Raw genomic sequence first — 88,621 nt, 5'->3', positions numbered from 1 at the left:
CCATGTCCGGTCCCTGGTTGGATTATCCATGGCTGAAAGAGCGTCTGTCCGCCCCCTTTCAACTCCGATTAGTGTGAGACGGCAACCACGGACAGGTAATCGAAACAGTTTCAAGCCTGGAATGGGGGAGAACTATGCCCGGACGGAATGAAAATCTTCGGTACAGGCCATGGTTTGTGTAGGAAGAACTACCTTTCCGATGCCTTCTGAAAGAAGGAAAGGCGGAATTTTCCCAAAAAGGAGTGGGCGGAACAACTTCGGCCGACCTTTTATTATTTATGCGTCAGCACTGATCTTTGCCTTTTTCCCTTGCCTTTTATGATTTGATTGGGATATCTTCGTTAGTTTGAAATGTTAATGTAAAAGGGTAAACAAAGCCCAATGAAACAGGAACCAACAGATGACCCAACCGGTGTTTATTAATGACTTGTCCGTTTTTTTGCCCAATCAACCTGTATTAAACAGTCAAATTGAAGATGTCCTCGGCCGGATCAATGAGATCCCATCCCTGACCAAGCAAACAATGCTGGCCAACAATAAAATTGAAAAACGGTATTATGCCATTGATCCATCAACCGGGAAGTTCACCCACAATAACGCCCAACTCACGGCCCAGGCGGTACAAAAGCTTCGCCCCTACCCCGGGTTCACACCTGACGACATCCAGGTTTTAAGCTGCGGCACCACAAGTCCGGACGTGATTCTTCCCGGGCATGGCATGATGGTGGCTGGAGAACTTGGGGTGCCGCCCTGTGAAATTGTCTCCACATCCGGGATCTGTCTGAGCGGGATGACCGCATTAAAATATGTCCAGATGTCCGTTGCAAGCGGGACCTCAACAAATGGCGTCTGCACAGGTTCTGAATTGTCCTCATCTTTCATGCGGGCCGATTTTTTCAACCTGGGCGTGGACCCCGATGCCGATGTCGCCGATGTCCCTCTCCTTGCATTCAATGCCGACTTTCTTCGCTGGATGCTCTCCGACGGTGCCGGGGCTGCGTTCATTTCCAATAAGCCGAATCCCCAGGGAATTTCATTGAAAATTGAGTGGATTGACATGCTCTCCTATGCCGGAGAACTTGCCACCTGCATGTATGCCGGGGGCAAGCAGAATGAAGACGGCTCCATTTTCGGGTGGCGGGAGGCAACTTCCTGCATGGATGTCTTGAAGGACAACCTGCTTGCGGTCAAACAGAATACCCAGCTTTTGGGCCGCCACATTGTGAAAACCATGGGCCAAGCGTTAGGACGCATTGCCGAAAACCGGCAGTTAACACCTGAAGATGTGGACTGGTACCTGCCCCATTACTCATCACACTATTTCAGGGATAAATTTTATCAGGTCATGAAAAAGACCGGTTTTGAGGTTCCCTATGATAAATGGTTTACCAACCTGCCCTATACCGGAAACGTAGGTTCAGCATCCATTTACATCATCATGGAAGAGCTGTTTAAATCAGGAAAGTTGAAAAAAGGGGAAAAACTGCTCTGCTTTATTCCTGAAAGCGGACGGTTTTCCCATTGCTTCATGCTGCTGACCGTGGTGTAGGATGACGGTAGGGCAACAGTGTCTAAAAGGTGTTCTTCCCAGGCGGCGGAACACCTTCGGACATAAAAAATTATTTGCCCGGCAATTTCTCCGGCAAACCGTCAATAAAGGCTTTTATCTCATCCCTGACCCGTCTATAAACAGCCAGTTTTTCCTCTTCATTTTCTAAATTACGGACTAATTCAGGTGGATTATCGAACGATCGGCAGATAACATTTACCTCTGGCGGAAAACTGGGACACTTCTGAGCGGCTGTGTCGCAAACCGTTACGACCCAGTCAATTATTAGAAACGTATGAGAGGACTCAACATAATTTGGAGCGTATCATGTCCATCAATGAACAGAAGCAGGGAAGGGGAGACAACAAATGTCTACGGAGTTTGACCTGAAATCAGCTGAAAAAATGTATTCCAGCGGCATCACAGACCGTCACGGCTCCTTTTCCACCCGGTCCCTTTTAGACAATATCGTATCAGGATCAATTTCACCTAAATTATTAAAAATATAATCCGGTTGATAAGGAAAACGGTTTATGTTCCTGCGAGTGGTCACGCCGCTCAGAACCAGACAAGCTGTCATTCCCGACTCCAGGCCCCCAATAATATCGGTATCCATTCTGTCACCGATCATAAAGCAATTGGCAGAATGGACACCCATTTTTTTCCGGGCCCAGTACATCATTGTGGGATTGGGTTTCCCAAGGAAATAAGGTGCGATTCCGGTCACTTTCTCGATGGGCGCAACCAAGGCACCGCAGGCAGGCACCGGCCCCCGAAGCGTAGGTCCGGTCAAATCCGAATTTGTTGCAATAAATTTTGCGCCCTCCCGGATCAAATGTGTGGCTTCAATAATTTTTTTATAATCATATTCCTCGGTTTCCGCAAGCACCACATAGTCCGGATTTTCGGAAGTAACCGCTATGTTATGTTTTTCAAATTGTTCAATAATACCCTGTCCGCCGATAACATAAGCGGAACAATCCATTGGCTTCTGGGTTGAGAGAAAACTTGCCGTAGCCATGGCCGACGTATAAAAATAATCTTCTGTTACATGGATTCCCATGTCAGAGAGACGGCCCTTGAGCTGTTTGGGGGTGTGATAAGAATTATTGGTCAAAAATAGGAACTTGAAATTGCTCTGTTTGAGGCGACGCACGAAATCCGCAGCACCAGGAATCAGTTTTGATCCTGTGTAGACGACACCATCCATGTCAAGAATAAACGCTTTTTGATATGTTCGCATCATTAAATGGTATTCTATAGCCCCCAAATTAGCAAATGATTTTATTTCTATTGTTTTAAGATGTCTTAATTTAATTTTTCAAGAATTTCAGGGCCCCAAGCCGGACATGGGACGGCGATGCTATTGGGGCAGATTCAGGACCACCCGGGCAATTCGGGCGGCAGCCTCTTTTGGGCTGCGGCAGGGAAGCATACCCGGAATGTTCGGTGCCCCTGAGAGACCGAACACCTTTTTTTCAAACTGCATACCAAATGCAATTTCTGAAAGGGTGCCGTAGCCCCCGCCTATGGCAACAAGGCAAAGTGCGGCCCGTGTCAGGATTGCGTTTCTGGCCAGTCCGATCCCGGTGGCCAGCGGAATAGTGACATAGGGGTTGGCGGTATCTGAATTTTCATCAGGCAACAGGCCCACACTGATCCCGCCGGCATCTGCCGCCCCCTTGCAGGCGGCTTCCATCACACCCTGGCGGCCGCCGCAGATCAGGGTCAACCCCATTCGGACGATGAGGGTTCCCAATTCCAATGCATCTGCAAGCTGTTCTTCCGACGCTTTCCGGCCGCCCAGAATTCCCACCGGGACCCGGCACCAGCCGCCCTGCTGCTGCAGCCGGGTGACCGCATCCGTTTCCGATACCGGGACAAGTTCATCCGGAATGAAGCCAAGTTCTTCCCAGACCTGGGTCTCCGGAGAAAAAATCCGTGCCGACCGTAAATCAATAAGGTTGTTTTCTGAGTCAAACACCAGTGACATGGAAAGACCTCCTGTAATTGTGCATCTCTCCGGCTGCAAGTACTAAAACGATCAAAGCCCCTCTTTGTCCTGACATCAGTTGGCGCGCAAAAAATCAATTAGCGCGGAATTAAATGCGTCCGGTTGCTCAATGTTTACCATATGACCGGCAACAGGCAACATGCAAAGTTGGGCGCCGGGAATTTGCTCGGCCAGGCCCGTTGATTTTTCCGGCGGAATAGCCTTGTCCTCCTGGGCGCCCAGAATCAATACCGGTATCTTCAACTGAGCTATTAACGCCGATGAATCGCTACGATCCCGAATCGCCTCCAACCCCACAACCAAACCGGAGGGAGAGGCTGCGGCCATCCAGCCACGCACTTCTTCCACCAAATCAGGACGCTCAGCAACAGTATTGTCAGCAAAAAGAAGCGGGGTAAACGCTGTCGGCACCACATCCGGCCGTCCTGCGTTAACCTCGGAGATCAAATGGTTGCGTTTACCCCGGGCGGTCTCATCATCGGCGTCAGCGCGGGTGACGATAAAACAGGCAGCGGAAAACCGTTCCGGATAACGGGCCAACAAGTTGAGCATCACATATCCGCCCATAGACATGCCGCCGACCACGGCTCTCTCAATACCGAGATGATCCAGCAGCGCGATCAGATCGTCGGCCAACAAATCCGTCGAGCCGACCTCAGTGCCCGGTTCACTCTCTCCGAATCCCCTCAGATCGGGTACCACAGCCCGGAAACCGGCAGCAGCCAACGCCTGCACCTGGGGACGCCACATTTGCCGGCAAAGGGGAAATCCGTGAATCAACAATACTGCAGGCCCCTTGCCCGCTTCATCATAAGCCAATTGAATACCATTAAGCTTTGCTTGCATATAACCTCCCGAATGCCAGCTATGGGCTGCCCTATCAACACCCAGACTCAGCCCACAACAAAGATAAAAAGAATCCAGTTAATTGCTGGAGACTTTCATATAACAGCCATGGGCTGACCTGGTCTATCAGCACCCAGGCCCAGCCCACAACAAATGTTGAAAGATCTGCTTGGGTTACACAGACTTTCATATAAAAAAAACCAACCATATTCACTTACCTGAGAGATACTATCAGTTCCCTGTGCGCACAACAAGCTCTTAAAAAAGACCGTTCTCATTGTTATCTGGTGCCATAACCATTGGGTGACAAATTGAAGAAGAAATTTGCAAGCCGGTTCGGAAAAATATAAAAAGTTCGGCTCTACTTGTGAAAATCAAGGTTAATGATATGAAAATTGCAAGTTTCGGGGCAAGCGACCGAAGTCTTCCAGCCGATATGGTTGAAAGATCAATCTATCTCTGTTGGATTTTATACAGATAATCAAAAACAAACAGAATTAAAGGTAGTGACAACAGAGTAAACACCAAGCTGGATACCAAGTATTGATTAACGATCTCCCGGTTCCCCTGGGCTCTTGAGGCAAATATCGGCAAAGCCGTGAGTGGAGGGGCGGCTGCTTGCATTACAATGATAAATGCGATGTTGTATTCAAGTTTAAAAAATAAAATTATTCCTACACCTATGATTGGAAATAGGATATTTTTGACGGCAATGAATTTAATTATTTCACCCCAAACAGCCTTGCCGGTTTTTTGAAGATCTACATAAATATTTCCACCGATAATAAGCATAAGGAGAGGGATCGTCATACCACCGACCATCTTTATGGCAGTTAGAATAAATTCCGGAATCAGCTGGTCACCGGTTGTAAATTTTAAAAGCAGCCCCAAAGACGTTGCGATGAGTACCGGATTTATTGTTTTTCTAAGGTTAAACTGCTGTTTACCTTTTTTAAAAAATAAATGGTAGGTGTTAAAAAAAAACGCCGGATAAAAAATTGTGAATAAGAACAAATCAACTAATAGTGAAGCGTCGGGTCCGAAGGTCTCGGTTATTACGATGATTGGGATGAAAAGTCCGTTTTGAAAAACTAAAGATAGGTTGGTCTCTTCTTGAGATTCTTTTTTGAAAAGACGTTTAAAGATGTTTGCCATGATGATTGCAGCGATGGTAAAAATCACCCAATAGAGGGGATATAGATACCAAAAAGGAAAATCTGTTGGGTTAAACGTCTTGATTATTCGAAAGAAAATTAACGAAGGAAGAGCTATCTCTAAAACCAGAGGGGAAAGAAGATCTAAAACATCTGTAGGGATCAACTTTTTTTTAGCCACAAAAAAACCTAACAGACCAATGAAAAGCATAATCCCAACGGACTGAGACACAACGATAAACATATTCATATAGGCCTTCCTGGTATTATTTTTCTCTGATTATACCTGCAAAATGGCAGGTGATGAGATCTCTCATTCCTTTTGTTTTTTCAGGAAAACTCCGGCTTGTTTCACAAACTCACGCCGGTTGAGTGCTTCCTCCATCTTTAATCTTCTAAAAACCTTTTTATGTGGCCTCTTTGTGGCCGATGTTATGATCAAGCCAAAAATATGGAACTATGTCAAGAAACAACTATTCCCGTTAATGCAAGTACTTTCACTCAAAACAAGTCTTGATGGACTTACACTTTTGCCTGAAATCATTGACGATATTATCGTTGGTCGATTTGGTTTGTTACCTGCGAAACTTTAGTTTATTATTTTGAATAACAGCCATGGGCCGACCTGGTCTATCAACATCCAGACTCAGCCCAGAACGAAAATTGTGAAATCCGTGCAGGTTACACAGACGTTGTTATAAAACATTTAATAGCCTTAATGTTTGGGGAATTTATGGAATACAGATTTGATATTGATAAAGTACACGCCACAATACTGACAATAGATCCTTTTGAATTCCCTGAAAAGTTACCGGAAATTATAGAGCTTATTGATTATTATTCGGTCTTTTTAACCAAGGCTTACAACACTACTTTGGAAATTTCCAGGCAGTTGGGAGCCGAGCAATATTTTAATTATTCTGTCTGGGCTTTTATGGCAGCAGGCCCCGCTTTCATTGCAGCAGAACAACAAGATGCTGATGAAGGAATTGAATGGCAATTGAATTTTTTAAACGCTCTGTCCAGAGTTGTACTTGAAAATATTAATAAAGCCCTGGCGGCACCTTTGGTTCCAGGCAATTTTCCGGAACATTGGATTGTTTCTTTGGATTAAATAGAATATTTTGCCTTCATACCGGATATCCTTGCCCTTTATTTTTCGTTCAATGGAAAGGATTTCACCCTCAAGGTGCTGGATGTAGTTGAACATGTCCTGACCGCTTTCCGTCAAAACATAACCGGACTTAAATCGTTCAAAAAGCCGGGCCTCCAGCTTTTTTCCAAGTGCATTAATTCGGCGCAATACAGTCGAATGATTGACTTTTAAGGACTCTCCGGCCGCTTTCAACGTTCCCAGCCGTGCAACTTTCAAAAAATAACGGTAATCATCCCAACTGACTTTGTTGTGCATTTTTGCAATCCTCATTGGCAACAAACAGGCATTGATATGCAGAATAACAGAGTATATATATGGTACAAGACGAAACAAATTAACAATTAATACATTTCGTCGTAATGATTAGGAGACAAACCATGAAAAAAATGATCACATATACAATCTTAGCTTTTGCAGTATTTACCACCTCAGTCTTTGCCCAGACCTGGACCGTGGACCCGGCCCACACGTCAGCTGATTTTTCAATTCAGCACATGGCCATCAGCCGTGTTACAGGCAGTTTCAACCAGGTGACTGGCCGTCTGGTGTTTGACAAAGAAGGCAAGCATCCCGAATCTGTTGACATCTCCATTGATGTGGCGTCCATTGATACAGGGGTGGACCAACGTGACGAACATTTGAAAAGTCCCGATTTTTTTGATGTAAAAACATATCCTACTATTACCTATACATCTAAAGAGATCATCCCCCAGGGTGAAGGACGCTATAAAGTCATTGGTATCCTGAATATGCATGGTGTAAGCAAAGCGGTCACACTTGCCGTTGAGGGGCTGGTGGGCAATGAAAAAGACCCATGGGGCAATACCCGCAAAGGCGCCCATGTCACGGCCGAACTTAATCGAAAGGATTTCGGCATCGTTTACAATGCGGTTTTGGAAAGCGGTAACGTGATGATTGGCGAAACCGTAGATATTGTGATTAACCTGGAGTTTATTAAACAATAAAGACGGGGGTACTTCGGCGACCGGCTTTTGAAAAGCCGGTCGTGACTAAAAATTGCCCATTTTGCTATATATCTGGAAACGCGGGCATCCCGCCCGCGTTTCCAGGCTAAGTTATTTCGGGTTTATTGCTTAACATAATCGGGATAATGTTCTTTTAAGCATTCAGGGCAGATACCATGGCTTAACGTGATATCGGAATGTTTACTGAGGTATGCCTCCAACTGATTCCAGTACCCCTTGTCATCCCTGATCTTTTTACAATGCGCACAGATGGGGAGAAGTCCGCTCAATGCCTTGACTTCAGCCAGTGCATTTTTCAGCGCCGCATTTTTCTGAATAAGTTCCCGGTTTGTTTCCGTTAATAGCTCCGTGCGCTCGGCAACTGTTTTTTCAAGCCGCTCATGATGGGCATAAAGTTTCATTTCCGCCTTTTTACGACGTTGCCGATGGCGATGGGCGATGGTTAAGGTAAAAGCCGCAATCAAGGTGGTAAAAAAAATGGTGGCCATGTCGCGAACTGCCTCTTTGCGCCATTTTTTTAAAACGTTTTTTTGGCTGTATGACACAGCCACATGAAAGGGAAAACCCTGCAATTGATGTGTTGAAACAATGGTAGTGCCATCTTCATATGTTGCTCTCCCGCCACTGCTTAAAAGCGTTTTGGAAAAGGATGAAAAATACGGAAGATCTCGTATGTTGGCACCTATAAATTTATCTTCCGGATTTGTTTCTCTGAACCAGCCGGTCAAAACCATGCCTTTTATATCAACTAGTGCAATACCTTCCATATCAACATCCAGATAATCGCTAAAACGATCGTAAAAATAATCCGGATCCACCACAGCGCCCAGTACACCCAAAAATTCATTTTTTTGATTTTCAATTCGACGGCTTAACACGATTTTAGCATTGTCTTTTCCGACAATGACCGAATCGATGGAAAATTCCAGCCATGCATCCCGATGGTCGGCAAAAGTAGGGATTTCAAACTCTTTGCTTCTTTGACTGCTGTATATGACGGCAGCTTTTGAATCCAATAAAACGACATCCTTGATTTGCGGCAACAGCCTTAATTCCGGCTCAAAAATTTCAATCGCATCAGCATCAATAGAGGGCAAATGACTGAGGTTGCTTTGATGTTGAATAATTGAACGAAGCGGCAGGAGCATCAGGTCAACCGCATAGAGAACACTTGTGCTGTTTTCCGCAAGAAGCTGCGCCTGGGCTATAGACCTGATACGCGCTTCATTCAAATAGCTTTGCCTGTTTCTGAAAATTGAAAAGATGCTCAAAGTGACAAAAATAATCACAACAAAACAAAACAGCGCCACCACAGTCTCAAACGCTTTCCCCTTAGACGTGTAAAAAACAGTATGCTTAGTCTCTGACATTGGCAAATTCGGCATCATATTTAAAAGTTTTCATAATCTGACTGACCAATTTCGGATCAATTTTCAATATTTTTACAAATTCATTCTGCCTGGTAAGCATCTTTTGACGCCAAACTTCAATTTTCAACGGATTGGGAAGAATGACTTCAACGCCGTTTTTGACAAGAATATTTTTGGCGTTGTGTTGGGATTCGGCCGCTTCCCGGCGGGCGGTATCCACATATTTCTCCCAAGTATCGGCCAGAATGCGCTGGATATCATCAGACAGCTTGTTCCAAAATGACAGCCGTACAAGGGGGATGTATTGCGCAAAATATTCCTGATCTTCAAAGGCATATTTAATACCTATTTTCCACAGGCGGGCACTCTCGACCGTTTCATAACTTGTTAATACGGCATCAATCCGGCCCTGCTGCAGATATTCCGGCAGGTCAGGCCAGGGAATTATCCTGGGAAGTCCTCCCATCGCCTCAATTCTTAATTTATTAGCTTCACCGCCGGCAACTCTGACCCGAAGCCCGGCAATGTTTTCGTGCCGGAGAATCTTTTTATCCACACCAAAGAGATGGGCATGCCCCAAGTCAATCCACTTTCCGATCACCTTTAGTCGCAGATTATTTTTCAAACGGTCGGCAATGGTTTGTCCGACCTCGCCGTCAACCGCCTTATAGTTTGCTTCGGCCGGCTTTCCATAAAAAGCCGGAAGTAGAAATATCTGCACATTCGGTTCGAACCTGGAAACATGCCAGGTCCCCGGAACACCCATTTCAACCCGACCCTGGGCCATCGCCTGAATAATATCCCGGTCCCTGAATAGGCGGGCATTTGAAAAAAACTGAACATTGATCCGGCCCTGGAGGTTTTTCTTGATTTCATCGGCATATCTTTTAACCGCCTGGGTTTGGACATGTCTATCGTTATTTTCCACTGAAATACGCATGAGTGGGAGCGTTTTCGCCGAAGCGCATGCAACCCATGCAAAGACAATTAATGTAATTGCGATTAACACATATCGATTCATGCAAAACTCTCCATATCAACCATTTTTGTTTTGACCGGCTCCATTATTATCCAGCACCTCCCTTACCTTGGACGCCAAACCATTAACGGAAAAAGGTTTCTGCAGCAGTTGGATGCCTTCACTAAGTACGCCGCGATCTGCAATGATATCGTCGGTATAGCCGGACATGAAAAGCACTTTCAGGTCTTGGTATTTTTGAACGGCTTTATCGTAAAGTTCCTTACCATTCATACCCGGCATGACAACATCGGTAAGTAAAAGATGTATCACATCGCCATAAGAGGCCATAATGTCCAAAGCGTCATCACCGTTTTCCGCCTCAAGCACCTTGTACCCCCATCGCTTAAGTATGGCCCGCCCCAGATTTCGGACCTGTTCGTTATCCTCGACAAGCAGTATGGTCTCTTCCCCTTTTAGGCTGTTTTTTGTTTTTTTAACGGATTCTTCTTTGTCCGGTTTGTCAGGCATCTCCATAGCTGGCGGAAGATATATTTTGAAGGTGGTTCCCATCTCCGGTTCACTGTACACCCAGATATTTCCCCTGTGCTGTTTGACGATGCCGTAAACTGTGGCCAGGCCAAGACCGGTCCCCCGCTCTCCCTTGGTTGAAAAAAACGGTTCAAAGATATGCGCAAGCGTGGCATCATCCATACCCGAACCGGTATCGCTGACGGACAGCATAACATAAAGACCGGGGCGGACATCCGGATGCGTCCTGGCATATTCTTCATCCAGATGGGATAATCCGGTTTCGATGATTAAAAGGCCGCCGTCCGGCATGGCGTCGGCAGAATTCACCGTCAAATTTATCAAAATTTGTTCAATCTGGCCGATATCGGCCAACACAGGACGTATTTCCCTGGAAAGATTTTTTTTTAATTTGATATCCTCCGGTATGGTACGCAAAAGAAGTTTTTCAATTCCGCGGACAACCTGGTTTATATCAATTGGTTTGAGTGTGATGACCTGTTTGCGTGAAAATGCCAGCAACTGTCTCACCAAATCCCGGGCCCTGGAACCGGCGTTAGCGATCTCCAAAGCCTGCTCCCGGCGCTCGTCTCCAACGCTTAAATCTTCGGTCAGCATCTCGGCATAATTGAGAATCGGACAGAGCATGTTGTTCAAATCATGGGCAACACCTCCGGCCAACCGCCCGATGGCCTCCACCTTCTGGGCCTGCCTCAACTGGGCTTCAAGATTAATTTTCTCTTTTTCCGTTTTAATACGGTTGACAGCGACAGCTACAAGGTTGGCTACGGATTCCATCATTTCTATTTCTTCCGGCAAAAACGTTGAATCCGACCGTTTCCCAAATGACAACGTGCCGAGCAAACGTTCTTCAAGAATCAAAGGATGGCAACAATACACTTGAATACCCAATGATTTTATCAATGTTGTCAATGGACCAGAACTGTCTGAAATATCCTCACAGATCATGCGTTGACCGGTTTGATCAACCATCGCGCACACGGTAGTACCGTGATCGATCCACTCAATTTGCGAACGCTTTTCGTCAGGAATTCCGGCACATGCATTTAAGTGAAGTTTACCGGTATCGGTATCTTCCAAAAAATTAAAAAAGACCTGACAGTCAAGAAATGCCATCACTGTTTTTCCCAGGTCATTGATCAGGCTTGTCGGATTACCGCTTTGGAGAAGGCGGGCAGCTGTTTCGGACAGGATCTCGTTCCTTCTGACATTCCAAGTTAACTTTTTTTCTGCAGCCTTATGCTCTGTTATATCCCTTGCCGCAGCCACTCTGGCCGGTTTGCCCTTGTACTCTATGTTTCTGGCTATTAATTCAACAGGAAACCGGGTCCCGTCACATTTTATTACAACAATTTCATATGCGCCCTGATAGCCGGAAGCGATATATGTTTGAGCCTTTTTCAAACTCTCGGGAGCAACATGTTTAGTCATTATCTGGGATCCGATGAGTTCATTTGCCGAATCATAACCCAGTTTTTTTGCCAATGACTCGTTGGCGTCAAGTACGACACCGTTATCGTGTATATAAATGCCTTCAACGGTAGCCTCCGATAGAAATTTAAACCGCTCTTCGCTATCTTTTAGCGTCTCATTGGATTTTTTTAAGCTGATTGCCTCCCAGGACAGGTCAGCCACTTCATTTATCATTTCAACATCCTGGCTGGTGTAATCCGTTCTTTTATTTCCCACTCCCAGTATGGCAACTACGGTTTTCCCCCTTATAACCGGAACCGTCAGGAGCCGGAAAACCGGTGCATGCCACTTCGGCAATTCCGCTTTATGTGACAAAGCCTGGTAGTCGTTGTAAACAATTGACGTTTGCTTTTTAAAACTGTCTCCCCACACCCCCGCCTTTTCAATTGGGTAATGTTCCTTCTTCATGTCTTCGGCACGCATATTTTTGAGTGTGTTGGTGGACCATGCCTGTAAGCTTAATGTCTTTTGATCATCATCAATCAAGTGATAAAAACCGATTTCACTTTCTGCCAAGGATTCGGCTTCATCCAAAAATTTTTGAAGCAGTTCCCGTGAATTATGGGAAGATGCATAGTCAACCAAGCGGAGTTTAACCGATTGAATTTTTTCTTTTTGTTTATGTTGTGTAATATCCTGGGTCACGCCGATACCACGGATACATTTCCCCTTAGCGTCAAATTCAAGCATAGCTTTTTCCCGTACCCATTTGATGCTTCCATCGACGTTGATGCGATGTTCAATATCATAAGGCTCCCCGGATAGGGCAGCTTTCCATGCATTTTTCACATATTCCAGATCATCCGGATGGACAAAATCCAAAAACAGTTCATAGGTCAAATCCGTTCCCTTTGGGACACCAAAAATTTTATAGTTTTCATCAGTCCACACAAGAGTATTACGCACCAGATCCAATTGCCAAGTTCCAATTTTTCCAATATCTTGTATCTTTTCTAAAAAATATTTCTGCAGGCGCATCTTTTCTTCGGTCTTAATACGTTCCGTTGCCTTTAATTGCTCTTTTTCAATACGTTTGTATTTGGCTAATAATTTTTCCGAATCTGATTTAGAAGAGTTGTTTGGCATAATTACAAACTCCCATTAAGACGAGATGCTTAAACCTACGCGCAATGACATCATTGAATGGTGGCATTATGAACGCGGTAATTAGGCTGATCATAAATAATCAAATGGAGATTTTTTAATTATAACATCCTAAAAGTAAAATTTGAAAAGAAAAATATCTCCGAATCCAAGATCCCGGCGGCCGGTTGGAATTATTTTTTTCAGAGATTAAGGATATTTACGATGAGACGCTTGCTAATCTTTTTATTCTTTGTTATACCCTGCCTGAAAAAATTGCAGGAGCACGGTTTCATGCAGCAGAAAAAAATTTTTTACGGCTGGACTATTGTTGCCGTGGCTTTTTTGATCGGTCTTACCCAGGCCGGTGTATTCCAGAATGTATTGTCCATCTTCCTCAAACCCATGGCCGAAGAGTTCGGCTGGAATCGTTCCATCATCACCGGTTCCATTGCTGTGGGCTCCCTGTCCGGTGGCATCCTCTCCCCTCTGGTTGGCCCTTACCTGGATCGCAATGGCCCACGAAAAGCGGCGTTCTGGGGAATTACCATTTTAAGTGCTGGCCTGATCGCACTGTCACAGCTCTCTTCGGTCTGGCAACTCTACCTGTTTTTCGGAACCGGCCGGATGATTGCGTCTGGTTTGCTGGCGCTGGTGGTCACGGTGAGCGTCTCCAACTGGTTTATTGAAAAACGGGGACGGGCCATGGGGATTTCCCAGCTTGGCAGCCGCATCGGCATTGCTTTTCTCCCGTTACTGGTACAGCATATCATTCTTTCCTATGGATGGCGCACGGCCTGGGCTGTATTGGGCATAATTGTATTTGCTTTTTCAGCCCTGCCCAGTCTGATTTTTCTGAAACGAAGACCCGAAGACGTTGGATTGCTGCCGGATGGCAGAGACCCTGAAGAAGATTTAGGGACCGACGAAGACAAACCGGGAGGACAACAAAGTCAGGCGTCCCGCTTGAATCTGGAAAATGAACCCGTGTGGACCCGGAAAACGGCTTTTCGCACCATTTCATTCTGGCAACTGGTGTTTGTCATGTGTGTGATTTATCTGGTTGGGGCCGGGTCTAATTTTCATCTGTTTCCATTTATGACGGACCAGGGATTGCCGCCGACCACGGCTGTTTTGGTCATCACCGTTTTATCGGTTTGCGCTGCATTGGGCGGGGTGTTGTTCGGTTTTCTGGCAGAAAAAATCTCCGTTAAGATACTCATGGGCGGGGTGCTGATCACCATCGGCATCCTCTTCTATACGGTTTTCTGGGCGGTCAAGGCACCGGTGTGGATGTTTATCTTTGCCGTTGTGTACGGAATCATCCGAGGCGGGGTTCTGCCGTTAATTTTTCTGTTGTGGACGGAATTCTACGGCAGAAGATCTTCCGGAACCGTTCTGGGGATTGCCGGCCCTTTCCGGATGGCCGCAAACGCTGCCGGGCCGGTCTCGGCAGCCATCTTTTTTGATCTGTTCCATAACTACTGGATTCCTTTTTCGGCCTTCACAATTCTCCTGATCATGGCCGGCCTTTTGTGTCTGGCCGCAAAACCGCCCGTCAGTCCGAAATAGATTTAATGCCCCCCTTTTCCCGTATATAATCGGCAAGGGATTTAACCGTCGATAAAATCTCACGTGCCTGGTCCTGGGTGTCAATCCGGATACCATAGACATCCTGGACCATGACGACAATTTCAACGGCGTCCAGGGAATCCAGCCCAAGCAGGGAGTCCGGTCCCACCAAGGGGGAATCCATTGGAAAGTCATCCGGAACATCCTCCTGCACATTACATAGTTCGACAATGGTTGTTAACAGCTCTTTTTCCAGCATTATATGTTACCTTATTTTTTGTAATTAAATGAGATATGAGAAACCCCTGAAGCCGCAATGCCGAACAACACCAATAAACCTGCTTCGGGCAAAACATCTTTAATCTGTTTTCCCCGCAAAAGGATATCGTAAAATGCGTCCAGGGCCCAGGCCAAGGGGGATAAGTTACTGATTAACTGCATGGGTCCCGGCATCAGATAAACCGGTACGACGATACCCCCAAGCGCTGCGGCAATCACAATGGTTGTGGGACCGATGATAAGGGCCTGTTCATAGGACCCTGCAAGTTGGCCGAGCATGATACCGTAATTTGCAGCGGCCACCGCACATGCGGCAATAATAATCAAAACAGCGATCCATGGGCCGTCTACGACAAAAGCGGGCAGGCACAGCAGGGGAAAAACAAATTTACCGAGCAAAAAAACAAATAAGAATTGAATCAGGCAGACACAGATGTAGGCGGCATTTTTTCCAAAAATGAATAAAAATCTCGGGACGGGCATGGTTCTTAACCGGTCCAGGGTTTTATTCTCACGCTCCTGAAGCATGCTGCCGGCAAGAGGGACACAGATGAAAAAGATGCCGAACAGAGCCCAGGCCGGCACATTCTGCTGCACCGATGTCGGCATTTTAATGAATCCGAATTCTGTTGCCCAGGCCTCTTTAATATCAAACCACGGGGCAGGAGGTGTTGCATCCGGCCGCCTGTCCGTGGGAAAAACGGCTTGCCGAAGTTTAATCTCATACTCCAGACACAAAAGCACCTTTGAGACAGTACTTAACACCGCAGCCCGGAATCCCCCCTGGACCGAAGGATCAAAATATACAGTGATCTGTTTGCCGTTGGTGCCATGGGAATCTGTTTTACCCAGGGTAAAGAGCCGGGCTTGATCAAAGGCAAAGTCGGTGCTGCCTTCGGGGATGATAATGCTGAACTGGTACTGCCCTTTATTCACCAGGGCTTTAGCCCCGGCCTCGGTGTCACAGCCGACATCTTTACCCTTTACGGCGATAATATTGTCCGAGTCCTTTAACCCCTTAAAAATAATTTTTCCGATCTCATTTTTATCATTATCAAGGACCAAAACATGGGTGGTCGGGTTCAGCACCTTTTCCTGCACAAGACAGACAATGGTCACCAGCACGGCAGGCATGACAAACAACAGCACAAGCCCCACCCGGTCCCGGATGAGCAAAAGCAGCTCTTTTTTTAATGTGGCAGCCAAAAATCCCATGAACAATTATTTCCCTGTGGTCTTTAAAAACAGCTCATTGAGATTGCGGTATTTGCCGGTGCCGCTGATCAAATCATCGGTGCGCCCTTGGGCCAGGCAGATACCCTTATCCATGATCAAAACCCGTGAACAGATTTTCTCGGCCTCTTCCATGTAATGGGTCGTATAGATCAGGGTGCTCCCCCCAAGGCTTAATTGCTGAATTCGGTCCAGTAATGCGTTGCGGGAGTGAACATCCATGCCCACGGTGGGTTCATCCAAAAAAATCAATGCCGGTTCATGCAGAATTCCGCAGGCAATATTAAACCTGCGTTGAATGCCGCCGGAACATTTTGTGATCAGCTGATCGGCAAACTCATTCAGGTCAAACAGTGCCAGGGTTTCGGAAATTTTTAAGTCCAGCTCTATTTTTTTTAGCCCAAATAACGTGCCGAAATAAAACATATTTTCCCGTCCGGTGAGTTTTGGAAACAAAGCAATTTCCTGGGGAATCAGACTGATAAGGGGCCTTACTTTAAACGGGTATTTCAAGGCATCCACGCCGCAAATCCGCACGCGGCCCCGGGTGGGTTTTATCAAGGTGGATAAAATTGAGATGGTTGTGGTTTTCCCTGCACCGTTGGGCCCTAATAATCCAAAAATTTCGCCTTGTTCAACCCGTAACGTCAGGTCGGTCAGGACATCTTTTTGGCCGCCCGGATAGCGTTTTCCCAAGCCACGGACCTCAAGAACAGATTGGGAATCATCAGCCGGCAATGGATAAAAGCTCCTTGAAGGTACGGGTTTCAATATCAGCGCAGGTATTGAGTACCTGCCGCATGGCTTGTACCGAGTCGTCCTGGGAAGCCCTGCCTTTACAATGCCTTGCAGCCTTTACGGCAAATCTGCGCCACAGATCTCCGGAAGCCGTCATCTGTTCAGCCATGGTGTTCAGCCGCGGGTCATCCAATATCCCGGCAGCCTGCTGGAGGAATGCCGAATACATAAAACGAAAGCCTCCGCCGCCGGTACCGATCTCTTCCTGCATCCGTATGAGCTGACCTAAAAGGAGCACGGTTTTTTCATTACCGAATTTTTTGGGCCAATTTTCAACACACTTTCCCAGAAAACGAATCCCCCGGGTACCCAGAAAGGGCACAGGCGTTTTCACCATGCTCTTTGCCGCACCCCGTATTCCGGTGCACAAAGCGGGTTTTAAATCAATTTTTCCAGGAACTCCGGTAATCCGGTACATGCTGCCTTTGGGTGCAAGGGCGCCCTTTGCAAATCGGGCAAGGGCCAGGTCCTTTGCCGGACACTCCACAATAGAAGGGAAAACCGGATCACTGATGATATAGTTATCCCCCTCTTTGCCGATTACCACGATATTGTGCATGTTAAAATGAAATCTCAACGATGGGGGAAAGTACGGCAACCAGTACCCGCCGGTCCGGCATCCCACGGGATGCCCCTTGTCAAGTTCCCTGTCCAGGGCATCCATGGCTTTGGGAACACTGGAAAATTTCTGCCATTTGACGTCAATGCCCAAAGTGCGGGTTACACTTTTGAATATTTTGCCCACCGGGCACCGAAAGGTTGTCAACGGCAGTTCATTGACCTTGATAAACGGCAAATATCCAAAAAAGATGCCCTGGCCAATGCCGAATGCCAAGGCTTCTGAAAGCTGTTGTTCACTGTCTTCTACGGCATGGTTGATCAGGTTCGCAGTAACCCCGCATTCACAATGGGCAGACTGGGTATGTTTAAAATCAATTATCATCTTTACGCTTTATTGTTTCGGGAGGCGGGGCAATTCATGGCCGGCTTTTCCGGCAGGGATTTTAGTTCATCCACGGATACATTGAATAATGCGGCGTACTTCTCCAGGACATCTCCTTTTAACTTTTTGAATACAGCTGGTTTAAGATGCCGTTTGACCTGCCAGCGATACAGACCTATATACTGGGCAAGAAGCCTGACATCCATCTGGTGGCACGCCATATAAAATCCAATGGGACTGAGTTTTCCGTCAAGAATATCTTCACGGGCTTTGGCTATTTTCTTTTCAATGACCTGCCATGCCTGCCTGTTGGCGACATTCTTGGGATCCCATCCAATACTTTGGGCCAGGCTGTAATTTCCGTTCTGATCCACGGCATAGCATACCTCACGGCCATAATCGTCTAAAATACCGGGGTCTTGGGGGACGTCTTTAATTTCCATTGCAGATAAAAACTTAAGATTTTAAAAAAGGTATAAAAATAGTCTATTAAAAATTTGTTTACGACTTACACTGAATTAATCGTTAAAAACAAGCCTAATTTTACAATATGCTTCCAATGGTGAGCCTGAAATGATATTTCGAACAGGAATTTTTCGACAGGATCGTATCTGTAGAGTACCATCCTGATCATAGGAGCTAAGTTATGACATCGGGTGCTTACATTGCTGCAATGGGAATCATATCCGCCTTAGGGACAGGGGCGGATAACACTTACCAGGCCCTTAAACGCAGTGAATCAGGTCTGACTTCCGTGGATTTTTTTCAACTCAACCGCCCGGATTTTCCCAAGGTGGGTATGGTCCCGGGGATCATTAAAGACAATGTTCCCAGGACCCACGCCCTTGCCCGGATCGCTGCCGGACAGATTATGGCACAATGCAGCCGGGTCCCGGATGCCGTTGTGTTAGGTGCCACCACCGGGGGGATGCTGACCTGCGAATCCCTGCTCAAAGCCAAAGAGACCGATCCGAAACTGTTCCAATACCACGGTCTGGGCACGGTGGCAGAGGATATTGCCGACCTGATGGGCTGCACTGGCCCGGCCATCACCGTATCCACAGCCTGTTCTTCGGGAAATGCAGCCCTGACCATCGCTTTGGAAATGATCCGTTCGGGCCGGGCCGAAACCGTCCTGGCCGGGGGAGCGGATGCCCTGTGCCGGATGACCTGCTTTGGGTTTCAGTCCCTGCAGGTGGTTGACCCGGCAGGGGCCCGTCCCTTTGATAAAAACCGTGCAGGCATGAGCGTTGCCGAAGGGGCAGGCCTGCTGCTGCTTGTTTCCCAAAAACCTGAAAATCCCATTGCAGTACTGTCCGGCGGCGGACTGTCCTGTGATGCATACCACGCCTCATCCCCGCATCCCGAGGGGAACGGCGCGTTTGATGCTATGGCAAAGGCCATGGAGGACGCCGGCGTCACCCCCGGACAAATCGATTACATCAGCCTGCACGGCACAGGCACCGAGGCCAATGACAGGGCAGAGGCCATGGCCGTGAACCGGCTTTTTACCCCAGCCAAGCCTGCGTCATCATCGGTAAAAGGCGCCACAGGCCATCCCATGGCCGCTGCCGGGGCCATTGAAGCGGTGATTTCCGCCATTGCCGTATCCAGAGGAATTATTCCCGGCAATACCGGATTCAGTACGCCGGACCCTGAACTGAATTTCATTCCGGTTCCCAGCCCCATACAAAGGCCCGTTCACAGGGTATTGTCAAATACATTTGGATTTGGCGGGAATAATGCAGCCATTGTGATATCAGAAACAGAAAACCGGACATCCGGGACCTGCCCCCAGGATACAAAGGAGAACCAAACGCCGAAAATAGGTCCCATGTCGGTTCTGGGTTACGCCTGTGTGACAGGTGCAGGCACCACGGCTGAAAGCCTGGACCTGTTTTACAAGGGACAGTCCCTGGCAGGCATGGTCACGGACAAAACCTTGACAGACCTGCTCACCTTGAAAAAAGTGCGGCGGATGAAACGATTCTCCCGCCTGATGCTGGCCCTGGCGGTCCTGGCCGGAAAAGAGACACCCGCCGACATATCGCCGGCATCCATTATCGGCGGCACGGGCTGGGGATCGTTGTCCGAAACCTGGGACTTTCTTTCACGGCTTTTTGCAGGCAATGAAAAATCCTCCAGCCCCATTGACTTTGTGGGATCGGTCCATAACGCCGCCCTGGGCCATGTGGCCATGGAACTTGGCGCAAAAGGGGCAAACATCACCACCACAGGCGGAGATGTATCTTTTGAGCAAGCCCTGTGGACAGCCGGGATTCTGGGCAAAAAGGACCATGCTCCCATGATGGTCATGGGCGGGGATGAACACCATCCTGACCTGTCTCTCAGATTTGACATGTCCGTAATCCCGGAAGACACAGCGGCGGACGGCGGCGGAGCCCTGGTGCTGGCTCCGAAGGCGATTCCAGGCAACCCCACCCTGACCCCCCGCCTTTTCATGAAAAATGATGACCGCCTTGAACCCAAGGATGCCCTGGCAGGCCTTATCCGGGAACTGCCGGATTTCAATGACAGGTATGGTGCTGTCATGGCCGGTATTCCCCGGGCCTGTGCCCTCCGGGGAACCACCCTGGTTAAGACGTTGTCCAATGCATTTTCATCGTCCATACCCATCCTGGATTACCGCCGGCAAACCGGACAGTTTGCCACGGCCCCGGCGGTTGCAGCCGTGCTTGCTGTGGATGCGGTAAAAAACAACAAACTGCCGGATCCCCAATTCCCAGGACAGTGCATAGATCTCCAGGGCCGGGGGATACTCCTTCTGGGCCTTGGCCGATACCTTACCGCCGTTGAGGTGATGCCCGGATAAAAGGCCTTCAACCCTATTTGGATAACCTTATGAATTTTATTCTTTTTATGTTAATCAGCCTGATTCTGGTGTGGATTTCCCGGCACACGCTGAAAAATTATCGCAGCCACGGCTTTTACCGCTTTTTTGCCTTTGAAGGCATTGCCGCACTGCTCGCCTTAAATCAACCGTATTGGTTTAACGATCCCTTTTCAATGCGGCAGATCATTGCCTGGACACTGCTGATCTGTTCCATCGGTTTTGTCCTGTTCGCGGTGAAACGGCTTCGCGCCTTGGGGGGACACTGCCGCCGTGATGACATGCCTGAAAACTTTAATTTTGAAAATACGACTCATCTGGTTGACTCGGGCTTGTACCGATTTATTCGCCATCCCATGTACACGTCTTTGCTGCTTTTGAACTGGGGCGCGTTTTTAAAGCATATCACCCCCGTCACCCTAGGAATCAGTGTGATCACAACACTGTTCCTTATTGCCACAGCCAAGGTGGAGGAAAAAGAAAACCAAACCGTTTTCGGGGAGGCCTACACCGAGTATTGCAGCAAATCAAAGATGTTTATCCCATTTTTATTTTAGTCTTGTTTACGATGTGTCATTCTATTATATTATTTACCTTTAAAAAACCCAATACAGGCAAGGCAAGGAAGCTGTCTTATGAAAACAGTTAGTTCTCTTCTGGATCAACAGTGGTATGCACGATATAAAGCCATTTCCAAGCTCAACATACGAAGCTCCATCTATGATGTAACCAACCGCTGTAACCTTCGCTGCAAGGGCTGTTTCTTCTTTTCATCCGGCGAACACGAGGCGGCCGAAGAGCAGATGGATATTACAGAATGGGAAGCCTTTATTGACCGGGAAAAGGAACGGGGTGTCAACCTTGCCATTCTCATCGGCGGAGAACCCACCCTATGCCTGGACCGGGTCGAGGCGTTTTATGACCGCATGCCCACATTTATGGCCACAAACGGACTGATCAAAGTACCCAGGGACCGTTTTCCCGATATGATGGTGGGTATTTCGCTGTGGGGCAGCAGTGAAGACGAAAAAACATTAAGGGGAAAAGACACTTTTGCCATATCCAGCCGCCACTATGAAGGCGACCCTCATGTTTACTATCTTTTGACCATCACCCCCAAACTGGTGGGGGATATTGAGCCCATCGTCCAAAAAATCCGCAATGTCGGCGTCAAAGTGCATATGCAACTGCTTTCCAATGACGAAGGTGTGGACGGATTCAGTTGGACAAAGCAAGAGCTGGCAGATGTGCGCCAAGAGATGGACGACTTATTGGACCGTTATCCCGATACGGTGGTCTCCGCAAAATACTACCACAAGATCATCACCACGGGCACCATGTTGGGCAGACCCTTTGGGTGGGCGGAGTGTCCCTCGGTGACCCAGCCCCTGGACGACCGGAAAAACAATCCCAAACGGTTGACCAACTTCATCCGCTGGGCCTCGGACCTTAAAACCATGCACCGCTGCTGCACCTCTGAAACCCGGGACTGTAAAACCTGCAAGGACGGTGCCGCCCATATGAGCTGGGTCATGGTCAATAAGCGGGCCCACATGAACAATACCCAGGATCTGCAGAACTGGATAACGGTGTATGAAATGTTCGCCAAACTATATCAATTTATTCCATGGTAAAAAAAACCGAAAAGAAAAGGGCGGTCTACAAGCACTTTGAAACGGTGCACAAAGTTCCGTTCCATGACATGGACCCCATGCATGTGATGTGGCACGGCAATTATTATAAATACTTTGATGTGACAAGGTTCGATTTATTTAAAGCAGCAGGCATTGACCTGTATGAATACTCCTTTTCAAAACATGTCAGTTTCCCGGTGAGCCGTTCATCCATCAAGCATATTGCACCTTTAAAATTTCATGACCAATTTATCTGCAAAGCCACTGTGACGGAAGCTGAATACAAAATCGGCATGGATTTTGAGATCCGGCTTAAAGAGACAGGCCAAATCTGTGCCCGGGGGAAAAGCGAACAAGTGGCGGTGCGTGTGCCTGAAATGACGCTTTTGTTCAGAATTCCCGAGGATATAACCTCAGCGCTTCTGGTGTGACATCATGCCAAAAGGCCCTTTTGCATGCACGGACACCCAACAAATTACAAACGCCCTTGCCGTTGGCTACGAAAGGATTGTGGCCTGGGCGGATCTGCTGGATCAGGTCAATGTCTTTCCGGTCCATGATTCAGATACCGGCAAAAACCTGAAAATCAGCCTGGCACCCTTTAAGCAGATTGGGCTGGATAACGGCGCAGGCAATGGCCATAGCAAAACATCTTCGGGGCGCTCGTTTGACCGGCTGATTAAAAAGCTGTCAATGTCAGCCATCGGCAATTCCGGTAATATTTCAGCGGCCTTTTTTTCGGGTTTTTTATCCCATCCATTGCCCGCATCTTTGCCCAATGCCGCCAGGCAGGGCTTAAATATGGCCATGAACGCCGTGGCCGACCCAAGGCCCGGTACCATGCTGGACCTGTTTGAAAGCCAGGCCTGTTTTTTTGATGACAGGGCACATGGCGGCCGGCTTCAGGACGCCGCCTTTGACACCGATGAACTGACCGACGTGCTCAGACAAAATGTGGCCCAAAGTATCACCCGGTTGCCCGCACTTCAAAAAGCAGGTGTCGTGGATGCCGGTGCATTGGGCATGTTCCTGTTTCTGGAAGGATTTTTCAAAGCCCTTGAGTACAGACAGGACCAATGTATCCCGGTCATGGAAAGTTTCAAGGACCAGCTCTGTGTGTCGGCCGGATACATAGACCCTTCACCCGCGGCTTTTTGTGTGGATTTACAGGTCCGGGTGGGTCGAGGCACCGGCACCCCGGACGCGTTGATTAAGACCCTTGGCGACAGCATTGTTTCGGCACAAACTGACCAATCCCTGAAAATCCATGTACACACCAGGGACCGGGATGCGCTTAAACAAAAGGTCGCCGAAATAGGGTCTATTACGGCATGGGATGCCGAACCTATCATAACCCGGCCACAAAAGGCAAAGGCCCCAACACCCCCAAACACGGTGGGCATCATCACTGATGCGGCAGGCTCCATCACCCGGGAGCGGGCCGCAGAACTTGGCATCACGCTCATGGACAGTTTCATCGTGACCGATGACGGCACAAGTCCTGAAACCCTGGCAGATCCGGCCAGAATCTATGCAGACATGGCCCGGGGCAAACGGATCATGACGGCCCAGGCCTCGGCATTCCAGCGCCATGAGACCTTCAGGAAGATGTTGGGACAATACGACCGGGTCCTTTACCTGTGTGTGGGATCCGTGTATACAGGCAATTATGACGTTGCCGTCCAGTGGGTTGCGGACAACGGGCTTTCAGAACGGATGCGGGTTGTGGATACCGGTGCGGCATCCGGCAGGCTCGGGCTGATTGCCGAAACCGTTGCCCTGGCGGCCGGAACCTTGAAGGACCTGGCGGAACTGGAAGCCCATGCATTGAAAATTATTGGGGCCTGTGACGAACTGCTTTTCCTTAACCAGCTTAAATACCTGGCCATGGGTGGCAGGATGTCCAAGACCGGCAGTGTAGCGGGAGATCTTCTCAGCATCCGGCCCGTCATCAGCCCGAAAGCAGACGGCGCCCGGAAACTTGCCAATGTCAGAAACAGCGCCGGCCAGATCCGGTATGCCGTCAACCGGCTTGAGCGCGCGTTTGGAAGCCCCGCGTCACCCAGGATACTTCTGGAATATTCCGACAACAAGGCATGGGTGGCGGCCTCGGTCATGCCCCAAATACGTCAGGCCTGTCCCCGGGCACGCGTGTCCCTCGTTCCATTGTCCTTGACCTCAGGGGTTCACATGGGGCCGGGCACCTGGGGAATGGCATTTTTACCCGAAGAACTGACCCCAAGAGACACAGAGAAAGGCGTTTACCATGAAAATGTTTTCAAGCGCCATTATCCCTTTTTCCAAGGAGAGTCTGCCATGAAAGTGCTTCTGATGTCCATGCCCGATGTAGCCCCCCTGGTCATTCACCAAAATGCCGTGCATTTCCCCAACCTTGGCATTGCCAGCATCGGCGGCAATATCCATGAACGGCATGAGGTCAGAATCATTGACCTGATCCGGAAACGCCGGTCCATCCGGGCCTACCTGACAAAACAACTCACAAAGCTTGCGCCGGATATCGTGGGACTTTCGGCCATGTCCTGGCAATGGGACACCTGCTGCCGGATTATCCGGCTGATCAAACGTGTCCGGCCCAGTGCAAAAATCGTGGTCGGGGGATATCATGCCACCCTGATGACCCAGGAGATTACCAAATCCCCGGAAGGCAAACTGATCGATTTCATCGTCCAGGGTGAAGGAGAAACGGCATTTAAACGTTTGGTGGAAGCCCTGGACGGCCGGGACACGTTCCAGGACATCCCCTCCCTGACCTACAGAGACGGAGACGAGTTTATCACCAATCCCATGGGTGAGCTGCAGGATCTGTCCCAATTAAAACCGCCCATCCGGGACAAGCGGCGGCTGACCTGGGGATACCATGTGATGAACATGAAGGCCGAGGTGCTGGAGACCTCAAGGGGATGCACCCGCACCTGCAACTTTTGCAGCATGAAGCACATGTACGGCCGCACATTCAGGACCTATCCCATTGACAGGGTCATTGCCGACCTTGATGACATTTACTATAATAAAAAAACCCGGCTGGCCTTTATTGTGGATGACAACCTGGTTCTGGACACAGACAGAGTCATGCGGCTGTGTGATGCCATCATTCAGCGGGGATACAGACGCCTGAAACTGGTGGTGCAGGCCGACAGCCTGACCATGGCCACCAATGAGGCCATGATTCGAAAAATGGCCCAGGCCGGATTTAAGTCCGTATTTTTAGGCATTGAAAACGTCTCAAAAACAAACCTTGCCGCGGCAGGCAAAGGAAATATTGTGGAATACTCAAGAAAGGCCGTGGCATTGTGCCAGAAACATGGCCTGATGGTCATCGGCGGCCTGATATTCGGATTTCCCAATGATGACGAGACAGCCATTATTGAAAATTACCGTTTTTTAAAAGAGATCAATGCCGATGCCGCCTATTGCCAACTCCTGACCCCCTACCCTAAAACAGGCATGCGGGAGCAGTTGATGAGCCAGGGGCTTATTACCAATGCCTTGGATTTGAAGAAATATAACGGCCTGTGGGCCAATGTCAAAACCCGCCACCTGAGTGCCGAGAGGCTGCAATACCTGTTCTGGTATCACCGCCAGACCGTTCTGGGATGGTGGGACCCGTCGTCCAGGGCCAAAGGGACCGGAAAATTATGGACGGGCATCTGGACATATATGTTCAAACCCATACTGCAACAACAGCATGCCAGGGTCCTCAGGAGAAAGGGGTGGGACGGTATTTATAAAGATGTGTTAAAAGAACAGGAAGACATGAACACCTTTGAAGGCCTTTAAAATAGTGTTTGAACGAAAAGTCACCTATCTGCGGCGTTGCAGAAAAATTTACAATCCTCACAACCATGAGGTTGCTCCGGTTACAAATTTTTCTGCGCCTTGCATATGGGCAACTTTTCGTCCAAACACAGGGCTTCGTTCAAGCACCTAATAGATAATTAAACCCATGAAGCATATTGTATTGGATGATATATGGAAAAGCTGATTTCAGAGCTGAAGCAAAAAATTGTCGACACACTGGGACTGACGGATGTAACACCCGAGGATATCAATGAACAGGACCAACTGATCGGAGGCCCTTTGGGACTTGATTCCATTGATGTCCTGGAGATGGTCATGATGCTGGAAAACGATTACGGGGTTGTCATTGACAATAAAGAGCTGGGAGAAACCGTATTTGCGACCCTTGATACCCTGGCCCGGTATGTTAACGAACACGGAAACTCAGGGTCATGACCCCATCCATGGACATGGCAGGCCTTTGCGGTTCCGGGTATGAGCTCAGCGAAATCAGTATGACCGAAGCATCGGTTATTACAGCCCGGTTCACCGTTAAATCCGGCTCACCCTGGTTTGACGGACACTTCCCGGACAACCCCATTGTTCCGGGCATTGTCCAGATGAGCATGATTTTTGACCTGATGCAGCGCACAATGGGACCAGGTCTGGAGCTTGGGGGATTCAAGCGTGTCAGGTTCAAACAGCTGATCAGACCGGATACCCCTGTTTCCGTTTTGATAAAGCCGGCAAAAAAAATACCGGACCGTTTTGAATATCAGCTTACGATAGATCAAAAGATTATCTGTACAGGATTTATTGATATCCGTATTGACCGGACGGCCAGGCCTCCGGATCAGAGCACTTGCATGTAACTTCCCTACAGCTTAATATCAATTTATACCCATGCATAGTAAATCAAGGATTAAAAATGAAAAAAATTAATTTAACAATCAATGGCTGCGAAAGACAGGTGATTGCCGATAAAAATTTGGTTCTGCTTGATTTGCTCCGGGAGCAGTTAAACCTGACCGGCACCAAACAATCCTGTGATAGAAAAGGACAATGCGGCGCATGCACTGTAATCGTCAATAAAAAAGCGGTATTGTCGTGTCTGACCAGAGTAGACAAACTCGATGGCGCATCAGTGATCTCCATCGAAGGACTGGGCACACCGGACAACCCGCATCTTATCCAGCATGCGTTTGTACTGGCGGGCGCCATCCAGTGCGGTTTTTGTACGCCCGGTATGATTATGGCCGCCAAAGCCCTGCTGGACACCAATCTCAATCCTAGGGTTGAAGAAATCAAACACGCTCTGCGGCGCAATATCTGCCGCTGCACAGGTTATGTAAAAATCATTGAAGCCGTGCAACTGGCCGCCCAATTTCTCAGGGGTGAAAAAAATCCTGAAGAGATCACCCCCTTGCCCACCGACCCCAAAATAGGCGTTTCCCATTCCCGGCCGTCGGCCATGATAAAAGCATGCGGCACAGCCGCCTTTACCTCGGATATTATCATGCCGGACGCTGTGGAAATCGCCGTGGTACGAAGCCCTCACATGCATGCAAAGATTCATAAGATCGATTTTTCCGGGGCTGAAAAAATGCCGGGATTTATCGGCACCCTGACTGCCGCAGATATCAAAGGCGCCAACCGCTTGAAATATGTTGTGGAAGACCGCCCTATCCTGTGTGAAGACCGGGTGCGGACCATGGGTGATGCGGTTGCCGCCGTGGTGGCCCAAACCCGTGAACAGGCATTGGCCGCGGCCCAGGCCGTGGACGTTCAATATTCGCTTTTGCCTGAGGTGACGACTACCAGCCGGGCGATGGAGCCTGACGCGCCCCGGATACATCCCCACAAGCCAAATCTATGTTTTTCCCAGCCGTTGATCAAAGGGGACACAGATGAAGGGTTCAAAAAAGCGGCCGCTGTGATTGAACAAAACTTCACGACCCAGTTAAACCACCAGGCCCCGTTGGAACCTGAAAATAGTGTGGCCTACATGGAAGGAGAGGGCCAGGATGCCGTTCTGGTGGTGTTGGGCCGCAGTATTAACATCCATCTTCACATGGCAACGCTGCAGGCCGCTCTCGGATATGACAACATTCGTTATGAAGAGCCTTTTTCAGGCGGCCAGTTCGGCATGAAGCTGGAAATTTTTACTGAGGGTATTGCGGCTGCGGCCGCATTGAAATTCAAGCGGCCCGTGCGTTATATCCCAAGCCTTGCGGAATCCATGATGATTACATCCAAACGCCACCCCTTTGACATTCAATTGAAAATGGGTGCTGACGAGAATGGCAAACTTACAGCCCTTGAGATGGATATCACTGTGGACAACGGCGCTTACCACTCCATCGGCAACGTCATCATCAACCGGGCCCTTCAAATGTTGACAAGCTCCTATTATGTGCCCAACGTCAAGGTGGCGTCAAAGCTTGTTTATACCAATAATCCATGGGGAAGTGCAGCCCGTGGCGCAGGTCCCCCACAGGCGCATTATGCGCTTGAATGCGGAATGACTATGCTGGCCGGGAAATTAAATATGGACCCGCTGACGTTCAGGAAGCAAAACAGCCTTAAAACCGGGCTGACCAAGGCAACCGGGCATGTCCAGGACGATGTATGGCCGTTCCCAGAGCTTTGTGATGATATTTTACCCCATTATGAAAGAGCCCTGGCCGATGCAAAGGCCCATGATAATACAGGTCCTGTCAAACGCGGGGTGGGTCTGGGTGCTGCGGCCTTCGGCATTGGTTTCCCGGCAGATAAATCCACCTCGACAGTGGCACTGGAACCGGATGATGGTGTAACCGTATACGCTGCGGCAGCAGACCCGGGAGAAGGCAACGATTCCATGCTTACCCAACTGGCGGCACAGGTGCTGGAACTGCCCCTTGACAAGGTTCGTGCCGTTACCCGGACAACGGATAAAACCACTGCAGCAGGCCCTGCATCCGGCAGCAGGGTAACCCTGATGATCGGCGGCGCTACCGTAGACGCTTTAAAACAATTGAAAAAAGCCATGGATGAAGTTGGATCAAAGACGTTCGATGCCTTTAAGTCTGCAGAAAAGCCAACCCGTTACGTGGGCAATAAATCAACTTTTCAAACCGCGCCTATGGATCCTGAAACAGGCCAGGGACCGTCAACGGAATCTGATACGCATGCCATTCAATTGGCTGAAGTGGAAGTCAACACGGAAACAGGAGAAGTCAAGGTTTTAAAGATGACCTCTGTGGTTGACGCAGGGCCGGTAATCAACCCGAATAACCTTACGGGCCAGATGGAAGGCGGCATGGATATGGGTGTGGGATATGCCCTTCGTGAACAGTATATCGCCGGAAAAACAAAAGACTGGCGTACCTTTAAATTCCCTACAATGAAAACCGCCTTTGACATGGAGGTGTTTTTCAGACAAACGCATAGAAAACGGGGGACCCTTGGCTCCACCGGGGTTGGGGAGATGTCCATGGTCTCAACAGCGCCGGCTGTCATCAACGCCATTGAAAATGCCTGCGGCGCTCTGGTTACGAACCTTCCGGCTACAGCGGACAAGGTTCTTGCCGCAATAGCGGCAGCCCATAAAGTTTAACAATTCCGAGCAATTCCGGGGAGCATGCCTATCAAGTTCCCCGAAATTTATAATAATTTTCAAAAAGACGCTTTTTAGCATCTGATGAGGTTGGGATTGGCGAAAAAACAATTGCCTAAACGCAGGTGATCAGATAGAGTATCCGCCGTAAATTACAATATGGCAGAAAAGTATAATAACGGCCATGGGCCGACCTGACATATCAACTGCCAGGTATAGCCCACAACAAAGGTTGAAAGATCTGTGTTAGTTGCACAGACTTTCTTATGAAAAGCGAGGACCATAATGGAACAATCCGACGGCAATTGCCCCCGTTGCGGCAAGGCCATACCTAATAATGTGCTTTATCAATGTGCGCGCTGTTTTTCAAAATACTGTAAGGAGTGCGACGATTCACATCAGGGGAAGAACTGCCCCAAATGTGGCCTGGCCGCGAGAATTGTGCTGGATCAGAGTCCCAAGTGATTTCAGTTACCCTGCTGCACGCAGCTTAATTTTTATCGCTCAACCGGCAGTCGAATAATAAAATTTGTCCCTCTTCCCGGTTCAGAAACGACGTCCATCGTACCCTTATGATTTTCAGTGATGATAAAATAAGAAATGGATAACCCCAACCCTGTACCGATCCCTACCGGTTTTGTCGTAAAGAACGGCTCAAACACCTTTAATCGGGTCTGCTCATCCATCCCCGGGCCATTATCCTCTATTTCTATATGGACCATCTCCGGTTCCCCTTCACTGAAAATTCTAAGGATAAATCGTGGAGATTGAGTTTTTGCCGCTTGCATGGCCTGGGCACCATTCCGGAAAATATTCAGCAGCACTTGCTGAATTTTTGCGCCTTCACAGGCTATCATGGGTAGATTGACGGCATATTCTTTTACAATTTCAATGGATTTAAAATCATACTGTTTTTTGAAGTCATAGCTCGTAGCAGCCAGTTCAAGGATTTCATCCATAAGTTTATCTGGATAAAAGGAAGAGACGGTGGTATCTGATTTTCGTGCAAAACTGAGCATGCTGTTAACTATTTCAGCCGCACGTGCCCCGGATTCATGAATGGCATCAATCATGCGGAAAATATTCCTTTTTTCCATGAAAGCCGTGATATCCTCCATGAAGATGCCAAGTTCTTCTGCCACTCTCAAATTTGCAGGCATATCAATATCTCTCAACCGAGATCTTATGACATTGGCACTTTGCATCATGCCTGCCAGGGGATTATTTATCTCATGGGCCATGCCCGCTGCAAGCCCCCCCACCGAAAGCATTTTTTCGGATTGGATCAGCATTTCATGCGTCTTTTTCTGTTCTGTAATGTCCCGTACAATGCCAACTGCACTCCAGCCATCCTGGGAATCAATTGCTGACAGGGATAGCCCGATGACTATCTTTTCTCCGTCTTTTCTGATCGCTTCCAGCTCTATAGTTTTATTGATTGCGTTGCCTTGGCCTATTTGCTGAAATATCCCGGAGGCATTATTATGAGTTCTACTGTAGTGTTGCAGCATCAACAGTTGATGCAGATTCCGACCAATTGCTTCCTGGTGGGTATAGCCAAAAATTTGTTTGGCCGCCGGGTTCCAAAATAAAATTTTTTCTTGGCTGTCTATTACAATAATAGCATCCCGGGATGAGTCTGTAATACTTTGCAGCCTCTTGGTGGTATTCAACAATGTCTGCTCTGCCTGTTTCCTCAAGGTTATATCAGAAACGCTGAACACGGCACGTTGCATTGGATCGGAAGGATCAATGCTGCTGATTTTTATGTATGCAAAGAATGTTGAGCCGTCTTTGCGCCGAACTGTAGCCTCACCCTCAATCGGCTCGCCGGCTCTCGCCCCATCATATAACATCCTGCCAAAGTAGAGATAGTCTTCTTCATTAACATACAATTGGCGGGTACTCTTGTTCTGATAATCCTTTTTAGATTCGAATCTGAACAACGACTTAAATTCGTCATTCGCCCATTTCAAGATCCTATTTTCAACCAGGATAATACCTATTGGCGAGGCCGCCAAGGTGTGATTTAAGGTGTCGTAGCTTCGTTGTAAAGCATTTTCCGTTTGTCTTCGGATATTAATTTCGGTTTGAAGCTGTCTGTTGGTATTGAGCAATTCCGATGTCCGTTGAGCCACCTTCTGTTCCAATGTTTTTGAATATTCCTCAATTTGTTGTTGGGCTTGTCGAAGCTTCGCGGTTCTATCTTCAACTTTTTTTGCCAATACTTGTTCTCTTTTTGCCATTTGCAGGTACCGAATTTTTTTAATTTCATCTTCGATGGTTTTCTTCGAAGAGAAAATTTTCAATTCTACATATGGGTTATCCTGGTCATAATGGCAAAAGACATCTGCCCAGCATCGGGTGTTAAACGCATGACTAAATATTCCAATAATTTTCCCCTGCAAGAAAGGGCATCCCCAGCGTTCTTCAGCAGGAAGATTCCTTTGCATGCTTATCTCCCATGAATTATGTATTATCACTGTCGCTTTTTGGGCTTCAGCATTAAACTCAGGCATTTCAAAAACACCCCACCCTGCGGTTGAAACTGCCTCTCCCCAAGCCAAAAACCCTGTTTCAAAATTTTCCCCCAGAGTTGAGACCATTGCGTGATAATCTTCATAGGTGCCAAGACTTGATGAATACGCTATAAGTAACTGAAATAAATCGGGTCCAATTTCTTTAGCAAGCGGCAATAACATTCGTACCAGAGAAGGGTCTGTCCAGAAAAGAGCCGAATCTATCCCAAAAAAGGACAAATTACCATTTTCCAAATCCCAAACAATTGAGGCGTTCTTTAACTCGACGTCAATTCTGTCGTCATATTGAGATGGTTCGATTACAAAATTGGATCGTTGTTCTTCTTTGGCCATATTTACATCCTTTTATAAGAAAGTCTCCATAAGATACTGAAATACTTTCTTACTTTGTTGTGGGCTGCACCTCGGTGTTGATATGTCAGGTCAGCCCATGGCTGTTATAAGAAACTCTCTATAAGCCAAAGAGATGTTTCAATATTCGTTGTAGGCCGAACCACGGTCAAAGACCAAGGACGGTCCGTGACCGTTTATATTCAAATATATGGCATCTTAGAGGACAAATATTTTCATCAGAAGAAAATTGCAGGATGCCATCAGAACCATCTGTGCATGTGAATCTTGTCCACGTTACATAAAACAATGTGAAAAATCAATAATCTTGCAGTAAGCATACTTCGGCCAGGTGAATAATCAGGGATAGAAGTGTTGTAATACCATCTGCAATGGGGGAAATTGGTGTATAGTGATAAGATGAGTCATTGCTGAAAGCGTAAGGCCAGGAGGTGAAATATTGCTCATAGAATTTGAAAAATCATTTGAATTTTTTCTTTCCAAGAAAGTAAGCCATGGTCGGGCACGCTGTCCCTTGGACCGGATGGCCAATGTTAAAGATATTGTGGAATCATATGGTGTGCCCCACACAGAAATCGGCAGCCTGGTGTTTGACGGCCGACCCGTTGATTTTTCTTTTGTCTGCCTGACGGACGGCATACTGTCGGTCGGTGCAATTCAGCCGCCCTTTGATGTCTGCTCACCATCTTTTTTAAGGCCGCATCCGGCATGCGCCATTCGGTTTATTGCAGATGTGAATGTCATGCGTCTGGGGCGCCTGATGATTCTGGCCGGTTTTGATGTCTGCTGTTCCTCTTCTTATGAGGATGCACAAATTGCCGACATCGCCGAACAGGAAAGCCGTATTGTGCTGACCCGGGATACCCGGCTGCTCATGAGAAAAAAAATTACATTTGCCCGACGGATACGCGCTGACGACCCTTACGCGCAGCTAATGGAAACCCTGGCTTTTTTCGGCCTTGAAGGTGCGGTCTCTTTTTTTACACGATGCACCCGGTGCAACACCTTGCTGCAGCCTGTGACCAAGACAGCCGTGCTGCCGCTTCTTGAGCCCAAGACCCGGCGGTATTATAATGAATTCTTTCAATGCCCCCGGTGTGGTCAGGTGTACTGGCCGGGTTCCCATCGGGATCATCTTCTGGAAAAAATGAGAGCCGCCGGCCTGGTAACGGATATGATCTGACTGTTCTGCTGGAAACCTGATAGTCTATGCTTTTCACCCAACAGCGATACGGCCTGTCGTGCCCCATCAACGGGATTGATTTACGCCCCAACTACTTGCAATTCTAAGGGAAGTTAGGCTATATGATTTTATTGTCTGTCACAGTCGCCGGTGAAGTGTGAATAACAAATCGTGTTTTTTTACGAGAACAACAATGAAAAAAATTGAAAGTACCCGATGAAAACTGCGCAACGCGTGCAACAAATTCGAAAAATCATTGCTCTTGACCCCTGAATCCTGAAATGGATATCCTGTCAGGAATATGTTAAAAGACATTGAAAATTTATAAGGGAGAAAAATTTAAAATGAACAAAGTAAAAACCATTGACGATGTCATTATCAATGTGGCCCGGATTATCATTGATGAGCTCATGATTGAAGATGTAACGCCGGAAACCTTTGATCCGGAGATGGACCTTGTGGATGAAGTCGGTATTGACAGTATGGACCTTGCCACCGTGGCCCTGGTGATTCAGGATGAGTACGGCATCCGCATTGACGAGGATGACTACCCCAAACTGACAAACGTCCGGCTCATTGCCGAATACATCAACAATAAACGTTAAATCCCTTTATGCAAACACATTGGAAATTCTCAGATATTCTGTCCGACCCGGTGATTCGCAGCCGATGGCAGCGGGTAAAAAAGTATTTTTTCCTCAGGGAATCCACCTATGACATGACCAACCGCTGCAATATCCGGTGTGAAGGCTGTTATTTTTATGAAGGCGACAAACAGTTTGTCACCGAAAATAACGACGCTGAAGCATGGCAGGACCTGATGGTCAAAGAAAAAGAGCGGGGCATCACCTTTGTTGTGCTGGCAGGGGCAGAACCCGCCCTGGTTCCCGAACTTTTGAAGACCTGTTACCGGGAAATTCCTTTAGGCGCCATCGCATCCAATGGGTTAAAATTCATACCCGAAAGTGTAGGCTACCGGATTCACATTTCCGTGTGGGGCAATGACCGGACAAGCCAGGCCGTTCGCAAGGCCGACCACATGCTTGAAAAACAGATCGAAAATTACAAAAACGATCCCAGGGCGGTGTTTGTCTACACGTTTACCAGCAGCAACATTGATGAGATACGGGATGTGGCCCCCATCCTTGCGGAGAACGGTTGCCCGTTCACCTTTAATATGTTTTCCGCGCCGGTGGGATATAATGGAGAGCTGCGCCACACCAAGCAGACACTGGCAAAGACCCGGGATGTGATGCTGGAGATGCTTGAGACCTATCCTGAACACCTGCGTTTCTCCCACTATAACGTCCTTGCCCATACCCATGAACTGGGGCTGCATGATCTGTTTCAATGTTCCTATCCGAGAATGAACCCCCATGAAGATGTGGGGTTAGGCAAAACATTCAGGCAATACAGGGCGGATCTGACCTGGGACAGGAGCGCGGCATGCTGCGTTCCGGATACGGACTGTGCGGACTGCCGCCACTACGCGGCCGGCAGTGCTGTTGTCACGGCAAGACTTTTCAGACACGCCGTTGATCCTGAAACCTTCAAGGCCTGGCTGGATTACGTGGATACATATCTGGCCGTATGGGTGATGGGGTATGAAAAAGGGGAAAATCTAAGCCCAAAATTCGTAGAGCCGCCCAGCAGAACCTGATATGGATAGATCCGTTACCCAGGTTCCGTTGACCATTGGCGTCTATTCCCACTTCATGGACCATTGTTTTGCAGGCAAGGTGGTGTTTCCGGCCGTGGAGGCGTTAAAAGTTTTGGCCGGATCAATTACGGTACACAATCTGCTTACGCCGAACGTTGCCCTAAGGCATATTACCCACGCACGATTCAATAAATTTCTGGTGCTTGAGCCGGATCAAAAAAACATTGAAGTCCTGTGCAATATCCGCTCCATTGACCATACACAGGTTTCGCTTTCCCTGGCCACCCGGTTTTCCACAAAAAACGGTGCCATAACACGGATCAAAGAACATTGCACGGCAACCTTCAGCGCGAAAACAGCAGAACCGCCACCAAACAGGCCACCGGCCCCTGTACATGAATGCAGCGAGCCCGCGTTCAAGGTGTCCGCCGATTCCATATACCGGGAACTGGTTCCCTTCGGCCCGGCCTTCCACTCCATTAAGGGTGAATTGGGGCTTTCCCGGTCCTGTGCATTAGCAACACTTAAAGCAATGCCGGATGATCCCGGTGATCCCTTTAAAACGGTATTGGGATCGGGTTTCCCCCTGGACGGTGCATTTCATGCCGGATGTGTCTGGAGCCAGCGTTTTTTCGGTATTGTGGCTTTTCCGATTGGATTTGAAAAACGGATCATTTACAAGCCCACGGTTGAACATAGGGATTATACTGCCCGGGTTATCCCCCAATATCAAACCCACGGCACCCTGGGATTTGACATATGGATTATCGATGACCGGGGCGATCCGTGTGAAACCGTGTCCGGGGTAATGATGCGGGATGTCAGCGGCGGGACCATCTCGCCTCCGGCATGGATCCGGGAGGGTATCCAATGATGTTCACAGCCCTATGCCTGATTGCCTATACCCTAGGTTCATTGAACGTGTCCATCCTTGTGATGAAGCTGAAAACAAAAAAAGATCCCCGGACCCTGTTCAGCAAAAATGCCGGCACCACCAATGTTTACAGAATCCTGGGGCTGAAATGGGCCGGATGTGTTCTCCTAACCGATATGGGCAAGGCATTTCTGATTGCAGCGGTGGCATCCCGGTTTCTGTCCGTGACCGCAGCTGTCTGGGTGGGATTTTTTCTGCTGCTTGGGAACCGGTTCCCATGTTTTCACGGATTTAAAGGGGGCAAAGGTGTTGCCCATTTCATTGGATTTTCCCTGTTTTTCACCCCTGCATTTACGTTGCTGTCCCTTTCCGGCTGGTGTGCCGGGTATCTTTTTTTCCGGCACGCCTTTACAAGCTCCATGGTGCTGGTAGCCATTCTCGGCATGGGCCTTGCCCGGACATCGGGAACCGATTTTATGGGTATCGCCGGGGTTATTGCGTGTATGGGGTTTATCGTACTCAATCACCGAAACAATTTGCTTGCCCTTGTATCCCAAAAGCCATGCATGGACGTTTCAAAAGGAATGGATGACACGCCATGATACGGGAAACTAAAAATCCATGGAACTTTTTTGACAGGCTGTACTGCATCTCCCTTCAAGATCGAACCGACCGCCGGGAGCGGGCCAAACTTGAATTTTCACGCATGGGCATTATGGAATGTGTGGAATTTGTCCTGGTGGATAAAGATCTCAACGATCCCTGCCGGGGGATCTTTGCCTCCCATCTGCTGTGCATGAAAAAAGCCATTGATGACGGGGCACAACACTGGGTTGTGTTTGAGGATGACGTGGTATTTCACCGATATGACCCCCAAATTTTAAAGGCTGCCGTTACGCATCTGTCAACCGGGAGCACCTGGACACTGCTTTTTTTCGGATGTCTGATCAAGGCCAGTTCAAAAACCGGCAATCCAGGGATAAAAAAAATCCGATATCAGGCGTTGGCCCATGCCTATGCCGTCAACCGCGCCTTTGGAGAAAAAATTGCGGCCCAACCCTGGTGCGGGGTACCCTATGACGTGATGCTTAGAAAACTGAGTAACGACTATTTGGGAACAACGCCCTTTTTTGCCTTCCAAAGCAATGCAGCAACAGATAATGACGCCTGCCTGGGCCTGGACAGGTTCCGGCGCTGTTTTGGCGGTCTTGGGTTCATCCAGCTGATGACCGAATTTTTTCACGCCCACCGCCTGATGATCATTCTCGGTCATTTAGCGGTCCTCTCAGGTCTTGCAGTGTGTATATGGTAAATTCAAAAAAACAAGAGAAACAACTGAACATCGGTCTGTTGATCATCACGATCCTTGCTGCGGCATTTATGCTCTTTATCAGCTTCCAACGGCTTGATGTTGAAACCGATATCACGGCATCGCTTCCGGCTCACAACCCGGTGATCCATGATGCCCTTTACTTTTTTGACCACCATCCCATCCAGGACCGGGTCGTTATCAGTGCAGGCCTTGGCACCCGTGATCCGGAACGGCTGGTAAAATTTGCCGCCATGGTGGAGAAAAAGCTTTGGGCTTCAGGCCTGTTCAGCAGTGTGGGCATGGACCACTACCAGGAAATCATGCCGGAACTGATGACCCTGGTGGTAAAGACCCTGCCCTTTCAATTCACCCGCGCCCAGCTTGAAACCCAGGTTGCGCCACGGCTTACCCCGGATGCTGTCCGGGACACACTGTTACAGACCTATACCCGGTTGCTGAATCTTGATGAGATAGGCACATCCGAATTCATAGCCGTTGATCCTTTGGGGTTGAAAAACATTGTGCTGGCAAGGCTCAAATCCCTGGCACCGGTTGATGACTTCAATATTTACAAGGGAAAACTTCTGTCCCGGGATTCACGGCACTGCCTGATCATGGCCACGCCCAAAGGCTCGGGCACGGACTCAAAATTTTCCACCCGGGCCATGGATCTGATCCATGACATCCAGAGTCAGGCCCAAACACAGTTTTCCCGACCGGGTGAGCATGCCCTCCTCACCTCAGTGGGGGCATTCAGGGCCGCCTATGACAATGAGAGAATCATCAAACACGATGTGCAAACCGCCATTTTCATTGCCACGGCAGCCATCATTATTTTGCTGTTTCTGGCCTTTCCCCGGCCATGGATCGGGCTTTTAGCCCTGGTTCCGGCCGTGTTCGGCACCATTGCGGGCCTTTTTACCTATTCCCTGTTATATGACAGTATCTCTTTGATCGTATTAGGATTTGGCGGGGCCATCATCTCCATCACCATAGACCACGGCATTACCTATCTGCTGTTCCTGGACCAGCCCCGGAAAACATCCGGCAGACAGGCATCCACGGAAGTGCGGGCAGTGGGTCTGGTGGCTACCTTGACCACGGTATGCGCGTTTCTCTCTTTAGGGATGAGTGATTTTAAAATCCTTGAAGAGCTTGGGAAATTTACGGCCCTTGGCATGGGATTCTCCTTTATCTTTATTCATTCCCTGTTCCCAAGGATCGTGCCTGTGCTTTACCCGGCAAAACCCCGGGCGCTTCCCCTGCAACGGCTGGTCAATGCCCTGATTATTCGCGGCAACGGCGGTGCCTGGTTTGCGCTGGCAGTAGCACTGGTCCTGGTGTGGTTTGCATGGCCGGTCTTTCATGTGGATCTCTCTGCCATGAGTACAGTGAGCCGGGAAACCCGGGATGCGGACGCAAAATTTTACGAGACCTGGGGCAAAGGATTTACAGGTAAATCCCATCTCATGCTGACGGCTGATTCGGTTTCAGAACTTCAGGATTTAAGCGACCGGTTGGCGGACAAGGTTTCTGCCGTTCAGACCCAAGGCGTTCCGGCTTCGGGCACAACGCTTTCAATGATATTCCCGGGTAAGTCTAAAAAACAGGAGAACCATAAGGCCTGGGAACAATTCTGGACTAAAGAACGGATCAACTCCCTCAAACAGAATATGATCCGGGAGGCTGAACAGCTCGGTTTCACCCGGGACGCCTTTGACCCGTTTTTAAACCTGCTTGTCTCCACCGACCCGCCGGACGGCCCCGTGGTAATTCCCCAGGCCCTTTATCCCATGATGGGTATTTCCCAATCCAGGGCAGATAGCGGCCACTGGGTCTGGACCACAACGCTCATGCGAAACCCGGACGTGGATGAAAAAAATTTCTATGAGACCTTCAGCACCGTTGCCACTGTATTTGAGCCCCAGCTGTTTTCCACCACCCTGGGCACCCTTTTGTACACCACCTTTGCCAAAATGTTCTTCATTATTGCAGGGGCGGTCCTGATCCTGCTGTTCATCTTTTTTCTGGACATCCGACTCACCATCATCACCATGCTGCCGGTCTTTTTTGCCTTTATCGGCACCCTGGGCACTATGAAACTTATAGGGCACAATCTGGATATCCCCTCGCTGATGCTCTCCATCATCGTATTCGGCATCGGCATTGACTTTTCCTTGTTCTTCGTACGCTCTTACCAGCGCTACCGTAACGAATCCCATCCATCGGTTGAACTAATACGCCTGGCCGTATTCATGGCAGGCGTTTCCACCATGATCGGATTCGGGGTGATGTGCCTGGCCAAGCATTCGCTTTTGCAAAGTGCCGGTCTTGCCTCTCTGCTGGGCATCGGTTTTTGCCTTGCAGGTGCGTTTTTGATTCTGCCGCCTCTGCTGCGCCGGTATTTTATTTTAGATACCGTAGGGGCGCCAGTGTCCCAGAAGGCACTAACCCGGGAAACGGGTCACTCCGTCGCATCCCGGATTCTTGCCAGGTACCGCACGGCAGAAGCCTACCCCAGAATGTTCGCCCGCTTTAAACTGAAATTTGACCCCATGTTCAGGGAGCTGTCTGACCTTTTGCCGACCAGTGGGAATGTTTCCCGAATCATGGACATCGGCACAGGACTCGGGGTGCCGGCCTGCTTTCTTCTTGAACGGTTTCCCCAGGCCCGCATTTTCGGCATAGAACCGGATCCCGAAAGCCGACGGATCAGTGCCATGGCCATTTCAGGACGAGGACGGGTTGATCTGGGCTGCGCCCCGGATCTTCCCGCGGTTTCAGGATCTGTCCAGATGGCCCTGATGCTGGATATGGCCCATTTTTTAACACCCGATGAATTCAGACTGACCTTAAATAAAATCAGGACATGTATAGCTCCCGGCGGGTCCCTTATTATCCGGGCCATTATCCCTCCGGCCGAAAAACCAACACGGGTCTGGACCATTGAAGCGCTGAAGCTGAAATTAAAAGGGGTAGTTCCCCATTACCTGTCTGTGCAAGCCATCACAGATCTTATCAACGAGGCGGATTTCAGGATGGAGGACACCAAAGTATCCGGTAACAATCCTGAAACCGTCTGGTTTATCGCAAAGGTGTCCCCATGAATATCTGCACCAGTCATAACATAGGTTGTGCCGGAAACTTTGAATTTTCCAAACGAAAAATTGATGATGCTGTAGCTGGCAATCGGCTCCTCTCCATGGAGATTGAGTTAAGCCTGCGATGCAATTTCCGCTGCACCTATTGCTATGTGCCCCATGATTCATACTTTGATAACGAACTCAGCCTTGACGAAATCTTTGAAGTCATCCTCCAGGCCAAAGCCCTTGGGGCCGGAAAAATTATCCTGTTAGGCGGAGAGCCCAGCATCTACCCCCATATCCGGGAGGTCATTAAATTTCTGGAACACCACAATTTCGAAATAGAAATGTTTACCAACGGCACCGGTATTACCCCGGATTTTGCCCGGGAACTTCGCGCAGCCGGGGTAAGGGTTGTCTTAAAAATGAACTCCTTTGATGAAGGCAGACAGGATGCGCTTGCAGGCAAAAAAGGGGCATTTCACATTATCCACAATGCGCTTGGCAATCTTAAAGCCGCAGGCTACCCTGCCAAAGACGCGTTCCTGGCCCTGAGCACCATTATCTGCCGCCAAAACCGGGATGAACTGACCGACCTGTGGACCTGGATCAGGGACAACAACATGGCGCCCTATTTTGAAATCATTACCCCCCAGGGCCAGGCAAAAAACAATGTAGCCCTGGAACTTACCCCCCTGGAACTTAAAGCGGTATTCAACGAAATCTGTACTGTAGATCGGGAGCGCTACGGCATTGAATGGGACCCCCAGCCCCCGCTCATGGGCAACCAATGCATGCGGCACCAGTTCTCCTGCACAATCACCTCCATCGGCAATGTCCAACCCTGCGTGGGCATTACAAAATCCATAGGCAACATACGTAAAAACCGTCTCAAAGATATTCTGGACCATTCACAGGAGCTTCGCCTGCTGAAAAATCACCAACAGACCATCAAGGGATTCTGCCGAACCTGTGAAAAAAACGACACTTGTTACGGGTGCCGGGGCGCAGCCTTCCAGGTCACCGGCGATATCCTGGCTTCGGACCCCCTGTGCTGGCGAAACCCGGAGAACCTTAAATCAAAAATTTAATTTTCCAAATCCGTTTCTGAAGGGAAAAGATGAATCTTTTCCTTCGGATATTTATTCATTGGCGAAAGAGCCTGGACCGATACCCGATGATCCCCAGCAGACCTGCCCCAAGAAGTGTAAACGAACCTGGAACCGGAACTGAGGAAAGGCTGAATTTTATGGAAGATGTAATATCTAATTGGGGATATAATGTGGTAAAAAGCCCTTCGTTAGGGTCACTGGTATCAGATTCCAGGCTTATTTCAAGGGTTCCCGAAGATAGCACCGCAAAACTAAGGGCCGCTAAAACAATATCATCCCCCCCGGATAATGGCGGGAACGACATGCCGGCCACATCAGTGTCGGGAAACACAGCAGACGATTCTGTGAAACCGGAGCCGATAACAGCCTTGGTAAAGTCTAATCCCGAAGAAACGTCTATGTCGAAGCCAAAGGCAAGAATACTGTCGGCATGACTTAGTCCCTTAACAATGACATCAATTTCAAGGACATTGCCAACGTTGATTTGCGGGGAAGAAACATCCAGGATGACAACCGGTACCGCATGGGCGGTGCTTAGCATTACTGTGAAAAAAACGATCATAGCAATTTGGATAATAGAACGCTTTTTCATTATGATTTCTCCTTTTTTCTTTTTGGCTTAACGCTTCAAATAATATCTCCGATACCAGGTACTATAGTCACTGAAACTGACACACCCGTCTTCATCATAGTCTGCATCCAGGTTATAGGCCGAATCACCTGTACATTTTCCCAGTGACGCTCTAAGGAGAATGAAATCCGAGTCATCAATGATACTGTCACCGTTCAGGTCTCCCTTGACATGACAAACAGTTTTAGACGTCCAGGTCGGATACATGGCGTATTGGGGAGGAGATAAAGGGGTAAGTATTTTAAAGTTTGAACCATCCGCGTTAATTATCCCAGTCTGCCATTGCTGTGTACCTTTTATGTTATAGGAAAAAATGATCTGTTCGTCATTATTGATCCATTCAGGATAAAAGGCTCCTTCCTGGAGGCCAAGATAGGTCAGGTTGGCAGACTGCGCCCCTGGCAAATTCTCCATGGTATAAAGATCATAGAGTTGGGAAACGTCTGCGCGCCGCGTAAAAACGATATTCTGGCCGCTGATGCTGACCGCAGCATCCATAGCATGGGACGGGGTGTTATCCAATGTCATCTGTGTCCATGTGTCATTTGAAATTGAATATTTAAAAATGTTCTGCTGCCAGACAGATGCCAGCATATGTACGATAAGTTCATCAGAGGTCGCCCCCCAGCTTACCCCGTAAACTGTGTTATATAAACCGTCTCCCACACCCTCTGTGGTCAGAATTGTTTTACCCGAACCGTCAAGATTGATGATCCCCAGCCCCCCTGTATTGTCCGTTGCCATGTAAATCAGTTTCTGACTGTCGGGGGACCAGTTGACCGCGTTATTCACAATGTCTCCTTGAAAGCTGAATTCAGAATCAGGAACCTTGTGAAAATCAGTGCCGTCTGTATTGATAATGTATATGGCCCATTGACTGCTGCGATCGGAAACAAAGACAAGCTTTTCCCCGTCCGGTGAAAATGCCGGTGATATATCATTTGCCTGATGAACAATAAAAGGTCTTATATCGGAACCATTGCCGTTCATGATGTAAATATCCATATCATCCGGATATGAATCCGATCCGGCAAACGCAATGGTTCCATCCGGAAAAGGAAATGTGGGGTCTTCATTGAACCGGTCTGAAAAATCGGTTTTTGCATAATCCCAGATAATCAGATTATCCGAAATGAACTTGTCATATCCACCTGAATCCGGACCGTAACCAAGGATAATATCTTTTTCAACCTCGCCTTGTGGGTCCCACAGATTGGTTGTGCTTCCCACTATTTCCCCATCCCGGTAAACTCTTAGAGTATCCTCGGTGCCAGCAATGCCGTTAATGTCCCATGACATGGCAACATGAAACGGACCCCCCACCTCTGCAACAAATTGCTCTGATTCCACTGGGGTGTGGATTGTGACACCGTTAAACATGATTGATGCCTCAAAGCCCCTACCCGTAACGGTATCTCCCCATTTCAAACCGAAATGACTTTCTGACGGTACGCCGTAATGACCGTACGGCGCACCAATAAAACCGAATATTCCGTATCTATATGGCACGGGCTTTGGCACTTTGGGGGTTATCCATAATTCAATAGTACCTCTGGATTTGATCTGCTCAACAATGGATGCCGGAAACTTGAGGTACTGACCGACCGCTTTTCGAATATAGCCATTGCCATGCTGGGCAGATTCATAGGCATAGTTACTGCCCACCATAGAGCCGTTTTCTCCTATTTCGCTTTCCAATACCTCCTGATCAGATCCAAGTTTGTTCCATAGGATGACGTTCCCCGTCTCAGCATAACTGCATGACAGCGTACAGAAAACTAAGGTCATCATAAACCCAAATGCCGTAAAGAACAAAAATGCTTTTTCTTTCATCTTTTCCTCCTTAAATTAGGAATAATTTCCGGTTAGGCACAGCCAGGTCCACCCGCTGTTTTGGATTGATTGACAAACCATATAGAAATCAGTTCTCTGGAGGAGATGCAGATGTTTGCGTGAGCCGTCGCAAGTATTAGAAGTCAGAATCAGTGGTTTTCCTGAAAATTATGAACAACAATATATAAAGCGCCTTTTTATTTTTCAAGAAAATAAATTCTAATGTTCAATAAATGGTATTTATTGAACACGGCAGTTTAAAATCAACAAACAGGGCGACTATGCGAAAAAATTGGCACTTGTTACGGGGCCCGGAACTGGCCTTATAAGTCACCGGCGATATCCTGGCATCGGACCCTCTGTGTTGGCGAAACCCGGATAACCTTAAACCCCGAAGTTAAACTTGGATCGGCTTGGGTAAGCTCCAAAAAGTGAAGAAGTTGATCCGCTGGTATGCCCCAAATAGCAGGGCCATTAAAACTATTCTTTATCTCTATTCGTGAGATCCCGGCAAGATATGTAATAGTCAACGTTCATACTTTGGTTGACAAAGAGCAAGCTCCTATCCTAATATCCTAACCATATCTATACCAACGAGTTCCTCAACAACAGGGTCTATGACATTTTTGGACTGGACCCGGCGGAATTTACTGTGCGATCAAATCCGTGATGAACCTGCCGCCATGATCTGAATTTTGCAAACGCAATAAAGATATATTGTGCGACAGCTCACTGAAAAATTTATCGTTAAGTAAGGAACGCTTTTGGCTCATTTAATTGAAATAAACGATATTATAGAGAATGCAGGGTCCTTGTTAACGCTGCCGGATATCTGTATGCAGATTAAACGGCTCGTGGCAGATCCGGCTTCATCCATTGATGATCTTGCGAAGCTGATCTCTAAAGATCCGGCACTGACAGCAAGATTATTGAAAATAGTGAACAGTCCGATCTACTATTTCCCGCGAAAAATTTCCACCGTTTCCGAAGCAATTCCCCTGATTGGCGCTTCTCAATTATATAATTTAGCACTGGCGACAACGGCTGCCGCCATCATTCAAACTGTTGGGGGAAGCTATATCGAAATGAAAACGCTTTGGAAAAAGGCTGTCTATTCTGCAATTTTCGCCAAATCAATAAGTCCGAACCAATCACGGGACGGTGAAAATCTTTTTGTTGCAGGGCTGCTGAGCGATATCGGGGCATTGGCAATTGTGAAACATGCCCCGGAAATTGCTTTAACAGCTATAGGAGCGCCCAAGAAAGGGCAATTTCCCTGGCACCGGGAAAAAGAAGTGCTTGGGTATACTGTGGCTAAGGTCAGCGAGGCATTACTCACATCCTGGAACCTGCCTGAAGCAATTACCGTGCCTGTTGGCTGTCGGCACTTACCTGACAAGGGACAGCCGCATTTTCTCTCCTGCTGCATCCTCCATATTGCGACAAGACTGGCCTCTGAGGCGATTGATAAAGTGCATGGACAAACTTTAGATTATCGGAAAGCCATACTGAAAGAGCCTTTGGCGCAGCTGGGCATGAAAGATGGGGACTTAGACACCAAGGTATCGGAAGTAAATGAAATTGCACCGGAAATACTGAATATTTTCACAATTTGAGGGTAACATTACCGATGACGGATGAACTTATACTGAAAGAAGAAGACAGTACCCCGAAAAATGACGACAGGGGTATGCCATGGAAAATTCTGGTTGTGGACGATGAGGAAGGCGTTCATCAGGTGACAAAACTGGCGCTCAAAAATTTCACTTTTGATAACAAAAGATTAAAATTGCTCCATGCCTATTCCGCTGCCCAGGCCCTTGAATATTTCACTGAGTATCCCGACATAGCCATCGTTTTACTCGATGTGGTCATGGAGTCCGAACATGCAGGATTAAGGCTGGTGAAAAAAATCCGGGAAGATCTCAAAAATATAACGACCCGGATTGTTCTAAGAACCGGTCAGCCAGGGCAGGCACCGGAGCGGGAAGTCATTCAAAACTATGATATCAACGACTACAAGACCAAGACCGAGCTTACCGCGAACAAGTTGTTTACCCTGATGTATGCAACCTTAAGATCCTACCGTGACATCATTACCCTGGAAAAAAGCCGAAAGGGACTGGAAAAACTCATTGTTGCCTCCAGGGGAATTTCATCAAGGGGGGCGCTGGCTCAATTTATACGCGTTACGGTTGAGCAATTAACCCATCTTCTTAATATTGAAGAAACCACTATTTTTTCCTGCAAGGTCACAGGGTATATCCTTTTAGAGCAGTGTCTGGTGGTGTATTCTCCGGACAATCCCCTTGGCTCCAGCTGTATTAATATTGCTGATTTACCGGATGGTAAACAGGATATCATTTTATCTGCAATTACAGAGCAAAAAAACATTTTTAAAAAAGATAAATTTGTTGTGTACTGCTCAAATAACAGTCAGATTGTTCTGTTTTTTGCCCAGATCAATCAGGTCCTGTCTGATCTTGATATTCGTCTGCTTAACATATTTACTGAAAACCTGATCGTAACCCTGGAGAACATTCAGCTCAATGAGACAATCACCGAAAGCCAGAAGGAAATGGTTTACCGGTTGGGTGAGGTTGTCGAATCCCGTTCAAATGAGACGGGGAACCATGTGAAGCGGATGGCACATTATTCAGAGTTGCTTGCCTTGCTCGTCGGGCTGGATAAAACCGAAGCGGAGCTCATCAAGACGGCTTCACCGATGCACGATATCGGCAAAATTGCAATTCCCGATGCCATTTTGACCAAACCGGGGAAATTAACTCCCGAAGAATGGGTGATTGTGAAGATGCATCCGAAACGCGGGTACGAAATGCTTAAACAATCTTCTCTGGCTGTGATGAATATCAGTGCTATAATTGCCTTGACGCATCATGAAAAATGGGACGGCACTGGGTATCCGGAAGGACTGAAAGGTGATGATATTCATATTTACGGCCGGATAACCGCCATTGCCGATGTCTTTGATGCGTTGGGAAGTGATCGCTGTTATAAGGCAGCATGGCCCCTTGATAAAATCATTTCACTTTTCAAGAAAGAGAGAGGCAAACATTTTGATCCGCTGTTAACCGATCTGTTTCTTGATAATCTGGATAACTTTTTGGCCATAAAAGATAAATTTTTTGATTAACGGTCACGGACCGTCCTTGGTCTTTGACCGTGGTTCGGCCCACAACGAATATTGAAACATCTCTGCGGGTTACAGAGAGTTTCATATAAAACATTGAGAGGCGGACATGCCGGAAACAATATCAAACAACCCGCCGATGATACTCACAATTGACGATGATGAATTCATCCGCAATAGTTTTTCGTATATTCTTGAAGATAATGGATATGAGGTTATCCAGGCGGAAAACGGCCATATTGGTCTGGAAAAAATCCGGGAACTTACGCCTGATCTTATTCTGTGTGATCTGCAAATGCCCGGAATAAATGGACTTGATGTGGTCCGCATGGTGAAAAAAGAATTTAAAAAAATCCCGATACTGATTGTTTCAGGCGCGGGGGTTTTGGATGATGCCATTGAAGCGGTTCGGTTAGGTGCCTGGGATTATCTGGTCAAACCATTATTCAATCTGGATATCCTGCTGCAGGCAGTTAAAAAAGCACTGGATCGCGCCAAGCTCATTGCTGAGAATGAGGCATACCAGAAAAATCTGGAAGAACAGACGGTCAAGCTTCAACAAGAGGTAGAAGACAGAAAACGGACAGAAAAACAACTTGTGCAGGCAGAGAAAATGGCCGCCCTTGGAGATCTGGTGGCAGGGGTTGCCCATGAGATTAACACCCCCCTTGGGATTGGGGTAACCGGCATCTCATATCTGAATGATGCAGCCAAAGCGTTTAAAAAACGGTTCACAGCCGGGGAAGCCACCAAAACTGATCTTGAAAAATTTATGGAAGATTGTGAAGAGGCCTGTCAGGTAACCCTTTCCAATCTCAATCGCGCGGTAAAACTGGTGACGGGGTTTAAACGGATTGCCGTTGACCAATCCAGTGATGAAAAACGAATTTTCAATATAAAACAGTATATTGATGAAATTTTGTTCAGTCTCTATCCACGCATAAAAAAAACCAAACATACCGTAAAGGTGAATTCACCCGAAGATTTGGAGCTGAACAGTTATCCAGGGGCGTTCTCCCAGGTGTTGACCAATCTTGTGATGAATTCTCTTCTCCATGGATTTGAGGATATTGAGGCGGGGCAGATTACCATTACCGTTAAAAAGGAGAATCATTCAATCATATTCCGTTATGAAGATAACGGTAAAGGTATGACAAAAGAGCAGCAGAAAAAAATTTTTGATCCTTTTTTTACCACCAAACGCGGCTCCGGTGGTACAGGACTTGGGATGCACCTGGTATTTAATCTTGTCAGTCAAAAGCTGGATGGAGAAATCAGTTGTACAAGCACAGTGGGTAAGGGCACATGCTTTACCATAATTGTACCTATGTATGTCGCTTCAGTCCCCCCCGGGTAGTTGGGTATTGGAATTGGATTTTCTCATACCTTAGTTGACAAAAAACAAGGTGCTATCCTATATCCTATGATACAAGATAACCAAAAGGGAGGAATTGCATATGGATCCCACTATTTCTTTCGTTATTTTACGGTCAATAGAACGAATCCTGGCAGTTCTCATCGGATGCTTTCTTATTTTTCTCGGCTACCGCCTTTTTTTGGAAATCCCGGCCAAGGAAGACAGTGAAGGGAAATTTACATTACCCGGAGGCACGGCTATTCATCTGACACGGGTTGGCCCGGGGGTATTCTTTTCCCTTTTCGGAACAGCCATCGTTATTTTTTCTTTCGTAAAACCGGTTAACTACAATATAGATGCGAAGACATTCTTTGGAATTACGAAAATGCAATCTTCCCCAAACTCACATACAATGAACAAAAAAAATTGCGTAACGTGATGATTCTTTTCCCCTTGCGGGGTGCTCACCCTAACGATATTTTCGGATTTTATGCTGATCCGGCCCATTACAGAATAATTATTCCGATTCTTTCTGTTCGTTTTTTTTCCGACATCGCACTGGCCCAGGCCTGGCTCGTGAAAAATAATTACAACATTTCGACGGTCTATCAGTATATCGGTTATCTGAAATATAAAATGGGCTCTTTGTCAAAACTTCCCCGCCCTCTGGACGCGTTGGGCATTCCGGCAGATGCCAAGGACGATCCTTTGGTTGCCGATCTATACACCAAGACACTAACCACTGCGATGCTGTTTCTTCTTTGCCATGAGTTGGCCCATGTCTATTACCAGCATCCCACCTATGGCACAATTTCGCCGGCAGAAGCCCAAAATAACGAAGCCCAGGCGGACCGTTTTTCCATTGAGCTCATGCGCCGTATAGGAGTTATTCCTGTTGGGGCCGGATTCTGGTTCACCGGTGTTGTCCGTTGGCAGAGAAACAGGTGGGATTGCGGATCGCAACAAGCATGGGAGGAGTATATCAAAGATTCCACCCATCCCCTTACACTTCATCGAATTAAAAGCCTGGCTGATCTTTTAGAGGAAAAGGCAGACTCTTTTGCCCGTTCTCAGCCAAACAGTCATACCGGGGTTACGATGATCCGTTCCATGGCAAATGACCTGACAGGGGTTGCAAAAATTTTGGAAGATAGAGGTATCCAACAGCTGATAAAGACTGAAGGGCTAAGCACTGAACCGCATATGCTTGCTCCGCGATATACAGCGACCTATGTGGCTCAACCGGAAACGCTTCCGGCAGACTATCAAGATATTCCTTTCAACGGCAGTTATAGAGGACAATTTACCTCATTTTCAACTGCGGGCGGCATTGATATCACTATTGTCTTTCACAGGGATGGCCGGAAAGTTACCGGCACATACACCTATGCGACTTCAAGAGGAAAAATTGATGGATTCGTTCAAGGCAAAACATTGACCTTCAGGTGGTTCGAACGAGGTGATAGTGGTAAGGGTAAATTTTATGCTGACGACGCCGGAAAATCCTTCACCGGCACTTGGGGAAATATGAGTTCATGTGAGAATGGCGGTACTTGGAACGGAAGAAGAGAATAGGCGTCAGCAAGCTTTTGTCGATGTAAAGGGATCCAAAGGGGTCAACCTCATCCTGATCAGACAGATGTGGTTTACAAACCGCAGACCAAATCTAATCAACCCCAACCCGTCCCATTTACTGCAATACTTTTTTTTGCAGTTCATAAAGGGAAGGAATAGCCATATCCGGACGGTTTAATCCCTCCACTGTCATCCACCGGGTGTGACGGTCTTCGGTTGATCCGGCCAGGGTGACGGGGCGGTTGCCTCTCCTATGGATACCAATATAAAACGCCTGGGGATAGTGTTCATACATGGTTGCAGGCATTTTGGATGAGGTGCTCACAAAATCATAGGTTTGCACAAAGGAATCTTTTGCATAGTCGCCGTAGCCGGTGATCTTTGCGGGAGCCTCTATATTCCAGAAAACATTTCTTACGCCGGCATGGGGCATCACGCTCAGATCGCCACCCGGGCAGACATAGAAGCCCTTCATTTTTTCAAATAGATTTTCAAAAGGGAAGATACCGTGAAAATCCATGGCCGTGTCCGTGCCTGAATGCAGATTTCTGCCTTCATAATGCGTCGTGCAGTTTGTGATAACGTTTCCTGATGCCGTCATTGTCAGCGTCACCGGATGCACCAACCGGGCATGGAACTCGACGTTTTTGACCAGGTTGTCGTTTCCCCAGCCGATGGTGACACCGGCATGTCCTTCCTGCCCTGTAAATGTAAGGTTCTTCAGGGCCCACTGGGCCGACCGGCTGAGGATAATGCCCTGGGTCATGTCGGCAAAGGTCACATCTTGCACCCATCCGTTCACAGCACTGCTGATCCAAATGCCACCCCAAAGATAGTCCTGCTCCTTGGCGGTTCGAATAATTTTTCCATCCGCATCCTGAAACGGTTTATGGTGCCGGTACCCGCCGGGCCATGCACTTTCGAATCGCAGGTGTTCGATGCCGATCTCTTGAATGCCGTTGAAAGAAAAAATTTTAGGGGTGTAGCCTAGGGGTTGATCAAACCTTGCCGGACGGGTCAGGCGGATGGTATGGGCATCAATAATCTTTTCAATACCTGCTATCCAGGAAAGCTTTTTGACCGCAGGTCCAAACGTGTCTTTCTGGACAGGGCCGAGCGTGAAAGGTGTGGTCAGTTGCACAGGGATATCCGCTTTATGTGGTGCCGGATGTGTGGGATCGATGAGGGGATCACTGCATACGATAGTCACGATCTGCCCTTCAGAAAATTTTCCGGTATCGGTCACCGGGATATCTGTTTGTCCCCGGACCACGTCTTGTGTAAAAGCGGCCAATTCATTGCTATCCTCAGCGCCGAGGACGGCTAAAGCCGTATGATGCCGGGCTTCTATCCGGGCTGAAACGGTTCCCAGACGCCGGACCGGCCCCTCTTCTCCCGGCGCACCCATGAAAAGGGTGGTTCCGTTTCTACCCGAGCCCTGGCCCCGCAAAACGATACGATCAGAACGGATTTGAAGATAAGGGGAGGCTTTTGTCTGATGAATGTCGTATCGGCCTTTGGGCAAAAATACAACACCGCCCCCGGCCGCGGCCGCAGCATCAATAGCCGCCTGGATCGCCAACGTGTCTTCTTTGCCGTCATCCGGAGCAGCTCCGAACCGCACATGGGTGACATTGAACACCGGACTTTCTATTTCGGGTATCGGTTGTTCCCCCATACCATACCCAGCCCTTGAAAAATCCGGAAGGCGGGTGCCTGTGGGACCATTCCTGACAAAATCCTTCCACACGGCAGGCGTCCATTTTTTTGCTGTTTCATCTACGCAAGCAAAGCCTTTTTTTTCTCCGGATATTCGTTTTTCCATTTCTGCCTGATAGCATCCGGTCGATAAAAAATAAGACAAAATAAAAATGAGCATTCCGTTTAAAATCAATCCATAATTTAAATTTTTCAGAATTTGCATTGTGCGGGTCGCCTTTCCAGGTAGGTAGCGGTTATACGGGGCATTAAGGTGAATCATATCGGTATGTGGATATGGTTGTCAATTTTACAATTGACTCAGTCGATGAGACTCTTTATAGTCCACCAGTGTAAGTACAAAGAAGCTGATGGTTTCAATGTTGCTGAAAAACAAAGAAAACATCCTGCCCGGCCCTACATTGACCACTTGAACCCAATCCCCGTTACGGACCGACCATGCTATTCAACTCCTTCCAATTCGCTATTTTTTTCCCTGTTTTAATCGGGCTCTACTATTTCATTCCCCATCGGCACAGATGGCTTTTGCTTCTAATATCGAGCTATTTTTTTTATTCCTTTGCAAAAATCGAATACATTTTTCTTCTCATGGGATCGACCCTGGTCAATTATACCCTGGGGCTCCTCATGTCCGGCACCCCGAAAAAAAGAAGAAAACCTTATATGTGGGCCGGTGTTTTCTTAAACATCGGGACCCTATTTTTATTCAAATATTTCAACTTTTTCAGCAGATCAACCACCAGTGTGTTTGCGGCCCTGAATATCCACCAGGATGTTCCCATGTTTGAATTGCTCCTTCCGGTAGGCATCTCCTTTTATACGTTCCAGAGCCTGGGCTATATTCTGGATGTTTACAACGGCAAGGTTCCGGCGGAGCGTAGACTCAACATTTTCGCACTGTTCACGGCATTCTTTCCCCCGTTGCTTTCAGGTCCAATCAACCGGGCCCGGGATCTGATGCCCCAATTCAAACAACCCCACCCTTTTGATTATCAAAACGTCACCCAGGGGTTGCGGCTCATACTCTGGGGGCTTGTCAAAAAAATGGTCATTGCCGACCATCTTGCTGTGTATGTCAACCGGGTTTACAACCATGCGGGGGATTATCAGGGCATTGCGCTCATTATCGCCACCCTGTTCTATACCGTCCAGATCTACTGCGATTTTTCAGGGTATACGGATATGGCCCGGGGCAGCGCTCAGGTTTTGGGATATGACCTGATGGAAAACTTCAGGCATCCCTATTTTTCAAAATCCCTTCACGAATTCTGGCAACGCTGGCATATCTCCCTGTCCACCTGGTTTCGGGATTATGTATATATTCCATTGGGCGGAAACCAGGTGACAAAATGGCGTTGGCGGTACAATATTTTTATTACCTTTCTAGTCAGCGGGTTGTGGCATGGGGCGAACTGGACATTTGTGGTCTGGGGCGCGTTGCATGGATTTATACTGATTTTGGAGAACGCAACGCGCCATTTCCAGAGGCGACTGGCGGACAGGTTGTTTCCGGGCAAGGCATCCATGCTGAATCAAGGGATACAGGTGGCGATCACGATGTGTATGGTGTCGTTTGCCTGGATATTTTTCCGGGCCAATTCGGTCTCGGACGCATTCTCCATAATCCGTAAAATGTGCTTAATTGGTATTGAAGGATTTGGGTTAAAACAGGCCGGAATCGATATTGTGGGCATCCCTCAATTTATTTTTCTGCTTTTTATGATTGTGTTGCTTTTTGGGGTGGAAATGTGGGAACGGCGGGGATGGGTCCAGGAACAGGTGGAAAATCTTCCCCTCACGGCCCGCTGGGCCATCTATACCGTCGCATGCTGGTCTGTATTGATTTCGGGGATATTTGGCGTAAAACAGGAATTCATTTACTTTCAATTCTAAGTAGAAGCAAAAGATGAACGGAAAACTTTTTATTATAAAATTAGTTATCTTTGGGATTTTGAATCTTTTTATTCTCACAGTGCTTCTCTATTGTTTTTCAGGGCGGCACCGGGATATTCGTCTTTCATATGCCCAAAGCGAGTCAAACCTGCTGGTAACTGAAGAAAACGAACATTATCCGGTCGTCTTTCTGGGAACCTCAAGGGGCCGCGTGCTTTCCCGGGATGGTAACCATGAAATGGTGGAAAAAATCCTGGGCAGGAAGGTGGCCAACCTGTCCAAAGGGGGCGGCGGCGGCCTGATGCCCATGGATGTTCATCTCTCTTTTTTCCTGAATCAGGGCAATACGGCAGATCATGTTATTTACCTGGTGGATCCGTTTGTTTTCTATTCTTCCATTAACAATGAAAACAACGACTTCTTTCTCAGGGATGAGCCGTTCGAGCTGTTTATTTTCTTTAAGCTCATTAAGGACCGTTATCCCTTAAACCGGCTCTCTTCCTACCTTCAAAAAATTGCGGTCACGGACTGGGAAAAAATCTCCCGCTACGCAGCCCCCGGACTGACAAACGGCACGCTTAAAGCAATCGATGAAAAAAAAATGGAAAAGGCGAGAAAACATTATCTGAAAAAGTATGACCAAAACAGTTTTATCGCCTACGGCCATGTGGTTGATGACATTAATCAGGTGGTCAAAATGCATGGAGCCACCATCACCTATGTCATGCTCCCATTGTTAATGCCCGATTTCCCCGGCCTGTCTGAGGTAGATGCGTTCCTGCGGAAAACTGCAGATCGTGAAACGGGGGTGTCTTACATCAATTGTGCATCGTGCATGCAGGATAAGAAATTTTATTACGACCATATGCACTTTAATAAAACAGGCATTGAATACTTTTTAACGACATATATCCGTTCCATATTATAGTAGAAGAAGACAAAAGTGCCGCCATCAGGCCATGGTTGCATAAAAATTGTATGCCAACCACTCCCAATCATGGTAATCATACAGATTAAAAACAATCTTCTGTATCCATGAGGAGCGACAGTTGAAAGTTGTAAACGAATTTAAAAAATCGTTTAACCGCAAGCTTATATCAATATTTCTATTCATATTAATCATCGCGACATCCCTCATAGGCATTTCAAGTTATCAAATTGCTAAAAAGGCGCTCACCGAAAAAGGCAAGGTAGTTCTCAAAAACAGCGTTATCCAGGCATTGGCCTTGATTCATTCGGAATATGAAAAAGTTGAGGCGGGATTAACCAATAAAGCAGATGCACAGGAGACGATTAAGACGTTTTTACTTGGCCCTGTAACGGCAGACGGTACAAGAGAATCACATGGAAATATTGATTTAAGTGAACATGGATATTTTATCATCTACGATAAAAAAGGCTTTGAAGTCCTGCATCCCACCCTGGAGGGGCAAAACGTATGGGACGTAACCGACTTTAATGACGCTGAACATTATATTGTCAGGGAAAAGATAGCACTTGCACTCAATGGCGGCGGGTACACCTATTATGCCTGGCGTTTTCCTCACTCCGACAAAATCGGCAGAAAAATTTCCTATGTTGGTTATAACCCTGACTGGGAATGGATTGTTGTCTCAACGGCATATGAGTTGGACTTCGTCAATGAAGCAACCGAAATTCTTTATACGATAGTAATAGTAACCGTTATACTGCTGATTCTCACCGGTTATGTCGGTACGACATATATCAAATCAGCAACGAAACCCGTACTTGATATTGCCCGCGGCATGAAAAAAGTAACCAAAGGCCGCTATCAGTCAATCCATCCCGGCAATCATAATGATGAAACCAGAATATTGATTGACGGTTACAACACCATGATTGCCTGCCTTGAAAAGGCCGAACATAAAATCACCCTCAAGAATAACCGTTTAACCTATCTAGCCTACAACGATGATGTTACACAGCTTCCCAACCGGAACGGTTTCAAAGAATACGTTGAGCAAAGGCTGAACAATGGATGCAAATTCGGTTATCTGGCCCAACTGGACATCATAGGGCTAAAACTCATTAATTTGACCTTGGGGTATGAGCAGGGCGACAAGGTATTGGGACTTTTGGGTGAATACCTGCGCCAATGTAAAGAAGACAATAGTTATCCGGCGCGTACCGCCAGTAATGAGTTTTCGATCTGGATAGAAGACGTTGAGCAACAACGTATCCATACACTACTGAAGAAGATCAGAGATAAAAGTCAACAATACGTTATAGAGAACGGTTACAATCAGATGCTTGATATATACCTCGCCCTGACCGTGTACGACGGTCAGAAAAAATCCTTTGAGACGTTATACGAAGAGACAACAACCGCAATGCGGACAGCCAAAGAAAAAAAGAGATTATCAATAACACTGTTTGAAGAATCAATGAAAAAGCGGGTGGAAAACGAACTTGCCATGCGCCGGCATCTGGGCAAGGCCATTTCAGAAAAAGAGATCATTCCCTACTATCAGGAGAAGGTTGATTTCGCCATTGGAAAAGTTGTGGGTGTGGAAGCGTTGGCAAGATGGATTTCCGGTGAAATGGGATTTGTACCGCCTAATGTGTTTATTCCGTACATCAATCAGCTTAATCTGATCACTGAATTTACCGACTATATGGTTGACAAAGTGTTGGGTGACTATCAGGCTTTGGTCATGAAATACGATTCAAACCTGACGATATCAATTAATATCTCACCCCTATGTTTCATGGAAAAAGATTTTACCGGCAAAATTGAGCGGGCCATAAATAAGTATAACATACCACCACACAAATTAATCCTTGAAATCACGGAAGATATTTTTATTGCCGACTACAAGGCTATTAATAAAATTATAACAAGACTTCGCGAACTGTTTGTCAAAGTTTCCATAGATGATTTTGGGACGGGCTACTCTTCTTTAAATTATCTGATAAACATTCAACCTGATGAAATCAAGATTGATAAAAGTTTTGTGGACCAGATCCTGCACGATGACAAAGCTTTTTACATGTTCCATACCTTATGTAATATTGCTGAAAACTTTGGTTATTCCATAGTGGCTGAAGGGGTTGAAAATAAAAAACAGCTTGAAAAGATCAGCACCACGCCACTTAGAATAATTCAGGGCTATCTGTTTTCAAAGCCGGAGCCGCTGCGTCCCCATGGAGAAAGCCCCAGGCCATGCAGTTAAAGATAATAGACCATCCCTTTGAATGGGATCGCTTTGTGATGCAGCACCCTGGTGCCGCCTTTACCCACCTCTTTGGCTGGCGCAGGGTGATCGCGCCGGTATACCGACACAAGCCGGTTTACCTGGCTGCGGTGGAAAAGGGTAGAATAGTAGCCCTGGTTCCCCTGTTCCGATTCAGCCGGCTTTTTTATCCGCCTGAATGGATCTCCGTCCCCTTTTTCGACCATGCAGGTATTCTGGCAAAAAATCCAAAGGCCGGGCAATTTCTCCTGGAAAAGGCTTGGGACACGCTGGGTTGCCGAAACAGCGCCGGGTTGAGCATCCGGCAGAATATGAATTTTGACGCATCCGAGCTGACCCTCCAGGGCCGCCGTCCACAAATTTTCACCGAAAAGACCGGGCTGACCATCGCCCTGGCTCCTAATCCCCACCGGATGATGGCGACCTTTCCCGCCAAACTCAGAAGCCAGATCAATAAAGGAATAAAAAACGGACTGACCTGGGATATTGGCGGACCTAAGCTTCTGCCGGCATTTTATAAGGTCTTTGCACAAAACATGAGGGACCTGGGCTCCCCTGTCCATGCCCTCTATTTTTTTAAAACCATATTCTCGGTCTTCCCGGGCCGGGCATTCATCTGTGTGATCTATCACAGGGGGATGCCGGCGGCTGCAAGTTTCGTTTTCCGGTTTAAAAACAGACTGGTCAATCCCTGGGCATCATCCCTCAAGGAGTTCAGGTCCCTGAACACCAATATGCTGCTGTACTGGCAGATGATCCGGTTGGCCTGCGGCCTGAACCTTGACATTTTTGACATGGGCAGATCCTCCAAAGGCGCCTCCACCTTTCGGTTTAAACAACAATGGGGGCCAAAACAGGCGGCTCAAATTATTCAGCAAGGTAGTGAATACCTGGAGGTAGCCCTCCATGGGGTGGGGCATGAATTTTGGGACCGAGGCCAAATGTTTCGCAGCGAATTCCACGATCCTAATGGCAAAATGCGCCCTCAGGATCTGGTCAAAAAACATCTGGAATATTTTTTCAGGCTCATGGAGGCATTCAGCCTGGCCCAGGCGCCCCGAATTTTTATCCCCCCGGCCCTGCACCACGGCTTCGGCAAAGGGGTAAAAGGCTTCCAGGCAATTGCCCGATCCTTTGGTATCCGGTACATCCCCCTGGTCTTCTCCCGGGCAGACTGCCGTATGTCCCCCCAGTTCAAAGGGCTTGGCTGGGAAGAAGGCGTCCTGCTCATGGAAAGGGGGGTATCTCAAACCCGGTGGAACCATGTTGCGGCACCGCCTGAGTTCAGCTTCAACTCCCCCATCCTTGCGTTGCACTGGGCCAATATTATCCATCCCGATCCCGGCAGAAACATGGATGTCATCCATGCCTGGGCCTATTTTATAAAAAAGAGGGCCAGGGAAAACCAGGTGGTTCTTTCCAGGGATATATCGGCCTGCCTGACCCAGTATCTCAATGCCACCCAGTCCAGGATACAAGCCAAGAAAAAAAAGATCGTGGTCTCTTTAGACTGGATCGACAAAGTTCCGGCAAAGGCCCTGTCAGACACCCTGTTTTTTTCCCTGGACTTGCCCAAGGGCGTAGCACTTCGACTGTCCGGAGCAAAGAAAAAAGACCCACGCAACCAGGATGAAGCCAGGTTCATTAAAACCGGGATGCCAAAAGCAGGAAAAATCGTTTTTGAATACCACCAGCCATCCTAAAAAAATGTATATAGAATATCTATATATTTTCTGGTTTGGATTAATATTATCTTTTTGACAGACAATTTCCTGTTTTTATAATTACCCGATGGAAATAAAACAGTATCCAAAAATTGAGATCCGGACCATCCTTGAAAAGGGAACCGCCGTTCAAAACGAAGACTTCTTGATAATCCAGGACAATATCCTCGGGGTCTTTGACGGGGCAACCAGCCTGAACAGCCAAAAATTCGGCCAAAACCGGACCGGGGGCACCATTGCCTCCCGCACGGCCGGTGCAGTATTTAAAAAGAACCATTTCCCGCTTAACCAGCTGGCCTGCCAGGCCAACGATGCGATTATGGCGCAAATGATTTCCAACGGGGTCGACACCTCAAGAAAGGAAAATCTCTGGTGCACCAGTGCGGCGGTTGTACGCCTCAAGGAACAGTCCCTGGAATGGATACAGAGCGGAGATGCCGTAATCATTCTTATCTATGAGGACGGCAGCCACAGGGTTCTGGTGGACCGGGAAGACCATGACCATGAGACCCTCACACTGTGGAAGGAACTGGTCCGTACCCACCTGCCCGGAGCCGGAAAGGCATCCCCAAAAGAAAGCCGGCAGACAGACCAGCAACAGGTCATTGATCTCATGCGCGGCAAACTGGCTGATCAGATCCGCAAGGTCCGTTCAGGCATGAACATTACATATGGGGTGCTCAACGGAGAAAAAGCGGCGGAAGCATTCCTAAATCAGGGAGAAGAGCCCCTGGACCGGGTGGCCCATGTCCTGCTCTTTACCGACGGTCTGTCCATCCCCCAGCCTGAACCGGAACCGCACAAAAATTTCACCGATCTTGTCAGGACATACCTCAATTTAGGCCTGGAAGGGTTGAAACAGATGATCCGCAGCCAGGAGAAAAAAGATCCCCATTGCCTGATCTGCCCCCGATTCAAGTGCCATGACGATATTGCAGCCATTGCCGTCCGGTTCTAAGAAATAATCCCCCCAGGAATTACTTTTCAGGGAACATGCGAGACCCAATTCTCTCCGTCCCCTTTTCCATGACCGCCTGCCCGATCAGTTCCGACAACGGCACCACAGAAAGCTTTTGGATTTCAAGTCCATCCAGTACGCGCTCTATTTCGGTCAAAAACGAGTAAAGCACTGTGTTATCCGTTACTTTAGAATTTTCAGCCCAGGGCTTTGAATCGTGGAGCAAAATGATATCACCGGGCCGCACCCGGCCCAGAATTTTTGAAGCGATCCCGGATATCCTGCGGTTTCCTCTGTCCCTGGCCCGGCGGGAAAAAGTCACGGCAGTCAACCCCAGTTCAGACAGAACAGGTCCCAATTTCGGATTTGTAATGCCTGCAGGAGGCCTGAAAACCAGGGGCCGGATGCCGTGGACCGCAAGAATATCCTGGGTTTTAATGATCTCCTCTTTGAGCTGCCGGCTGGATTTGAGCATAATCAAGGGATCGTGTGAATAGGTATGGTTGCCGATGGTGTGACCCTGCCCCAAAATCCGGGCAATGAGATCCGGATGACGGCGGGCATTTTCCCCTGTGACAAAAAACGTGGCCGGCACCTGGTGAGATTTAAGGAGATCCAGAACCAAAGGGGTTGTCACCTTGTCCGGACCGTCGTCAAAGGAGAGAGCGACACAACTAACCTGACGCGGTCCCCGGCATATAACAGGCAAAAAAAAACCGTAATCCGTTACAAAAGGCGCCGCCAGACAGATCAAAACAAATCCTGCCAGGGGGAAAATACTCCATACCGGCCCCCACAGAACGAAAAAGGAACCTGCCAGAATAAAGGCGGCAATCCCTGTTTTTTCCCCTGTGCTCAATGAACTTTTTGCAGGTATTTTCACTTGAACAGTCCCAGAATAATCTTTTCAACAGCCCACTGACTATGAGACTATAGCAGGCAACATACCATAGATCCAGAACCCCCAACAAAAAGGAAGCAAAGCCCATGAAAATATCAGGCAGAAAAACCGGGAAACTGGCTTTTGAGATTAAGCAGGACCGCTACACTTATACCCTTGATGCCCCTGAGAGTGCCGGCGGTGAAGGCAAAGGGCCATCGCCCAAAGGCCTTCTTTTAAGCGGCCTGATCGGGTGCACCGGCATTGATGTGGCCATGATTCTGGGCAAAATGCGGGTGGATATCCAGGATATGGAAATTACGGCAGAAACCGAACTGACGGACCAAGAGCCCTCGGTATTCAAGGAAATCACCCTGTCTTACCACATCACCGGCAATGAAAAAGATGCAAAAAAAATTAAACGGGCCGTGTCCCTGTCCATGGAAACCTACTGCGGCGTTTCTGCCATGCTGGAAAAAAACAGTCCCATTATCCCTAAAATCTACCTGAACGGTAACGAGATTTAAAACACATGGATAAAACAGTCTTTAAAGTAAAAGCATTTTAATTGTAAATCCTGATTTTGGTCCCAGGATTAGATTGACAACGGTTCTTACCGACGCTTATTTTAAACCGGATTCACCGATTAAAAACAGATGCGGAAAATGTCATTTATGTAAATCACTGCAGCGCCCAACTTAAGGGCGTCGTGAAAAATCTTTCGCCTACAATGTTATGGCGCTTGACCAGACGCTCGGCATATTACATGCTTGCTTTCCAGATACCATGTCTTGTAGGCGAAAAATTTTACTTAGCCATTGATTGGCCTTTTTACAGGCTCATCAACAAATTTGGGAATATTCCAGTGTCACCGTAAATTACCAATCCTATTTGCGGCACTTTATCTATTTATCTTTTGCCCTGGCAGCCATGATCGGTTGAAACGGGCCGTATTTATGTTGTTCCTGGGAAAACTCATCCGGGTACGGTGGATAGGGACAATCCACAGGTTTTTTACTCAGGTCGGGATAGTCTTTTTCCAGGTTCGCCATCTGGGGACGGGGCATTGAATTAACGTAAGCCGCAACATCATAAGCGTCCTCTCTGGAGAGCACCGTATGATTCCATTCCGTACCCAGCGGCATATTGGATTGCAGGAAAGGCGCAAGTGTCAAAAGGCGGTTGGCCCCGGCACCATTGTTGTAACTCCTCCCATCTCCCCATACAGCGGGTGTAATATAGGACCCGGCATCTGCTCCCGATCTGTCGGTCGCCACAAAACCGGCTCCGTTGCTACCATGGCATGACTGACAAAACACTTCATAACGCATGCCCCCTGTTTCCAGATCGGCCATGCGGGCAGGGGGGGTGAACGGTGAGTTTCCCAACACCGCTTTTTCCTTGGGAGTACTGGCAGAGAGCCAGTCCAGATAAGCAATGATGGCGTTCATCTCCCGGCTGTCCTCAGGCAATGGATTCCCGTTCATGCTGCGCTGAAAGCAACCATTAACCCGCTTTTTTAGCCCCTGCACTTTGTTCTCCCGGCCGCGATATTTTGGATAGGCCTTGGACACGCCGACCCATGACAAACCATAGTTTTTTGTTCCTTCTTCCTGATGGCAATTTGTGCACGACAGGTTGTTGCCAACGTAATACTTACCGGTATCACCTGTATTGCGGCCGAGCATACGAAAGGTGTCGGTCACCAGGGCATAGCCATATTTTACCAGTTCGCCCTGTTCATCATCGGTAATGGTCGCCATATCCGGCGCGGCCGGTCCTTTAATCGTTTCGGCGGCCTTGGGCAGGTCGGCCCGGGTGATTGTTTCATCGGCCAGTGTGGTCAAAAAACGAATCAAACGATCGTTTTCCTCTTTAGTAAGTTGCCGGTTCAATTGAAGGTTACCCATCAGGTCCACCGCCTCGGCAATGGTCTCAACCCCTCCGTCATGAAAGTAAGGCGCGGTAAGCGTGGTATTTCTGAGCATGGGCACCTTAAATACATAAAGATCGTTTTCGTTTTTGGTCACATCGTAACGGCCTTTGTCCGCATCATTTGGATATTCATCGAAAATACCTACTTTCTGGAACATGGCACCACCGATTACCGGGCCGCTATGGCACTGGATGCAGCCCACATCCATGAATATCCGCATGCCTTCTTTTTCCCGCTGAGTCAGCGCATCCGCTTCACCCGCAATAAACCGGTCGACCCGGCCGCGAGAAATCAGCGTCCGCTCGAAGGCGGCGACGGCTTCACTGAAATTGTCGTAGGTCAACGGATCCTCCTGGCCGGGAAACGCAATGCCGAATTCGTTCATGTACCCGGCCGCTTTCAAACGTTTGACAACCTTTTCCGGGCTCGGCATTCCCATTTCAACGGGATTAAGTACAGGACCTTTGGCTTGATCTGCCAGATCCGGTGACCGGCCATCCCAAAACTGGGCAATTTGAAATCCGGCATTCAATGTCGATGGATCGTTCCGCGTCCCGTTTTTTCCCAACGCGCCCAAACCGGTCTTTCGGTTATCGGCCCCAGCGCCCTTATTATCAATGGGATGGCAATCGTTACAGGACTGGGTCCTGTTTATGGAGATGGCCTCCTCAAAATAAAGTTTTTCCCCCAACGCCACCTTTGCAGGGGTATCGTTTTCACTGCCGGGCATCTGTTCGGGTAGTTCACCGATAAGATATCTTGCCTGCATGAGCAATATACCATCCGGCGTTCCCGGTTCTGCCCTCAACATAGTGTGCTGCGTCTTAACGACGGCCGTGGTTTTTGGTCCGTTATGCATGGTTTGACAGCCAATGGCCGCCAGAGCAAGGGCCGCCCCCCCCAACATCAAATAAACCAATTTTACATTTAGCATTTTCATGTTGCAGTTTCTCCTTTCATCATTAGGTATTCCACTTTAGGTGCAGTGATCATTTTTTTAATCAATTGAAATAGCTGTTGCCCAATTGAGGCTGATTTCATATGACAGAAACCAGTTCATTGAAATTACGGAAAAGTAAAACAAAAGTTGAACATGAACTTTTCAATGATGATAGGGCAGAAATTTTCTATTTGTCAAGAAAAGCATGAAAAATCATAGAAAAGAAATAAAAAGAGATATTCGCACGAACCAATGCGTTAATGTTGGTGTAAAGCCGTTTGTTATCTACCCTATGTGGATTACATGGATAAAAGATACGCCCTATGAATCCAATTGTCTCCTTCCTCTTCGCTAAGATCCTGAAGGCTGTCGCGTTGCATACAGATGAATTCCATGGAATACTGTCTTATATAATCGTCAGCGTCGAGTCCTTTTTCGTTGCTGAGCTTTTTGAAAATCATAATTTGAATACGGTTTAATTTCATTTGATAGTGTCATTTAATGGGTGATGGGTTATGAACAAGAGGTTTTAAAACGCCTGGCTTTTTCAATCAGAGAAGGAGCCCAACTGGTGGAACCAAGGGCATGGATGTGGGTGTAGGTGCCAAAGGTATTGTCTCTGAAAAATCCATCCTTTTTTTCAAGAATCCCTTTTCCGCGGGTCATTTTAAAGGCCATGGCAGTATCATCATAATCAATGGAAATCACCTTGGAGTACCTGAATTCATGGCCGCGCAGCAATTCTCCTTTGGCATAGAAAGGATTTTCATTGACCACCTCAACTTCGGTGTATCCATGGCCCTGGGGCCGTTTGGAAAGTCCAAACCGCAAGGGCAAAATTCCGGTCATGGGGTAAACGGTACCATCAAGACAAATGCTCTCACCAAGGAATATCAGGCCGCCGCATTCGGCGTAAATGGGCAGGCCTTTTCGGGACAGGCCTTTTAAACTATCCCTAAACGCCTGATTGGCAGACAGCTGGGCTGCATGGGTTTCGGGAAAGCCGCCGCCCATGTAAATGGCGTCAACTTCCGGGATTTCGGACTGGGATAGTGGGCTGATGAATTTAATCCGGGCACCCAGATTTTCCAGGGCTTCAATATTATCAGGATAATAGAACTGAAATGCCGAATCCCTGACAACACCTATGGTAACAGGGGCAATATCCGCTGCAGGATTTGGGTTTTCTGTCGTATTAATTTCCGGAACAGCTAGCCCTTGCTGCCGGGCGTTATCAATAATCGGCATGCCCTGCCCCGCACACGAAGTAACCAACCGGAACAATTTATCAATATCAATATTGTCCAGGGCCACCTGCTTGGCCCGGGCCAAAGAAAGATCACTTTCGCCATGTTCTTCGGAAGTGACAAGCCCCATATGACGTTCTGGAAAATCTTCCTGCTTGAGCTTTGGCAGTGCGCCGAGAACCGGGATATCGCAAAACCGCTCGATATTTGCCCGTACTTTTCCCTCATGGCGTTTTCCGGCCAGACGATTGAGGATGACACCACAAATATTGATATCCGAATCAAACTGCATGCAGCCCATGAGTACAGCGGCCATGGTCCTGGTGGATTTTGTGCAGTCCAGCACCAATACCACCGGCAGACCCAGCAGTTTGGCAAGTTCACTTGTGGAGGTAGTCCCATCCATGTCAATACCGTCGTAAAGGCCGCGGTTGCCCTCGACCATGGCAATATCACAGGATTGGGAATGGGTAAGATAAGAGGATTGTACGACAGACTGAGCGCACAGATAGGTATCGAGATTATAGCAGGGGCGGCCGGCTGCCCGTGATAGCCAGCCGGCGTCAATATAGTCAGGACCCTTTTTAAAGGGGGCCACTCTTATATTTCGGGCTCTCCATGCGGCAGTTATCCCGAGGGATATTATTGTTTTGCCTGAACCACCCCTGAGTCCGGCAATGACAACTCCAGGGACTTTTTCCCTACTGACGATCATGAATTAAGCTGCAATTTTTTTAATTTTCACCCTCGGAGGAATGCTGGATACCGGCACCCTTAAGACCATACATGGTAGTTGATCCGGAGGACCAGAATTCAAGGACCTCCTCTTCTACCATTTTATTAACAACTTTTTTAATTTCCCGAGGTTTGTCATCAGGAAAAATTTTGTAAAAATCTTTAATGTAAAATTTGGTTTTGGTACCGGCTTTTTTTTGTAGCCAATCAACAACCGCTTTCGTGGCTGCTTCCTTATCATTCAAAAGATCGCTTGCCATGTTAGACTCCTTTCGGTTGAAAGGGATGAACCGGAGAACAAAATGCACCCCGGTTCATCCAATATTAAATAATGCTTAAATCCTTAAATTGGTTTCTAACTAGAATTTAAACTGAGCGGACTGACGCCAGCTCATGTAAGCCTGCTGACGGAAATCGTCAATCAGATGGTGGGTGAAGTCAAGTTCACAAGCAGAAAAGAATTTCTCCCATCCAATTCTCTCGGCCCAGTCACCCAGACGTTCGTATTTGTTGGCGCCGTTTGAGTAGGCGTTAACAATCTTTTTGATGGCGTCGGTCATGGACGGCCAGCGGGGCATTTCGTTGGGCAGGAAGGCCACAACAACCTTGGAGAATTTCGGATCGGAGATACGGTTGGACACTTTACCACCGGCCATGAGAACAATACCGTCACCTTCGGTGTCGGCAAGGGGCATGGAGGGGCACATGGTGTAGCAGTTACCACAGTACATGCAGCGTTCTTGTTTTACGTCTACTGATTTTACTTCAGTGCCGTTAGGCAAGGTAGTTTTAGCCGGTTTGATGGCTGCGGTGGGGCAGGCAGCAACGGCCAGCGGAATTTCGCAAACCTTGTCCAGGTATTCATGGTCAAGCATTGGCGGTTTTCTGTGGTAACCCAGGATAGCGATATCAGAGCAGTGAACAGCACCGCACATGTTCAGGCAGCAAGCCATGGAAACACGAAGCTGAGCCGGCAGTCTCATCTGCTGGAAATCGTCAAACAGGGCATCCATGGTAACCTTTACGGTACCGGAAGCATCGGTAGCAGGGGTATGGCAGTGAATCCAGCCCTGGGTGTGAACGATATTGGTTACGCCGGCACCGGTTCCGCCGATGGGGAATTTATTTGAACCACCGGGGAACTTCCTGGAAGCCAGATCGTTTTTCAGGGGTTCTACTTTGTCTTTGGAGTCAACCATGAACTCAATGTTGTTACGGGTGGTGAAACGTACATATCCGTCACAATGTTTGTCTGCAATGTCACAGATTTCATTGATGTGTGTGGTGGACATCAGGCGGCAACCGCCGACCCTTACGGTGTATACTTCATCTCCGGAATCGGCAACATGAACCAGTACGCCGGGCTCCAGGATTTCATGATGAGACCATTTGCCTTTATTGTTGGCGATAACAGGAGGATAAAATTCGTTATAGTCTTTAGGACCGATGTCGGTGATTCTGTTTTCCATCGGTTTTTCGGGATTATACCCTGTAGAAATAAATGCCATTATATATCTCCCTTTTTATCTTAAGTGATGTTTTCTGTATTCGTCAACGTCACGTTCCCAGCCACCCGGTACTTCGTCCTCTTTCCAGAAGATGTAGGGGTTGGTTCTCGGGTAGGCAACATGCTGGGGCTGAGCTTCGATACCGGTTACTTCCAGAAGTTTCTGGAAACCCTGGCGCATAATCAGCTCGCCAAGACGTTCGCGGTTTTTACCCTCTTCCATCCACCAATCCCAAATATTTTCAATGATTTCAGTAATTTCTTCGTAATCATTGTCGGCATTGACTTCAACAAAGGGAACCAGCAGAGAACCCATCTGTGCACCGTCAAGGATCGGGGCCTTGGCACCGCAGAGAATGGACAGACCGGTATCTTTACCAATCTTCAATGCTCTGGGCATTACGTTGATACAGTGCATGCAGCGGCTGCAGTTGGCATTGTCAATGGTCAGGGTTTTGTTTTCAAACTTCATGCAGCCTGTGGGGCAAAGTCCGACAACTTCTTTTTCAATGTCAAAGGGACCCCAGTCTTTACCTTTATGGGCACCGGCATTGGCAGGATATGCAGCATCATTTTCAACATATTTGTTAACTGCGTCCTGATCAATACGGATGTCGTCTTTCCAGGTACCGATAAAAGACATATCGGAACGTGCGATGGAAGCAACACAGCAGTTGGGGCAACCGTCAAATTTGAACTTAAACTTGTAGGGGAATGCCGGACGATGCAGCTCATCCTGATATTCGTTGGTCAGGAAATGGCAAAGTGCGCTGGTGTCGTAGCAGGAATATTCACATCTGGACTGTCCAAGACAGTCAGCAGGGGTTCTCAGGTTGGAGCCGGAACCGCCCAGATCCTGGTTGAAGTCATGGGTCAGTGTCCAGAACACTTCTTCCAACTGGGGAGTAGTGGTACCCAGCAGGATGATATCGCCGGTGGCGCCATGCATATTGGTTACGCCGGAACCCCTGAAATCCCACAGGTCAGTCAATTGTCTGAGATACTCAGTGCTGTAGTATTTGCCGCAGGGCTGGTTTACACGCATGGTGTGGAAATGCTCAACACCAGGGAACAGTTTGGGCTGATCGCAGTAACGACCAATAACGCCGCCGCCGTAACCGAATACACCAACAATGCCGCCGTGTTTCCAGTGGGTACGTCCATGTTTGTAAGAAAGTTCTACAACACCAAGAAGGTCGTCTACACAATCCTGAGGAATCTGGAATTCAACGCCTTTTTCATTTTTGGCTCTGACTTCTGCTTGCTGCTTCAGGTCAGAAACAAAGCTAGGCCACGGGCCGTTTTCCAGCTCGTCCAGGAAAGGAGTTTCATGCTTAGCCATTTACTTACCTCCGTTAAAAGTTGATTTACATGCAACAATGAAAAGATTGTTCCAAACTTTCCATCAATATTCTTTTCTCTATCATTCCAAAGCGTTAGCAAGAAAAAAACGCTTTGAATTAGACACTATAAGCAAAATAACATAGCTGATATAGAATTTATAAGTCCGCATGTCAATAAAAACCTGTCATCACAGATGTGATTATGCATTCCGGTGATCATCAAGTTCATCCAGCAGTGCCGGGTTGACTTCAAACCCTAAATCAACGGCAATATCACAATGTTCAATAGCTCGTTTGTAATCTTCAAGCTCAAGATAGGCCACGGCCAGGTTGTTATGGGCAATGGGGAATTTAGGTTCCACGGACAAGGCCTGAAGATTGGCTTTGATCCCCTCTTCGACCAATCCTTTCATAAAATATGCGGTGCCCAAGGTGGTGTAGGCCTGAACGAAATTCTTATTGTGGATAATCGCTTTCTTTAAATTTTTAATCGCCTTGTCCACTTTTTCCTCATCTTCCTTGGCATCTTTGCCGTCCACCAACTGCAGCAGAACAAAGCCCATATTTGCATAACCTTCTGCAAAGCCTGCCCGGGCCTTGGTGGCCCGCTGGTTGAACCGGAAACAGCCCTCGATATCCCCCCGTTGAAGACAAAGCCCTCCAAGCTGGACATAGGCCTCTGCCAGGGTGGGGCTGCACTCAATGGCGTCATGAAGCACTTTTTCCGCTTCCGCAAACTCCTGCTTGCCGATCAGCGCAACAGCCAGGTTATAGTGGGTTGTGCCGCATTCGGCGTTACTGATCAGGGATTGCCTGAGTCGTGCGATCTGCTCGTCTGCATTTTTGGGCAGATTTTTGGAATCAGCCATTTATGTCTCCTTTGGCTCTTTTATGACTTTATCATTGTGTTTAAACAAAATTTTTATATAATAAATTTTTTTATTCGAGTGTCAAGATCTTTCGGGGAAACTTAAAGCCTCTACCCGTGAAGAATTGACAAAACGTTTTTGGGCAAATTGTTTTATCCGCGCTTGCAGCGCAACTAACCATCAGGAGTTTGTAAGTTATGGAACAAGGATGCTACACAGCACTTATCACCCCGTTCACCCCGGCAGGCGATCTGGACCGGGACGGCCTGTCCGGGCTTATTGATTTTCAGATTGAAAACCGGATTACCGGAATTCTTGCCACCGGCACCACCGGTGAAAGCCCGACATTCAAATGGGAAGAACACAATCTGGTTATTGATCTGACGGCTAAACAGACCAGGGGTAAATGCAAGTGCATCGCCGGCACCGGTTCAAACAACACGGATGAAGCCTTAATCGCTACATCCCATGCTGCCGAACAGGGCGTGGACGGTGTGCTTCTGGTGGACCCCTATTACAATGGGCCATCTTCCCTTGAAATCCGGCGGGAATATTACGAACTGGTGGCAAGGGAAAACACGGGCCTGGAAATAATCCCTTATATTATACCGGGGCGTACCGGGGCCCAGATGCTGCCCCAGGACCTTGCCATACTTGCGGACAACTGTGCCAATGTTAAAAGCGTCAAGGAAGCCACCGGAAATCTCGACAACATGAAGCTGACCCGGAAACTTTGCGGGGACAATTTCAATATCTTTTCCGGGGACGATGCCCTGGTATGCCGGGTCATGTCGGATGAAGAGATCCGGGCCTGCGGTGCCATTTCAGTCATGTCAAATATTGCACCGGCATCCATGACCCAAATGGTTGAACTGCTTAACCAGGGCAAAGCCCAGGAAGCCCTTGCCCTTCAGACCGCATTGTCTCCGCTGCTGGATCTTGTGGTCATCACCACTGAAGAGGAAAGCAAGTACGGACCGGTCAAATGCCGGGCCAGAAATCCTTTGCCCCTGAAAACCATGATGCAGATCCTTGGCCTGCCGTGCGGTCCCTGCCGGCCACCTTTGGGCAAAATGACCCAAAAAGGATTTGAGACGGCGCTTGCTGCCTTAAAAAAAGTACAGGCAGACAATCCGGAAATTCTTGCGCCGGCAGCCGCTTTCTTTGATCTGGATATTGACGCCCGCCTAAATGATTCGGCGGCCCATAAAAACCTTTGGTATAACTATTAAACAACACAGGCGCACTACAGATTTCTTCCGTAGTGCGCCCGATTACGTTATAGATTGCCCCAAAAACTCATTATTCTTCAGAAACAGCTGTTTCTCCGCGTTGCTCTTTGGGATTAAACATCTTTTCGCCGGATTGAAAAAAGGTCACTTTAAGCCACTCAAATCCGAATTGAAGCAATTTCACATCGTCATCTTTAATCTCGGCCACCCGTTCTTCCGGGATATTGTACCTGGTCAGAAATGAAGATTCAAACACAAACCGTTTAAATTTATCAATATTATAACATACCGTAAAAAACATCTGTTTGGCCTGCTCGGACAATTGCATACTGGCCGGTAAAGATTTTTTACGGACCATGAGATCCAGCCAGCCTTCATTGACCTCGTCACGCAGATCAACACCCTGGTCTTCACGCCATTCCCCTACGGTCCACTCCTCGTCTTCATTAAAGCCCTTACAATGGGGTTCCTTGATCATAAAAAAAAACTCATCTTTATCCGCATCAGCCTGCTCCCCGGAATAACTCAAAGATCCTACACCAAGGGGGTAGTAGCGGCAGGTGGTCGGCCGGTCTTCGTAAATCATGCATCCCTCTTTGTCCTGGACAAACGGACAGGACCGGCGTTCATCGTCAAGGAGCTTAAGGGTCACCACAGGCATATCCGCTTTTTCAAGAAGCTGTGGTGTGGTAAATATGGCTAAAAATTTTTCAGAATCAATTTCCAATTTTTTGCGCATGGTTAAAATATCATAGGGGGTGAGCATGATATCAATCCCCCTGCAGCACTCGGTAAAACAAGAAACACCTTTATGGCATTTAAATTTAAACCGGCTGTTAAGGCTAAGCTGCTCCGGCGGAATCTCCGCTTGGGCCTGTGTTTCATCCATTTTATTTTCAGCGTTCATTAACTATTTCCTCATCAATTAATAGCAAGCAATATAAAGGCAGATACCATACTGGAAATAGGCAATGATGTCAATCGGATAGCCGGGCCTACACAACGAAAGGCACGGCACCCCCTGCAGGATTGTTGATTTTGGGTTTGACACAACCGCCCTGCTAATCTAAAAACAAAGTAGTTTGAACATAAAAAACTTCAACTGGAATAACCGTTCAAACAAAAAATTCAGTATCAAGTATTCAAGGAGTCATCATGAGAGTTAAAAAAGCGGTATTTCCGGTAGCCGGCCTTGGCACCCGGTTCCTCCCGGCAACTAAGGCGATGGCCAAGGAGATGTTGACTGTGGTAGACAAACCCATTATCCAATACGCTGTTGAAGAGGCATTTGACGCCGGCATTGAACAGATCATCTTTGTCACGGGCCGGGGCAAAAAAGCCTTGGAAGACCACTTTGACCGCAGTTATGAATTAGAGACCACGCTCAAAACCAAGGGGAAAACAGATTTGCTGGAGATGCTCCAGGGACTGGTGCCCAGAACCGGCACCATTGTCTACACCCGGCAGCATGATCCTTTGGGACTTGGCCACGCCATCTGGTGCGCCAGGGACATTGTGGGGGATGAGCCCTTTGCCGTACTTCTGGCCGATGATATGATCCAGACACAGGATAAGCCCGTGCTTTCGGAAATGGTGGAAAAATTTGAACGGTTCCGCGCCTCCATTGCAGCCGTCATGGAAGTGGATAAGGATCAGACGGATAAATACGGCATTCTGGATGCGGCCCCTCTGGAAGAGGATATGGTAAAAATCAATGACATGGTGGAAAAGCCCCAACCCGAAGAGGCCCCATCCAACCTGGCCATTGTTGGCCGGTACATCCTTACCCCCAAAATCTGGGAATACCTTGGAAAAAAACAGGCCGGTGCCGGCGGTGAAATCCAGCTCACGGATGCCATGAAAGGCCTTTTAACCCAACAACCGATTTTTGGATATAAATTCAAGGGTACACGGTTTGACTGCGGGGACAAGGTCGGATTTCAAATGGCCAATCTTTCCTATTCCCTTGAACGGCCGGAAATGCGCAGCAAACTCCTTGACTTCATAAAAACGATCAAGGATTAGATAATTTCTGAACAAGAACTCGTGTTTGGACGGCTCGATAGAGGAGCCGTTCAAACACTAGCTGCTTTTATACCGTGAATACAAAGATATGACCCTTTGTACATAAGTCTGGGTCTCTTCATAGGGCGGAATTTTCTTGTATTTGTCCACAGCCGAGGGACCGGCGTTATAGGCAGCCAACGCCAAGGCAAGTTTCTCATTATACCGAATGAGCATCCGCTTCAGATACCGGGTACCGCCCATAATATTCTGGGATGGATCAAAGGGGTTTGAGATATTTAAAGAGGCATCATTCTCGGGCATGATCTGCATAAGCCCCCGCGCCCCTTTGCTGGACACGGCATTGGGGTCAAAACTGGACTCGGCATGGATCACGGCCTTGATTAATGCCTGGTCCACACCAAAGGCGCCGGCTGCTTTGAGAATAATGTTGTCGTAGATGTCAGGTCCGGCCTTGAAACTTCTTGTCCGGGCCTGTATCCGGTTTGTTTTTTTTTCCTTGAGAAAAAGGGTATAGCCTTTAGCAGTGGGGGTATTGGTGAAATGCCACACACCATCGGCGTCAATATACCGGTATATATCCCCCAAGGCCGTACAGGGCCAGATCAGGCACAGACATACGAAAAGAAAAAATATCGTCCAAAGACGCTGATTTTTTACAGTCCTATTTTTTCCTCTTGCGCTTTTCAACCCGGTCCTTGTACTCCTTTAATGCAAGTTTCTCAGGAAATTTAGGGTTGGCCACGTATCGACCGGTATTTTCAAGAAATGTATTTACCAGATTTTCCAGAACGGCATCTTTTTCATGATCCATGATCATATTACGTTCCAGCCGGTAGCGATATTCAATGGGAGACCCTAGTGTATTTAAAATATCATCAAATTCGCTATCAGACAACGATTCAGATGTGAACAGTGATGTTTCCACAGGGATCTCCATGGTTGCGGTCATAATAACGACCCAGGCATCCGCCCCGATTTTTCTTGAATCGTCAAAAATTTCAAGACAGTGACCATGGTCTAAATCCAGTTTTCTATAAGGTGTTCGTTCCATTTTACATTTTTTTTATTTGTGCATTATTGTTAACATTTTGAGCAGGATTCAAAATAATTCCAATTGAATATCCTTGGGTTTTTGTTTTTTAACCTGCTTTTTTCCCTTTTCATACCGGGCCAGTTCTTTTTCAATATCATCAATAAAACAGGACCGGATTCTTTGTCGTTCCCGGCCGAATATGCGTCTTTTTCGTGCATATGTCAAATAGAGCATCTCCTTTGCCCGGGTCATGGCCACGTAAAAAAGGCGGCGTTCTTCATCTGGATCTTCCACGGTTTTCCCGTCCCGGGCAAAGGGAATTGTGCCGTTTTCGCATCCTGCAAGAAAAACAACCGGAAACTCAAGCCCCTTGGCCGCATGCATGGTCATCAAAGAAACCTTTTCCACCGCTTTGTCCAAAAAATCAGGGTCCTGGTCCAGCCTTAGAGCGTCCAGGAGTTCTCCAGGCGCAGGATACCTGTCTGCCAATGCGCTAATCCGCTGCCATGCCGTTGCCATTTTTTCATCCGTTTGGCCCAGGGCCTGGATATCCAGCCACCCCCCCAGGGTATCAAGAAGCGTTGACGTGTCCATGGGGTCAGAAAGCGCTGCAATCCTGGGCAAAAATTGTGCAAACTGCTGCAGGTCGGTCTCACTGCCGCGGCGAAGAAAAATCCGCACTAAGGCCAACAAATCTTTTATGCCTGCCATGTCGATCCAGTTTTCCCTGTCTGCGGTTTGAAAAGGGATGCCGGCCTTCTCAAAAGCCTGGGCAAAGGCCAGGGCCTGCTGCCGGGTGCGGTAGAGAACGGCAAAATCGGAGAAGGCATATTCCCTGTCCGTCCCGGAGTCCGGGCCCGTGCCCTTATCCATGGACAGAAAAGAGAGCCCCCCCACCCCTTTTTCAATGATCTTTCCCACGGCAACCGCCTCAGCACTCTCACTGGCAGTTTCATTGATGGAAATCTTTTGTGTGCCGTCAAGGCTTGCATAAATTTTACGACCCTCATTGTCCTTATCATCGCCGGTACAAATCACCTGAAACGAGGCGTCCAGGATGGTCTGGGTGGACCGGTAATTTTGGCGCAGGCGGATTTGTTCGCACCCGGGGAAATCGTGTTCAAACCGGTTGAAAAACCTGCTGTCCGAGCCTCTGAATCCGTAGATGGACTGATCAGGATCACCAATCACAAAAATGTGGCTATTTTGTGAAATAAGCTTTACCAGCTTATACTGCCCCAGGTTCAAGTCCTGGTACTCATCCACAAAAATAAATTTATACTGTTGCCGCACCTGTTCAAGCAGGGCCGCATCCCTGGAGAAAAGCCTGAAACAGATGAAAATCAAATCTTCAAAATCTACCAGACCGCGTTCTTCAAGCATTTGGTCATAGGTTTTGTACACCCCGGTCCAGACCGGATCAAACTCTTCAAGGCCATTATCTACAGCGTCCTCTTGATGTTTATCACCAGGTTCCTTTAATTGCTGCTTTTGGCGGCTGATCCAGGCATCCAGTTTTGACACGGTTCTTTTGAGCACCTTTTTTTCGCCTGTCACGGCTTTCATGGCCATTCCCAGCATCTCAAAACGCAGGTCTTCCTCCATGAGCCCGCGCTTGAAATCCGAATAACGTTTAAGCATGTTAAGACAAAACCCATGAAAGGTAGCAGCGGTCACAAGCTGACCGCCCTGGGGAATAAAGGATGCAATCCGGTCGGCAAGTTCTCCGGCCGCCTTATTTGTAAAGGTCAACGCCAGGATGTTTTCAGGGGCAACCCTGTTTTCCCGAAGCAGCCAGGCAATCCTGGCCGTAAGGGTACGGGTTTTCCCCGTGCCCGGCCCGGCCTGGATCACCACGGCCCTTGATTCGGACTTAACCGCCCTGTCCTGCTCCGGGTTCAGTCCGTCCAGAATGTGTTTAGGGGCAATGGATACCAGGGTTTCTTTTTTTTCAGGTAAAGGCAATACCGCATCTTTGCTTTGGGACGTTTGACGGATACGTGGTGCGCCGACCGGTTTCTTTGCCTTTTTACGGGGCAAAGGATCGGCGAACAGGCTTTTTTCTCCCTGGATATTCTCTTTTTCCTCCCGGGTAAAAATATTAACCGTTCCATACTCGCCGTCGAACCCTGGGTCAATGTGAATATCCCCGTCCCTCATCTTTTGTATGGCTTGGGGCAGTAAAGGCACACCGGCTCGCTCAATGATGTCAGTCGATAGCTGTGTGAGTATGGCAAGTTCCGGCCCCAAGGCATTAACCGCCTTATCATAATGGGTGTTCACTTTTTTGGTATTAGGCCCCACCCCAAAAATCTGGGATAAAATATCTGCCAGGGGCACCACATAGGTGTGGGGATGCCGGTTTTCAGGTTTGAACCCCTCGGGCCGGTCGGCCAGTTCCCGAACCCGGTAAAGCACGCCCAGGGTCAAGGGCTTTCCGCATTCGGGACAAATCCCGTCCAAGGCTGCGGTCTCATCCGGGTTGAGACACACCCCGCATTTGCGGTGGCCGTCATAGTGATATTTCCCCTGGTGGGGGTACATATCCAGGGTGCCTTGGTATGCCTTCAAATTATGGGTTTCAAGGGCGCGTCGCACCGCATCAAAGGCCAGATCCGTATCAAACACCGAAGCGTTGCGGCCCAGAAATTTTGGGGAATGGGCATCGGAGTTGGAGATGAGCCGGACCCTGTCCAGATCTTTCACCCGCCAGTTCATGGGCGGGTCTGATGACAGGCCGGTCTCACAGGCAAATATATGGGAACTTAAATCACCAAAGCATTCCTCAATGGTATCAAATCCGGATTTGGACCCGAACATGGAAAACCAGGGCGTCCAGATATGGGCCGGAACAAAAAAGGCCCGGTCGGACGTCTCCAGCATGATCTCCAGCAGATCCCTTGCATCCAACCCCAGAATGGGCCTGCCGTCGGATTTGATGTTGCCGATGGCATCCAGGCGGGCATTGAACTTTTTTGCCGTGTCCAGATCCGGCATATAAATCAGGTTATGGTTCTTGCGGACCCTTTCGTCCTTTTTATATATATTGGAGATCTCAGACTGGAGAATAAAACGCACAGGTCCTTGGCACGAAGGCGGGATGCCTGCGTCAATCTGCCTTGAAATTTCATTTTTTAATGTAAACAGCCCGGGTTCGGCAGGCTCAAGCTTTGTCTCGATCTCCTGAATCCAGGCCGGATGGGTAAAATCCCCTGTACCTACCAGGGTAATGCCTTTTATCCGGGCACTGTGGTAAATATGCTCCAGGTCCAGATTTTTGGCCGTAGCCCGGGAATATTTCGAATGAATATGCAGATCTGCTATATACTTCATTTTCATGGAACCTGTATGTGGATAGTTAATTGCATTTCAGGCCATTATGTACATGATTTAAACTTAATTTAAAACCCGAATTCTGATAAGTAATGTTTGGACGAAAAGTCACCCATCTGCGACGTTGCAAAAAAATTTGCAATCCTCACAACCCTAAGGTTGCTTAAGGTTACAAATTTTACTGCGCCTTGCATCTGGGCAACGCTTCGCCCAAACACGGCTCTTTGTTCAGGCACTAAACATCAAAAAGATCCAAGCCAACCGGAGGCCATTATGGACAACACCACAAAAGAACAGATCAAGGCCTGGACGCCTTTGGGACGCCCAACCTTACTTATTGCAAACACAGAACATTCCGAACAAAAAACATTCGAAACATTTGCCCGCCAATGGCAGGATCTATCGGATTCCATATCGTGGACGGACAGCAGCCAATCTGGGGATCTGCCGGGCTTTTATTTGAAAAACAATATTCTGTATTCCGCCCTGCCCCTGGAACGTGAACTGCAACCTTTTTTAAAAGGCCTGGACGCCCTTGACCAACCGAATCCGGGTGATGGTATCCAAGAAACGTTGGACAATATCGAAGCGCCCTGCCGGCTGACCCTGTATATTGCCCTGCAATGCCCCCACTGCCCGGGGATGGTTGAGCGGCTCATTCCCCTTGCCGCCGCCTGTGGAAAAATTAATCTTCACATCATTGACGGTTCCCTGTTCCCTGAAAAAGCCCAAAAGGATAACGTTATGTCCGCCCCCTGCCTGATTCTAAACGATGACGATGCCCGATGGACCGGGGCAGTGGCAGAAGAAGAAATTGTGGACATGATTGTCAACAAAGAGAGCATGGATCTGGATACAAAGGCCCTGAAAACCATATTGGAGGATGGGCGGGCAGAGTGGATCACCGAGCGGATGCTTGCGTCCAACAGCCTATTCAAAGGATTTGCCGGACTTCTCCTTCACGAAACCTGGTCCGTGCGTTTAGGTGCCATGGTGGTGGTGGAAGCCATTGCCGAAGAGGCCCCCGCCCTGTGCGCTGAGCTGGAAAAAATTTTAATTGATGCATTCAATACCAAAGATATCCCCGTTCAAGGTGATATTTTATACGCACTGGGAGAAATAGGCACCCCGGATACACGGGACTGGATCACTGCCCATCAGGCGGGGATGTCCCACGAAGATCTTAGGGATGCGGCAGAGGATGCAATTCAATCTATTGAGGACCGATTTAATCTCTAAATAATAAAGCCAGGGAAACACCCATGAAAATTGCCGTCACGGCCCTTGGAAAAAATCTTGATGCCCAGGTGAGCGATAAGCCGGGCACCGCGTCACACCTTCTGGTGATAGACATGTTGTCCAAAGAGCTTCAATGGTTTAAGGGTTCGGAAAAATCCGGCCCGGTGGCAGGCCTTCAGTTCATCACCATGGCCGTCAACGAACAATGTGATGCCTTTCTGACAGGCTGGTTAAACCCGGCCGGCCAACGGCAGCTTGAGGCCCGGGGGATCACGGTGGTAACAGGCATGACCGGCAAGGTAGAACAGGCCCTGGAAAAATTTGAACGGGCGCATGCAGCAGATCCGGCGACGATCCCAAAGAAATCGTCGGGCATCTCCCGTTCGCACTTATTCCCATGATGATATCCCTGTTTGGCTGGTCCTTTGCTTTGCTCTTTACACTCTTGACCGTGGCGGCATCCTTCTGCGTCGGTTTCTGCATGAACCGCCTGAACCCTTAAAAAAAATTGAAAAGAGAAGGGTTATTATATATGCTGCCTGAAACAGACAAACAATTCAACGGATCCTATGGTTTTCTAAAATTCTGTAAGGACACGCCATGCCTGAACACAAATCATTCGAATCAACCCCAAAGGACCTGCCCCACAGGCGGTTCAACCTTTTGACCGGGGAATGGGTGCTGGTTTCCCCACATCGGACAGACCGGCCCGGGACCGGACAGCAGGAAAACCCGTACAAAGGGCAATCCGTCCGGTATGATCCCGAATGTTACCTGTGCCCGGGCAACCGGCGGGCTTCGGGAAAAACCAACCCAATGTACACCCGGCCCTTTGCTTTCACCGATGACTTTCCGGCTTTGCTGCCGGACAACAGCCTGAAAAAACCCATTTTGGATACCCTGCTTCAGATGGCACCGGAATCGGGTCTGTGCCGGGTCATTTGTTATCATCCCCGGCATGACCTGACCATGGCCCGCATGACCGAAGATCAGATCCGTACCATAATTGATGTTTGGATTGATGAATTCAATGCGCTGGGTCAAAAAAAAGATATTGCCTATATCCAAATATTTGAAAACAAAGGTGAGATGATGGGCTGCACCACCACCCACCCCCACGGACAGATCTGGGCCAACAGCTCCATTCCCAACATTCCCTTAAAGGAAGACTTTCGGCAGCAGTGCTACATGCAGGACCATGATCGTTGCCTGTTGTGTGACTACATTAAACGGGAACTCAACGAAAAAGAACGCATCGTTTTTTCCAACGATTCTTTTGTTTGCCTGGTGCCTTTCTGGGCGACCTGGCCCTTTGAAACCATGATTCTTCCCCGGCGTCACATGGGGGCTATTAGTTTTATGGATGAAAAAGAGAAAACGGATCTTTCCGCCATCATCCGGCAGCTTGGCATCTGTTATGATAATTTATTTGAAACCTCGTTCCCCTATTCCATGGGAATTCACCAGCAACCCATACTAAGAGGACTGGACAGCACAAGTGCCATCTGGCATTTCCATTTTCACTATTATCCCCCGCTTCTGGGGGCCGAAAGCATAAAAAAACACATGGTGGGCTATGAGATGCTGGCCATGCCTCAACGGGATATCACCCCGGAAAAAGCAGCCGGCATGCTCAGGTCACAAGGCCTTACCCATTACCTTGACAAGCCGTTATCTTGACCCCATTATTTTTCCCTTGTCGATCCCGGGATTTGTGGTAACATCGTTTTAGGAGTTCACCCGAATCAGTCAAGGAATAAAAAGCGACATGACGGGATTTGACACCTATACAAAACTGTTTCAAAGCATTACCCGTGTTATAAAAGGCCAGGATCACACCGTCACCTTGCTGCTTTCAGGCGTTGCAGCAGGCGGGCATATCCTGCTTGAAGATGCACCCGGTAACGGCAAAACCACCCTGGCCAAGGCCCTGGCGTTTTCTGCCGATGCGGATTTCAAAAGAATCCAGTTCACACCGGACCTGTTGCCTTCGGATGTATGCGGCGTCTCCATCTTTGATCCGTCAACACAGCAGTTCAGGCTTCATAAAGGCCCGGTCTTTACCAATATTCTTTTGGCTGACGAAATCAACCGGGCATCGCCGAGAACCCAGTCTGCCCTGCTTGAAGCCATGGCGGAATCCCAGGTCAGCATTGACGGCAAAATTTTGAAACTGGATGATTTCTTTTTTGTCATTGCCACCCAGAATCCTGTGGAATCCAGGGGCACCTATCCATTACCCGAGGCCCAGATGGACAGGTTTGCCCTGAAGCTGTCCATGGGTTATGTGGGCCCCGACGACGAGGTGGCCATCCTGACAAACCAAGAGAGTCAAGAACCGGTCAATGCGGTTGTTCCCTGTGTTACAAAACCGGAAATCCTGGCTATGAAACAGGCGGTTGACGATGTGTATATCAGCCAAGAGCTTAAATATTATATTGTAAGCCTTGTGGGGCAAACCCGGACCCATAAAGGCATCACCCTGGGTGCCGGGCATAGAGCCTCCATCACCCTGATGAAGACGGCCAAAGCCTATGCCCTTTTTTCAGGCAGTGATTTTGTCACGCCTGAACATATCCAGGAACTGGCCATACCGGTAATGGCCCACCGCCTGGTCCTGGACCCGGAATTCAACTTTTCCGGCAACTCAAGCGCCGGCACCATCCACGATATTGTCAAATCAACCAAAGCGCCGGGGTAACGGGTGGAAAAGGCGTCAACCAAATTTCTTTACCGCGCTTATGTTCACTTTGCCAGGTACGGCTTCTGGAAAAAAAATAAATTTTCCATGGCCGGAAATTTTTTGATCTATGCCTTGATCCTAACTGCCTGCCTTGGCCTGGATACCTTCAGAAGCATGGTTTACCAGCTTTTTTCTCTGTTATTCTCTGTATTTGTCGTTTCCGCCATTCTTTCCTTCAGGTCCCCCAAAGGTCTTTTGGCAAAACGGATTCTGCCGGAATACTGCACCGCAGGCACCCCTGTCAGCTACACCATCCTTGTTGAAAACAGGACAAGCCGCCTTAAAAAGGGGTTTGAAATCCAGGAGCGTTTCAGCAACGCGATCCCCTCCCTGCAGGCGTTTGACAACGCCAGGGAACCCCATGAGCATTTACGAAATCCCTGGGACAGAAGACTAAAAGTGCAGCGCTGGCAATGGCTGGTCCGTCAAAAAAAGAACGCGATTGTACCACGCCGACCTGTGCCGGACATTCCCCCGGAGAGCCGGGTTGCCGTCCAGGCGAAGCTAACGCCTTTGAACCGGGGATATATCTATCTAAAAGGATTTACGATCTTTAAAAAAGAGCCCCTTGAGTTCATGCGCGCCTTTTATCATACCACCAGTGAAGCGAGGCTCCTTGTTCTCCCAAAGCGATACAATGTCCCTGAAATAAACCTGCCCGGTTCCAGAAAACACCATAGAGGCGGCATTGCCCTGACATCAAAGATAGGCAACTCCGACGAATTCATCTCTTTAAGGGAGTACAGACCTGGTGATCCCATGCGTCTGATCCATTGGAAAAGCCTTGCCAAAACAGGAAAACTCATTATCCGGGAAAACCGGGACGAACATTTTGTCAGGCATGCCCTGATCCTGGACACTCACGCACCGGAAGGCGCAACCCAAGAATTTGAGACCGCCGTTAGTTTAGCCGCCTCCTATGTGTCAAACCTGGTCACGGGCGAGTCTTTGCTGGACCTTTTCTTTGCAGGCAACCGGGTCTATCATTATGCGTCGGGCAGAGGGCTTTTGGGCAACACAAAAGTTTTAGAAATCCTTGCATTGATTCAACCCACAAAAGAGAATGCCTTTGCACCGGTATCCCAGGCTGTTCTCAAGTACAAACAGCTTTTAAGCGGATGCATTTTAATATTCACCTGTCTGGACAAAGAACGCTTGGACTTTCTCAATAGTTTGAAGGCAGCCGGTATCACCACAGCCGCCTTTCTTGTGGCAGACCCTATTGCTGCAAATCCCAGTGGTTCTGTCCATCCGGTTGATCCCAACAATGTTGAAACAAGCTTAAACAAGGCTGGACAAACCCCATGAAAACCATCCCCCTTACCATGGCCGCGGCCCTTGTTTTCTGGGGACACCAGACCGGATATCTGATTCCGGCCTGTTTTATGGGTGTTGTTATTGAGCTTGCCCGGGTCCTAAAGACACGATGGGAGCCCTCTTTAGACCAGGTGAATAAAATCAGCGATACATGTACGGTCTGTTTTGCCGGTACCATCATTTATTTTGTTTCATTGGATATTGAAACGGCTCTGGTGGATATATTGCGTTACCTTCCTGTTTTCGCCTTTCCTTTGATTGTTGTTCAGGAATACAGTGCAGCCGGGGACATTGATGTTCGGTCCCTGTACCTGTTCAAGAAAAGGATTATGGAAAAGACCCAAGCGGTGAGAATCAACTTAAGCCTTGCATTCATCATTATCTGTTTGATCTCTTCTGCTGCGGCAAACAACCGCCTGTTCCCCTATTACCCGGTTACCCTCGGCATCATTGCCGTCGTGCTCTTTTTCCAGCGAACCAAGGGGGCGGATATCCGGATATGGATTGCCGCTGTAATGGTTGCCGCAATCATGGGATTTTTTCTGCAGGCAGGTGTTCATCATGCCCAGAGGGCCCTGGCTTGGCGTGCATGGCACAGGCTAATCGCCGACAATGCCGATCCAATGAGGGGGAGAACGGCCCTGGGCAAGATTGGCCGGCTCAAGCTTTCCAACAAAATCATTTTCAGAGTGCTCCCCCCTGAAAATGATGATGGGAGTACCTATCTTTTAAAAGAAGCGGCTTACACCTTCCTTTCAGGCACCATGTGGAGTGCTGCCCAAAACAAATTTGAACCTCTCCCCCTATCAGACGACAACGGTTTTATCACCGGCCGGCCAGCCGTCTCAGACCGTCAGGAACCCGGAAGACAACAGACGGACCCCCCAGCACCGTCCAGGCCGACGCTGACCATTCTAACCCGGATGAAAAGACCCAAGTGGATCTTAAGAGCACCCGAAAAAGCCCTTGAAATCAACTGCCCCACTGTTTCCGGTGTCTACACAAACGGATTGGGCACATTTATGGTTGATGACGCCCCGGGCTTTATGATCTATGATATCCGGTATGGCGACCCCGGCACTAAGATCCTGCCACCGGGCAAGCTTGACCTTTTCATCCCGGATCGGGAAAAGGCATTGTTCCAAACCATAGCTGTTGAACTCGGGCTTGGGCCGGACAAACCGGCTCACAAAACTTTACCGGAAATCAAAAAATATTTTTTCACAAATTTCAGTTACACCCTTGATCTCAAAGCCGATGACAAAACATCCCCCATCACGGAATTTATGATCCGGACCAAGGCCGGGCACTGTGAATATTTTGCGACGGCCACGGTATTGCTCCTTCGCGCAGCAGGCATTCCTGCCAGGTATGTAACCGGATATATGGCTTTTGAAAAAAGCCGTATGGGCAACAAAATCGTTGTGCGCAGAAAACATGCCCACGCCTGGACTGAAGTTTTCGTCAACGGCAGATGGACTTTTTTTGATACAACCCCGCCCTCTTGGACAGATAAAGAAAAGAGCCATTTCATAACAACCGCAATTCCCGACCTGTTCTCCCTGATGGGATACGGATTTGCCTTGCTTCGCTGGGGCAACCCGGAGACCCAGAAAAAACTGCTGTGGCTCCTGGTGCCCCTGGGCATCCTGATCATCAGGCGCCTGCTCAGAAAAGACAAGCAAAAGAAGAAAAAGAGCCTTCGCCATGAACAAAACCGCAGCCCGTCAGGCCTTGGGACGGCTACCCCGGACTTTTATATCCGAAAACTTGAAAAAAAACTTATCCAATCCGGGTTTTCCAGAAAGCCCCATGAAACCTATGAACAATTTTTCATTCGGATCAGGGAAAAAGCATTTTCCCTGCAGGATGTTCCATCCCTTATGACTGTTATCCGGATTCACAAACAACTTCGTTTTGGCCCCCGGCCCATTTCCGGCCGGGACATGGCGTTATTGAAAAGCCAAACAGACCGGCTGATTCAAAAACTGTCCAATCCTGTGAATGCGCCCCAAGGGCAATCCATTGCGGGGACAGGCATTGACAATTCAGACCCTGGTTCTTAAATTCAGGTACCAGTACTTAACCGAACCGGCCGGACAGCGCCGTTTAAAGGAGATAACATGAAAGCAACCCACTATACGGATATCCAAGGCACAGAACTGAACAACGACATGGTCAAAAATGTCACAGGCCGGGTACTCATCGGGAAGGATGACGGGGCTCCAAATTTTTGCATGAGAAGATTTGACGTTGAACCCGGCGGTTATGCGCCCCGGCATACCCATGACTGGGAGCATGAAATTTATGTGATTGAAGGGAAGGGCGAAGTGCTCCTTGGGGATCAGTGGCATGACATTTCCCAGGGGACTGCAGTCTATATCCCCCCCAATGTTGACCACCAGATCAAAAACAGCTCGGATGGACCTCTTGCCTTTCTGTGCCTGGTTCCGTCGGCCGCCCCGGAGATGTGAATGAAAGCGCCCAGGACCTGTGTAAGCCCCCAGGGGAAGTTCGTAGTAGGCATCCACGCGCCTAAATTTGCTGTGGATAATTTCAGGCAAAAGACCAATAAAGATGTGCTTGGCCGTCTTCCCGACGGCGGGCTTGTGGAAAACCTGACCAATTACCCTTCGGGACAGGTCCGGGCAGATGCAGCAGACCGGATTTATGAAATCGCCAATGCATTTCCCTTCAGAGGGAGCACCTTTATCAATTCGGCATGGGCGGACCAAAAGGCACAACACCCGGATACCATAGGGCTTTCCACCCGACCGGACTGCTCTTTAGCCACTTGTCTTAAACAATGGCAACAGGAAAAAGGGGGGCCCAAGGGGCCTGTGAGCCAGGTACTGGAACTGCTTCCCCGCCCCCTGAAACTGGCCCTGGCCCAGGCGTCCACAGACCCTTCTGACCTTTGTGCCCTTGCCGGTCTTGCCTGCGACTTTGTGTATGATAACGGCAAAGACCATCCGCCCACGGGTGTTGCCTTCAAAAAAAACGATCAAGGCAGGATCTTCCCGGTTATCCACGACCATGATCTCTATGACGTGCTTGGCAACAACCCGGCCATGCCCGATGCCTATAAAGAGGTGATGGTGCTCAAACCCGGCATTCAGGGCAACAGCCCCATTGTGGGAGAAAGCCTGGATAACACCCATGTTTTTGAATATATGCGGGCCAACTCATATATCCCCTGGGGCCATTATGCCGACAACATGGCCAATGACCAAATCCGCTACCGGGCCAATGACCTGACCCCGTCTGACATGGCAGGTATCCGGCATCTGTATTACCAGCGCATCTATGTACGCCTTGCCCGGATGCTGGGGCTAACACTGCCCGCAACAGGAAGGTCCCTGGCTACAGATGAGCTTGAGGTGCTGCGCATGGAAGTTATGGAGGCCCTGGCATCGGGTGACCACAGGCCATTGGACAATGATTCGCCCTTTTTCACGGGAGCGTTATGGGGATGGAATTTCGGATTCGGGTTTGCCCAATCCGGACACCGGCTGCATGCCTCCCACCAGATGATCCACCAGCAGAATGCCATGATTCCCGAAAGTATCCCGGACAATGACGGCAATCCTTACCCCTGCTTTGCCTGCGGGGATCTTGTGGCTGACTTTATCCGGGACTACAAAGCCGTCCACAACACAGATTTTTTTACAGCCTATATCAAGGCCATTGAAAACAACCGGCGAACGGACATGAACCCGGACGGGCCCAATTCCCTGAAGGTCTGGGAAAATGACAAAGTAATGCTGTTTGCCCCCAAGGCCCAGGTCAGTGAATGGGAGCTGATGCTGATGACCAAAGCCCCCTGCCCCCATGTGCTTTGTGCCGATACTGAAACCCGCAATGCCCTGGACACCGGCATCCGCATCGCCATCCAGACCCTGGAAACCTTAGGGGCACAGATGGTCACAAGCGTGGAATTTTCAGGCCGGTTTAACAGCCCGGTCACAGAACAGCACCTTGTCTACTCGTTTATCCCGCGGCTGCCCTATGCACCGGGCACTTTCTCCGAAGCCCAGATGCGTTTTATCGGGGGATGTTTTCCCGAAGATTTTGCCTTTGCCTGCCGGAAGGCGTTTAAGACCCAATAGGGATAGCCGTTGACGGTTCCAAGTTTTAAACAACCGATTTTTTACTTCCTGTTTTTGTATTACAGGGCAATTCAAGTACAAATGTCGCACCGCATCCGATTCCTTCGCTTTGAGCATTCAGGCGGCCGTCTAATTCTTTCGCGGCCAGTGCGCCACTGTGAAGTCCAAAACCATGCCCTGTTTTTCGAGTTGTAAATCCGTGTTGAAATATTTTAATGAGATTCTCCTTGGAGATCCCTACGCCATTGTCCGAAACCTGGAAGCTGATCCTGTTTTTACCGGAACTGAAAATATGAAGGAAAATGGTCCGCTTTGGTGATTCCGGTTCCGTATCGGTATGTTGTTCACAACATGCATGTATGGCATTGTTAATCAAATTTAATAAAATCTGCAGGACCTTATGCTTGTCCACCGTAATGTCGGGGACCGAGTCGTAATGCCGCGCAACAGTGATATTTTTTTGGGGATAAAGAACCGGCATTTATGGCCAGTGCATCTTCCATCAACCGCTCTGGAGGCAGCGTTTCCATTACCCCGGACACTCGTCCGTAGGTCTGCTGCATAGTGACGATTCCCTTAATATGCTCGATACGGTCAAAAAGGGCCATGGCTTCCTTGGTCAGAAGTTGATGTTCATCCTCCATCGCCGAGGATAGGGCCAAAAGATATTTCGGGACCTGAACCCCGCGGGGATCCTCAGTAAAAAACCGGCCTAAGTCCTCTTCTTCCCCAGCAACCAGATCAGCCAGTTTACTGATATTTTTTACCATTGAGTCCCTGAGTTGATCCATAATCAATGCGCACGAGACGTTTACACTGTTCAATGCACTGCCGACGTTGTGGAGCACACCGGTGGCGACTTCTGCCATACCAGCCGCACGGGAGGCCTCCACAAGTGAACTTTGGGTTTCAGCAAGTTTTTTGTTTGCTTCTTCAAGCGCGCTATGCTGTCTTTCCGATTCTTTATACTGAGCCTCCAGGATAAGGTTCTTCGTTCGAGTCCGCACAAACAGAGAAAGCCCGATAAAGATCAAAAAAATCAATGCCCCTGTACCGGCAAGAAACTGCCATCCTTTAAGATTTGGCAGGATCTCTTTTGATTCAATCATTGCCGTGAGAAACAAAGGCAGTGTCTGTATTTGTGTACGGGTGACCATGATCTGTAATGCGTGATTATATGGATGAGGAACAAAAACAATTTCCATATTTTTTATTCTGGAAAGGATTTCCCGATCGTTTTCCAGCAAACCATACAGACAGGTATCATCAGAAAAACGGATGGGCACGCCGTTGTTCAATACCAAATCGAAACATTTGGAAGACATTTTTACAGATGATTCTAAAAAATTTTTATACAGAGAGTTTAAATCCAGCCAGGCCAGAATCCAGCCAACCCTCTTTTTTTTAAAGAAACATGGTGAGACCAAAATTATCTCATAGCCGTCCCCGTTCTTATTTAAAACAGCCTGGGGTTCTTTGTCGACCTGTTTTACCAGTTCAGTAACATTGAGTCTGCTATCTTTCGAAGGCTTAGCCCCTGTTTTTACCAGCAGCGCCCCACGATGATCGGTGAGGGCGATTTTTTTATAAATGGGATCCCCGATGATGCTCTTGCTTTGAATAATTTTTCCCATCACCCTGTTGATGCTGAACAGACTTACTTTTAATCCATACTGTTCCGTCATCCCCATGGCGCGGTTGACAAAATAACTTTCCACCTCTACTGAATCGGCCAGAGTACGGGTATCATACATACGCTCCAGAAAGTAGTAGTCCAACGTTTTGGCCTGTTTTTCAATATCAAGCTGAAACCGCTTCAAGGAGGATTCATAAAGTGCCATGTTATTCTGATAATCATAGTTCCGGTCATATGACTTAATACTTTAGCCCAAATCGTGTAGTATAGTCGCACCCGAAGTTTACCCAGGAGACAGAGTAACTATTCCAGTTGCCTCGATTCTCAATTTTGTTCATCAAGAGCAGCATCGTCCCGCCAAAAGGCATCTTCAATATCACGAGTTTTCCTTATTAACCCAGCGCAGGTCTTGGCGGTAACCTTGCCAAACGCACTTTCAAGCTGCTGAATTAAATTATTCATTGTAAAATCACAAT

At 48.2% G+C, this 88,621-nt stretch carries 71 protein-coding genes; 40 read left to right on the top strand and 31 right to left on the bottom strand.

Translation table 11 applies throughout. The annotated features are described in order from the left end of the window. The first annotated feature begins 400 nt into the window (after positions 1-400). Positions 401-1,549 carry a beta-ketoacyl-ACP synthase III gene (locus tag B147_RS0104625; protein WP_020586076.1) on the top strand — a complete coding sequence of 383 codons (1,149 nt, stop codon included), beginning with the start codon at positions 401-403 and terminating at the stop codon, positions 1,547-1,549. Positions 1,550-1,979: 430 nt separating this feature from the next. Here the strand turns inward: B147_RS0104625 and B147_RS0104615 are convergent, their stop codons facing one another. From B147_RS0104615 to B147_RS0104595, 4 genes are all read right to left on the bottom strand, one after another. Then, positions 1,980-2,795: an HAD-IIA family hydrolase gene (locus tag B147_RS0104615; protein WP_020586074.1), complete on the bottom strand. Its 816-nt coding sequence runs from the start codon at positions 2,793-2,795 to the stop codon at positions 1,980-1,982. 117 nt (positions 2,796-2,912) lie between these two features. After that, positions 2,913-3,542, bottom strand: a complete 630-nt coding sequence (locus B147_RS0104610) for a TIGR00725 family protein (RefSeq protein WP_020586073.1) — start codon at positions 3,540-3,542, stop codon at positions 2,913-2,915. A 75-nt stretch (positions 3,543-3,617) separates the two neighbouring features. After that, a complete protein-coding gene (locus B147_RS0104605; RefSeq protein WP_020586072.1) occupies positions 3,618-4,409 on the bottom strand; it encodes an alpha/beta fold hydrolase in 792 nt (263 codons plus the stop codon). Between the two features lie 453 nt (positions 4,410-4,862). Further along, positions 4,863-5,813 (bottom strand): AEC family transporter, encoded by a 951-nt coding sequence (locus B147_RS0104595; protein WP_020586070.1) that lies wholly within the window; start codon positions 5,811-5,813, stop codon positions 4,863-4,865. A 483-nt stretch (positions 5,814-6,296) separates the two neighbouring features. On the opposite strand from B147_RS0104595, the gene B147_RS31620 reads away from it, so the two are divergent. Further along, a complete protein-coding gene (locus tag B147_RS31620; protein ID WP_157237773.1) occupies positions 6,297-6,677 on the top strand; it encodes a hypothetical protein in 381 nt (126 codons plus the stop codon). On the opposite strand, the gene B147_RS33410 is transcribed toward B147_RS31620, so the two are convergent. Beyond that, positions 6,573-6,974, bottom strand: a complete 402-nt coding sequence (locus B147_RS33410; RefSeq protein WP_020586068.1) for a LysR family transcriptional regulator — start codon at positions 6,972-6,974, stop codon at positions 6,573-6,575. The genes B147_RS31620 and B147_RS33410 overlap by 105 nt on opposite strands. A 122-nt stretch (positions 6,975-7,096) precedes the next feature. On the opposite strand from B147_RS33410, the gene B147_RS0104580 reads away from it, so the two are divergent. Continuing rightward, positions 7,097-7,684 carry a YceI family protein gene (locus B147_RS0104580; RefSeq protein WP_020586067.1) on the top strand — a complete coding sequence of 196 codons (588 nt, stop codon included), beginning with the start codon at positions 7,097-7,099 and terminating at the stop codon, positions 7,682-7,684. A 122-nt stretch (positions 7,685-7,806) separates the two neighbouring features. On the opposite strand, the gene B147_RS30040 is transcribed toward B147_RS0104580, so the two are convergent. The 3 genes from B147_RS30040 to B147_RS30035 are packed head-to-tail and all read right to left on the bottom strand — an operon-like array spanning position 7,807 to position 13,144. Further along, positions 7,807-9,075, bottom strand: coding sequence for a hypothetical protein (locus tag B147_RS30040; RefSeq protein ID WP_157237772.1), 1,269 nt, complete (start codon positions 9,073-9,075; stop codon positions 7,807-7,809). Continuing rightward, complete coding sequence (gene dctP, locus B147_RS0104570) at positions 9,062-10,096, bottom strand: TRAP transporter substrate-binding protein DctP (protein WP_020586065.1); 1,035 nt, start codon at positions 10,094-10,096, stop codon at positions 9,062-9,064. The genes B147_RS30040 and dctP overlap by 14 nt, the downstream gene beginning before the upstream one ends. Before the next feature lie 15 nt (positions 10,097-10,111). Continuing rightward, entirely contained in the window at positions 10,112-13,144 is a 3,033-nt protein-coding gene (locus B147_RS30035) for a GAF domain-containing protein (protein WP_020586064.1), read from the bottom strand. Positions 13,145-13,435: 291 nt separating this feature from the next. Between B147_RS30035 and B147_RS0104560 the strand changes: the two genes are divergently transcribed. Next, entirely contained in the window at positions 13,436-14,713 is a 1,278-nt protein-coding gene (locus B147_RS0104560) for an MFS transporter (RefSeq protein WP_157237771.1), read from the top strand. Here the strand turns inward: B147_RS0104560 and B147_RS0104555 are convergent. From B147_RS0104555 to B147_RS0104535, 5 genes are read right to left on the bottom strand one after another with little or no spacing between them, the layout of a single operon-like run. Next, the gene (locus B147_RS0104555; protein ID WP_020586062.1) at positions 14,700-14,972 is read right to left on the bottom strand and encodes a phosphopantetheine-binding protein; all 273 of its coding nucleotides are present in this window, start codon (positions 14,970-14,972) and stop codon (positions 14,700-14,702) included. The genes B147_RS0104560 and B147_RS0104555 overlap by 14 nt on opposite strands. An 11-nt stretch (positions 14,973-14,983) precedes the next feature. Further along, positions 14,984-16,207: an ABC transporter permease gene (locus tag B147_RS0104550; RefSeq protein ID WP_157237770.1), complete on the bottom strand. Its 1,224-nt coding sequence runs from the start codon at positions 16,205-16,207 to the stop codon at positions 14,984-14,986. Between the two features lie 6 nt (positions 16,208-16,213). Further along, the gene (locus B147_RS0104545) at positions 16,214-16,963 is read right to left on the bottom strand and encodes an ABC transporter ATP-binding protein (RefSeq protein WP_020586060.1); all 750 of its coding nucleotides are present in this window, start codon (positions 16,961-16,963) and stop codon (positions 16,214-16,216) included. Beyond that, positions 16,953-17,966, bottom strand: coding sequence for a BtrH-related acyltransferase DarH (gene darH / locus B147_RS0104540; protein WP_020586059.1), 1,014 nt, complete (start codon positions 17,964-17,966; stop codon positions 16,953-16,955). The genes B147_RS0104545 and darH overlap by 11 nt, the downstream gene beginning before the upstream one ends. A gap of 2 nt (positions 17,967-17,968) precedes the next feature. Next, the gene (locus B147_RS0104535) at positions 17,969-18,409 is read right to left on the bottom strand and encodes a DarG family dialkylresorcinol biosynthesis protein (RefSeq protein ID WP_020586058.1); all 441 of its coding nucleotides are present in this window, start codon (positions 18,407-18,409) and stop codon (positions 17,969-17,971) included. A gap of 203 nt (positions 18,410-18,612) precedes the next feature. Between B147_RS0104535 and B147_RS0104530 the strand changes: the two genes are divergently transcribed. From B147_RS0104530 to B147_RS0104495, 8 genes are all read left to right on the top strand, one after another. After that, positions 18,613-20,799, top strand: coding sequence for a beta-ketoacyl-[acyl-carrier-protein] synthase family protein (locus B147_RS0104530; RefSeq protein ID WP_020586057.1), 2,187 nt, complete (start codon positions 18,613-18,615; stop codon positions 20,797-20,799). A gap of 29 nt (positions 20,800-20,828) precedes the next feature. Continuing rightward, positions 20,829-21,374 (top strand): methyltransferase family protein, encoded by a 546-nt coding sequence (locus B147_RS0104525; protein ID WP_020586056.1) that lies wholly within the window; start codon positions 20,829-20,831, stop codon positions 21,372-21,374. Positions 21,375-21,452: 78 nt separating this feature from the next. Then, a complete protein-coding gene (locus B147_RS0104520; protein ID WP_020586055.1) occupies positions 21,453-22,451 on the top strand; it encodes a radical SAM protein in 999 nt (332 codons plus the stop codon). Beyond that, positions 22,445-22,882, top strand: coding sequence for an acyl-CoA thioesterase (locus tag B147_RS0104515; protein ID WP_020586054.1), 438 nt, complete (start codon positions 22,445-22,447; stop codon positions 22,880-22,882). The genes B147_RS0104520 and B147_RS0104515 overlap by 7 nt, the downstream gene beginning before the upstream one ends. A gap of 4 nt (positions 22,883-22,886) precedes the next feature. Then, positions 22,887-26,249 (top strand): DegV family protein, encoded by a 3,363-nt coding sequence (locus B147_RS30030; protein WP_020586053.1) that lies wholly within the window; start codon positions 22,887-22,889, stop codon positions 26,247-26,249. A gap of 192 nt (positions 26,250-26,441) precedes the next feature. After that, a complete protein-coding gene (locus B147_RS0104505; protein ID WP_020586052.1) occupies positions 26,442-26,705 on the top strand; it encodes a phosphopantetheine-binding protein in 264 nt (87 codons plus the stop codon). Further along, the gene (locus B147_RS0104500) at positions 26,702-27,121 is read left to right on the top strand and encodes an ApeI family dehydratase (protein ID WP_020586051.1); all 420 of its coding nucleotides are present in this window, start codon (positions 26,702-26,704) and stop codon (positions 27,119-27,121) included. Before B147_RS0104505 ends, B147_RS0104500 begins: the two co-directional genes overlap by 4 nt. A 56-nt stretch (positions 27,122-27,177) precedes the next feature. Then, positions 27,178-29,847 (top strand): molybdopterin-dependent oxidoreductase, encoded by a 2,670-nt coding sequence (locus B147_RS0104495; protein ID WP_020586050.1) that lies wholly within the window; start codon positions 27,178-27,180, stop codon positions 29,845-29,847. A gap of 497 nt (positions 29,848-30,344) precedes the next feature. Here B147_RS0104495 and B147_RS0104490 read toward each other — a convergent pair whose 3' ends face one another. Next, entirely contained in the window at positions 30,345-32,720 is a 2,376-nt protein-coding gene (locus B147_RS0104490; protein WP_020586049.1) for a PAS domain S-box protein, read from the bottom strand. Positions 32,721-33,177: 457 nt separating this feature from the next. Here B147_RS0104490 and B147_RS0104485 point away from each other — a divergent pair, with 457 nt between their 5' ends. The 8 genes from B147_RS0104485 (at position 33,178) to B147_RS0104450 (ending at position 41,941) form a co-directional block, all read left to right on the top strand. After that, positions 33,178-33,921 carry a Mut7-C RNAse domain-containing protein gene (locus B147_RS0104485; protein ID WP_020586048.1) on the top strand — a complete coding sequence of 248 codons (744 nt, stop codon included), beginning with the start codon at positions 33,178-33,180 and terminating at the stop codon, positions 33,919-33,921. Positions 33,922-34,265: 344 nt separating this feature from the next. Then, the gene (locus B147_RS0104480; RefSeq protein ID WP_033396886.1) at positions 34,266-34,526 is read left to right on the top strand and encodes a phosphopantetheine-binding protein; all 261 of its coding nucleotides are present in this window, start codon (positions 34,266-34,268) and stop codon (positions 34,524-34,526) included. Between the two features lie 8 nt (positions 34,527-34,534). Next, positions 34,535-35,581, top strand: coding sequence for a radical SAM protein (locus B147_RS0104475; protein ID WP_026259513.1), 1,047 nt, complete (start codon positions 34,535-34,537; stop codon positions 35,579-35,581). Position 35,582: 1 nt separating this feature from the next. After that, positions 35,583-36,455, top strand: coding sequence for a hotdog family protein (locus tag B147_RS0104470; protein ID WP_020586045.1), 873 nt, complete (start codon positions 35,583-35,585; stop codon positions 36,453-36,455). Next, positions 36,452-37,057 (top strand): glycerol-3-phosphate acyltransferase, encoded by a 606-nt coding sequence (locus tag B147_RS27405; RefSeq protein WP_020586044.1) that lies wholly within the window; start codon positions 36,452-36,454, stop codon positions 37,055-37,057. Before B147_RS0104470 ends, B147_RS27405 begins: the two co-directional genes overlap by 4 nt. Next, positions 37,054-37,767 carry a glycosyltransferase family 25 protein gene (locus B147_RS0104460; RefSeq protein WP_020586043.1) on the top strand — a complete coding sequence of 238 codons (714 nt, stop codon included), beginning with the start codon at positions 37,054-37,056 and terminating at the stop codon, positions 37,765-37,767. Before B147_RS27405 ends, B147_RS0104460 begins: the two co-directional genes overlap by 4 nt. Then, positions 37,761-40,874: an MMPL family transporter gene (locus B147_RS0104455; protein WP_020586042.1), complete on the top strand. Its 3,114-nt coding sequence runs from the start codon at positions 37,761-37,763 to the stop codon at positions 40,872-40,874. Before B147_RS0104460 ends, B147_RS0104455 begins: the two co-directional genes overlap by 7 nt. Beyond that, positions 40,871-41,941, top strand: coding sequence for a radical SAM/SPASM domain-containing protein (locus tag B147_RS0104450; protein ID WP_020586041.1), 1,071 nt, complete (start codon positions 40,871-40,873; stop codon positions 41,939-41,941). The genes B147_RS0104455 and B147_RS0104450 overlap by 4 nt, the downstream gene beginning before the upstream one ends. A gap of 55 nt (positions 41,942-41,996) precedes the next feature. Here the strand turns inward: B147_RS0104450 and B147_RS0104445 are convergent, their stop codons facing one another. After that, positions 41,997-42,554, bottom strand: coding sequence for a hypothetical protein (locus tag B147_RS0104445; protein WP_020586040.1), 558 nt, complete (start codon positions 42,552-42,554; stop codon positions 41,997-41,999). 27 nt (positions 42,555-42,581) lie between these two features. Beyond that, positions 42,582-44,426 carry a PD40 domain-containing protein gene (locus B147_RS0104440; protein WP_020586039.1) on the bottom strand — a complete coding sequence of 615 codons (1,845 nt, stop codon included), beginning with the start codon at positions 44,424-44,426 and terminating at the stop codon, positions 42,582-42,584. Positions 44,427-45,190: 764 nt separating this feature from the next. On the opposite strand from B147_RS0104440, the gene B147_RS27400 reads away from it, so the two are divergent. From B147_RS27400 to B147_RS0104415, 4 genes are all read left to right on the top strand, one after another. Further along, positions 45,191-46,042, top strand: coding sequence for an HDOD domain-containing protein (locus B147_RS27400; protein WP_020586038.1), 852 nt, complete (start codon positions 45,191-45,193; stop codon positions 46,040-46,042). Between the two features lie 14 nt (positions 46,043-46,056). Next, entirely contained in the window at positions 46,057-47,580 is a 1,524-nt protein-coding gene (locus tag B147_RS0104430; protein WP_020586037.1) for an HD domain-containing phosphohydrolase, read from the top strand. A gap of 106 nt (positions 47,581-47,686) precedes the next feature. After that, positions 47,687-48,934 (top strand): hybrid sensor histidine kinase/response regulator, encoded by a 1,248-nt coding sequence (locus B147_RS0104425; protein WP_020586036.1) that lies wholly within the window; start codon positions 47,687-47,689, stop codon positions 48,932-48,934. Positions 48,935-49,360: 426 nt separating this feature from the next. Further along, the gene (locus B147_RS0104415) at positions 49,361-50,509 is read left to right on the top strand and encodes a M48 family metalloprotease (RefSeq protein WP_157237769.1); all 1,149 of its coding nucleotides are present in this window, start codon (positions 49,361-49,363) and stop codon (positions 50,507-50,509) included. A 115-nt stretch (positions 50,510-50,624) separates the two neighbouring features. On the opposite strand, the gene B147_RS0104410 is transcribed toward B147_RS0104415, so the two are convergent. Next, positions 50,625-52,334 carry a glycosyl hydrolase family 28-related protein gene (locus tag B147_RS0104410; protein WP_245568923.1) on the bottom strand — a complete coding sequence of 570 codons (1,710 nt, stop codon included), beginning with the start codon at positions 52,332-52,334 and terminating at the stop codon, positions 50,625-50,627. Positions 52,335-52,666: 332 nt separating this feature from the next. Between B147_RS0104410 and B147_RS0104405 the strand changes: the two genes are divergently transcribed. The 5 genes from B147_RS0104405 to B147_RS0104385 all read left to right on the top strand — a co-directional run bounded on the left by B147_RS0104405 (position 52,667) and on the right by B147_RS0104385 (position 60,018). Further along, positions 52,667-54,121 (top strand): MBOAT family O-acyltransferase, encoded by a 1,455-nt coding sequence (locus tag B147_RS0104405; protein WP_020586032.1) that lies wholly within the window; start codon positions 52,667-52,669, stop codon positions 54,119-54,121. Between the two features lie 13 nt (positions 54,122-54,134). Further along, positions 54,135-55,049 carry a hypothetical protein gene (locus B147_RS0104400; protein ID WP_020586031.1) on the top strand — a complete coding sequence of 305 codons (915 nt, stop codon included), beginning with the start codon at positions 54,135-54,137 and terminating at the stop codon, positions 55,047-55,049. 121 nt (positions 55,050-55,170) lie between these two features. Continuing rightward, a complete protein-coding gene (locus B147_RS30025; protein WP_020586030.1) occupies positions 55,171-57,315 on the top strand; it encodes an EAL domain-containing protein in 2,145 nt (714 codons plus the stop codon). Then, a complete protein-coding gene (locus B147_RS30020) occupies positions 57,306-59,039 on the top strand; it encodes a GNAT family N-acetyltransferase (protein ID WP_020586029.1) in 1,734 nt (577 codons plus the stop codon). Before B147_RS30025 ends, B147_RS30020 begins: the two co-directional genes overlap by 10 nt. An 88-nt stretch (positions 59,040-59,127) precedes the next feature. Beyond that, entirely contained in the window at positions 59,128-60,018 is an 891-nt protein-coding gene (locus B147_RS0104385) for a protein phosphatase 2C domain-containing protein (RefSeq protein WP_020586028.1), read from the top strand. Positions 60,019-60,037: 19 nt separating this feature from the next. On the opposite strand, the gene B147_RS0104380 is transcribed toward B147_RS0104385, so the two are convergent. Further along, entirely contained in the window at positions 60,038-60,901 is an 864-nt protein-coding gene (locus B147_RS0104380) for a polysaccharide deacetylase family protein (RefSeq protein ID WP_020586027.1), read from the bottom strand. Between the two features lie 104 nt (positions 60,902-61,005). Between B147_RS0104380 and B147_RS0104375 the strand changes: the two genes are divergently transcribed. Beyond that, positions 61,006-61,425 carry an OsmC family protein gene (locus B147_RS0104375; protein WP_020586026.1) on the top strand — a complete coding sequence of 140 codons (420 nt, stop codon included), beginning with the start codon at positions 61,006-61,008 and terminating at the stop codon, positions 61,423-61,425. A gap of 378 nt (positions 61,426-61,803) precedes the next feature. Here the strand turns inward: B147_RS0104375 and B147_RS30015 are convergent, their stop codons facing one another. From B147_RS30015 to B147_RS0104330, 7 genes are all read right to left on the bottom strand, one after another. Continuing rightward, positions 61,804-63,774, bottom strand: coding sequence for a cytochrome c peroxidase (locus tag B147_RS30015; RefSeq protein ID WP_020586025.1), 1,971 nt, complete (start codon positions 63,772-63,774; stop codon positions 61,804-61,806). A 299-nt stretch (positions 63,775-64,073) separates the two neighbouring features. Continuing rightward, on the bottom strand, positions 64,074-64,259 hold the full coding sequence (locus B147_RS0104355) for a hypothetical protein (protein WP_020586022.1): 186 nt from the start codon (positions 64,257-64,259) through the stop codon (positions 64,074-64,076). Positions 64,260-64,287: 28 nt separating this feature from the next. Continuing rightward, positions 64,288-65,736 carry a cobyrinic acid a,c-diamide synthase CobB gene (locus B147_RS0104350; protein WP_026259511.1) on the bottom strand — a complete coding sequence of 483 codons (1,449 nt, stop codon included), beginning with the start codon at positions 65,734-65,736 and terminating at the stop codon, positions 64,288-64,290. Positions 65,737-65,755: 19 nt separating this feature from the next. Next, positions 65,756-66,016, bottom strand: coding sequence for a dissimilatory sulfite reductase D family protein (locus B147_RS0104345; RefSeq protein WP_020586020.1), 261 nt, complete (start codon positions 66,014-66,016; stop codon positions 65,756-65,758). A 99-nt stretch (positions 66,017-66,115) separates the two neighbouring features. Beyond that, positions 66,116-67,264 (bottom strand): dissimilatory-type sulfite reductase subunit beta, encoded by a 1,149-nt coding sequence (dsrB, locus tag B147_RS0104340; protein WP_020586019.1) that lies wholly within the window; start codon positions 67,262-67,264, stop codon positions 66,116-66,118. A 15-nt stretch (positions 67,265-67,279) separates the two neighbouring features. Continuing rightward, positions 67,280-68,605, bottom strand: a complete 1,326-nt coding sequence (gene dsrA, locus B147_RS0104335; protein WP_020586018.1) for a dissimilatory-type sulfite reductase subunit alpha — start codon at positions 68,603-68,605, stop codon at positions 67,280-67,282. A gap of 201 nt (positions 68,606-68,806) precedes the next feature. Then, positions 68,807-69,475: a tetratricopeptide repeat protein gene (locus B147_RS0104330; RefSeq protein WP_020586017.1), complete on the bottom strand. Its 669-nt coding sequence runs from the start codon at positions 69,473-69,475 to the stop codon at positions 68,807-68,809. Between the two features lie 197 nt (positions 69,476-69,672). Here B147_RS0104330 and dapA point away from each other — a divergent pair, with 197 nt between their 5' ends. Then, the gene (dapA, locus tag B147_RS0104325; RefSeq protein ID WP_020586016.1) at positions 69,673-70,707 is read left to right on the top strand and encodes a 4-hydroxy-tetrahydrodipicolinate synthase; all 1,035 of its coding nucleotides are present in this window, start codon (positions 69,673-69,675) and stop codon (positions 70,705-70,707) included. A gap of 70 nt (positions 70,708-70,777) precedes the next feature. On the opposite strand, the gene B147_RS0104320 is transcribed toward dapA, so the two are convergent. Beyond that, the gene (locus B147_RS0104320) at positions 70,778-71,614 is read right to left on the bottom strand and encodes a YkgJ family cysteine cluster protein (protein WP_020586015.1); all 837 of its coding nucleotides are present in this window, start codon (positions 71,612-71,614) and stop codon (positions 70,778-70,780) included. 248 nt (positions 71,615-71,862) lie between these two features. Here B147_RS0104320 and galU point away from each other — a divergent pair, with 248 nt between their 5' ends. Next, the gene (gene galU / locus B147_RS0104315) at positions 71,863-72,732 is read left to right on the top strand and encodes a UTP--glucose-1-phosphate uridylyltransferase GalU (RefSeq protein WP_020586014.1); all 870 of its coding nucleotides are present in this window, start codon (positions 71,863-71,865) and stop codon (positions 72,730-72,732) included. Positions 72,733-72,789: 57 nt separating this feature from the next. On the opposite strand, the gene B147_RS0104310 is transcribed toward galU, so the two are convergent. Genes B147_RS0104310 through B147_RS0104300 form a run of 3 tightly spaced genes read right to left on the bottom strand, consistent with a single transcriptional unit; the run spans position 72,790 to position 77,101 of the window. Beyond that, positions 72,790-73,422, bottom strand: coding sequence for a lytic transglycosylase domain-containing protein (locus tag B147_RS0104310; protein ID WP_020586013.1), 633 nt, complete (start codon positions 73,420-73,422; stop codon positions 72,790-72,792). After that, a complete protein-coding gene (locus B147_RS0104305) occupies positions 73,397-73,786 on the bottom strand; it encodes a hypothetical protein (protein ID WP_020586012.1) in 390 nt (129 codons plus the stop codon). The genes B147_RS0104310 and B147_RS0104305 overlap by 26 nt, the downstream gene beginning before the upstream one ends. A gap of 48 nt (positions 73,787-73,834) precedes the next feature. Next, a complete protein-coding gene (locus B147_RS0104300) occupies positions 73,835-77,101 on the bottom strand; it encodes a UvrD-helicase domain-containing protein (protein WP_020586011.1) in 3,267 nt (1,088 codons plus the stop codon). Positions 77,102-77,374: 273 nt separating this feature from the next. Between B147_RS0104300 and B147_RS0104295 the strand changes: the two genes are divergently transcribed. The 8 genes from B147_RS0104295 (at position 77,375) to B147_RS0104260 (ending at position 86,509) form a co-directional block, all read left to right on the top strand. Continuing rightward, positions 77,375-78,340, top strand: a complete 966-nt coding sequence (locus tag B147_RS0104295) for a thioredoxin family protein (RefSeq protein WP_020586010.1) — start codon at positions 77,375-77,377, stop codon at positions 78,338-78,340. 23 nt (positions 78,341-78,363) lie between these two features. Further along, a complete protein-coding gene (locus B147_RS0104290) occupies positions 78,364-78,741 on the top strand; it encodes a NifB/NifX family molybdenum-iron cluster-binding protein (protein WP_020586009.1) in 378 nt (125 codons plus the stop codon). A gap of 199 nt (positions 78,742-78,940) precedes the next feature. Continuing rightward, positions 78,941-80,020, top strand: coding sequence for a UDP-glucose--hexose-1-phosphate uridylyltransferase (locus tag B147_RS0104285; RefSeq protein WP_020586008.1), 1,080 nt, complete (start codon positions 78,941-78,943; stop codon positions 80,018-80,020). Between the two features lie 88 nt (positions 80,021-80,108). Further along, the gene (locus B147_RS0104280; RefSeq protein WP_020586007.1) at positions 80,109-81,041 is read left to right on the top strand and encodes an AAA family ATPase; all 933 of its coding nucleotides are present in this window, start codon (positions 80,109-80,111) and stop codon (positions 81,039-81,041) included. Positions 81,042-81,044: 3 nt separating this feature from the next. Continuing rightward, positions 81,045-82,391: a DUF58 domain-containing protein gene (locus B147_RS27380; protein ID WP_020586006.1), complete on the top strand. Its 1,347-nt coding sequence runs from the start codon at positions 81,045-81,047 to the stop codon at positions 82,389-82,391. Further along, entirely contained in the window at positions 82,388-84,466 is a 2,079-nt protein-coding gene (locus tag B147_RS0104270) for a transglutaminase-like domain-containing protein (protein WP_020586005.1), read from the top strand. The genes B147_RS27380 and B147_RS0104270 overlap by 4 nt, the downstream gene beginning before the upstream one ends. Positions 84,467-84,523: 57 nt before the next feature. Next, positions 84,524-84,874, top strand: coding sequence for a cupin domain-containing protein (locus B147_RS0104265; protein WP_020586004.1), 351 nt, complete (start codon positions 84,524-84,526; stop codon positions 84,872-84,874). Next, positions 84,875-86,509: a hypothetical protein gene (locus B147_RS0104260; protein ID WP_020586003.1), complete on the top strand. Its 1,635-nt coding sequence runs from the start codon at positions 84,875-84,877 to the stop codon at positions 86,507-86,509. A 25-nt stretch (positions 86,510-86,534) separates the two neighbouring features. Here B147_RS0104260 and B147_RS30010 read toward each other — a convergent pair whose 3' ends face one another. After that, positions 86,535-86,921: an ATP-binding protein gene (locus B147_RS30010; RefSeq protein ID WP_020586002.1), complete on the bottom strand. Its 387-nt coding sequence runs from the start codon at positions 86,919-86,921 to the stop codon at positions 86,535-86,537. Continuing rightward, the gene (locus B147_RS30005; RefSeq protein ID WP_020586001.1) at positions 86,908-88,350 is read right to left on the bottom strand and encodes a hypothetical protein; all 1,443 of its coding nucleotides are present in this window, start codon (positions 88,348-88,350) and stop codon (positions 86,908-86,910) included. The genes B147_RS30010 and B147_RS30005 overlap by 14 nt, the downstream gene beginning before the upstream one ends. Between the last annotated feature and the right edge of the window lie 271 nt (positions 88,351-88,621).

It is taken from the genome of Desulfobacter curvatus DSM 3379 (assembly GCF_000373985.1).
Taxonomy (GTDB): domain Bacteria; phylum Desulfobacterota; class Desulfobacteria; order Desulfobacterales; family Desulfobacteraceae; genus Desulfobacter; species Desulfobacter curvatus.
The sequence above is the reverse complement of the archived record's forward strand: the minus strand, read 5'-3'. Positions and strand labels throughout refer to the sequence as shown.

What these genes read in the sequence shown, in the direction of transcription:
- B147_RS0104610 (WP_020586073.1), bottom strand. Translation starts at nt 3,542, where the DNA reads ATGTCACTGGTGTTTGACTCAGAAAACAACCTTATTGATTTACGGTCG.
- B147_RS0104355 (WP_020586022.1), bottom strand. Translation starts at nt 64,259, where the DNA reads ATGAAATTAAACCGTATTCAAATTATGATTTTCAAAAAGCTCAGCAAC.
- dsrA (WP_020586018.1), bottom strand. Translation starts at nt 68,605, where the DNA reads ATGGCTAAGCATGAAACTCCTTTCCTGGACGAGCTGGAAAACGGCCCG.
- B147_RS0104525 (WP_020586056.1), top strand. Translation starts at nt 20,829, where the DNA reads ATGAATTTTATTCTTTTTATGTTAATCAGCCTGATTCTGGTGTGGATT.
- B147_RS0104440 (WP_020586039.1), bottom strand. Translation starts at nt 44,426, where the DNA reads ATGAAAGAAAAAGCATTTTTGTTCTTTACGGCATTTGGGTTTATGATG.
- B147_RS0104625 (WP_020586076.1), top strand. Translation starts at nt 401, where the DNA reads ATGACCCAACCGGTGTTTATTAATGACTTGTCCGTTTTTTTGCCCAAT.
- B147_RS30020 (WP_020586029.1), top strand. Translation starts at nt 57,306, where the DNA reads ATGCAGTTAAAGATAATAGACCATCCCTTTGAATGGGATCGCTTTGTG.
- B147_RS0104280 (WP_020586007.1), top strand. Translation starts at nt 80,109, where the DNA reads ATGACGGGATTTGACACCTATACAAAACTGTTTCAAAGCATTACCCGT.
- B147_RS0104350 (WP_026259511.1), bottom strand. Translation starts at nt 65,736, where the DNA reads ATGATCGTCAGTAGGGAAAAAGTCCCTGGAGTTGTCATTGCCGGACTC.
- B147_RS0104345 (WP_020586020.1), bottom strand. Translation starts at nt 66,016, where the DNA reads ATGGCAAGCGATCTTTTGAATGATAAGGAAGCAGCCACGAAAGCGGTT.
- B147_RS30005 (WP_020586001.1), bottom strand. Translation starts at nt 88,350, where the DNA reads ATGGCACTTTATGAATCCTCCTTGAAGCGGTTTCAGCTTGATATTGAA.
- B147_RS0104305 (WP_020586012.1), bottom strand. Translation starts at nt 73,786, where the DNA reads ATGGAACGAACACCTTATAGAAAACTGGATTTAGACCATGGTCACTGT.
- B147_RS0104605 (WP_020586072.1), bottom strand. Translation starts at nt 4,409, where the DNA reads ATGCAAGCAAAGCTTAATGGTATTCAATTGGCTTATGATGAAGCGGGC.
- B147_RS0104490 (WP_020586049.1), bottom strand. Translation starts at nt 32,720, where the DNA reads ATGGCCAAAGAAGAACAACGATCCAATTTTGTAATCGAACCATCTCAA.
- B147_RS0104375 (WP_020586026.1), top strand. Translation starts at nt 61,006, where the DNA reads ATGAAAATATCAGGCAGAAAAACCGGGAAACTGGCTTTTGAGATTAAG.
- B147_RS0104450 (WP_020586041.1), top strand. Translation starts at nt 40,871, where the DNA reads ATGAATATCTGCACCAGTCATAACATAGGTTGTGCCGGAAACTTTGAA.
- dsrB (WP_020586019.1), bottom strand. Translation starts at nt 67,264, where the DNA reads ATGGCATTTATTTCTACAGGGTATAATCCCGAAAAACCGATGGAAAAC.
- B147_RS0104330 (WP_020586017.1), bottom strand. Translation starts at nt 69,475, where the DNA reads ATGGCTGATTCCAAAAATCTGCCCAAAAATGCAGACGAGCAGATCGCA.
- darH (WP_020586059.1), bottom strand. Translation starts at nt 17,966, where the DNA reads ATGATAATTGATTTTAAACATACCCAGTCTGCCCATTGTGAATGCGGG.
- B147_RS30040 (WP_157237772.1), bottom strand. Translation starts at nt 9,075, where the DNA reads ATGTCAGAGACTAAGCATACTGTTTTTTACACGTCTAAGGGGAAAGCG.
- B147_RS0104505 (WP_020586052.1), top strand. Translation starts at nt 26,442, where the DNA reads ATGGAAAAGCTGATTTCAGAGCTGAAGCAAAAAATTGTCGACACACTG.
- B147_RS0104445 (WP_020586040.1), bottom strand. Translation starts at nt 42,554, where the DNA reads ATGAAAAAGCGTTCTATTATCCAAATTGCTATGATCGTTTTTTTCACA.
- B147_RS0104595 (WP_020586070.1), bottom strand. Translation starts at nt 5,813, where the DNA reads ATGAATATGTTTATCGTTGTGTCTCAGTCCGTTGGGATTATGCTTTTC.
- B147_RS0104530 (WP_020586057.1), top strand. Translation starts at nt 18,613, where the DNA reads ATGACATCGGGTGCTTACATTGCTGCAATGGGAATCATATCCGCCTTA.
- B147_RS0104270 (WP_020586005.1), top strand. Translation starts at nt 82,388, where the DNA reads ATGAAAACCATCCCCCTTACCATGGCCGCGGCCCTTGTTTTCTGGGGA.
- B147_RS0104405 (WP_020586032.1), top strand. Translation starts at nt 52,667, where the DNA reads ATGCTATTCAACTCCTTCCAATTCGCTATTTTTTTCCCTGTTTTAATC.
- B147_RS0104615 (WP_020586074.1), bottom strand. Translation starts at nt 2,795, where the DNA reads ATGATGCGAACATATCAAAAAGCGTTTATTCTTGACATGGATGGTGTC.
- galU (WP_020586014.1), top strand. Translation starts at nt 71,863, where the DNA reads ATGAGAGTTAAAAAAGCGGTATTTCCGGTAGCCGGCCTTGGCACCCGG.
- B147_RS0104300 (WP_020586011.1), bottom strand. Translation starts at nt 77,101, where the DNA reads ATGAAGTATATAGCAGATCTGCATATTCATTCGAAATATTCCCGGGCT.
- dctP (WP_020586065.1), bottom strand. Translation starts at nt 10,096, where the DNA reads ATGAATCGATATGTGTTAATCGCAATTACATTAATTGTCTTTGCATGG.
- B147_RS30035 (WP_020586064.1), bottom strand. Translation starts at nt 13,144, where the DNA reads ATGCCAAACAACTCTTCTAAATCAGATTCGGAAAAATTATTAGCCAAA.
- dapA (WP_020586016.1), top strand. Translation starts at nt 69,673, where the DNA reads ATGGAACAAGGATGCTACACAGCACTTATCACCCCGTTCACCCCGGCA.
- B147_RS0104430 (WP_020586037.1), top strand. Translation starts at nt 46,057, where the DNA reads ATGACGGATGAACTTATACTGAAAGAAGAAGACAGTACCCCGAAAAAT.
- B147_RS0104580 (WP_020586067.1), top strand. Translation starts at nt 7,097, where the DNA reads ATGAAAAAAATGATCACATATACAATCTTAGCTTTTGCAGTATTTACC.
- B147_RS0104495 (WP_020586050.1), top strand. Translation starts at nt 27,178, where the DNA reads ATGAAAAAAATTAATTTAACAATCAATGGCTGCGAAAGACAGGTGATT.
- B147_RS27405 (WP_020586044.1), top strand. Translation starts at nt 36,452, where the DNA reads ATGATGTTCACAGCCCTATGCCTGATTGCCTATACCCTAGGTTCATTG.
- B147_RS33410 (WP_020586068.1), bottom strand. Translation starts at nt 6,974, where the DNA reads ATGCACAACAAAGTCAGTTGGGATGATTACCGTTATTTTTTGAAAGTT.
- B147_RS0104470 (WP_020586045.1), top strand. Translation starts at nt 35,583, where the DNA reads ATGGATAGATCCGTTACCCAGGTTCCGTTGACCATTGGCGTCTATTCC.
- B147_RS0104455 (WP_020586042.1), top strand. Translation starts at nt 37,761, where the DNA reads ATGGTAAATTCAAAAAAACAAGAGAAACAACTGAACATCGGTCTGTTG.
- B147_RS0104320 (WP_020586015.1), bottom strand. Translation starts at nt 71,614, where the DNA reads ATGAACGCTGAAAATAAAATGGATGAAACACAGGCCCAAGCGGAGATT.
- B147_RS30015 (WP_020586025.1), bottom strand. Translation starts at nt 63,774, where the DNA reads ATGAAAATGCTAAATGTAAAATTGGTTTATTTGATGTTGGGGGGGGCG.
- B147_RS0104550 (WP_157237770.1), bottom strand. Translation starts at nt 16,207, where the DNA reads ATGGGATTTTTGGCTGCCACATTAAAAAAAGAGCTGCTTTTGCTCATC.
- B147_RS0104555 (WP_020586062.1), bottom strand. Translation starts at nt 14,972, where the DNA reads ATGCTGGAAAAAGAGCTGTTAACAACCATTGTCGAACTATGTAATGTG.
- B147_RS0104400 (WP_020586031.1), top strand. Translation starts at nt 54,135, where the DNA reads ATGAACGGAAAACTTTTTATTATAAAATTAGTTATCTTTGGGATTTTG.
- B147_RS31620 (WP_157237773.1), top strand. Translation starts at nt 6,297, where the DNA reads ATGGAATACAGATTTGATATTGATAAAGTACACGCCACAATACTGACA.
- B147_RS0104265 (WP_020586004.1), top strand. Translation starts at nt 84,524, where the DNA reads ATGAAAGCAACCCACTATACGGATATCCAAGGCACAGAACTGAACAAC.
- B147_RS0104290 (WP_020586009.1), top strand. Translation starts at nt 78,364, where the DNA reads ATGAAAATTGCCGTCACGGCCCTTGGAAAAAATCTTGATGCCCAGGTG.
- B147_RS0104410 (WP_245568923.1), bottom strand. Translation starts at nt 52,334, where the DNA reads ATGGAAAAACGAATATCCGGAGAAAAAAAAGGCTTTGCTTGCGTAGAT.
- B147_RS0104295 (WP_020586010.1), top strand. Translation starts at nt 77,375, where the DNA reads ATGGACAACACCACAAAAGAACAGATCAAGGCCTGGACGCCTTTGGGA.
- B147_RS0104520 (WP_020586055.1), top strand. Translation starts at nt 21,453, where the DNA reads ATGAAAACAGTTAGTTCTCTTCTGGATCAACAGTGGTATGCACGATAT.
- B147_RS0104460 (WP_020586043.1), top strand. Translation starts at nt 37,054, where the DNA reads ATGATACGGGAAACTAAAAATCCATGGAACTTTTTTGACAGGCTGTAC.
- B147_RS30030 (WP_020586053.1), top strand. Translation starts at nt 22,887, where the DNA reads ATGCCAAAAGGCCCTTTTGCATGCACGGACACCCAACAAATTACAAAC.
- B147_RS0104425 (WP_020586036.1), top strand. Translation starts at nt 47,687, where the DNA reads ATGCCGGAAACAATATCAAACAACCCGCCGATGATACTCACAATTGAC.
- B147_RS0104475 (WP_026259513.1), top strand. Translation starts at nt 34,535, where the DNA reads ATGCAAACACATTGGAAATTCTCAGATATTCTGTCCGACCCGGTGATT.
- B147_RS0104500 (WP_020586051.1), top strand. Translation starts at nt 26,702, where the DNA reads ATGACCCCATCCATGGACATGGCAGGCCTTTGCGGTTCCGGGTATGAG.
- B147_RS0104385 (WP_020586028.1), top strand. Translation starts at nt 59,128, where the DNA reads ATGGAAATAAAACAGTATCCAAAAATTGAGATCCGGACCATCCTTGAA.
- B147_RS0104535 (WP_020586058.1), bottom strand. Translation starts at nt 18,409, where the DNA reads ATGGAAATTAAAGACGTCCCCCAAGACCCCGGTATTTTAGACGATTAT.
- B147_RS0104560 (WP_157237771.1), top strand. Translation starts at nt 13,436, where the DNA reads ATGCAGCAGAAAAAAATTTTTTACGGCTGGACTATTGTTGCCGTGGCT.
- B147_RS0104260 (WP_020586003.1), top strand. Translation starts at nt 84,875, where the DNA reads ATGAAAGCGCCCAGGACCTGTGTAAGCCCCCAGGGGAAGTTCGTAGTA.
- B147_RS0104515 (WP_020586054.1), top strand. Translation starts at nt 22,445, where the DNA reads ATGGTAAAAAAAACCGAAAAGAAAAGGGCGGTCTACAAGCACTTTGAA.
- B147_RS0104285 (WP_020586008.1), top strand. Translation starts at nt 78,941, where the DNA reads ATGCCTGAACACAAATCATTCGAATCAACCCCAAAGGACCTGCCCCAC.
- B147_RS0104480 (WP_033396886.1), top strand. Translation starts at nt 34,266, where the DNA reads ATGAACAAAGTAAAAACCATTGACGATGTCATTATCAATGTGGCCCGG.